Annotated in this window: 93 protein-coding genes (1 of these 93 running past the window's edge); 44 read left to right on the top strand and 49 right to left on the bottom strand. The window is 40.7% G+C overall.

Annotated features, from left to right (window positions below; genetic code table 11):
- From ESY88_RS12175 to ESY88_RS12150, 6 genes are all read right to left on the bottom strand, one after another.
- Positions 1 to 74, bottom strand: partial view of a hypothetical protein gene (locus ESY88_RS12175; protein WP_147086866.1) — the start only. 157 nt of this gene lie to the left of the window's left edge; 74 of the gene's 231 nt are visible here — the first part of the coding sequence; it begins with the start codon at positions 72 to 74; its stop codon lies beyond the left edge, outside the window.
- Positions 61 to 1461: an MATE family efflux transporter gene (locus ESY88_RS12170; RefSeq protein ID WP_189702598.1), complete on the bottom strand. Its 1401-nt coding sequence runs from the start codon at positions 1459 to 1461 to the stop codon at positions 61 to 63. Before ESY88_RS12170 ends, ESY88_RS12175 begins: the two co-directional genes overlap by 14 nt.
- 462 nt (positions 1462 to 1923) lie before the next feature.
- Positions 1924 to 2874 (bottom strand): NAD(P)H-dependent flavin oxidoreductase, encoded by a 951-nt coding sequence (locus ESY88_RS12165; protein ID WP_147086867.1) that lies wholly within the window; start codon positions 2872 to 2874, stop codon positions 1924 to 1926.
- Positions 2875 to 4479: a S8 family serine peptidase gene (locus ESY88_RS12160; protein WP_147086868.1), complete on the bottom strand. Its 1605-nt coding sequence runs from the start codon at positions 4477 to 4479 to the stop codon at positions 2875 to 2877.
- A gap of 59 nt (positions 4480 to 4538) precedes the next feature.
- A complete protein-coding gene (mnmA, locus tag ESY88_RS12155; protein ID WP_147086869.1) occupies positions 4539 to 5726 on the bottom strand; it encodes a tRNA 2-thiouridine(34) synthase MnmA in 1188 nt (395 codons plus the stop codon).
- Positions 5727 to 6083: 357 nt separating this feature from the next.
- A complete protein-coding gene (locus ESY88_RS12150; RefSeq protein WP_223270811.1) occupies positions 6084 to 6743 on the bottom strand; it encodes a toxin-antitoxin system YwqK family antitoxin in 660 nt (219 codons plus the stop codon).
- A gap of 115 nt (positions 6744 to 6858) precedes the next feature.
- Between ESY88_RS12150 and ESY88_RS12145 the strand changes: the two genes are divergently transcribed.
- Positions 6859 to 7854 (top strand): fasciclin domain-containing protein, encoded by a 996-nt coding sequence (locus ESY88_RS12145; RefSeq protein WP_147086871.1) that lies wholly within the window; start codon positions 6859 to 6861, stop codon positions 7852 to 7854.
- 577 nt (positions 7855 to 8431) lie between these two features.
- Here ESY88_RS12145 and yidC read toward each other — a convergent pair.
- The 8 genes from yidC to ESY88_RS12105 form a co-directional block, all read right to left on the bottom strand.
- Entirely contained in the window at positions 8432 to 10333 is a 1902-nt protein-coding gene (gene yidC / locus ESY88_RS12140; RefSeq protein WP_147086872.1) for a membrane protein insertase YidC, read from the bottom strand.
- Between the two features lie 88 nt (positions 10334 to 10421).
- Entirely contained in the window at positions 10422 to 12059 is a 1638-nt protein-coding gene (locus ESY88_RS12135; RefSeq protein ID WP_147086873.1) for a CTP synthase, read from the bottom strand.
- A 479-nt stretch (positions 12060 to 12538) separates the two neighbouring features.
- Positions 12539 to 13207: a 2TM domain-containing protein gene (locus tag ESY88_RS21465; RefSeq protein ID WP_223270810.1), complete on the bottom strand. Its 669-nt coding sequence runs from the start codon at positions 13205 to 13207 to the stop codon at positions 12539 to 12541.
- A 12-nt stretch (positions 13208 to 13219) separates the two neighbouring features.
- Positions 13220 to 14569: a 2TM domain-containing protein gene (locus ESY88_RS12125; protein ID WP_147086874.1), complete on the bottom strand. Its 1350-nt coding sequence runs from the start codon at positions 14567 to 14569 to the stop codon at positions 13220 to 13222.
- A 15-nt stretch (positions 14570 to 14584) separates the two neighbouring features.
- Positions 14585 to 15205: a tetratricopeptide repeat protein gene (locus tag ESY88_RS12120; RefSeq protein WP_147086875.1), complete on the bottom strand. Its 621-nt coding sequence runs from the start codon at positions 15203 to 15205 to the stop codon at positions 14585 to 14587.
- Between the two features lie 4 nt (positions 15206 to 15209).
- Entirely contained in the window at positions 15210 to 15635 is a 426-nt protein-coding gene (locus ESY88_RS12115; RefSeq protein ID WP_147086876.1) for a DUF2141 domain-containing protein, read from the bottom strand.
- Between the two features lie 590 nt (positions 15636 to 16225).
- The gene (locus ESY88_RS12110) at positions 16226 to 17029 is read right to left on the bottom strand and encodes a tryptophan-rich sensory protein (RefSeq protein WP_147086877.1); all 804 of its coding nucleotides are present in this window, start codon (positions 17027 to 17029) and stop codon (positions 16226 to 16228) included.
- A gap of 480 nt (positions 17030 to 17509) precedes the next feature.
- Positions 17510 to 18190 carry a uracil-DNA glycosylase family protein gene (locus tag ESY88_RS12105; RefSeq protein WP_147086878.1) on the bottom strand — a complete coding sequence of 227 codons (681 nt, stop codon included), beginning with the start codon at positions 18188 to 18190 and terminating at the stop codon, positions 17510 to 17512.
- 125 nt (positions 18191 to 18315) lie between these two features.
- Between ESY88_RS12105 and ESY88_RS12100 the strand changes: the two genes are divergently transcribed.
- Positions 18316 to 18441: a 30S ribosomal protein THX gene (locus ESY88_RS12100; RefSeq protein WP_147086879.1), complete on the top strand. Its 126-nt coding sequence runs from the start codon at positions 18316 to 18318 to the stop codon at positions 18439 to 18441.
- Here the strand turns inward: ESY88_RS12100 and yaaA are convergent, their stop codons facing one another.
- The 3 genes from yaaA to ESY88_RS12085 form a co-directional block, all read right to left on the bottom strand.
- Positions 18442 to 19200 (bottom strand): peroxide stress protein YaaA, encoded by a 759-nt coding sequence (gene yaaA, locus ESY88_RS12095; protein WP_147086880.1) that lies wholly within the window; start codon positions 19198 to 19200, stop codon positions 18442 to 18444.
- Positions 19201 to 20220: 1020 nt separating this feature from the next.
- Positions 20221 to 21255 (bottom strand): RluA family pseudouridine synthase, encoded by a 1035-nt coding sequence (locus ESY88_RS12090; protein WP_147086881.1) that lies wholly within the window; start codon positions 21253 to 21255, stop codon positions 20221 to 20223.
- An 11-nt stretch (positions 21256 to 21266) separates the two neighbouring features.
- Complete coding sequence (locus tag ESY88_RS12085; RefSeq protein ID WP_147086882.1) at positions 21267 to 21818, bottom strand: PASTA domain-containing protein; 552 nt, start codon at positions 21816 to 21818, stop codon at positions 21267 to 21269.
- A gap of 226 nt (positions 21819 to 22044) precedes the next feature.
- Between ESY88_RS12085 and ESY88_RS12080 the strand changes: the two genes are divergently transcribed.
- The 4 genes from ESY88_RS12080 (at position 22045) to coaD (ending at position 24343) form a co-directional block, all read left to right on the top strand.
- On the top strand, positions 22045 to 23040 hold the full coding sequence (locus ESY88_RS12080; RefSeq protein ID WP_147086883.1) for a D-alanine--D-alanine ligase: 996 nt from the start codon (positions 22045 to 22047) through the stop codon (positions 23038 to 23040).
- 117 nt (positions 23041 to 23157) lie between these two features.
- On the top strand, positions 23158 to 23280 hold the full coding sequence (locus ESY88_RS21730; RefSeq protein WP_262713100.1) for a hypothetical protein: 123 nt from the start codon (positions 23158 to 23160) through the stop codon (positions 23278 to 23280).
- 4 nt (positions 23281 to 23284) lie between these two features.
- Positions 23285 to 23737: a GNAT family N-acetyltransferase gene (locus ESY88_RS12075; RefSeq protein ID WP_147086884.1), complete on the top strand. Its 453-nt coding sequence runs from the start codon at positions 23285 to 23287 to the stop codon at positions 23735 to 23737.
- A 150-nt stretch (positions 23738 to 23887) separates the two neighbouring features.
- On the top strand, positions 23888 to 24343 hold the full coding sequence (coaD, locus tag ESY88_RS12070) for a pantetheine-phosphate adenylyltransferase (protein WP_147086885.1): 456 nt from the start codon (positions 23888 to 23890) through the stop codon (positions 24341 to 24343).
- On the opposite strand, the gene ESY88_RS12065 is transcribed toward coaD, so the two are convergent.
- From ESY88_RS12065 to alaS, 5 genes are all read right to left on the bottom strand, one after another.
- On the bottom strand, positions 24233 to 24535 hold the full coding sequence (locus tag ESY88_RS12065; RefSeq protein ID WP_223270809.1) for a response regulator: 303 nt from the start codon (positions 24533 to 24535) through the stop codon (positions 24233 to 24235). The genes coaD and ESY88_RS12065 overlap by 111 nt on opposite strands.
- Positions 24536 to 24705: 170 nt before the next feature.
- A complete protein-coding gene (locus ESY88_RS21070; RefSeq protein WP_189702597.1) occupies positions 24706 to 24879 on the bottom strand; it encodes a sensor histidine kinase in 174 nt (57 codons plus the stop codon).
- A gap of 12 nt (positions 24880 to 24891) precedes the next feature.
- A complete protein-coding gene (locus ESY88_RS12060) occupies positions 24892 to 25116 on the bottom strand; it encodes a sensor histidine kinase (protein ID WP_147129036.1) in 225 nt (74 codons plus the stop codon).
- 550 nt (positions 25117 to 25666) lie between these two features.
- Complete coding sequence (locus ESY88_RS12055) at positions 25667 to 26629, bottom strand: GSCFA domain-containing protein (RefSeq protein ID WP_147086887.1); 963 nt, start codon at positions 26627 to 26629, stop codon at positions 25667 to 25669.
- Between the two features lie 117 nt (positions 26630 to 26746).
- The gene (gene alaS / locus ESY88_RS12050) at positions 26747 to 29389 is read right to left on the bottom strand and encodes an alanine--tRNA ligase (protein ID WP_147086888.1); all 2643 of its coding nucleotides are present in this window, start codon (positions 29387 to 29389) and stop codon (positions 26747 to 26749) included.
- A gap of 187 nt (positions 29390 to 29576) precedes the next feature.
- Here alaS and ESY88_RS12045 point away from each other — a divergent pair, with 187 nt between their 5' ends.
- The 5 genes from ESY88_RS12045 (at position 29577) to ESY88_RS12025 (ending at position 32955) form a co-directional block, all read left to right on the top strand.
- The gene (locus ESY88_RS12045; protein ID WP_147086889.1) at positions 29577 to 30548 is read left to right on the top strand and encodes a M23 family metallopeptidase; all 972 of its coding nucleotides are present in this window, start codon (positions 29577 to 29579) and stop codon (positions 30546 to 30548) included.
- A gap of 2 nt (positions 30549 to 30550) precedes the next feature.
- Complete coding sequence (locus ESY88_RS12040; protein WP_147086890.1) at positions 30551 to 30880, top strand: MerR family transcriptional regulator; 330 nt, start codon at positions 30551 to 30553, stop codon at positions 30878 to 30880.
- Positions 30881 to 30903: 23 nt separating this feature from the next.
- On the top strand, positions 30904 to 31506 hold the full coding sequence (locus ESY88_RS12035; RefSeq protein ID WP_147086891.1) for a LemA family protein: 603 nt from the start codon (positions 30904 to 30906) through the stop codon (positions 31504 to 31506).
- A 2-nt stretch (positions 31507 to 31508) separates the two neighbouring features.
- Complete coding sequence (locus ESY88_RS12030; protein ID WP_147086892.1) at positions 31509 to 31946, top strand: TPM domain-containing protein; 438 nt, start codon at positions 31509 to 31511, stop codon at positions 31944 to 31946.
- A 145-nt stretch (positions 31947 to 32091) separates the two neighbouring features.
- Positions 32092 to 32955, top strand: a complete 864-nt coding sequence (locus tag ESY88_RS12025; RefSeq protein WP_147086948.1) for a TPM domain-containing protein — start codon at positions 32092 to 32094, stop codon at positions 32953 to 32955.
- A gap of 829 nt (positions 32956 to 33784) precedes the next feature.
- Here ESY88_RS12025 and ESY88_RS12020 read toward each other — a convergent pair.
- Both ESY88_RS12020 and der read right to left on the bottom strand, forming a co-directional pair.
- Positions 33785 to 36226 (bottom strand): T9SS type B sorting domain-containing protein, encoded by a 2442-nt coding sequence (locus ESY88_RS12020; protein WP_147086893.1) that lies wholly within the window; start codon positions 36224 to 36226, stop codon positions 33785 to 33787.
- Between the two features lie 17 nt (positions 36227 to 36243).
- The gene (der, locus tag ESY88_RS12015) at positions 36244 to 37554 is read right to left on the bottom strand and encodes a ribosome biogenesis GTPase Der (protein ID WP_147086894.1); all 1311 of its coding nucleotides are present in this window, start codon (positions 37552 to 37554) and stop codon (positions 36244 to 36246) included.
- A gap of 232 nt (positions 37555 to 37786) precedes the next feature.
- Between der and ESY88_RS12010 the strand changes: the two genes are divergently transcribed.
- The 11 genes from ESY88_RS12010 (at position 37787) to ESY88_RS11960 (ending at position 55701) form a co-directional block, all read left to right on the top strand.
- On the top strand, positions 37787 to 40111 hold the full coding sequence (locus tag ESY88_RS12010; RefSeq protein ID WP_147086895.1) for a muramidase family protein: 2325 nt from the start codon (positions 37787 to 37789) through the stop codon (positions 40109 to 40111).
- 201 nt (positions 40112 to 40312) lie between these two features.
- Entirely contained in the window at positions 40313 to 44569 is a 4257-nt protein-coding gene (locus tag ESY88_RS12005; protein ID WP_147086896.1) for a T9SS type B sorting domain-containing protein, read from the top strand.
- Positions 44570 to 44584: 15 nt separating this feature from the next.
- Complete coding sequence (locus tag ESY88_RS12000) at positions 44585 to 45523, top strand: PorP/SprF family type IX secretion system membrane protein (protein WP_147086897.1); 939 nt, start codon at positions 44585 to 44587, stop codon at positions 45521 to 45523.
- A gap of 11 nt (positions 45524 to 45534) precedes the next feature.
- A complete protein-coding gene (locus ESY88_RS11995; RefSeq protein WP_147086898.1) occupies positions 45535 to 47418 on the top strand; it encodes an OmpA family protein in 1884 nt (627 codons plus the stop codon).
- A gap of 279 nt (positions 47419 to 47697) precedes the next feature.
- A complete protein-coding gene (locus ESY88_RS11990; protein ID WP_147086899.1) occupies positions 47698 to 48519 on the top strand; it encodes a type IV toxin-antitoxin system AbiEi family antitoxin domain-containing protein in 822 nt (273 codons plus the stop codon).
- Positions 48516 to 49319, top strand: coding sequence for a nucleotidyl transferase AbiEii/AbiGii toxin family protein (locus ESY88_RS11985; RefSeq protein WP_147086900.1), 804 nt, complete (start codon positions 48516 to 48518; stop codon positions 49317 to 49319). The genes ESY88_RS11990 and ESY88_RS11985 overlap by 4 nt, the downstream gene beginning before the upstream one ends.
- A 49-nt stretch (positions 49320 to 49368) precedes the next feature.
- Entirely contained in the window at positions 49369 to 49608 is a 240-nt protein-coding gene (locus ESY88_RS11980; protein ID WP_147086901.1) for a hypothetical protein, read from the top strand.
- A 240-nt stretch (positions 49609 to 49848) separates the two neighbouring features.
- The gene (locus ESY88_RS11975; protein WP_223270808.1) at positions 49849 to 50199 is read left to right on the top strand and encodes a PIN domain-containing protein; all 351 of its coding nucleotides are present in this window, start codon (positions 49849 to 49851) and stop codon (positions 50197 to 50199) included.
- The gene (locus ESY88_RS11970; RefSeq protein WP_147086902.1) at positions 50186 to 50368 is read left to right on the top strand and encodes a hypothetical protein; all 183 of its coding nucleotides are present in this window, start codon (positions 50186 to 50188) and stop codon (positions 50366 to 50368) included. Before ESY88_RS11975 ends, ESY88_RS11970 begins: the two co-directional genes overlap by 14 nt.
- A 147-nt stretch (positions 50369 to 50515) precedes the next feature.
- Positions 50516 to 51457, top strand: coding sequence for a toll/interleukin-1 receptor domain-containing protein (locus ESY88_RS11965; protein WP_147086903.1), 942 nt, complete (start codon positions 50516 to 50518; stop codon positions 51455 to 51457).
- A gap of 287 nt (positions 51458 to 51744) precedes the next feature.
- Entirely contained in the window at positions 51745 to 55701 is a 3957-nt protein-coding gene (locus ESY88_RS11960) for an AsmA family protein (protein ID WP_147086904.1), read from the top strand.
- A gap of 233 nt (positions 55702 to 55934) precedes the next feature.
- Here the strand turns inward: ESY88_RS11960 and ESY88_RS11955 are convergent, their stop codons facing one another.
- A complete protein-coding gene (locus tag ESY88_RS11955) occupies positions 55935 to 57296 on the bottom strand; it encodes a UDP-N-acetylmuramate--L-alanine ligase (RefSeq protein ID WP_147086905.1) in 1362 nt (453 codons plus the stop codon).
- Between the two features lie 518 nt (positions 57297 to 57814).
- Positions 57815 to 58771 carry a tetratricopeptide repeat protein gene (locus ESY88_RS11950; RefSeq protein ID WP_147086906.1) on the bottom strand — a complete coding sequence of 319 codons (957 nt, stop codon included), beginning with the start codon at positions 58769 to 58771 and terminating at the stop codon, positions 57815 to 57817.
- Between the two features lie 175 nt (positions 58772 to 58946).
- Between ESY88_RS11950 and ESY88_RS11945 the strand changes: the two genes are divergently transcribed.
- Positions 58947 to 65051, top strand: a complete 6105-nt coding sequence (locus tag ESY88_RS11945) for an alpha-2-macroglobulin family protein (RefSeq protein WP_223270807.1) — start codon at positions 58947 to 58949, stop codon at positions 65049 to 65051.
- Between the two features lie 452 nt (positions 65052 to 65503).
- Here ESY88_RS11945 and ESY88_RS11940 read toward each other — a convergent pair whose 3' ends face one another.
- The 5 genes from ESY88_RS11940 to ESY88_RS11920 form a co-directional block, all read right to left on the bottom strand.
- The gene (locus ESY88_RS11940) at positions 65504 to 66235 is read right to left on the bottom strand and encodes a LytR/AlgR family response regulator transcription factor (RefSeq protein WP_147086907.1); all 732 of its coding nucleotides are present in this window, start codon (positions 66233 to 66235) and stop codon (positions 65504 to 65506) included.
- Positions 66232 to 67290, bottom strand: coding sequence for a sensor histidine kinase (locus ESY88_RS11935; RefSeq protein WP_147086908.1), 1059 nt, complete (start codon positions 67288 to 67290; stop codon positions 66232 to 66234). Before ESY88_RS11935 ends, ESY88_RS11940 begins: the two co-directional genes overlap by 4 nt.
- A gap of 46 nt (positions 67291 to 67336) precedes the next feature.
- Complete coding sequence (locus tag ESY88_RS11930; RefSeq protein ID WP_147086909.1) at positions 67337 to 67840, bottom strand: hypothetical protein; 504 nt, start codon at positions 67838 to 67840, stop codon at positions 67337 to 67339.
- 239 nt (positions 67841 to 68079) lie between these two features.
- Entirely contained in the window at positions 68080 to 70368 is a 2289-nt protein-coding gene (locus tag ESY88_RS11925; protein ID WP_147086910.1) for an alpha/beta hydrolase family protein, read from the bottom strand.
- Positions 70369 to 70631: 263 nt separating this feature from the next.
- Entirely contained in the window at positions 70632 to 71354 is a 723-nt protein-coding gene (locus ESY88_RS11920; RefSeq protein ID WP_147086911.1) for an SDR family oxidoreductase, read from the bottom strand.
- 71 nt (positions 71355 to 71425) lie between these two features.
- Between ESY88_RS11920 and ESY88_RS21065 the strand changes: the two genes are divergently transcribed.
- Positions 71426 to 71656, top strand: a complete 231-nt coding sequence (locus ESY88_RS21065; RefSeq protein ID WP_189702596.1) for a hypothetical protein — start codon at positions 71426 to 71428, stop codon at positions 71654 to 71656.
- 256 nt (positions 71657 to 71912) lie between these two features.
- Here the strand turns inward: ESY88_RS21065 and ESY88_RS11910 are convergent, their stop codons facing one another.
- From ESY88_RS11910 to ESY88_RS11900, 3 genes are all read right to left on the bottom strand, one after another.
- The gene (locus ESY88_RS11910) at positions 71913 to 72434 is read right to left on the bottom strand and encodes a DUF4136 domain-containing protein (protein ID WP_147086912.1); all 522 of its coding nucleotides are present in this window, start codon (positions 72432 to 72434) and stop codon (positions 71913 to 71915) included.
- Between the two features lie 161 nt (positions 72435 to 72595).
- Positions 72596 to 73594, bottom strand: a complete 999-nt coding sequence (obgE, locus tag ESY88_RS11905; protein WP_147086913.1) for a GTPase ObgE — start codon at positions 73592 to 73594, stop codon at positions 72596 to 72598.
- Between the two features lie 50 nt (positions 73595 to 73644).
- Positions 73645 to 74754 (bottom strand): adenylate kinase, encoded by a 1110-nt coding sequence (locus tag ESY88_RS11900; protein ID WP_147086914.1) that lies wholly within the window; start codon positions 74752 to 74754, stop codon positions 73645 to 73647.
- Between the two features lie 186 nt (positions 74755 to 74940).
- On the opposite strand from ESY88_RS11900, the gene ESY88_RS11895 reads away from it, so the two are divergent.
- The 3 genes from ESY88_RS11895 (at position 74941) to ESY88_RS11885 (ending at position 79150) form a co-directional block, all read left to right on the top strand.
- Positions 74941 to 76098: a 5-(carboxyamino)imidazole ribonucleotide synthase gene (locus ESY88_RS11895; protein ID WP_147086915.1), complete on the top strand. Its 1158-nt coding sequence runs from the start codon at positions 74941 to 74943 to the stop codon at positions 76096 to 76098.
- Between the two features lie 257 nt (positions 76099 to 76355).
- Positions 76356 to 76844 (top strand): 5-(carboxyamino)imidazole ribonucleotide mutase, encoded by a 489-nt coding sequence (gene purE, locus ESY88_RS11890; RefSeq protein ID WP_147086916.1) that lies wholly within the window; start codon positions 76356 to 76358, stop codon positions 76842 to 76844.
- A gap of 272 nt (positions 76845 to 77116) precedes the next feature.
- Complete coding sequence (locus ESY88_RS11885) at positions 77117 to 79150, top strand: M3 family metallopeptidase (RefSeq protein ID WP_147086917.1); 2034 nt, start codon at positions 77117 to 77119, stop codon at positions 79148 to 79150.
- Positions 79151 to 79352: 202 nt separating this feature from the next.
- On the opposite strand, the gene ESY88_RS21060 is transcribed toward ESY88_RS11885, so the two are convergent.
- Complete coding sequence (locus tag ESY88_RS21060; protein WP_189702595.1) at positions 79353 to 79703, bottom strand: hypothetical protein; 351 nt, start codon at positions 79701 to 79703, stop codon at positions 79353 to 79355.
- 11 nt (positions 79704 to 79714) lie between these two features.
- Between ESY88_RS21060 and ESY88_RS11880 the strand changes: the two genes are divergently transcribed.
- The 6 genes from ESY88_RS11880 (at position 79715) to ESY88_RS11860 (ending at position 83129) form a co-directional block, all read left to right on the top strand.
- Entirely contained in the window at positions 79715 to 80218 is a 504-nt protein-coding gene (locus ESY88_RS11880) for a GbsR/MarR family transcriptional regulator (RefSeq protein ID WP_147086918.1), read from the top strand.
- Between the two features lie 51 nt (positions 80219 to 80269).
- A complete protein-coding gene (locus ESY88_RS21055) occupies positions 80270 to 80446 on the top strand; it encodes a hypothetical protein (protein ID WP_189702594.1) in 177 nt (58 codons plus the stop codon).
- Between the two features lie 38 nt (positions 80447 to 80484).
- Positions 80485 to 81381 (top strand): TIGR01777 family oxidoreductase, encoded by an 897-nt coding sequence (locus ESY88_RS11875; protein ID WP_147086919.1) that lies wholly within the window; start codon positions 80485 to 80487, stop codon positions 81379 to 81381.
- Positions 81382 to 81533: 152 nt separating this feature from the next.
- Complete coding sequence (locus ESY88_RS11870; protein WP_147086920.1) at positions 81534 to 82232, top strand: YqjF family protein; 699 nt, start codon at positions 81534 to 81536, stop codon at positions 82230 to 82232.
- Between the two features lie 51 nt (positions 82233 to 82283).
- Positions 82284 to 82835: a sigma-70 family RNA polymerase sigma factor gene (locus ESY88_RS11865; protein WP_147086921.1), complete on the top strand. Its 552-nt coding sequence runs from the start codon at positions 82284 to 82286 to the stop codon at positions 82833 to 82835.
- A gap of 30 nt (positions 82836 to 82865) precedes the next feature.
- Complete coding sequence (locus tag ESY88_RS11860) at positions 82866 to 83129, top strand: hypothetical protein (protein WP_147086922.1); 264 nt, start codon at positions 82866 to 82868, stop codon at positions 83127 to 83129.
- Here ESY88_RS11860 and ESY88_RS11855 read toward each other — a convergent pair.
- Positions 83103 to 83936 carry a UbiA prenyltransferase family protein gene (locus tag ESY88_RS11855; protein ID WP_147086923.1) on the bottom strand — a complete coding sequence of 278 codons (834 nt, stop codon included), beginning with the start codon at positions 83934 to 83936 and terminating at the stop codon, positions 83103 to 83105. The genes ESY88_RS11860 and ESY88_RS11855 overlap by 27 nt on opposite strands.
- A gap of 121 nt (positions 83937 to 84057) precedes the next feature.
- Between ESY88_RS11855 and gcvP the strand changes: the two genes are divergently transcribed.
- The 4 genes from gcvP (at position 84058) to ESY88_RS11835 (ending at position 89618) form a co-directional block, all read left to right on the top strand.
- On the top strand, positions 84058 to 86910 hold the full coding sequence (gcvP, locus tag ESY88_RS11850) for an aminomethyl-transferring glycine dehydrogenase (RefSeq protein WP_147086924.1): 2853 nt from the start codon (positions 84058 to 84060) through the stop codon (positions 86908 to 86910).
- A gap of 105 nt (positions 86911 to 87015) precedes the next feature.
- On the top strand, positions 87016 to 88074 hold the full coding sequence (locus tag ESY88_RS11845) for a 3-oxoacyl-ACP synthase III family protein (RefSeq protein ID WP_147086925.1): 1059 nt from the start codon (positions 87016 to 87018) through the stop codon (positions 88072 to 88074).
- 29 nt (positions 88075 to 88103) lie between these two features.
- Positions 88104 to 88640 (top strand): class I SAM-dependent methyltransferase, encoded by a 537-nt coding sequence (locus tag ESY88_RS11840; RefSeq protein ID WP_147086926.1) that lies wholly within the window; start codon positions 88104 to 88106, stop codon positions 88638 to 88640.
- A gap of 126 nt (positions 88641 to 88766) precedes the next feature.
- Positions 88767 to 89618, top strand: a complete 852-nt coding sequence (locus ESY88_RS11835) for a glycosyltransferase (protein WP_147086927.1) — start codon at positions 88767 to 88769, stop codon at positions 89616 to 89618.
- Positions 89619 to 89758: 140 nt separating this feature from the next.
- On the opposite strand, the gene ESY88_RS11830 is transcribed toward ESY88_RS11835, so the two are convergent.
- Both ESY88_RS11830 and pafA read right to left on the bottom strand, forming a co-directional pair.
- The gene (locus ESY88_RS11830; protein ID WP_147086928.1) at positions 89759 to 90565 is read right to left on the bottom strand and encodes a DNA/RNA non-specific endonuclease; all 807 of its coding nucleotides are present in this window, start codon (positions 90563 to 90565) and stop codon (positions 89759 to 89761) included.
- Positions 90566 to 90568: 3 nt separating this feature from the next.
- The gene (pafA, locus tag ESY88_RS11825) at positions 90569 to 92233 is read right to left on the bottom strand and encodes an alkaline phosphatase PafA (RefSeq protein WP_147086929.1); all 1665 of its coding nucleotides are present in this window, start codon (positions 92231 to 92233) and stop codon (positions 90569 to 90571) included.
- A 112-nt stretch (positions 92234 to 92345) separates the two neighbouring features.
- Between pafA and ESY88_RS11820 the strand changes: the two genes are divergently transcribed.
- Complete coding sequence (locus ESY88_RS11820) at positions 92346 to 93086, top strand: MlaE family ABC transporter permease (RefSeq protein WP_147086930.1); 741 nt, start codon at positions 92346 to 92348, stop codon at positions 93084 to 93086.
- The gene (locus tag ESY88_RS11815) at positions 93083 to 93850 is read left to right on the top strand and encodes an ABC transporter ATP-binding protein (RefSeq protein ID WP_147086931.1); all 768 of its coding nucleotides are present in this window, start codon (positions 93083 to 93085) and stop codon (positions 93848 to 93850) included. Before ESY88_RS11820 ends, ESY88_RS11815 begins: the two co-directional genes overlap by 4 nt.
- 1 nt (position 93851) lies before the next feature.
- Here ESY88_RS11815 and ESY88_RS11810 read toward each other — a convergent pair whose 3' ends face one another.
- From ESY88_RS11810 to ESY88_RS11795, 4 genes are all read right to left on the bottom strand, one after another.
- Entirely contained in the window at positions 93852 to 95330 is a 1479-nt protein-coding gene (locus ESY88_RS11810; RefSeq protein ID WP_147086932.1) for a DUF389 domain-containing protein, read from the bottom strand.
- 3 nt (positions 95331 to 95333) lie between these two features.
- Complete coding sequence (locus ESY88_RS11805; RefSeq protein ID WP_147086933.1) at positions 95334 to 96413, bottom strand: mannose-1-phosphate guanylyltransferase; 1080 nt, start codon at positions 96411 to 96413, stop codon at positions 95334 to 95336.
- Positions 96414 to 96639: 226 nt separating this feature from the next.
- Entirely contained in the window at positions 96640 to 97236 is a 597-nt protein-coding gene (locus ESY88_RS11800) for a SprT-like domain-containing protein (RefSeq protein WP_147086934.1), read from the bottom strand.
- A gap of 430 nt (positions 97237 to 97666) precedes the next feature.
- Positions 97667 to 98314 carry an HAD family hydrolase gene (locus ESY88_RS11795; protein ID WP_147086950.1) on the bottom strand — a complete coding sequence of 216 codons (648 nt, stop codon included), beginning with the start codon at positions 98312 to 98314 and terminating at the stop codon, positions 97667 to 97669.
- Between the two features lie 351 nt (positions 98315 to 98665).
- Between ESY88_RS11795 and ESY88_RS11790 the strand changes: the two genes are divergently transcribed.
- From ESY88_RS11790 to ESY88_RS11780, 3 genes are all read left to right on the top strand, one after another.
- On the top strand, positions 98666 to 99565 hold the full coding sequence (locus ESY88_RS11790; RefSeq protein WP_147086935.1) for a DnaJ C-terminal domain-containing protein: 900 nt from the start codon (positions 98666 to 98668) through the stop codon (positions 99563 to 99565).
- A gap of 2 nt (positions 99566 to 99567) precedes the next feature.
- Entirely contained in the window at positions 99568 to 99858 is a 291-nt protein-coding gene (locus ESY88_RS11785; protein ID WP_147086936.1) for a chaperone modulator CbpM, read from the top strand.
- A gap of 78 nt (positions 99859 to 99936) precedes the next feature.
- Complete coding sequence (locus ESY88_RS11780; RefSeq protein WP_147086937.1) at positions 99937 to 100155, top strand: hypothetical protein; 219 nt, start codon at positions 99937 to 99939, stop codon at positions 100153 to 100155.
- Between the two features lie 174 nt (positions 100156 to 100329).
- Here the strand turns inward: ESY88_RS11780 and ESY88_RS11775 are convergent, their stop codons facing one another.
- From ESY88_RS11775 to porU, 7 genes are all read right to left on the bottom strand, one after another.
- Complete coding sequence (locus ESY88_RS11775) at positions 100330 to 101016, bottom strand: SDR family NAD(P)-dependent oxidoreductase (protein ID WP_147086938.1); 687 nt, start codon at positions 101014 to 101016, stop codon at positions 100330 to 100332.
- Positions 101006 to 101992 (bottom strand): M28 family metallopeptidase, encoded by a 987-nt coding sequence (locus ESY88_RS11770; protein ID WP_147086939.1) that lies wholly within the window; start codon positions 101990 to 101992, stop codon positions 101006 to 101008. Before ESY88_RS11770 ends, ESY88_RS11775 begins: the two co-directional genes overlap by 11 nt.
- Before the next feature lie 193 nt (positions 101993 to 102185).
- Positions 102186 to 104021: a pyruvate dehydrogenase complex dihydrolipoamide acetyltransferase gene (locus ESY88_RS11765; protein ID WP_147086940.1), complete on the bottom strand. Its 1836-nt coding sequence runs from the start codon at positions 104019 to 104021 to the stop codon at positions 102186 to 102188.
- Positions 104022 to 104024: 3 nt separating this feature from the next.
- Positions 104025 to 105023, bottom strand: coding sequence for a pyruvate dehydrogenase (acetyl-transferring) E1 component subunit alpha (gene pdhA / locus ESY88_RS11760; protein ID WP_147086941.1), 999 nt, complete (start codon positions 105021 to 105023; stop codon positions 104025 to 104027).
- A 233-nt stretch (positions 105024 to 105256) separates the two neighbouring features.
- Positions 105257 to 105739: a cytidine deaminase gene (cdd, locus tag ESY88_RS11755; RefSeq protein ID WP_147086942.1), complete on the bottom strand. Its 483-nt coding sequence runs from the start codon at positions 105737 to 105739 to the stop codon at positions 105257 to 105259.
- Between the two features lie 355 nt (positions 105740 to 106094).
- Complete coding sequence (gene porV / locus ESY88_RS11750; protein WP_147086951.1) at positions 106095 to 107333, bottom strand: type IX secretion system outer membrane channel protein PorV; 1239 nt, start codon at positions 107331 to 107333, stop codon at positions 106095 to 106097.
- Between the two features lie 114 nt (positions 107334 to 107447).
- The gene (gene porU, locus ESY88_RS11745; protein ID WP_147086943.1) at positions 107448 to 111302 is read right to left on the bottom strand and encodes a type IX secretion system sortase PorU; all 3855 of its coding nucleotides are present in this window, start codon (positions 111300 to 111302) and stop codon (positions 107448 to 107450) included.
- A 250-nt stretch (positions 111303 to 111552) separates the two neighbouring features.
- On the opposite strand from porU, the gene gldJ reads away from it, so the two are divergent.
- Both gldJ and ESY88_RS11735 read left to right on the top strand, forming a co-directional pair.
- Complete coding sequence (gene gldJ / locus ESY88_RS11740; protein WP_147086944.1) at positions 111553 to 113226, top strand: gliding motility lipoprotein GldJ; 1674 nt, start codon at positions 111553 to 111555, stop codon at positions 113224 to 113226.
- A gap of 67 nt (positions 113227 to 113293) precedes the next feature.
- Entirely contained in the window at positions 113294 to 114559 is a 1266-nt protein-coding gene (locus ESY88_RS11735) for a UDP-N-acetylmuramoyl-tripeptide--D-alanyl-D-alanine ligase (RefSeq protein WP_147086945.1), read from the top strand.
- Positions 114560 to 115343 lie beyond the last annotated feature (784 nt).

Below are 115343 nucleotides of genomic sequence, written 5' to 3'. Positions count from 1 at the left end.
AATTCAGTATGAATCACGAATATGGCGTTTGGTAAATCGGTGTTATCGCCAAGAATGTATTTAGGTAGTTCCATGTTGTTTCAAATTACTTGATTTCAAAATTAAGGCTTTAGTAAGATAATTAAAACGAATCCACAATAAAATTGCAGCCGAGCTCAAACCTGCCAAAAGCCCCATCCAGATGCCGAAACTGCCATAGGCCTCTTCTTTGCCAAGGAAAAAACTTACAGGAAATCCGATTAAACCATAAGCAACAAAGGTGATAAAGGTTGGCATCATCACATCTTGCATCCCTCTAAGCGCGCCCAATATCACTACTTGAATACTATCACTTATTTGGAAAATAGCTGCTGCGAGCATTAAAGTGGAGGCTATTTTGATCACTTCCATATTGTCTTCAAAATTTACCACATCATCATAATCTACATAGAGTTTTGGCAAAGCTTCATTGAAAACCGCAAATAGAATCGCAAAACACATCGCCATACATATCGCCAGAAAGACAATGGAAATCGCAATGCGGCGTAATTCATGATAGCGGTGCAGGCCTTTTTGATTGCCCACACGAATCATGGCGGCGACACTCAAACCTGTGGCCACCATAAAGGTCATGGATGACAGGTTGAGTGCAATTTGATTGGCTGCCTGCGGATTTTTACCCAACAAACCACTCAACCAAACTGCCGATGTAAAGATGAGCACCTCAAAAAACATTTGCATCGCACTGGGCGCTCCCAGGTGGATTAATTTTTTAAGCATCAATTTATCCAATACAAAAAACTTGATTTGGGTCACAAAACGTCTCGATCTTTCTTTTTTAGTCAAGATCCACCACAGGTGCCATAACATGACGAATCGAGCAACCAAGGTACCATAGGCAGCGCCAACCAAGCCCATTTCTGGGAAGCCGAACTTCCCGAAAATCAATACATAATTGAGCACCACATTGACGAGATTGGACAAGATGGTGGAATACATAGGGTATTTGGTCATAGACAAGCCATCGCTAAACTGCTTGAAGGCTTGAAAAATGATTAATGGCACCAGTGAAAATGCAACCAGATCCAAATACGGAATGGCCAAATCCACCACTTCCAAGGGTTGCCCCATTTGGTATAAGATGGGTTTTGCCAACAATACCACAAGAAATAGCGCTATTCCTAAAACAGTGCATAGAAATAGGCCGTGCTTAAACGCCGATTTCCCATCTTTAAAATTGTTGGAGGTATCTGCCTCGGCCAATAGTGGGGTAATGGCCGTAGAAAATCCTATACCTAAGGCCATGGCAATAAACACGAAGGTGTTACCCAAGGAAACTGCGGCCAATTCTGCAGTGCCCAATTGGCCAACCATAACATTGTCCACAAAACTAACAAAGGTATGGCCAAGCATACCCAAAATAACTGGATAGGCGAGTTTGAGATTGTACCCAAATTCCCTAGTATAATTTGTTAAAATCAAGGTTTATTTTTTAAGAGCTGCAAATGTAGGATTTAATGTGCTATTGAAATGACTTTGTGACAGATAAGCCAAAAAAAAGTGATCAAATAACTGATATTTAAAGCATTATAGTCTTAAAATCTTCATAAAATTGATTTTGAATTAGTTTCAATTCGTATAAAGTATTATATTTATATTTCCAATACTTTATTGTAGTAGGTTAGGTATTTGGGGCAGAAACTTTTTTAGCTATTATTTTAGAGGGATTTAAAAATTGGTTGTTAAGAAACGTTTCAAGCAAAAAGAGGCTCAGGCCTCTTTTTGTTGTTTATAGGTTTGTATGAAATTCATGATCCATAAACCCTCTAGCTTATATTTACGGAATAGCTTTCCCAAAAAAAGCATCTTCCTCAAGGCACTGATAGCTTCTCTGCCATATCAAAATCTACTGATATTTTGCTTCTCTAGGGTAATACGCCACACTTAAAGAATCTTGATTTGTCGCGCTGAAATCAAGGCCTGCTCAAACTCCTTTACCAAATCTGCAACGATTTGAGCTGCCGGTTTGATGTCGTGGATGAGACCTGCGATTTGACCTATTTCCAGTTCACCGTCTTCTAAATCGCCTTCAAACATGCCTTTTTTGGCTCTGGCACGTCCTAATAATTGAATGAGCTCGTCTTTGGTTGTGCCTTTTTCATAAAGCGCCTGTATCTCATGAAAGAATTTGTTTTTGATGAGCCTAACCGGAGCGAGTTCCTTTAAGGTCAATTGCGTGGCGCCTTCTTTAGCATCGACCACTGTATTCTTGAAATTGATGTGTGCTGAAGACTCGGCACTAGCCACAAACCGACTGCCAACTTGAACTGCATCGGCACCCAAAATCATAACTGCCAGCATGATTTGACCTGTGGCGATGCCTCCAGCGGCAATGAGCGGTATTTCCAATTGTTCCTTGACCATTGGGATCAAAGTCAAGGTGGTGGTCTCTTCTCTTCCATTATGGCCACCTGCTTCAAAACCTTCTGCCACCACAGCATCCACTCCTGCTTCTTGAGCCTTGAGAGCAAATTTGAGGCTGCTTACCACGTGCACCACCGTGATGCCACGATCTTTCAACCAAGAGGTCCAAGTTTTAGGATTTCCTGCGGAAGTAAATACGATTTTAACACCCTCTTCCACAATGATATCCATGATGTCCTCGATGTTGGGATAGAGCATGGGCACATTGACACCAAAGGGCTTATCGGTTGCTTTTTTACATTTCTGAATGTGTTCGCGCAAGACCTCCGGGTACATCGAACCTGCACCAATAAGTCCCAGTGCACCAGCATTGGAGGCAGCAGATGCCAGTCGCCAGCCGCTGTTCCAGATCATGCCGGCTTGAATGATGGGATATTGTATTCCGAAGAGTTCAGTGATTCTAGTGCTCATTTACCGTTTAATGATTTTGAAGGTTTTTGATGCTTTTTCAGACTGAATCTGCAACACATAAATACCAGCATTCAATGATGAGAGATCCAGCTGGGTTTCCAGAGTATTGGAATTTTGTTTGAGAATCGTTTTTCCGAGGACATCCAAAAGTCGAAACTTGGTAGTTTCACTTCGGGATTGCTGTGTTATATGAAGCGTATTGCCAACTGGGTTGGGAAAAACCTTCAGCCCATAAAATGCCTCATTTTCAACCGATAAGCCTATGGCAAGTGCTTGACTCAAATCTGGAATGCCATAGCCCAACAAAAAATCAGGATTCTCATATTGTGAGGCGCTCATGCGAACTAACGCTTTGATGTCCTCATGGCTTGTGTTTGGCAAGGCTTGCAATAAGGAAGCGATGCCGCCAGCCAAAATAGGCGAACTAAAAGAGGTACCATTATTATAAACGGTGGCATTGTTAAGGTTTATAACCGCTGCCGCAAAGCCTTGAGCTGCGACATCGGGTTTTTGGGTGGCTTGAAAAGCACTGCCTTGTGAACTGAAGGCTACATAATTGCCTTCCGCATCCACGGCAGCAACACTCAAAACGCCAGTGGCATCTGCCGGCGCACCAACACCTGCCTGACCAGAATTCCCCGCGGAAGTGATGACCAAAATACCCTTTTCGTTCGCAACATTGGCGCCTCTAGTAATGAATGTCGTACTGCCATTTAAATCGGCATCGCTATGACTGTAATTGGGGTTATCATAGGTTTTATAGCCCAAAGAGGTATTGATGACCTGAACTCCCAAGCTATCTGCCCGTTCTGCAGCTTCCACCCAATAAGCTTCTTCAACAGGAGTTTCACTGAAGATATCTTCGGTTCTAAACACGTAGTAAGAAGCATCTGGAGCAGTACCTACAAATTGATCTTGTATAAAACCCGCCATGTCGCTAAGCACTTTTGTTCCGTGGTCGTTTTGGTTGAAATCGTAAACGTTTTCAGTGCGATCCACGAAGTCATAGCCACCCAAAAGATCGGCATTATCTCGTAATCTCTGAAAAGCACCCATGGTATTGACATTAGGAAAACCGCTATCCATGACGGCCACAATAATGCCTTCTCCAGTAAAATCGGATAGATGCAAGTCGTCCACACCAATCATTTCGACTTGATTTTGGGTGTTTCCATAATTGAAATTCACCAAGGTTTCCTCGATTTCAAATTTATTATATGAAATCGTACTTCGGGACAGGGCATTTAATTCGGCATCTGCAAAATCAATAGTCGCAACAAAATCAAAATCGGTCATCAAGGCACTTATATCGGTCTCACTTCCTCGTACATAAACGGAATTAAACCATTTGGATTTTGCGTAAACCGTAATGCCTTCCGCATTTTTGAGCTGTGTAATATAAGCTTCATTCACCGGCACATCACGTACATCGATTGCAATGCCTTGGTCTGTTTTACGATCAATGGCCTGTTGGGTCAATATAGAAATGGGATTGTTGATAGAGGCCTCAACATTGGGCTTATCGGTTAAATAAACCCAGGCATCTTCTTGGGCAATCAAGTTGTGACAACACAACACGAAAATAATAAGTACTGATCTTTTCATAAATTTCTATTTTTGACCCCATAGCGCGGCGTGTCTTTTTGCTAGGGTCGCTAAGCAAGTTAAGAAATAACGCCCGAACCCACTAATTCGTCATCCAGGTACCAAGCCACAAACTGACCTTCGGTTATGGCCGATTGCTGGTTTTCAAACTCGACGAAGAGTCCGTCGCGGGTTTTATAAAGTGTGGCTTTACCCAATTTCTGTCGGTAACGAATTCTCGCCATAACCTCCATGCTGTCGTTGGTTTTGAGTGCCAAATCCGCACGAACCCAATGTAGCTCGTCATTATTGACAAAAAGAACGCGTTTTAAAAGTCCGGGGTGTGAATGCCCTTGCCCTGTATAAATCACATTTTCATCCACATCGGTATCAATCACAAACAAGGGCTCCACCGTACCGCCAACCGCCAAACCTTTACGTTGGCCTTTGGTAAAATAATGGGCACCTTGATGTTTGCCAACCACTTTTCCTTCGGAAACTTGATAGTGTGGCTTTTGGGCTAAGAACTGAAGTTCGTCAATTTTAGACTCAAATTCCGGCATTTCCACGGAAAAGCTCTCCAGTGACTTCGGGATCTCAACAATCAGGCCTTCCTTCGGCTTTAATTTTTGCTGAAGAAACTCAGGCAGACGCACTTTACCAATAAAACAAAGGCCTTGCGAATCTTTTTTATCGGCTGTAACCAAATCTTGCGCTTTGGCGATTTCCCGCACTTCTGGCTTTGTTAGTTCTCCAATAGGAAAGAGGGCTTTGGTTAATTGCGCTTGTGATAACTGGCATAAAAAATAAGATTGATCCTTATTATTATCCACTCCAGAAAGCAATTGATAAACGGTTTCCCCGTCTTTTTCAAGACTGCCTTTTCTGCAGTAATGACCTGTAGCCACGTAATCGGCTCCTAAATCCAAGGCGATTTTCATAAATACGTCAAACTTGATTTCGCGATTGCAGAGTACATCGGGATTTGGGGTTCTTCCGTTTTTGTACTCCTCGAACATATAATCAACAATGCGTTCCTTATACTGCTCACTCAAATCGACAGTTTGAAACGGAATGCCCAACTTATCGGCCACCAACATGGCGTCGTTGCTATCATCCAACCAAGGACAATCGTCTGAAATGGTGACCGAATCATCATGCCAGTTCTTCATGAACAGACCAATGACCTCATAGCCCTGCTGCTTTAAAAGATAAGCTGCAACACTTGAATCCACGCCTCCCGAAAGTCCGACAATTACTCTTTTCATTTTACCTGTGCTTTTGAATTTGCAAAATTACGGATTTGCCCCTAAATCCCCAAGGGGGACTTCAAGCATGTTTTTCGAATTATTTGTATTGGATTGTTGCGCCATCGTTCTTATCACGGGAGCAAAATCTTGATACTCCTTAGGCTCATGATTTCATCCCACAATGGGATTGAAAACGGGAGACGGGAGACGGGAGACGGAGGACTGAAGACTGAAGACCGAAGACTGGAGACGGAGGACTGAAGACCGAAGACTGGAGACGGAAGGCTGAAGACCGAAGACTGAAGACCGAGGACTGAAGACCGAAGACTGAGGACTGAAGACGGAAGACTGAGGACTGGAGACCGAGGACTCAATTCACTGTTTCGGGTTCTGGCTACGTCTGGTATGGTCAATCGTTTTCTCGAGTTCCCCATCAAGGTAATAAGTCCAGATGCCGTGCTTGCGATCGTGTTGGTAAACACCTTCCGCAGCAATTTTGCCATTGGCATCATAGTACTTTGCGGCACCATGGAGCTCATCATTTTGGTAGGTGTACTGTTTTAAAAGCACCCCAGTTTCAGCATAGACCTCAGTCACTCCATTTAATTTACCAGCTTTATAGTGAGAGGTTTCGGCTATTTTTCCAATAGGATAAAAAATGGTCTTTTTACCTTCCAATTGACCTTCGTCGTTATAAAAATCTTCAGACATGACAGCATCAACTTTATTATGGTAGAATAGCCATTTTCCAACGTACAGTTTTCCGTCCATTTGACCTTCACTTATTTTTTTTCCTTTGGAAGAAAAGAAGGTCACATCGGCATTGTCATTATTTTTATTGAATTGTTTTGTGGCGCTCAACACACTCTTACCCTGCTTCAAGGTATAGAATTTAAACAGCCCTATTTCCTTGCCATGGTCAAACTCACCTTCATAACGAGGTTGAGTGGTATTATCGAAATTCTTACTCCAAAGACCATCCCGCTTACCCGCTTCATCGTACTGATTCACTAAGGATTGGGCGTTTGTAATCAATGTTAAAAAAATTACAATTAACGTTAAGCAGTATTTTTTTTGTTTAATCATTATCTATTTTTGTTAAACGGACTAATTTATTATTAACCATATTAATACAAAAAAACTGAAAAAAATGAAGATTATTTCAAAAACTTTAAAATTTTTACCATTACTATTAGTGGTGCTTGCATTTCAAGCCTGTAGTGATGATGACGACGCTCCTATTATTGTACAGGAAAGAGATATAGTGGATACTGCTATTTCTACATCGCAATTAACATCTTTGGTTGCAGCGCTTCAAGCTGCCGATGGCGATTTAGTAGGTTTACTAAAGGGAAGTGGCCCATTTACGGTACTTGCGCCTAACAACGCGGCATTTACTGCTTTTTTAGCAGATAATAATTTTGCGAGCTTGGGCGATGTTCCAACCGACGTATTAGCTATGGTTTTAAAAAACCACGTGATCGCAGGAGACATAGAAGCTGAAGATTTACAGAATTTGCAAGCTAACGGCACCAACTATGCCAACACGAGTGCTACTGGACCTGGCGGCAATGAGTTAAGCATCTATTTCAACACCAGCAATGGTGTGAAATTCAACGGTATTTCCTCGGTTGAAACGGCTAATATTGATGCCACTAATGGCACAATCCATATTGTAGATGCAGTAATTGGCTTACCAACTGTTGTGACTTTTGCAACTGCCGATCCAAACTTTTCAACACTTGTAACCGCTTTGACAACTTTGACGCCAGATAACGATTACGTCGCGACATTGTCAACCCCAAATGGTACAAGTCCGGCTCCTTTTACAGTGTTTGCTCCAACAAATACTGCATTTGATGAGTTATTGGTTGAATTAGAGGTGGCTGGTTTTGGCGATATCCCAACGGCTACTTTGATAGCAGCTTTAAATTCACATGTGGTTGCAGGAGCAAATGTGCAAGCCTCAGGATTATCTGACGGACTGCTTATTGACACATTGGGTGCCGATTTAACAGCAAACATAACAGGAGGTGCTACTTTAACCGACCCTAACGGAAGAGTTAGCAATATTGTTGCGACCAATGTACAAGCAGTGAATGGAGTGATTCACGCGATCGACAAGGTTGTTTTACCTCAGTTGTAATCTAAAAGCATATTGATACTAAATTGATTAATAGCATTATTCAGTTACTATCAAGTGAAAGCGCCTTCGGAGAAATCTGAAGGCGCTTTTTTTTTATTGAAATAAGAAGTTTAAGAAAGGGTCTCCCTAAAACTTTGTCAGGTTGAAGTATTTCTTGACAAAGCGGTAATGATCCACTTTGACACAATCTTAGTCTTATGCATTCTCACTTAATGATGCAAAGCAACACACATTTTATTAAACGGTGTTCTAGTTTGGCTAGAAGCAGCCAAAACTTTTAAAGCACTCATCCTATTTATAAATGCGATCGATTAATTGAGGCGTTCTAATTGACGAGTCTTTGATAGTGCATCCATTTTGGTAATGGGGTTATCCCTTAAAATTTGGTTAATCCATCAACATTTGAGTGATTTGAAACCCATGTAACAATCTCAACATCGGTAATAAGGGTTTAAATCGGTATGGCTGATCTCCTAAAATTCTTCCTATTTTTTTAAGTTTGATGTTTTGCCAAAAAAAAGCCTATGGGATTTTAGTTCCATAGGCTTAAGTTATTTTTGTAAACAAGCGTTTATTATCACTTCTTTTTCTGTGATTGTTTTTGCTGCTCTGCCTGCTCCATCATTTCAGCCATTTTCTTCTGAAACTTATTTTGCTTTTTAGGTTTCTTTTTATTGACCTGAATTTGAGCGTGGATTTTATCCTCATCCAAAATGTAATTCTTAATGACTAACATGATCCCAATACTAATCATGTTTGAAACAAAGTAGTACAAACTCAAACCGGAAGCATATTGATTAAAGAACACCAACATCAAAATTGGGGAGAAATAAATCATGTACTTCATGATTTTAGACATGTCTGGCATGCCTTCCTGAGTGGGTTGCGCAGCCATTTGTTGACCTGTGGTCATCTTCATGTAAAAGAAAATGGCAATTGCCGCCAATATTGGGAACAAACTCACGTGATCGCCGTAAAAAGGAATCTTGATTGGCAATTGTGCAATCACATCATAAGACGATAAATCATCGGCCCAAAGGAAACTTTTTTGACGTAATATAAATGCTGTGGGGAAAAACATGAACAGTGCATAAAACACTGGCAATTGTATCAAGCCTGGCAAACAACCGGCGAGCGGACTCGCACCTGCCTTATTTTGCAAGGCCATGGTTTCCTGCTGCGCTTTCATCTTGTTGTCCTTATGCTTTTCGCGAATAGCATCCAACTCAGGCTTGAGCACCTTCATTTTTGCTTGTGACAAAAATTGCTTGTATTGTACAAAAGACATTACCAACTTGATAAGAATGGTCATCACAATAATCGCAATACCATAAGGTAAAAAGGAACTTAAGAATCCGAAAAGCGGAATAAAAAGCGCTTTGTTGATCCACCCAAAAATACCCCAACCAAAAGGAATACTCTCATCCAACTCATAATCATACTGCTTTAAGATCTTAGAATCTGTAGGTCCAAAATAGAGCTGAAAATCATTGCTGGCCTCCCCATTATTAAAGGTCAATGGGAATTTTGAAGCGAATTGCTTGGTAAACACCGAATCTACTTCTTCATCCTCAACCAAATCCTCTGTAGAGATCCGGGCCTTTTTAATGAGTTGATCTGCCACCAAAATGGAGCTGAAAAAATGTTGCCTGTATGATAACCATCTCGCATCCTCTATGATTTCTTCCTCTTCTCCAGACTGATTTAGCTTGCTAATTTTATCGCCCTCATGCATGTAAGTCAATCGTGTGTAACGATTTTCATAGGTAATGCTCTGGTCATGCCGAAAGGTCTTGAGTCTCCAATCTAAATTAACATCCTGTGAACTGTTGATGACATTGCCCAAACCATTGGATTCTATTGAAAAATCCATCATGTAATTGTCTGGTTGCAACTCATAGCGGTATTCCAAGTACTGATCTTCGGAAGACTTTAAGCGCATGGAAACCACCGTATTATCGCCATTTTTAGTGACGCTAGGCTCAAAGAATAGGTCTTTGGTGTTTAAAATTCGGTTATCTGAAGTACCGAAATTGATATTGAAATATTGGTTGCCATTTTTAATTAAATAGATGGGCACAGAGTCATAATCAACAAAATTCTTCAGTTTAACTTCGGAAATAAAGCCCCCCTTATTACTGAATGTGACTTCAAGAACATCCGTTTCTACCACAGTTTCATCTTGCGAGGCAGAAGCCAAGGTCGAAGAATAGGCGAAAGCACCCAATTTATTCTTTAAATTTTCTAGCTGAAGCGAATCAATGGCATTTCCGCTAGAAAAATCTTCCTCGGTTATGACTTTGGTATCGTCTTCTTTTTCCGCAGCATCGGCTTGCCTACTGGCTTCAACCTGCTCTAATCTTTTCTGCTCTGCTAATTCTTCTGGTGTGGGCTGGTTTCTCCACATCATAAAGAGTAATATTCCGAAGATCAATACAAATCCTATGATGGACTTGACGTCAAATTTTTTTTCTTCCATATAAATTTTAGTTGATACTCAAGGACATCTAATTCCTTTTAAGTCTTTTCTCGTAATTAGTTTGGACTTACCAAAAAGCTATCCAATATTAATTTTGTGCCATGTTGGCATCTATAACCCTATTTTTATAATCTAAAGCTGCTTTGACGAAAGCCACGAACAGTGGATGCGGGTTCGCAACCGTACTCTTATATTCTGGATGGTATTGCACGCCAACAAACCAATTATTCGCTGGGATTTCGATGATTTCAACCAAACCGGTTTCTGGGTTGATCCCGGTGGCTTTCATGCCAGCTTCCTCTATTTGCGCCTTGTATTTGTTATTGAATTCATAACGATGGCGATGGCGTTCCTTGATGGTTTTGTTTTGGTAAACCTTATAGGCGATACTGCCTTCCACCAGCTCACATTCCCAAGCTCCCAAACGCATGGTGCCGCCTTTATCGGTCACCATTTTTTGTGAAGCCATCAAATCGATAACGGGATTATTGGTGTTCTCGTCCATTTCTGAAGAATTGGCGTCTGCAATGCCCAACACATTTCTAGAAAATTCAATCACTGCCATTTGCATGCCCAAACAAATTCCCAAAAACGGAATGTTGTTTTCGCGCACATATTTTACCGCTGCAATCTTACCTTCAATGCCGCGTTCCCCAAAACCTGGCGCCACTAAAACCGCGTCTAAATGCGCAAATTTCTTGGCGACGTTTTTTTCTGAAATATATTCGGAATGAATTGACTGTACCTTAACTTTGACTTCATTTTCTGCACCTGCGTGAATAAACGATTCCAAAATGGATTTATAAGAATCCTGAAGCTCAACGTATTTACCAATCAAGCCAATCACTACTTCGCCCTTTGGGTTTTTATGACGTTGTAAAAATTGATTCCATCGCGTTAAATCGGGTTCGGAACTGTCCAACTCCAATTTCTTTAAAACCACAGTATCCAAACCTTGCTCCAGCATCAAATTGGGCACATCGTAAATGGTAGAGGCATCAATGGATTGAATAACCGCCTCGCGACGCACGTTACAGAATTTTGCCAACTTATCGCGCAAATCTGATGGTAACTCGTGCTCTGTTCTACAAACCAAAATATCGGCCATGACACCACTTTCCATCAAGGTTTTTACGCTGTGTTGGGTAGGTTTGGTTTTTAGTTCACCGGCCGCCGACAAATAAGGCACCAAAGTTAAATGGATTACGATGGCATTGTGCTCACCCAAATCCCATTTTAGTTGACGCACGGCTTCAATATAAGGTAAGGATTCAATGTCACCTACGGTACCGCCAATTTCGGTGATCACGATATCGTAATCGCCAGAATTGCCAAGTATCTGGATGCGTTGTTTGATTTCATCTGTAATATGCGGAATCACTTGAACCGTCTTGCCCAAAAATTCACCGCGACGTTCTTTTTCAATCACGCTTTGGTAGATGCGACCAGTAGTCACATTATTGGATTGGCTGGTAGCCACGTTTAAAAAACGCTCGTAATGGCCTAAATCCAAATCGGTTTCAGCACCATCATCGGTCACATAACATTCGCCATGCTCATAGGGATTGAGCGTGCCGGGATCAACGTTGATGTAAGGATCGAGTTTTTGTATGGTGGTCCTGTAACCTTGGGCTTGGAGCAGTTTTGCCAAAGATGCAGCAATGATGCCTTTGCCAAGTGAGGAGGATACGCCTCCGGTTACAAAAATGTATTTAGTAGTTGTCATGTTGCGCTTATAAACGCAGGCAAATTTACAAAATAAAAACAGTTATTGCGGTTTTGGGATTGGTTTATTAATAGCAATTGTTTTTAGCTGTTAATAATTTGATAGTTAGACCTTTCAGGCTTTAAAAAACTGAAAGACCTAAGCAAACTATATTTGATTTCGCATAAGTTTTAGATAATGCGACCGGCTTAAGTTGAATACGTCACTCAGGGTCTTACGAATGTCTTCGTTTTTAGAGTGAATTGGCGAGGTCGATTCCCGAGACTTTGTGATGTGAATTGTTTTTCCAGAAACCCGAGGCAGCGTTTTCAAATGCCCCATAAGCCAAGTAAAAACATCATTTTTTCAAGATTGTATGATTAGCATGCTTCGCGTTCATAAAGTCCATAAGCCAATTACGATCTAGTCTTGGTTCTTGGTTCTTTTTTCCATCTTCTTTTTTCTTTCAATCAACTACGACCCTAACACTAAATCAATCCTTACTCCCACCGCTGCTGCTCAACTTCCTTATCCATAAACTCCTGCATCTTCCGGGCTTCCCAGTTAGAATTGAAAAGTAGATTAGGTATAAAGACGGAAGCTGAATGCGCCAATATGCCAATACCCCAAAAACCCAAGGTTATAAAATTTTGCCATTTAAAATAGCTTTCTCCAGGTTCTAAATCATTGATATTAGAAACGACGATGAGCAAATTCACAACTACATAAACGCTGAGATGTATGTAGAATCCCTTGAGCCTTTCCACTCTTTTGCTAGCAAGTTCATAGAGATCACGATCTAAATTAGAGTCTGATGTGGTCAATGCAGACAAATGATTTCTTCGGTCCTTATCCATGAAAGCCCTTATTTTTCGCGCTTTCCATTCCTTTCCGAAGAAACCAAAAGAGCCAAAAACACCTAAAAAGTGAAATGCCAGGCCGATGCCCCAAAAGAAGGCGGTTGAGAAGGTACCGAAACTCCAAAAATTTAAGTTTTGGATGCTAAACAAGCCTAGCAAAAAGAGGTTCACAATCACATAAGCTGCCAAGTGCCAATAAAATCCAATAATTTTCTTGACCCGTTGCTTTGCTTTTTGGTAAGCCTCAGTATGTTCTAGATGAGGGTTATCCTGCTCTGCGCCGTAGGGTTCAATTGCATTTTTTTTCATGATGTGTGTATTTTAATTCCAAGGTTGTTGTTCTTCCTCCTCGCGTAAATATTTTTCGATTTGACGCTTTTCCCAGTTTTTGCCTAGCATGCCGTCATTCACATAAACTTTATAGGCATGAAATGCCAAGCCCATGCCCCAGCCCAACATTGGGAACCAAAACCATTGGATGATGCCAGGCGTGTACTGATAATATATAAAGATAAGAAACGGGATTACGACGCAATAGGATAATAAGCTGTAGTAGAATTCCTTTAATTCCTCGACGCGTTTACGTGCTCTAACGTAACTATCGTCATAAGCTGTTATTGGTTCTATGGTTCTCATTATGGAAGTTTGTTTGGTAAGCATCGGGATGGCAACAGTAAAACGTCCTGCGTTTTCGGCGATACTAAGGGTTTTATGGGTTAATAATTTATAGCGTTGCTTGATATTCTCCAGGCCCACGCCACTACTCTTTTTAACGATTTGCTTGGTCTGCAGGTTATTGTCTACCACCAACATCCCGCCCTGTTCATAGATTTTAATGTGCAATGGTTTTGTACTGGTCACCATATTATGCTTTACTGCATTTTCCAAAAGCAGCTGTAATGACAGAGGCACCACCTTACTCTCGGGATTTGAAGCCCGGTCTGGAATCTCAAATATTATACTGTCCTCAAAACGCATTTTTAAAAGCATCATGTAGGTTCTAGCAAAATCCAACTCTTCATCTACGGGGATCAAATCCTTGTTTTTCTGCTCCAAAACATAGCGATACACCTTTGACAGTGAGGTTGTGAATTTCTGGGCATTATCTGGATTCTCCTCGATAAGACTGGTAAGCACATTAAGGCTATTGAACAAGAAATGGGGATCCAGTTGATTTTTAAGCGCATCAAATTTCGCACTCGCAGTGCCTGCAATAACCTTTTGTTCCTTGATTTTATTTTTTTGGTACTTATTGTAAAAATAAATCACGTGAAAAACCGAAACGATTGATAAGGTAATCCAGAGCCCAAAAGAATAGCCTTGCCAGCTTTCATTGGCGATGAATTTTTCAAAAGGCATCCCAAAAAAATAGACCTCAACGCCAACCCTCAAAAAGAATAAGCAAATCAAAGTAATGATGGTAGAGCCCAAAATACCAAGAACGATGCGTTTTAGAGTGTCTTGTTTACGCCATTGCCGCTGTTCCATATAATTAAAAAAGAGCGAATTGGCATATCTGAGCACAAAAGTGTACAATTGGTAAAAGCTAAAGTCAATCAAAAAGGCATTGATGGTCTTATAAGCAAAACCACCAGATATCAATTTCGCTATGGCGTAAACGATACAGCCCATAATGAAGGTAATGATGATACTTTTAAATGCCTTTACCATAATCGTTTTGTTATATTATTCGCAGCTTTTAAAAACGGCCTCTGCATGCGCTTTACCCCAATTTGGAGCAAATTCAGATTCCGGTTTAAAGTTAGCAAAAAGTTCTATGGCTTTTTCCACATCTTTGCAATAGGGCTTGGTGTCTTTGCCAAAATATCTGGCGCTGCCCATATTCCATTCGGCATTACCCAAAACCACACGCGGATTGTTTGGCGACAAGGCCATTGCCTTTTGATACAGTTCTGTGATTTTCCCGCTGTATTTCATGCCATAGGTCATGCCATCAAACGCCACCCAATTGGTCAACACCTGGGCTTGCAATACTAATAATTCCGCATTATCCTTACTCATAGACATGGCGAGGTCTAAATGTTCTTGTGCCTTGTCCAACTTGGCTTTCAATATTTGGGCATCGGTTTCATCCCAACTTTCTAGGCTGTTTATTTGGGCAATGTAATAATGGGGTAACCAATTATCCAACTCAGCACTTGAGATGCGCTCAAATAGGTTTTTGGCGGCATCGGTCTTGTTGTCTTGCCAGAGGGCGAAGGCTTGTTCCATGCCTTTTTCATAATTGGTTTGGGCGGTCACTATTCCAGAGATTAGCACTGCGACTATTACTATTAAATTTTTCATTGTATTAAAGTGTTATGGTTTGTTCTATATTTTCATTACTCATCTCAAATTTGGCGTCGCTCCATTTTGGTGGCCCCATGAAGCCTTGAGCGTTATTGGAGCAACCATAAGTTTCCTTGGGAATGCCCATAAAGTTAGTGTCAAGTTTCCCGTTACCATTTTCATCGTGAAAAAAGGAAACTGCATAAACGCCTTCTGGCAGGTTTTTAAAGACAACCTCGCAACTTTTATTGCTAACCATTGTTTTTGAGGATTGAATGCCCTTGCCTAAAAAGGTGGCTTCGGCATTATAAAGCGCAACATAAACCATCCCTTGATTGGAGCTTAAGTTTTGAATTTTTACCGTAATGCTTTTTAGGTTTGGCTCTTGCGCGTTCGAAAAGGTTTGGCTTAATATCGCAAAAATGAAAATTTTGGCTAGTGTGCTCATAATTGGTATGGTTTTGATTTGAAGCAAATATCCTTGACGGGCAGCGCTTTTTAAAATGTGAAGTACCGAGTTGTGGTAATATTGGGATGAATTGTAATTTTATGTTTGTTTTTACCGCGGAAGGCATCGTCATAACTCAAATGCAAAAGCAACTTCATGTATTGAAAACGCCTTTGAATTTTTTCGCATTTTGATTTAACGGAAGGTTTTTCCGAAGAAAAGAAATCATTTTTAGGAACGAGAAAGACCTTGATTTTCTAAAAAATTAATAATCATTGTTATCCGATATAAGAACCAAGACTGCTAGAACCTAGAACCTAGACTAAATTGAAACTAACTGACAAACAGCAAGGCTTTAAATTAAAAACTTCATCTCAGGCCTGATAAAATTATTTTCAAAAAGCTAGATGTCAATCGTAAAACCTCTTAATCCATAGGATTCAAAAGTTGCTTAGTGACTTTTTTAAGCATTTTAATCGGACACGCGTAATTAATAAGAAAGACTGCAAGAAAATGACTTCTCCTTCTAAAAATCGGTATGGCACTGAAGCCTTACCGACCGAACACCTCTAGCAAGATCACTGATTAGCTTAGGCCTTATTTTGAAGATATTCCTTGCATTTATTAAAAGGATTGGTGTCTTTGTTTTTCGCACCATGAATGCCGCTACTTATCACTAAAATCGCGGCTGCCAATGCTGCCGAATACACAATAACATCATGCTTTTCATAATTGGCATACGCAATGGCAACCAAAGCCCAAGCACCAACCAAGGCGAACTCGCGCATGTTGCGTTTCCAAGTGATGGCGAGATTGACGATTAGTGCAACCCCGATCATTATTAGGGTCCAAGTCACTGCAGAAATACCGAAGCCGTCCCATCCTGTTTTCACTAAATAAGCCGATACATTTGCAATGCTGGCCACGGTGACCCAGCCGCTATAAAACACAAAGGGCCACCACAAAAAGGCAATGACCGACATGGGCGCATCCCAAAGCTCCATAGAGTTATCAATGACGATTTTAAGCAAGGATAACAATAGCAAGAAGATAAACACACAAGATAATCCCGTGTAACCGTAAAGAAAACAAAACACCCAGGCAGAATTTGCCACACAAGAAATGACGAAAGTCCAACCAATTCGCAACACAAAGTCGTCATCCCTAACCTTTACAAATAAACTGCGTCCTTGATACACGATAAAACCGATGAGGAGCAAGTAAATAAAACCCCATATCGCAAAGGCATAACCTGCGGGAGTGAATAGGGATTTCATGTCGTTGCTCACTTGGCCAATGGTGGTGCCATTGATTGCGCCAGTGTTAGACAAATAATTAATAAATATGGTGCTTACCAAAGCGATGCCATTGGCTATTTGTAGAACTTTTTTCATTGGTTATCTCGCATGATGAATAAGCCATGAATTTAGTGAAAATTAAAAAAGAAGCTGCCTATTTGCAATTAAAGTTGGTGTTCTTTTGAATGTTGGCGGTTTCAGTCCCTAAACTTTTAGACTGAAAAATCGTTCTAAATCGCGTCGCCGCTCTTGATGTTATTCAATTACAGCAACTATAATAACATTTTTGACACATAAAATAAGATGCTTTGAACATCGGTTTTGGCTTATTCCCAATCGGCTGGGATTGTTGCTGGAAAACACCAACAATGGCGATCCTTGAAGTTATTATACGCCGATAATTTATTCGAAATCGCAAAAGGTGCTGAATTTGAGATTGAATGCATGCTTTTTTTCGAAACTATGCTGATGTTTAAAACTTTCAGGTTTTGAAAACCTGAAAGGTTTTTCTAGCAAAAATTCGTGTGCCTGCGTGTCGACAGACAGCTTTGTGGCCACTAGATAAGGGTTTCAAAATCACAAAAACTCGCGATACTGCATGACCCTAAAATCAAAGGTATTGAAATCTGGGTTTTTGGCTTTGAGCTGTTTGTATAAGGGCATCCGGCTTATGGAAATGTTCGCTGCTCCAGAACTGGAACTCAAGGATACCGTTTTTATGGTCCTGAGCTGAGTTGGATTGCTCAAATTTTGAGCTGGCATGATGAATTCGTGTATTCGTGGCACCTCATTAGAGACCAATCTCAACTTCAAATCGTAAGTTTTAAGATGCTTTCTGAAAAAATATTCTGGTCCGTTTTTACTGTTGCCTCCCGTGAAAATTAGCGTTTCGATGTTTGGGAATTTTTTGAGATATGCCATAATATCCCGTAATGCGATGTTATTCATCCCCAAATCGGACGCGTCGATTTTCTCACGCTCGGCACTCTCCACAATGTCACAAACACCAATTTTATGTTTGACGAGAAACTGTTTGCGTTGCTGGACGGCTGTATCGGAATTGTCATAACGCAAGTCCAATTCATAAATTTCATCAATAAACAGCCAAAGCGAGTTGTAGCAACTCCCGTAACAAAAGTCGACGTCCTTTTCCAACAAATCGCCTGTAGTGAAGCGCGGCGGTGGTAGAGTGCCCACGATCAATTTTTTGCTGTCAAGCTGGATAAAGGGCGAATAGGGATGCTTATGAAAGAACATTTTATTGCGATATATTACTTTGAATCTTCAATTAAAAGTCGTATTATATTTAGCTAAGACATGAACTTCAAACAACGGATTTCTATTTTGCTTTTAAGCACAGGCATCCGGAAAAAAATACAGCTATGGGAAAAGGTGACAAAAAAACGAGACGCGGCAAAATCAACAGAGGTACTTTTGGAGTGAGACGACCACGCATTAAAAAACGCCCTAAACCTGAGGATAAAATCAATCCGAATAAAAAATCCTGACTATCTGGTAAAAACCAACTCGTTATCCGATGATAATTTTTCAGTAAATCGATAGTTTTCGCCATCAAATCCTTTCAGGTCTTCCAATGTTTGCGCGTTGTTCTCTACAATGTAACGCGCCATTAAGCCTCTTGCCAATTTTGAATAAATGGCAACGGTTTTGTAATCACCATCTTTCAATTCTTGAAATTTAATCTCGGTCACTGGTACTTTTAAGGTTTTGGCATCAATAGCCTTAACATATTCGTTACTGGCCAAATTGATGAACAATTCGTCATCCTTCAATTCCTTATTCAAAGCGGCAGTAATATCTTTTTTCCAAAATTCATACAAATTCTTATGTTTCCCCACAGGAAACTTCGTACCCATTTCCAAACGATAAGGTTGCACGAGGTCCAAAGGCTTTAAAACGCCATAGAGACCGGAGAGGATGCGCACGGTATCTTGAAGTCCATCTATTTTTTCGTTGGCGATGGTGTAGGCATCCAACCCGCGGTACACGTCGCCTGCAAAGGCATAAATGGCTGGCCTAGCATTGTCTTTGTTAAACGGAAGCCTAAACTCCTGGTTGCGCTCATAATTGAGGTCTGCCAAATTATCGGAGATGTGCATCAATTTGGACAACTGCTTGCGCGATTGTTTTTTGAGCTGTTTGTTTAAACGTCCTGAAGCATCAAGAAACGCTGGTTGCGTGGCTCTGGTAGTTGGCAATTTACTTTCGTAATCCAATGATTTTGCTGGTGATAATACTAATTTCATAAGTGTATGTATGGTGTTAAACTGGGATGTTTCAACTACTTCTCATTAAACTTTTATAAAGTTACTATTGATAACTGGCAATTGCAACCCAATGCTGTTTTTAAACGAAATGCCACGATAAGTTTTGATTATACGTATTGATCAAATTTTAGATTTGGATTGGATTCCAACGAAATGCGCGTTAAGGATGGAGCGATTGTTTGAGCTCTCCAGACCTTTTTTTTCAAAGGTCTGGAAGCGAGTCGCGAGAGCCTGACGCTTTATTGCTTTTGGGCAATAAAGGGGAACGCCCTTGGAAGGATTGACGATTTACAAAAATCCAAAAACAAAGCACCAAATTCCAAAAACAGAATTATTGAAAAATCAAAACACCTCTGCGCCCCTACCTACCGGCAGGCAGATCTCCGAGAGAAAACCGATTGAGGATTTAGGGATTAGGGATTAGGGATTAGGGATTAGGGATCAGGAAATTAGAAATCCAAAAGCAGAGCACCAAATTCCAAAAACAGTGTTATTTAAAAACAATTTTGTCCGACAGAGACTTAAGACCACTGCGCTGCAAGACATAAGACTTGATTCGTGAAAATTTGAGAATTAATCGCATCTGATTTTCATTTTTATTTTCAAAACTTAAAATGTCTTTTAGAGCTTAAGAAAGCTATTACATTTAAAATTCGTCTAAAAGCTTGCCGCTGTCAGCAAAATCAAAAAAATCTTTGTGCCCCTACCTACCAACAGACAGGTCTGCGCCCCTGCCTGCCGGCAGGCAGGTTTGCGAGAGAAAACCGATTGAGGAATTAGAAATTAAGAATTAGGAATTTAAAAACCCAAAAGCAAAGCACCAAATTCCAAAAACCGAATTATTGAAAAATTATAGCATCTCTGCGCCCCTGCCCACCGACAGGCAGGTCTGATAGAGAAAACCGATTTACTATTTTTTATGTTGTTTTTCGAACATTGAAGATTGAACCTTGAACCTTGATCATTGAACATTGAGCATTGAATCTCAAACCCAAAACTCTATTCCACATGCGTCGCATAATTACGCCATTTCTCAATACACTGCTGCATATCGTCGGGGATTGGCGAATCGAAACTCAGTTGCTCGCCGGTCACAGGGTGCTTGAATCCCAAGGTTTTGGCGTGTAGCGCTTGACGCGGTAAAATCTTGAAGCAATTGTCAACAAATTGCTTGTATTTGGTAAAAGTAGTGCCTTTTAAAATACGTTCGCCACCATAACGCTCGTCGTTGAAAATGGTGTGTCCTATGTACTTCATGTGCACGCGGATTTGATGGGTACGCCCGGTTTCCAGTTTGCAGCCTACCAAGGTAACATAGCCCAAACGCTCTATAACCTTGTAATGGGTCACTGCTGGCTTGCCTTTTTCATCCTCGTCATTTTCGAAAACGGTATTCTGCAGGCGGTTTCTGGGATGTCTGCCAATATTGCCTTCAATTCGGCCTTCATCATCGGTCATATTTCCCCAAACAATGGCGACGTACTCGCGCTCACTGGTTTTATTGAAAAATTGCTTCGCGAGATGCGCCATAGCCTGTTCGGTCTTGGCAATCACTAAGAGTCCGCTGGTGTCTTTATCGATACGATGCACCAATCCTGGGCGGTCACTGGAGTTGTTGGGCAGGTTGTCAAAATGATACACTAAAGCGTTTATAAGTGTCCCAGAATAGTTGCCATGACCGGGGTGAACTACCATTCCCGCAGGTTTGTTGACCACCAAAAGCACCTCATCTTCATAAACGATGTCTAAGGGAATATTTTCTGGAGTTAAGAGATTTTCGTAGGGTGGGTATTCCAAAAGCACACGAATATGGTCTTTTGGCTTGACTTTATAATTGGATTTTACCGGAATGTCATTAACAAAGATACTGCCATCCTTAGCGGCTGATTGGATTTTGTTGCGCGTTGCATTCTCGATGCGGTTCATCAAATATTTATCGATGCGCAAAGGCGATTGACCCTTGTCTGCAGTGAACGAGTGATGTTCGAACAACTCATCATCTTGTTCGTCAATTGTGGAATCTTCAGTAGTCATGTTGGTGTTTTTTAACGATTTCCGTTACCAAGAACGACATCGATTTTTGAGTTGAGCGCAAGCAAATCCCCTTGTTCTAGCGTTTTACCTTTGTGCTTGATGGCGATAACCTCGTCTTTCCCAATATCATCAACGTAAGTAATGCTGCCAATTTGGAAACCTAAGGTCTCTAAGGTTGGTTTTGCCTGACGGAAGGTACGGCGCACCACGTTAGGGATTTCCATTTTCCTGTACCCGGAAGGGTTTAGCGTGAGGTAAATTTTACGATTTTCCTTCACTTGGGTTCCTGCCAAAGGGTATTGTTCAATGACCGAAAATCTTGGATAATCGGGATTGAAATTGGCCGAATCCTGGATTTCCATCGTTAAATCGGCTCTATCAAGCTCTGTTTCAACAGTGCTCAAACTTTGACCGGTTAAATCGGGCACCTTGATAAACTCACCGTGGTTTGTGGTATAATCCAACCACTGCAAAGTTAAGAATACGATGACCACCAAAGCTACAATGGCAATTAAAATCTGTGTAAAAAAGGCTTTACTCTTTACGAACCTTAAAAAACTCATTGTATCGTGTTTATCATTTGGATTAGTCGTGGCAAATATATAAAAACGAAAGGGTTTTTATTGTGGGTTTATTTGGTATTTTTGTTTGTGACCTCAGCGCTTGCATTCACGGTTTAATAACCATTTTTGCGATGAAATATTGCCTTGTAAAGCGCTATTTAAAGGTTGGAATATAAACTGAAGTGATTTCTGAACATTAAAAATGCCTGATCAACAGGACAATTACATGAAAAAAAATATTGCCATCATCATGGGCGGATTTTCAAGTGAATTTGAAATCTCCCTGAAAAGCGGTCAAGTGGTTTACAATACCTTGGACCCTGAAAAATACCATCTCTACCGCATCCATATTCTAAAGGATAAATGGGTGTTTGTTAATGATTTAAAGGAGGAATTCCCCATCGATAAGAACGATTTTTCAGTAATGGTAAATGAGACCAAAATCACTTTTGACTGTGTGTTCAATGCCATTCACGGGTCACCAGGCGAAGACGGTTATATGCAAGGGTATTTGGAGTTGTTGCATATCCCACAAACCAGTGCAGATATGTACCAAGCTGCCTTGACCTTTAACAAAAGGGATTGTTTGAGCGCCCTAAAACCTTATGGTATCCAATGTGCCGAATCCTATTTTGTGAATTTGGGCGATGCCATTGATGAGGATGCCATTATCGCCAAAGTGGGATTGCCCTGTTTTGTGAAGGCCAATCGCGCAGGTAGTAGTTTTGGGATTTCAAAAGTGTATCAAAAGGAAGATTTTAAAACCGCGTTTGAGGTCGCTTTCGCGGAAGATGATGAAGTGATCATTGAATCTTATTTGGATGGGACTGAAGTTTCGGTAGGTGTCATTAATTACAAGGGCAAAGTAACGGTACTGCCAATTACAGAAATAGTATCAGACAATGATTTCTTTGATTATAAGGCCAAATATTTAGGCCAGTCCCAAGAAATCACACCAGCACGCATCAGCGATGAGCAATCTGAAAAAGTGCGAACCATAGCCAAAAAAGTGTACGAAGTCTTGCGCCTAAAAGGGTTTAGCCGAAGCGAGTACATCTTTAAAAACGGAGAACCGCATTTGTTGGAAGTCAATACGGTACCTGGCCTCACGGAAGCGAGCATCTTGCCCCAACAAGCAAAAGAAGCCGGCATTAGTTTAAAGCATCTGTTTGAAAGCGCGGTGGAATCGGCTTTGAATCTTCAGAAAAAGGGTAGGGATTGAGTTCTGTTTTCTTCCGAAGAAAAGTTATGAGCCTATAAATTGTGGTCAGGTTTGGATTCTTAAAAGAGTGACGATTCAGATCGTTTCAGAAAAGAAATAGAAGTACATCTCCTAAAAATGAACAACACATACACTTTAGATGAATCGTTTTATATTGTCGAGTTATTGAAAGCTGTGAGTAACCAAGTGGTTCGTATCCTTAATCAAAGTACGGTGCTTACCCATTTTCTTCTTAAATAACACCATGGACAATCTACATTTGAGACCAGCAACAGCATCTGATAAAGAAATTTGCTATCGCATAAAACAACTATCCCTTAAACCTTATGTAAACACAATTTGGGGCTGGGATGAAATGGTTCAACTTAAGGCTCATAATGATCATTTTTCAAGGTCGGCAACCACTATTATTATTTATAAGAACAAGCCCATTGGTTATTATGAGTTAGTAGAAACCAATGCCCACTTTATTCTAAAAAATATATTGATTGAGAACCAATTCCAGAATTTGGGAATCGGGAATTTTGTGATGCAGCTTTTAATCGAGAACGCTAATGCACTTGAAAAATCAATTCAGCTTAAGGTATTTAAAGTGAATGGAAAAGCCCAAAAATTGTATTCCAAACTTGGTTTTAATGTTGTTGAGATAACGGAATACCATCTTAAAATGCAGAAAAATTTTGAGGCGATCACTTAGAGAATACAATTTTTGAGACTAGTGAAATCAATTCAGAATTGTATATTTAAGGAAATTTAAACGAGACACTAAACCACCTATCGCATCAAAACGTTATTTCTATGAAGCGATTAATTTGAAATAAGATTTCCGCTTTCTCGGAACATTACTATGAAACGAGCACTTTTTCCAGGATCTTTTGACCCGATTACCAACGGTCACTACGACATTATCATGCGAGGCATCAAACTTTTTGATGAAGTCATTATCGCCATTGGCGTAAATGCCGATAAGAAATACATGTTCACTGTAGCAGAACGGCTCGTTTTTATTGAAGAGGCCTTTAAAAACATAGAGAAAATCAAAGTCGTCACTTATGAAGGGCTTACAACTGATTTCTGTAAAAAGGTAGATGCACAATTCATATTGAGAGGCTTGCGTAACCCCGCAGATTTTGAATTTGAAAAAGCCATAGCCCACACCAACCGAAAATTGTCAAAAATAGAAACCGTGTTTTTACTTACTGCAGCACGCACCTCCTTTATCTCCTCCTCCATTGTGCGCGATGTGATTAGAAATCATGGGGATTACGCACAGTTGGTACCCGATAGTGTACGGGTGAAGTGATGGTTCATATTTGATAAAGACCGGTTTTTTTTTAACAAAAACAGTCAACATGATGATCTTGATGTGAGGATATTTCTGCTTTATGAGCTCTGTGTTTTCAATCCCATTGAGCACAGGCATTTCAATGTCCATCAAAATTAAATCCGTATTTTGGTTGCCATCAATCTTGGTCAACAATTCAAATCCATTCATGGCGCTAAACTTTATGCTAAGCTCCTCAAAAAAAGACAGCTTTTCCTATAAGGTACTAATGAGGAAGCTATTGTCGTCAACTGTAGCGATCTTAATGTTCATGTGCCCAATTTTAAAAACTAAAAGTTACGCTTTTTAAGAAACCCAACTATACGCCGTTTGTCGTATTTCTAACCCTGCTGTTTTAGATTTAGATGCACCACCGTGCCTTGCCCAATTTGTGTGGTCAGCTTCAAATCGGCATTGATCTCTTGAGCGCGTTTATTCATGTTGGCGATGCCATTTTCCATTTCGGCCGTATTCAAATCAAAGCCTTTCCCTTCGTCGGTAAGAGTGATGGTCATAACAGCTTGATCCTAATGACATATGACTTCAATATGTTCAGCTTCATCATATTTAATGGCATTATGGATACTTTGCTGGATGATGCGATAGATGTTCATGCCTTCCACCGAAGTGAATTTGAGTTGTCCTTTTTCCGAAGCCTCATAAGAAAAATCAAACTGAATATGTGCTGCACTCACATTCTCCTTTTCATTACCCAGGGTAACTAGACCCATTTTAAGGTCATTGGAAGGCATAAAAAAAAGCATCAATTTATTTGAACCGAAGTCAAATTAAAAACTGATGCTTTCCTAAAAAAAATTGATTAATAGCATTTAAATATAGTACTTATTAAAGATAAGTGGTTGTTTATTCGACCATAAGCAGTTAAAAAAGATTAAGCGCAATCCGTAAGAAATTACATAAGATCAAAACCTCAAAAACAAGAATCAATTTTTGAGATTATAGGCGTAAATAGTCTTATCATTTGGTTTGTAATACAAATAGCCAGCATATTCATCTGCTTGATATTCTGGTTTTTTATTCTTCAACAAAATCTCTTTATCCACTTTAACAGTGTCTTTGTTGTCCTTGATTAAAACATTTAGGAGTTGAATAGCAAACGGAAAAAGAAGCCTTTAAGACGTATAATTGCTATTCTGAATTTTTGGAATTATAAAAGGCAAAACCAAGCTTAGTTAAGATTACACGCAAGATTAAACGGGTGCTATTTCTTCCCTAATAAGAAGTGCTTAGGAAACTTAAGGGCAAGAAATACTGCAAAACCTTACACACTTTAAAGAGTTTTCAAAATCCCAAATGCGGAAACCGCGTTCTTAAAGCCTCTTGTTTGCCCTTTAAATTCTGGAGAAAAGTTTGATGTGCCTCAGATTTTGGATTGAATGGGCGATGCGCCAATCCTTTTTGGATGCTTTGCACGTCTTCCATAACGGCTTGCGTGTCTTTAGAAATCCACTGCTCATTGAAGCGCTCCCAGATGTAATCGATAGCAGTGCTGTTGGGATGGATCATATCGGCTGCGTAAAAGCGGTAATCTCGCAACTCATCCATCATCAACTCATAAGAAGGGAAATAAAATGATACTGGCCTACCTTTGTCTTTTGTGCGCAATACTTGCTGCACCGCCGTAATGAGATGCGCCTTGCTTTGGGTGTTCTCCACAAAACCGTCTTTGAGATGCCGCACGGGTGAGATTGTAAAAATCAGACTTACCTTTTTATTATGGGAATAAATGGTTTCTGAAATACGTTCTAATGCTTCAGAAATGGCGTCTACTGAAAGTAAATGCTTATCAAAATCGTTCTGCGGCAGCTTATGGCAATTGGCAACCGTTTGTTGGGTTGCTTTGAGTTTGTAAGCCCAAGCAGTACCCAAAGTGATGATGATGTGCGTCGCTGCTGTTATATATTGATGCGTTTGCTCAATCTGAACATTTAATATTTCCACTAATTTTTCTGCGGAAGTATGGCTAAGCCTGGAATGGGCGTCAAAACTATGCCATTGTTCATTGTGCTGAAAGACATCATTTTTTGTAAACCGTTTTTCAGCGGAAGCCTTTGAAATCAAGCGCTCAATAGCCAAAGGATGGAACAAGATCCCAAACGGATTCTGTAAGTGCTGAAACTTGAAATACCCAAATTTGTCGCCAATATGCTCTGAAAAGCAGGAACCCAATAACAAGACCTTTGAGTTGTAGTCAATGGGATTTGCGGTGGATGGCTGGAGTAGAAGTTTAGTTTGAAGATTCATTTTAATTTAGATTATTTTTTTTCGCAAACCTGCCTGCCGGTAGGTAGGGTCGCAAAGGCGCAGAGGCTTATTTGGGTAGTTTTTCTCGCCGACCCTTTGAAACTCCGTGTAATAATCCTATTTTAAATATCCCTCTGCAGCCCTCAAAGCCTCGGCAATCCCAGCAGGATTCTTACCCCCAGCGGTTGCGAAAAATGGCTGTCCGCCACCGCCACCTTCAATGTGTTTGCCCAGTTCCCTAACAATGGTACCAGCATTCAAATTCTTGCTCGCCACCAATTCTTTCGAGATGTAGCAGGACAAAATGGCTTTACCGTCATTTTCGGCAGCAAATAATAAAAATAAATTGTCAAACTGACTTCCCAATTCAAAGCACAAATCCTTGATGCCCGAAGCATCCAAATCGATTTTTTTTGCTAGAAAATGAACGCCATTAATTTCCGAAAGTTCATTCTTTAAATCGCCTTTTATAGACTTGGCCTTCTCTTTCAGCAAGCCTTCAATCTGTTTTTTAAGACTGCTGTTTTCATCTTGAAGATTCTGCAAGGCCTTGATGGGTTCTTGAGCGTTGTTGAGTAAGTGTTTCATTTCCATAAATGCTTTATCGTGCTCTTGGAAATAGCCTTTTACGGCGTCGCTGGTAATGGCTTCAATACGTCTAATCCCAGCAGCTACTGCACTTTCAGCAGTAATCTTAAAATGCCAGATGTGCGCCGTATTCGCCACGTGTGTGCCGCCACATAATTCCATAGATTGTCCAAACCGAACGGTTCTTACCGTATCGCCGTATTTTTCCCCGAACAAGGCCATGGCGCCCTCATCAATGGCTTTTTGCATTGGGATGTTGCGTTGTTCTTGTAAGTCGAGCTTTCCGTAGATACGGGCGTTTACAAAATCCTCCACATCACTCAACTCCTCCACCGTGAGTTTTGCGAAATGTGAAAAGTCAAATCGCAAATATTTGGAATGCACTGCAGAGCCCTTTTGCTCCACATGTGTACCCAATATTTCGCGCAGTGCTTGGTGTAGTAAATGGGTTGCTGTATGGTTGCATTCGGTGCGATAACGCTGTTTGGCATCTACGGTTGCCTTAAGCGTTTCCTGTAAATTTTTGGGTAGGCTCTTTGTAAAATGCACCACCACATTGTTCTCTTTCTTAGTGTCTACGATGTAGACAATGTCTCCTTGAGAATCTTCCAAATAGCCTTTGTCGCCTACTTGTCCGCCACCTTCCGCATAAAACGGCGTGAGATTGAAAACCAATTGGTACATATCGCCATCTTTCTTTGAGCTTACTTTTCGATAACGTGTCAATTTCACTTTGGCTTCCAAGGCGTCATACCCAATAAATTCTTGGATTTGATCTTCCATAAGCACGGTCCAATCATCAGATTTCAATTCCGACGCTTGCTTACCACGTTGCCGCTGCGCTTTTAACTGTTGGTCAAATTCGGTTTTATTATAGCTCAGCTTATGTTCACGCAGGATCAATTCGGTTAAATCTTCTGGAAAACCATAGGTGTCTTTCAGTTCAAAAACCTTTGCCCCTGAAATTTCCTTGGTAGCTGCATGTTTTACAATGTTATCCAACATGACCAAACCTTGCTCCAAGGTTCTCAAAAAGGAAGCTTCTTCCTCTTTGATCACATTTTCGATGAGCTGGCGTTGGGATTTCAATTCAGGAAAAGCATGACCCATTTTCTTGACCAATACATCTACCAACCTATAAATAAAAGGCTCTTTTTGGTCTAAAAACGTGAAGCCATAACGTATGGCACGACGCAAAATCCTTCGAATTACGTAACCTGCGCCTGTATTGCTGGGCAATTGCCCATCGGCTATTGAAAAGGTCACGGCACGCACGTGATCGGAGATGACGCGAATGGCGATTGCGATTTTTTCATCCCGTACGGACAAGTCGCGACTTGTCCGTACAGGGATGTATTTTTTATCGGTAATGGTTTCGATTTCGCGAATGATGGGTGTAAACACATCGGTATCATAATTGGATTGCACCCCTTGCATGACCATGCACAAACGCTCGAAACCCATGCCGGTATCGATGTGTTTGTCTGGTAGATTTTCTAAATTTCCATTGGCTTTTCGGTTGTATTGCATAAAGACCAAGTTCCAGATTTCCACCACTTGCGGATGGTCTTGGTTGACCAAGGTCTTTCCGTCGATTTTTGCTTTTTCTTCCGCAGAACGTATGTCCACATGAATCTCGCTACAGGGCCCACATGGTCCTTGATCGCCCATTTCCCAGAAATTATCGTTTTTATTACCCATGAGAATGCGATCTTCAGAAATCAAGTTTTTCCAGATGTCGTAGGCTTCCTGATCCATTGGGGTCTTGTCGCCTTCATCACCCTCAAAAACGGTCACATAGAGGCTTTCCTTATCGATTTCAAATTTTTCAGTCAATAATTCCCAGGCCCAAGAAATGGCTTCCGTCTTAAAATAATCGCCAAAACTCCAGTTGCCCAACATTTCAAAAAGCGTGTGATGATAGGTGTCATAACCCACTTCCTCGAGGTCATTGTGCTTGCCCGAAACGCGTAAACACTTTTGTGAATCTGTAATTCGCTTGTTTTTGGGCTGGGCGTTTCCGAGAAAATATTCCTTAAATGGTGCCATCCCAGAATTGACAAACATCAGGGTAGGATCATCTTTCAATACCATGGATGCCGAGGGAACAATGCTATGTGCTTTATCTTTAAAAAATTGTAAAAATGTTTGACGAATGTCTTGAGACTTCATTTGTAAAGGTTTAAATAGGTTTTAATGCGAAGCGCATTATATTTGGTTGATTATAGATTTATAAACTACGAAAAAAGATACATTTCCTCATGGTTTAAGCTTGCTTCGTATAAATTCATATAAATAAAAAACAATTTATATATTTGTGATACGTTCTATATCGTGCAAAAATAGAACTTTTTAAAATATGGCTAAAGTTAAATATTATTACGACCCAGAAACGCTGTCTTACCGAAAGATAGAGCGCAAAAAGCGTAAGACTCTACAATATGCCATGATTTTTTTACTGGGTTCTGCCCTATTTGGTTTTCTATTTGTATTTATCGCCAGCCAGTTTGTTCAATCGCCTCGCGAGCGAGCCCTTAAGCGCGAACTCTCCAATTTACAACTGCAATATGATATTTTAGACAAACACGTTGACGATGCCTTCGCTGCTTTAGAGAATGTTGAGGATCGTGACAACAATATTTACAGATTATATTTTGAAGCAAACCCCATCCCTAACGAACAACGCCGTGCCGGTTTTGGTGGTGTCAACCGATATAGAAAGTACGAAGGTTATGATAACTCGAAATTGATCATTGAAAGCAATAAGCGTTTGGACCTCCTTCAAAAAGCAATTGTTGTACAATCCAAGTCTTTGGATGAGATTGCGGTCTTAGCTGCCGACAAAGAAAAATTTCTTTCGTCAATTCCCGCAATACAACCGGTTAAGAACGAAGATTTGAAACGTATGGCCTCGGGTTATGGCTATAGAACCGATCCCTTTACCAAAGTGCGAAAATTTCATTTTGGAATGGATTTCACGGCACCTCGAGGCACACCCATCTACGCCACTGGCGATGGTGAGGTAATACGAGCCGATAATAGATCAACGGGGTATGGAAATCATATTCGCATTGACCATGGTTATGGCTACCAATCTTTATATGGACACTTGTTTAAATATAATGTGAAGGCTAACCAAAAAGTGAAACGTGGCGACCTTATTGGCTTCGTGGGCAGCACAGGGCGCTCAGAGGCACCACATTTACATTATGAGGTTTTTAAGGACGGCGAGCGCATCAATCCCATCAATTTTTACTACGGAAACTTAAGTGCAGAAGAATATGCATTGTTATTGGAAAAGGCTTCTTTAGAAAACCAATCCCTAGATTAACCATGCATATAGAACTTCCCGAAAAGCGGTATTATGGCATTGGCGAGGTCGCAAAAGCCTTTGAGGTCAACACCTCTTTGTTGCGATTTTGGGAAAAGGAATTTGACGTTCTCAAGCCTAAGAAAAATGCCAAAGGCAACCGAAAGTTCACGCCAGAAGACATCAAGAATTTAAAATTCATCTATCATCTTGTTAAAGAACGTGGTTTTACACTCGAAGGTGCAAAAACCCATTTGAAGGAAGAAAAGAAACAATCAATGACTACCTTTGAAATCATAAACAAATTGGAAGGGATCAAAGCACAGCTCGTCAAAATAAAATCACAACTCTAAAAAAACTCTAAAAACCAACTCTTATGAAAAAATGGCTCATTCCTGTTATCATCATTGCCCTAATCGGCTTTGCCCTCTATTCTTGGGGAAAAGGATTTAACAATACCGCAGTACAGCTCAATGAAAACGTTGGCCAAGCTTGGGGTAATGTGCAAACCTCCTACCAACGCCGTAATGATCTTATTGGTAATTTAGTCAATACTGTAAAAGGAGCTGCCGATTTTGAGCGCGGCACTTTAACCGATGTCATTGAGGCTCGTGCCAAAGCGACCCAAACCACAATCGACCCATCAAACATCACACCAGAGCAACTAAAACAATTCAATGAAGCCCAAGGCGGATTGAGCAGCGCTCTGTCTCGACTTTTGGTTACTGTGGAAAGGTATCCAGAACTTAAGGCCAACCAGAATTTCCTGAAATTACAGGATGAATTGGCCAGCACCGAAAACACCATACAAACCGCAAGAACACGATATAATGAGGCTATCAATCCTTATAACAACCATGTGAAAAAATTCCCGAATTCCATATTGGCTGGGCTATTCAATTTTGAAGGCAAAGCCTATTTTGATGCGGAGGCTGGCGCAGAAAGACCAGTGGAAGTTGAATTTGACTTTAGCGAATAATTATGTCTGAAATTGAAAAATTCCTTGATAAAAAGGACGAAGAAGCGATTATCGAAGCGATAAGGGACGCCGAAAAAAACACATCAGGAGAGATTCGTGTGCACATTGAAGCGACTACAAAACTGGACGTTTTTGATCGCGCGATGGAAGTTTTCCATTACTTGAAAATGGACAACACCAAGCAGCAAAACGGCGTATTGATCTATGTGGCTGTGCACGACAAGACCTTCGTGATCTATGGCGACAAAGGCATCAACGATGTGGTTGAAGATGATTTTTGGGACAGCACCAAAGACATCATGCAATCTCATTTCAAATCGGGCAACTTCAAACAAGGTTTAGTGGATGGCATTACCAAAGCCGGACAGCAATTGGAACAGCACTTTCCATGGCAGCACGACGATAAGAACGAGTTGCCCAATACCATTTCGAAAGGGTAAAACGGGTTTCGAGTTGAACATTAAAAATTAAAAGTTCAAAGTTCAAGGTTTAAAGTTTCGAGTTCAGAAATCTTAGATTAGAGGGATTTGGTATTTGGCATTTATATGAATACAACTTTCACAGTTAGAATAGTAATTAATTATGATGATTTTTTGGGATAGAGCGAATGTAGCAAGAGAAAATTCAAGAACCACCTGGCGTGGCTTTTTGCTGGCGATGGCACTTATGTTATGTTCCAGTATGTCTTTTGCGCAGTTTGATATTCCGCCTGTGCCTAAAGAGCAAACTAGCGTTTATGACTATGTGGATCTTTTATCGGCTTCAGAAAAATCCAATCTTGAACAAAAGCTCATTCGATATTCCGACACCACCTCCACGCAGATTCTAGTGGCGATTATAGCAAGTACAAAAGGCGAAAACATTGGTTTGTTAGCCCCAAAATGGGCGCAAAAATGGGGTATTGGCCAAGCCAAGGAAGACAATGGGGTTTTTATCTTGTTGGCGCGTGAAGATCGTAAAATATGGATTTCCCCAGGTTATGGCGTTGAAGACCGGCTCACAGCCGGAATAACTGGTGAGCTTACCAGAAACGTGATCATCCCGCAATTTAAACGTGGCGATTATTACGAAGGCCTCAATCAAGGCGCCGATGCCATTTTTGACGTGCTTACGGGAAAATACCAAGCCACACGAAAACAAAGTAATAATAGCCAAGGTTTACCAATGGGCACCTTCTTATTTATCTTTGTGGTGTTTGTGGTACTCATGGTCATTTTCTCTAAAAAACGTGGCGGTGGCGGTGGTTCTGGCGGTAAACGTTCTGGTGGCGTGAGTCTTTTGGATGCCATTATTTTGAGCAATCTGGGCCGCGGTAGCTTTGGTGGCCGCTCTTCTGGAGGTGGTATCTTTGGAGGAGGATCTTCTGGAGGAGGCTTTGGAGGCGGTGGCTTTGGTGGCGGTTTTGGTGGCGGCGGATTCTCTGGCGGAGGTGCTGGTGGGAGCTGGTAAAGGAAATTGAAGTTGAAGTTGAAGTTGAACTTGAACTTGAAGATGAAGATGAAGATGAAGATGAAAGATGTAATCTTCGGCTGTCCAATCTTCAATCAGCAATCAGCAATCAGCAATCTGCAATCTGCAATCGTAAATCCTAAATCGTAAATCTTCCGTCTTCCATTTAAACATCAGAAATCGCTAATCTTCGGCTGTCGAATCTTCAATCAAAAATCAGCAATCAGCAATCAGCAATCGTAAATCCTAAATCCTAAATCATAAATCTTCCGTCTTCCATTCAAACATCAGAAATCGCTAATCTTCGGCTGCCGAATCTTCAATCAAAAATCAACAATCAGCAATCAGCAATCTGCAATCGTAAATCATAAATCTTCCGTCTTCCATTTAAACATCAGAAATCGCTAATCTTCGGCTGTCCAATCTTCAATCAACAATCAGCAATCAGCAATCTGCAATCGTAAATCATAAATCTTCCGTCTTCCATTTAAACATCAGAAATCGCTAATCTTCGGCTGCCGAATCTTCAATCAAAAATCAACAATCTGCAATCTGCAATCTGCAATCGTAAATCCTAAATCGTAAATCATAAATCGTAAATCTTCCGTCTTCCGTCTTCACGTCAAAAATCGTAAATCGAAAATCGAAATCACAGTTTCTTAATCGAAAAAGACAAAAAGACACAACAGAAAAGGCAAGCGAAAAGAAAAAATCTCATGCTGTTGGTTGATGGAAGATTGGTTGATTGAATGAATCATGGCGTTTTGCAAAAAACAAATGCGAAAGCCATTTAGTATGAATTTACCTAATAAAATCAAAAGAATCGATTCTAACGTTTTAAGCTGAAGTGTCCAGTAAAACTTCGACCATCCTGAAGCGTTGCCGAAAACCAATAGTCACTACTCGGCAAAAGAGCTCCATCAAAAGAGCCGTCCCAAGACTGATCTGCAGTATTCAATGTTTTCAAAAGCTTTCCGAAGCGATCAAAAATAAAAACTTTAGAATTAGGCTGAAATTGTTCTGAAACACCCCTCAATTGCCAGCGATCATTGTAACCATCTCCATTTGGTGTGAAAAATTTAGGGTAGCCCACCACCGAAACCAATTGAGAAACAATACCACAATCGTTTTTCACATCTTTCACATACACTGTATAAAAGCCTGCGGAAAGATTGCTGAAGACGTTTGAACTTTGGTAAGGTCCATTAAACGTATTCAATGCGTATTCATAAGTGCCGTCGCCGGAAGCGATAATGTTTATGGCATTGAGATCGACCAAATCGTTTACCACCACCTCATCAATGACAGCGATGGAAGATGGCAAGACGGATATCGTCCTCGTTTTCGGGCAGCCATCCACTGGCGTGACTTCAACCGTGTAGCTGCCTATTTCGTTGACTTCAATGTTTATTGTGGTTTCTCCAGTGGACCAATTGTAATAGTAGTTGTTTGGGATATCGCCAACAACACCACCGCTCAAACGAATGGTTTCCGGGAAACTATTGAGACAATAGTACACCGTGGCATCAGGTTCAAGATTTGGCAAAGCCGTCACACGCAATTGCACCTCGGCTATCGTGTAGCAAAAGCCGTTATCCGTGATCCTTCCGTAGATCATTTGATTATAAGGCGTCGTATTTGTATAATTTGTAGGCAACACATTAAATTCATCCAAGGCATCTTGGTAGCTTTCATAATAGGTCACTTCAAAATCCTGAGAAAGCCCCTCCAACAATTGGCTGGTCGCCAAAGACAAATCGAAATTGACCAATCCTGTTTCATCCAAACCGTCACAAGCTTCCAAAAATGCAGGACTTACTGCTTCGGAAGTGGTTTCCAAAACTATTTCAGCATTGGCGCTACACCCACTTGAAGTATCTATAATTTTCGCGTAAACCGTTTGCGGATTGGAAACACTAGTATAAGCATCGCCATCAATAGGAATGGTTTGGGCTGCATCCTCAAAATACTGAATGTCCCGATTGGCAGAAACTCCATTGGTAATGTCCTCAAAATACGCATTGAGATTAAAGACCGCCAAGCCATCCTGAGCCTGATCGTCACATTGCGTAATACCTATATCCACCGCATCTGGTGTGGGAAAAATCGTAATGGGAAAAGGGATTCTGGTTCCTGTATTACAAGATTCAAAAAGAGGCAGAACCCAAAAGGTCGTGGTTTCATTGAGCTGAACCTCATAGGTCAAGCCTTCGTTAATGACCGTGTTGGCCGTTTCCGAAGCATACCACAACACCCTTGGTGTATTGGCTGTGACGCTCAATTGGGAAACGCTATTCTCACAATTGGAGCTTGCTGAAACTTCTATCCTTGGCATAATGATGGCGGTGCTCGCCGAAAGATTGATTTCTGGATCGCCGGGCATGCCTCCAAACTCCACATAATAACCTTTAGGATAATAAGGGTCGCCGGGATTGCCATCGCCGGTATTGGGTAAGTCGTTCCAGGAGCCCACATTGCCAATGCTTGGGTCTGTAATGTGCGCATAGTCTTCATTGCCATTAAAATTATTGGGCTCACCGGCATTCCAAAATGAAAATTCGCCATTTTGAGGGGTTCCATTGGCTTGGCCAATCCAAAATACGGTTCCAGCTTCAGGGCCCGTGACCCATTTCCAGGTGTTTTCTATCTCGGCATCGCTGGCGCCTATCCACCCCAAACCGGGACTTTGTTCGCCAGCAAGTTGTGCTTCTTCAGCAGAGGTCAATGTTGCCAAATAGCCCTGAATTCCGAAGAATTCCTGATTTTCAGCAGCGTTTTCTGCTTGGGTCCAACTAATGCCTGGATCGGCCACATATAAATAGTAATGTCCTGTTGTGGGCAAGTAATTTGCTGCAGAAAGATTGATGGAAATGAATTTATCTTCGGCAAACTCCGTTTGGGTAGTTTCAAACAAGACATTGCCGATGGCATTGGTAAATTCGTTGAAGCTTGCGGGTCCATTAAGCGTCAACTTTCCTTCGGCAACAGACCAAGATGCTGTGATATTCGGAAAGCTTCCGTTCAAGGATAAAAGATCCTGATTAATGGCATAGCCTTCAGCAATTTGTATAAACACCTCATCTAGCGTATCATCGCCAGCATCGGCATCGGCAATACTCACGCTCGAAACAATAGGTATCGGCGCATCGGCGCAATAGCCCTGATTGCCCGAAACTACAATTTGAGGTGGTGTGTCTTGGGTTTTACCGTTCAGAATTGATAAAAAAATCGTTGATAATATGGCAATTGATATTTTTATTTTTCTGAACATAAGCTAATTAAAACAGTTTACTTTTTACGCATATAGACACTTATTGGGACACCGTGAAAATCGAATTCCTCACGTAATTTATTTTCCAAATAACGCTTGTAAGGTGGTCTTACATATTGGGGCAAGTTACAAAAAAACGCGAATTGCGGTTGCGGCGTAGGCAACTGCATGATGTACTTGATCTTAACAAATTTTCCTTTATATGCGGGTGGCGGATAATTCTCAATGATGGGCAACATGACCTCATTGAGTTTGCTGGTCTTGATTTTTTTGGTTCGGTTGTTGTAAACCTCCACTGCAGTTTCAATGGCCTTGTAAATACGCTGCTTGTTCAATACCGATATGAACACGATAGGCACATCTGTAAACGGCTCGAGTTCTTTTTTGATTTCGCGTTCAAAATCACGGGTGCTCAAGGTATTCTTTTCTACCAAATCCCATTTGTTGACCAAAATCACGATGCCTTTTCTATTGCGCTCTGCCAACCAGAAGATGTTTTGCACTTGGCCGTCAAAACCTCGAGTCGCATCTAAAATTACAATACACACGTCGCAATGCTCAATGGCTCGCACGCTTCGCATTACCGAATAGAACTCCAGGTCCTCCTTCACTTTTGACTTTCTGCGAATCCCTGCAGTGTCCACCAAGTTGAATTCAAAACCATAACGGTTGTATTTGGTGTCTATGGAATCTCGCGTAGTACCCGCAATATCGGTTACAATGTAGCGCTCTTCCCCAATCAAGGCATTGATAAACGAAGATTTGCCCGCATTGGGACGACCAACCACTGCAAATCTTGGCAGCTGCGCTTCTTCAGTATCCCGAGCTACTTCTTTAGGCAACGCCTCAACCACGGCATCCAACAAATCGCCAGTACCACTGCCGTTAATGCTGGCAATGGTAAAGTATTCGCCCAAGCCTAAGGAGTAAAACTCCACAGCATCCTCGGCGCGTTTATTATTATCTACTTTATTGATTACCAATAAAACGGGTTTCTCCACTTTTCGAAGCAATTTGGCGACATCCTCATCCATGCCCGTGACGCCAGATTCTACGTCTACCATAAATAATATGACATCTGCTTCTTCTATTGCCAAGACCACTTGGCGGTCAATTTGGACCTCAAAAACATCATCGCTGCCTTTCACATACCCACCGGTATCTATAATGGAAAACTCTCTTCCGTTCCAATCACTTTTGCCGTAGTGACGGTCTCTGGTCACACCGCTCACTGCATCTACAATGGCCTCACGCCTTTGAATCAATCTATTGAATAAGGTCGATTTCCCAACATTAGGACGACCCACTATGGCTACAATACTACTCATTTGTTCTTTAATTAAGTGCACAAAGATAGTATTTACAGTCTATTTAACAGTACACTGCAAACCTCATTTACACGAATTGAAAAATAAGTGAATGTTTTTTAGTTGCTTTGGCAAATACGCAAGCATCCCACTTGTTAATATCCTGTTGATAATAAGAATGGAAACACAGGGTTTAGTGGGTTTTTTTAGTAATTTTAACACTTGATTAATCCTAGTTAAACCTTTACAAAGCATGTGGCGATTTTATTGGCTGCTCATCATTTTTATTTTAAGCTTTTCCCTCACAAACGCTCAAGACAACGTCATTGAACACGCCATTCAAAAAGGCGAAACGGTTTATGGGATTTCAAAAACCTATGGCGTGAGCATGGAGGCCATTTTTGCGCTCAATCCTGGCTCACAAGAGGTCATTTATGCTGGCGAAAGCTTACGTGTCCCTGAAAACGGTCAAACTCCAAACACCCCAAACACAAATCCTGGAACATCCAATGGCTCAAAATACGTGGTGGTTCGCGGGGACACCAAATCTGGTCTGTCTAGAAAATTCGGGATTAGCATCGCTTCTTTAGAACAACAGAATCCGCAAATCGTGCCCATGCTCATGGCGGGTCATGTACTTAACATCTCTAAAAATTTTAAAGTTCAAATCAACTCTAAAAACGGCGAGCACTTTGTGAATAAAGGCGAAACGCTCTGGGGAATTGCACGAGCTAATGGCATTAGTGTGAATGCATTGATTGCTGCCAACCAAGATCGTTTGGATGGCGTGCTCAAAGCAGGCCAAACCTTAAGGATTCCCGAAAAGAATTCGGCATTTTCAACTGGCGGAGATTACATCGTAAAAACAGGTGACACCAAGTGGGGCTTGTCCAAAAGGTTTAATCTGAGCATTGCGCAATTGGAAGCCAAGAATCCGCAAATCGTGCCGATGCTTATGGCGGGACACCGGCTAACACTAGACGCAGACACCGAAGCCCCCGTTGAAACCACAGCAAGAGTTAGCGAAGTCAATGAAATTGAAACAGCGCCGGTTGCTGAAAATGAGCCGGAAGCCATTGAAACCACGATTCCCGAAATTGACACTAGCCTTATTTCTGATACCGGTAGTGCTTCGGAAGAAAATACAAGTCCGCCTATTATCGCTACTGAAGGAAACACCTCTGAAACCGAAGTAAGCCTGCCTTCCGAAGCTGAAGAAGTCAAAAACATAGATAATAACATCGAAGCATTTACCGAAACTCAGAATCCAGATGGTGCCAGTACAGCGATCTACAAAGATTATGTGATCCAAGCCAAGGAAACCCTTTACGGACTTTCAAAAAAAGCGGGCATGAGCATGGAGGCTTTTGTGGCATTGAATCCGCAACTGTCAAACGGCGTTGCTAAAGGCGCTGTGATAAAAATGCCGATAAATCCTGGTGTTTTCAACAACCAAGATAACGAAACCTCAACGATCGTCACTTCGGAAATCATTAGAACCAACCCCAACGAAACGCTGTTTAGGAGATTGGATAAAGACAAAAGAACCGCCCTCTTTTTTGGGCTTCAATTTGCTTTGGAAGATTATGAAAATGGATCACTGGCCAAAAATGCTTCCGATGATGCAGCGCTTCAAAAACACATCGATTTCTATCAAGGTGCCGAAATGGCGATAGATTCCGCCCGTAGCTTGGGATTGAACTTTGACGTTTCCTTCGTTGAACGAAGTGCTTCCGGAAAATTCTCAAGATTGAAAGTGGATAATACTTCCGAAGAGAATGCGGTTATCGTACCCTTTTTAAAAGCTAGAGAAACGTATCCAAAAGTGATTTCCAAAAGTCCAACCGCCATTATCGGGCTGAGCTCCAACAGCATCAACAGTGACAGCAATACCGTGTATGATGCCCTACCCTCCCAGTTGGAACTCAAAACCAGAACCCTCAATTATATTGCTGAAAAAAATGCGCAAATCATTGTGGTTAGCGATTTAGACGAAGCCAGAAATAAGGATCTCATTCTAAACATAATCCCAGATGCCCAATTTTTAAAAGTGGATAAGACCGGTTTTTTCGTGAACAATGATCTCACTGCGGCGTTGCACAAAGAGAAACTCAATTATGTTATTTTAGATACCGACCGCACCATCGTTTTCCTAAATGCCACGACTGAGTTTATGGGGAAACTCTCAGAGTATGATATTGAAATGGTCTTGATTGAATCGGCATCGCTACCAAAACCCGGACAAGTCTCTGACATGCGTTTTCGTATTTTGAAATTGATATTTCCATCGGTAATGCCCATTGAAAAAGATGAAATGTTACTCCAATTTGAGCAGGCCTACAAAACCCGATATGACGTGGAAGCCTCTGAAAATGCCATTTTAGGTTTTGACACCACTTTTGATGTGTTATTGAGACTGAGTCAAGCTGCTGGTTTTGAAAATTCAGTAGAGACCCTAAAATCCCAACAACTCCTTTTAAAATTTGATTATGAAAAATCAAATGATACTATTTTTGAAAATAAAGGCCTCTACTTGCTTCAGTACGGGAATGGCAATCAAGTGATCGAAATCGACTAAGCGCCCAATAAAACCTCGTTATTTACTGATTTTAAGCAGTTTAGAATAAAATCTGATTATGTTGTTAATTCAAGGCTGTTTATTTATATTTGTTTTCCCTCAATACAACAACTTACTGAAATTAAAGCTGAACTTTTGATGTCTGATTTTTTAATCCATAGCGTCGATTTCTCTAAAGATCATTGTTTTTAAAAAATTTTAATGAAAGCCAGACCATATCGCTTAAAAAGTTACCCTAAAGTTTCTGTATTTATTCTTTTTCTAATCGCTTTTGGGTCGCAAATAGCCAATGCCCAGTGCCCTACGGTTACTAATCCAACCCAAACATTTTGTGATGTAGAGTCGGTTTTGATTGGCGATCTTGTTGCAACAGATAACGGTGGCGGTATCGTTTGGTATGAAAGCGCAACATCCACCACTCCCATCCCCAATAATGCGGGACTCAACAATAACGAAGACTATTATGCCGGCGACACCTCAGGCAGTTGCGCCAATCGTCAACGCGTGGATGTGATTATTTTTGGCCCACCTAGCGGTCAAAATTTTCAAGGTGTGTGTTTAGATAATCCTTCAAATGCAACAGTTGCCGACTTGGTGGCCAACGGGAACGATGTACGCTGGTACTCGGCGCCCGCTGGCGGTACGGCCTTGAGCAGCTCGGCAGTTTTAATGGATAATTCCATTTATTATGCCGATCAAGCCAATCCGAATTCCGGATGTAGAACCTCGAGACTTTCAGTATTGGTTAATGTAGGATCCACCCCGGTTCCTGAAGGCGACACCACACAAGACTTTTGCGTTACTCCCACCAGCATACCAACCGTTGGTGATTTGGTTGCTAGCGGTATGAATAATTGGTACCCATCCTTATCCTCTGCACTGCCTTTAGCTTTGGAAACCCCATTGGAGAATGGCCGAACTTATTACGCCACCACCGTAGATCCACCCTGCGAAAGTACCGCACGACTTGCTGTTTTTGTCACTTTCACAAATAGACCAGATCCTGGAACAAATGGCAACGTTGATCTATGTGAAAATAATGCTACTGTAGATCTTTTCAGCATCTTGGGAGGCACGCCAGACAGCGGTGGTATTTGGTCACCCACCTTGACAAGCGGCACCGGCGTTTTTGATCCTGCCCTTGATCCAGAAGGGGTTTACACCTATAGTTTAGCGGCAGAGGCTCCATGTGAGGCCACTAGCGCCAATGTTACAGTTTCATTGGTGCCACAACCAATTGCAGGCAACGATGGCGCAATCACTTTATGCAGCGATGGGGAGACCGTCAATTTATTCGAAAGCCTTGGTGGGAATCCGCAACCTGGAGGTACTTGGTCGCCAGCATTAAACTCTGGATCAGGTATTTTTAATCCAGCAACAGACCCAGAGGGCGTTTACACTTATACCGTTTCTGGCACAGCGCCTTGCGATGATGTCACTGCAAATGTGACGGTTTCCGTAGGGATTTTACCAATTGCGGGCAGCAGTGCAAGTATTGAAATCTGCGATAACATTGCCACCATAGACCTTTTCAACAGTCTCGGCGGAAATCCAGATGTTGGAGGCACTTGGTCACCAGCATTGGCAAGTGGCTCTGGTGTTTTTGACCCTAGTATTGATGCGGAAGGCACTTATACTTATACCGTATTGGGCACTGCGCCTTGCCCCAACGCCTCTGCAACGGTAACGCTCACAATCACCGAATTTCCTGATGCCGGAACCAATGGCGCCATCGAGCTTTGCAGCGATGATGCCACGGTAAACTTATTCAATAGTTTAGGCGGCACCCCAGAAGCTGGTGGTACTTGGTCGCCAGCATTGAGCAGTGGCACAGGATTATTCGACCCATCGGTTGATGCTCAAGGCAACTATACTTACACATTGGCAGGTACAGCACCCTGCCCAAATGCGACGGCAGTGGTAAGCGTATCTGTAATTGTGGCGCCTAATCCAGGGGAAAATGCTTCCGTAGAGATTTGTGGCGATAACGAAACCATTGATTTATTCAACAGTCTTGGTAGTAGCGCAGACACTGGCGGCACATGGTCACCCTCCCTAAACAGTGGCACGGGTATTTTTGACCCGAGCATTGATGCGGAAGGCACCTATACCTACACCCTTTTGGGAACTGCACCTTGCAGCGATGCTTCAGCCAATGTTACCGTAACCATAGTACCTTTCTTGGATGCTGGCTTAAATGGCAATATTACCTTATGTACCAATGATGCGCCTGTGAATTTGTTCAATAGCCTTAACGGAACGCCGCAAAATGGAGGCACCTGGTCGCCAAGCTTAAACAGTGGCAGCGGACTTTTTAACCCAAGTATTGATGCGGAAGGCACTTATACCTATACCCAAACGGGAACTGCTTCTTGTCCGGATGCTTCTGCACAAGTGACGGTTTCTTTGGAAGTGGTGCCAGATGCCGGACAAAATGGAAGCCTACAACTCTGCGGCGACAGTGCTGTTGTGAATTTATTTGATAGCCTCGGCGGCACACCTGATGGCGGTGGAACTTGGTCTCCTGCCTTAAGCAGTGGAACTGGGTTTTTTGATCCCAATGTTGATGCTGAAGGGGTTTATACCTACACACAACTCTCACCAACTGCTTTATGTGACGACGATATCGCCACGGTAACGGTTTCCATTTCTGAAGAAAGCGACGCTGGCGAAAATGCATCGGTTACGATTTGCACCAATACCGGCGCAATGGATTTGTTCAACAGTCTTGGCGGCACGCCTCAAGCTGGAGGTACTTGGTCACCCACATTAAACAGCGGCTCTGGTCTTTTTGACCCTGCTCTAGATGCTGAAGGCGTTTACACCTATACCATCACGGGCATTTCACCTTGTCCTGATGATAGTGCCACCGTAAATGTGAGCATTGAAACGGTTCCTGATGCTGGTTTGGACGGAAGCTTACAACTCTGCAGCGACAACGCGCCAGTAAATCTTTTTGACAGTCTTGGCGGAACTCCTGAAGCAGGCGGAACTTGGACACCCACGCTTACCAGCGGCACCGGCGTTTTCGACCCGAATAGCGATACTCAAGGTAGCTATACCTACACCATTAGCTCTGTTTCTGGCGCTTGTCCGGATAACTCGGCAATAGTTACTGTTACAGTTACTGAAGCTGCAGATGCCGGTTTAGATGCTGCCATTGATTTGTGTAGCAATGTGACTTCCGTAGATCTTTTCAACAGTCTTGGAGGCACCCCAGAGCCAGGAGGCGTTTGGTCACCCACATTGGCAAGTGGCGCAGGGATTTTCAATCCCAATCTCGATCCCGCAGGCACTTATACGTATACGATTATTGGTACTGCGCCATGTTCTGAAGTATCAGCAAATGTTACTGTGAGCATCCAGCCCCTCCCAAATGCAGGCAATGATCTAACCTTAGATGTGTGTCGCGATGGCGTGCCAGTCGATTTATTTGAAGAACTTGAAGCTGCTGAACCTGGTGGGATATGGACGCCTGCCCTTGATAGCGGCACCGGTGTTTTTGATCCTTTAGTTGATACTGCTGGCACATACACCTATACCGTAACCTCCAGTTCCTGTTTACTAAGCGACGAAGCATCTGTAGTGGTCATTCTTAAGGACAGTCCAGATGTTACTGGCGCCATCCTCGCTACCGATTTGAATCTGTGTTTGGGCTCAAGTGCTGTGGCCATCGTTATTGGAGCCACTCAATTGGCCGATGGTGTTTATACCATCGTTTATCAACTCACTGGCGCCAACACCGCCACCAACGTGGTCAATATTACTGTAGAAGGAGGCAACTCAACCTTCACGATTGCAGATGCCAATTTTGAAAACGCGGGACTGACCACAGTTACAGTGACCGGATTTTTCTTCGCAGGCGAAAATTGCACTGGTGATGTATCACTTATTGATGCCATATCGGTAAACATTCAGGATCCAGAAACGCCACAATTGATTGCCGGTGGTGCTACGTTTTGTTCCGAAGACAATCCCAATCCAACCATCGCAGATTTAACAGGGAATATTGTGCAATCAGGTAGCATTTTATGGTATGACCTGCCAGAAAACGGAACCGCTTACACCATGACCGATGCCTTGGTAGATGGGCAAACCTATTACGCCACGCTGGTCACAGCAAATGGCTGCGAAAGTTCGGTGCGCTTGGAAGTGACCGTTTCTTCAAGCACTTGCATCAAAGAACTTACTATCCCTGATGGCTTTTCTCCAAATGGCGATGGCATCAACGACGACTTTCATATCGTAAATTTAGAAACCTTATTTCCAAATTTCAAATTGAGCGTATTCAACCGCTACGGAAATATACTTTACGAAGGTAACAGCAGTTCCCAGCGTTGGGACGGCACTTCTAGAAAAGGGGACAGCATCTTACCTGTTGGTGTTTACTTTTATATTTTGGAATTCAATGATGGCGAAAGAAGCCCCCAACAAGGAAGAGTCTACCTAAGCAGATAATGACCACAAATGAAAATGATTCATAAACTTATCACCTACAGTATCTTCACGCTTATCCTCTTTTTGGGATGGCAGGCAAAGGCACAACAAGATCCTCAGTTTACACAGTACATGTATAATATGAGTGTTTTGAATCCTGCTTATGCCACTGCCGATGAATCGACCATCAATTTGGGAACACTCTATAGAACACAATGGGTAGGCTCGGTTGGCGCACCATCAACAGGGACTTTGTTTGCACATTCCAAACTTACCGATCGCCTTGAAGGCGGCTTCTCCATCATACATGACCAAATTGGCGATGTGGTAAAAGAGACCAATGCCTACATTGATGTGGCCTATGTTTTGCCAGCTGGAGAAACTGCAAAAATTTCCTTCGGAATAAAGGCAGGAGCCACGTTTTTCAGTACTGATTTTAATGGATTTATTTATTCAGACCCTTTACCAGATCCTGCGTTTGCCGAAAATATAAGTAGAACCTTCCCAAATATTGGAGCAGGTGTTTTTTATTTTACAGACGCCTATTACCTTGGTCTTTCAGCACCAAACCTATTGCAATCCAAACACCTCAGGGATGAAAGCGGGATTGTAACAGAAGGTACAGAGAATGCCCATCTTTTTTTAACAGGAGGTTACGTGTTCCAATTGAATGAGCGCCTAAAACTGAAGCCAGCCTTTATGACCAGATACATAGGTGGTGCACCAATTGCTGTAGATCTCACTGCAAATGTTTTGATCAACGATACCGTAGAGCTTGGTGCTGGCTACCGTTTTGACGACTCGGTAAGTGCTTTGGTTAATTTTGCAGTAACGCCATCGTTGCGCATCGGGTATGCTTATGATTATACACTTTCAAATTTAGGGCGCTTCAATTCTGGCTCTCATGAAGTGTTTATTCTATTCAATATTAGCAGACTCACAAAAGGCTACGACAAATCACCTCGATTTTTCTAAAGACATACCCCATGAAAATATTGAACTTATATATTGGCATCATCGTTTTTCTCTTTGGAAACCTCTGTTTTTCCCAAAGTCTGAAAAAAGCTAATGCACTTTATGAAAACAGGGCCTATCTCGATGCTGCCGAAATTTACGAGCAGTTACCCAAGACCGCCAAGACCTTAGAAAAACTGGGGGATTGCTATTATTTTAATGCGGAAATTGAAAAAGCCAATAAAGCCTACACTGAAGTTTACAACAAGCGAGACCAAGACAGCCTCTCCGAAGACTTTTATTTCAAATATTTTGACGTGCTCAAAAGTGCCAAGGATTATTTTACTGCCGATCAAATTTCTGTGATGTATCTCAATAACCCTATACACACCGAGAATTTCAAAAGATTGGTCAAGCAGATAAATCCCTATACCTACATCCTAAATAAATTGGGCAATCAAGGTTCAGTCTCTAATTTTGGAGTTGGATACTTCGGAAATAAAATCGTCTTTGCTTCCACCAAAAACATGGAAAGTCCGGAATATAACTGGAACAAAAAATCGTATTTAGACCTTTATGAAGCAACCGTTTCCGAAGGTGATGATAAACAGTTAGACAGTATTATTGCGTTTTCCAAAAACATCAATATCAAAGACCAGCATGAAAGTAGCGCTGTTTTCACGAAAGATGGCAAGACCATGTTCTTCTCCAGGAACCAGAAAAAACGTGTGGCTATCGACTCCAACAAAGTCGCTGTGGTAAGCATCTTTAAAGCGCAACTGGAAAATAATGAATGGCAAGCCATTGAACCGGTAAGCTTTTCAAGTGACAGCTATTCCACGATGCATCCAGCATTAAATTCCGAAGAAGACAAACTTTATTTTTCAAGTGACATGCCAAACAGCTTAGGAGCCTTTGACATTTATTATGTAGATATGGCCGCAGACGGAAGCTTTGGAACACCAGTAAACCTTGGTGCTGCCATTAATACCGCACATCGTGAGCAATTTCCCTTTATCGCGAAAGACAGCACCCTATATTTTGCCTCCAACGGAAAGCAAGGACTTGGCGGACTCGATATTTTTTCAAGTAAATATGAAGAAAACAGCTATCTCGAAGCACTGAATCTTGGTGAGATCATCAATAGTGAAACCGATGATTTTGCATTTGTGGTGCGCGATGCTCTTGATACGGGTTATATGTCCAGCAACCGTGGCGGTATTGATCAAATCTACAGTTTTGAACGCACCCCAGCAGACCGCCAATATTTTGTGGAAGGCCTAGTGACCGATAAGCGCACTGGAGAGTTATTGCCAAATACCGTCGTGACCCTTTTTGACAACTACGGTGATATCATCACTGAAATCACAGTGGGCGAAGACGGCAAATACAAATTGGAAGTCAAACCCAATCAAAGCTATCAATTGGAAGGCTTCCAACCGAAATACATCCCAGAAACCAAATATTTTGACACCAACGACAGAGGCAACATTGAATTCAACATTGAGCTGGGCATAGAATCCTATAATGATGCAGAGGAGATTGTAAACGATCGTGAAGACGGCAACACTTACATTGAATTGGAGAACATCTACTTCGATTTTGCCAAATGGGACATCAAGCCACAAGCAGCAAAAACACTGGATATTTTAGTCAATTTACTGAAAAAATATCCACGTATGGAAATCCAACTCGGCGCCCACACCGATTCTCGAAGCTCGTTTGAATTCAATATGGACCTCTCTGAAAAACGTGCGGCTGCCACTTTAGAATATCTCGTGGAAAATGGCATTCCCCGAAAACGCCTGCGCTCTAAAGGCTATGGCGAGACCAAACCCTTGGTGAATTGTGGCGACGACTGCACCGAAACTGAGTTTTCTATTAATAGACGTTGTGAGTTTTTGATATTGAGGTAAGAGGGAAGGTTGGGTTGTACGGAGTTGTGCATTATGCGGGAAATCGTGCATACCATTAAAATTTGAGCTCAAAAAGCCACCACACAGTCAAGCACATTCCATTTTTCTCGTGCCTCAAAAAATAAAAAGAGCTTGCCCTTTCCCACCGCCACCCAAACCATATAAATTATGTTTCATAGCATTAAAGTCAGAAATAAACTGACTTTAGTACACTAAAAAGTAATTTTAACGAATAACTATTCGTATCATTGTAGTCAGTTAAAAACTGACAGATAAACTATGAGAACAAAAAACATATCTACGCAATCAAGTAATATTCTGACTTACTTTAATACCTTAGATCAAGATTGTTTTATTTATGCTGAAGCAGAAAATGCCTTACCTGCTTCGAGCAATAGTGCCTTAAAGGAATTATTGAGCGATATGGTAAAAAGAGGGCTGTTAATGCGTTTAAAAAAAGGATTGTACTATATCATTCCTTATGAAAAAGATGCAGAATCTTTTATGCCTGATTGGCACCTCATTGCTGGACATCTTACAAAAGGAGAAAACCACTATATTGGTTATTACTCTGCCTTGCAAATACACAATCTGATTACGCAACCATCACTAAAAGAACAAATTGTTGTTTCAAAACAAATGCGACCTTCAATAATTAAAATAAAGAATGTTGATTTTCAATTCATTTACCACAACGAAAATCATTTTTTTGGAGCTAAAAAAATATGGATTGATAGCTTTAACAAAGTCCTTTGTTCAGATTTAGAAAAAACATTTATTGACTGTCTATTCAAACCCGATTACGCAGGTGGAATTGTTGAAATAGCTAGAGCAATTTATACTTCAAAAGACAACATAAAATTCGATACACTTTTTGAATATGCTGAACGCTTCAAATCGCAGGCGGTTATTAAACGTTTAGGTTTTTTACTAGAAATATTGGAAATAGAAACAGCTATTATTCCTAAACTCAACAAACTAAAAACAACGTCTTACGTGCTTTTAGATACCGAATTACCAAAATCTGGTAAAATGATTAGTCGTTGGAGTATTCAACAAAATTTAGAAACGGAAACCATTAAATCTGCCATTTACACGTGATAAAACCAGCAGAAATACAAAACAAAGCTCGTGCAGTTGGTGTACGTGACCAACAAATCGAAAAAGATTATATGCTTTCTTGGATTCTTCAAGGCATAGCTCAACATTCGACACTTTCAAAAACAATTGTTTTCAAAGGCGGAACGGTTTTAAAGAAAGTCTATTTTAAAGATTACCGATTTTCAGAAGACCTTGACTTCTCCTTACTTGATGATACTATAAGCAATGAGCAGATATTTGAATGGTTTACAGAAGTGTTTGAATATATAAAAGAAGAAGCAAATATTCCGCTTGAAATTATTGACAATGACGAACATCAAGATGGTGGAATTAACTTTTACATCAGCTATGTTGATCCGCTTGGTGGTTTGGGTGCAAACAAAAAAGTGAAAGTTGATATTTCGAGAAGTGAAAAATTAGTTTTTGAACCAGTTTTAAATGATGCATTTATTGATTATACCGACCAAGAAGAACACCAACTACTCTGTTATTCTTTAGAAGAAGTATTGGTTGAAAAGCTACGTTCGGTAATGCAAAGAATGCAAGCTCGTGATTTTTATGATATATGGTATTTATTGGAAATACACAATATGGATATTGATTTTCACATCGCAGAGTTTAGACAAAAATGTGAAAGTAAAGACATTGACCCTACAGACTTCCATACCAAACTGGAACAAAGATTGCCTCAATACAAAGGACGTTGGGAAAAATCTTTGGCAGACCAAATTCAAGATTTGCCAGATTTTGAAACTGTTTTACGTGAAGTAATGCGTCATTTAAAGAAATTAGAGCTCTAATGAAACATTTATGTTCCACATGACCTTTAAAAAAGAATAAATAAGACAGATGAAATCAACCGAAATAAAAACTAACTTACAATCTTTGATTGCTAACTTCTCAAAAGAAGGAATTATCTATGATTTGTTGATTGCTTACGGAATTTCAAAAACATCTGTAACTCGACTAAAAAAAGGCGATTACAATTTTGCGAAAGTTGGTGGCGAAACCAAACCCTTAGTGAATTGTGGCGACGACTGCACCGAAACTGAGTTTTCTATTAATAGACGTTGTGAGTTTTTGGTTTAAGGTATTAAAAGGTAGGTTTGTAGGAAGTTAGCGCCAATGCGAAAATCGAGCTTCGAAACAACAATTTTTACTTGAACGAAACTCGTGATTTTAAATTCGTAGATTTGAGAAAGTCAAGTTGACCATTTGAAACAAAGAATTTAGATTGACACTTCAATCGTCGGCGGATAATTTGACGAAGAATTTAAAGAGGCAACAATTGCGCTATTTGAAAGACTGGAAAACGATGAAATTATATTTGTGGTTTCTGACTTACTCGATTTGGAATTAATATATGCGCCTGAAAAAGTCAAAAACTTATTACAAAAATATTCAGCCGACAAGTTTGAGCGGATTGAACTGAACAAAGAATCGATCAATCTCGCTGAAAAATACATTGCTGAAAAAGTAGTCGGAAATACGAGCGTTGAGGATTGCCGACATATTGCTTTGGCGACAATCAATAAAGTTGACGTTTTGGCATCTTGGAATTTTAAACATATTGTAAACTTGGACAGAATAAAGGGTTATAATGCGGACAACCTCAAATCAGGTTACCAAATGATAGAAATTAGAAGTCCTAAAGATTTGAGAAACTATGAAAACGACTAAAAAAGAAAAAACAACTGCCCGTCCGGCAGGCGGGTTCGACGCGGTAAAAATGATGCGTGATATTCGGGACAATATTAGTGCCGAAACTCAAAATATGAATTTCGACGAATTAAAAGCTTATATGAAAGCTAAAATTCAAGATAGTAAATTAAAACCCGTTGGAAAATAAGCACTACTGGCAACACTGTTTCTATAAGCCATAGCTAGGTCTATACTTATCTGGAAATTCTTGGGAATTTTCCAGCGGTGTTTTGTGCTTTAATGGTTGTGTGTGAGACACGCAACGGCTCTTACAAACAAAACGTTAGCACATTGGATGAAGAAACTGCAAAAAATTGAATTGATTGATAAGATTGGGAGAGAACTTCAAGAAAGAATGAAGTTCAATGAAATTGATGGCTATTTTGAAAGTTACGGAATACCAACTGACCACCAACCAAGTTACAACAGTAAATACGTTTATGTTAAAGAAGTTTTGCCGAAAGTAAACGATGAAATTGTATTAGAAATTGCGTCTGAATTAGGAATTGAACACGAAGCTGTTTTTTCAATTCCTGTAATAGTAAAAGAAAGTGAAGCAACATTTTGGAAACCTGGACATTTTAAACTTTTTGTTAGTCATTTAGCGAGTTTTAAAAAAACAATCGGAATTTTAAAAGCAGAACTTGAAAAATATGGAATTTCGTCATTCGTAGCACACGAAGACATTGAGCCGACAAAACAATGGCAAGACGAAATCGAAAAAGGATTATTTTCAATGGACGCTTTTTGTGCTGTATTAATGGAAGGGTTTAAAGAAAGTAATTGGACTGACCAAGAAGTAGGAGTTGCTGTTGGTAGAAATGTATTAATTATACCTATTCGCAGAGGACTTGACCCTTACGGGTTTATTGGAAAATATCAAGGATTTCAAGCAATTGGAAAAAATGTAGGTCAAGTAGCAGAAGGAGTATTTGAAATTATCTCTTGTCACAAAAAGACGAAATCAAAATACTTGAATACTCTTGTAGAATTAATTTTACTTTCAAATACGGCCAATCAAGGAATTGAAAGACTAAAGGCCTTGAAAAAAGTTAAAGATTTGCCGAAGGAAAAAGTTGAATATTTACAAGACAAAATAACAGATAACGAAAACCTTAAGGAAACAAGGTTTTTAAATCCTTTTAATGAAATAGCGTGGAGATATAAATTAGAAGGACTAAGTCTTGAATCATTTGAAAAAGTAATAGAAGAGGATTATGACGATTTACCATTTTAAAAACGTGCTATAATACCGAATAAAATTAATTGCTTAGTATTCGCCTTCTTACGAAATTCCTCACGGATTTTCTATTCGGCTTTTATATGCTAAATTAGTTACTCAACTACGGAACTAATCTTATATAACAACGGTGGTGCCTACAAACCATTAACAGAACCCAACAAAACAGTATCAAGCACTGCTTATCAAGACCTAAGTCAGCAACTTCAAGTCCTTTTGTCTTTTATTGCACAACAATGATTTTCAATCCGAATATTCTTCTTATTTTTCCATAAAATCCAACTTTGCAAAACCCAGAACCTAGGCAAAATAAATCGACTTCCCTCAAATGGCGGAAACGAATACTAGTGGCGCTTGCGGTTCTTATCCTATTTCCAACGGCACTTTTTACCATAGGCTGGTTTAACAGAGACACGGTTATTGATGCCCTGCAAGACTGGTATGGCGAGAACAGTTCTGGCACATTAACTATTGGAAAGGTGAATGCCAGTTTTATAAGCGGATTCCCGAAAGTTGGTTTTACCCTGAAAGACATCGAGCAAACCAGCACAGATACCATTCTAGATAAATTCTCCAGCATCAACATTGAAGAAGCCAAGATTGTGATTGGCGCAGGAAACCTTTTAAGTGGTAACATCAAAATTGAAAGCATAAGGCTTAAAAATGCAGTGATTTCTTCAGAGGTCATTTCCAAAAAATCCTTGGGGTACCATCAACAATTAAAAAGAGACAAAGCCAACAAAAAGCACAAGGGAATCATAATGCCAGAATGGCTGCATGCCGATGGCGTTAAATTTGTATTGGAGAACATTACATATGTTACTAAGGACAGTATTTTGAATAAATATTTCAACTTAGATATCCATAAAATTGAAGGATCTTACAAAGGCAATAAAAATCAACTACTGGGAAACCTTTTTATGGATGTCACGGTCAATAATCTGGGTTTTAACACCAAAAAAGGAAGTTATTTCAACGGCGCTCGTGTTACTGGTAGTCCAGATTTTACTATTGATTTGGAAAACGACAGCATTTCACTTCCCGAGTTTTTATTTAAAGTCGATGCACAAAATTTTGACTTGAGTGCCAATTTTGACTTTTCAAGCTCCAATCATTACGAATTCAAACTTCAAAATCTAAAAACTAATTTTAATGCCACTAAAGGGCTATTGCCAGATAGTTTGGCGGCTAAAGTTGCAAAATTCGACATACAAAAGCCCTTCGAAACCAAGCTCCAGCTAAGGGGTAAATTTACTTATGGCAATAATCCCGATCTCGAGATCCATTTTTCAACCGACAGCAATGCCGTTAATGTCGGGCAAAAAATTCATCTCAAAAACACATCCTTCAGCGGAAATTTAACAAATGACATTTACGAGACAGATAGTCTGAGAGATGCAAAAAGAACAGTTAAGGATCTAAAAGTGACCTTCAACAATTTGAATGCTGATTTAGGTGCTATTAAAGTTGATATCAACAACTCCTATTATAAAAGTACGCCAGAAACATTGAACTTTATAAAAGCTCAAATCAATCTAAACGGAAGCAATGAGGCACTGGCTAAACTCATTGAAATGGATAATTTTGATTTTGAAGGTGGCACGTTTCAGTTAAATGCTGTCATTTCTGGGGACATTAACACACCAAGTGAATTTATCAATAAAGCCACCGGCCATTTCAATTTAGCAAATACAAGGGTCGTTCTTAAAAAAAACGGACTGCAATTACCCTTAGAAACCATTGATGTATCCTTGGAAAGAGAACACTCCACTTTACGACAATTAATCGTTAATCTTCCAAATGGTGAAGATCTTGTGCTCAAGGGCAGCCTTAAAAATATCGCTGGGCTTTTGTCAAAAAATCCAACAACCCCAACAACAAGCAGTATTTCTCTCAACTCTAAAAGACTCAACATCAACAACATTATTGCCTTGTCAAAACAATTCATTCCAAAATCTCAAAAAAATAGGGATGACCGTAAAACCCTGCACGAAATCTTGAATGCTGTTTATAAGCAATTTCATCCCAGCTTCGACATAAACGTGGACGCTTTAACCTTTAATGATTTTACTATAAACGATTTAAGATCTCATATAGATTTGGTCGATTCCAAAACCATTCTGATGCGTAGTTTTGATTTCGATTATTATGGTGCTTTTACAAGTTTGAAAGGAAGTGTCGTTCTGCCCGAAAATAATTTAAAAGATGCCATTTATATAAATGCTGAAGCGACATCGCGTGGCAACATTAGTGTTTTTGAGCAATTGTTCGACATTCAGCTGTTTAGGTTTGACGCTGGCGACTACCAATTCCACGGAAATGTGAAAGGAAACGTGAAAGAATTCAATGAGATTCTAAACAACGCAGAAGGTGATTTTACCTTAACCAATACGAAACTCCATTATCCCCCAGCGAACATGGATATTGATATCGACTCTTTGGCTCTCTTTGTTGATAATGCCGATTTGCATCTCAAAAAATTCAATTTAGAAATTGGGGAACTTTATCCAATCAAACTCAGCGGGAAAATTACTGGTTTCCCTAAGTTCTTGATGGACGATGCACAAGATTCTGCAGCCATTTTTTTAAAAATCAACGCCCCTTTTATAGATAGCAATACATGGTTGACCACCCTAAATTCATTGAAGTACGACGATAAGTTAAAGACCCCAAAAGGCAACAGTGGTATGTTCCGACTTTTTAAAGACCTCAATACATTCAATCCTGAAATCGAGATTGAAATAGACTCACTCAAATACAAGGATTTAATTACAGACCAGCTTAAAGCGAAGGTTTATTTTGAAAATGATTCCATCCTAAAATTGAACAATCTGAGCCTTAATTATAAGCAGACTACCGCCAACATTAGCGGTAAAGTGAAGGCGCATATAGCTCAATTAGATACCTTAGACACCAATCCTTTTGATCTTGATGTTTTGGTTAGTGTGGATGGGAAGTCCGAAGATTTAAATGATTATTTGAAAACTAAAAACTTCATCTTCAAATCGGGCGACTTTGAGTTTAAATGGCACTATAAAGCACAATCTAAGAATCTTGAAATTGTGAATCCCACAGGGTCTGGCGATCTCAAAATAAGCAACACCCTTGTGGACTATACCGCCGCAGGACTTCAAATCCCCGTTGACAGCTTGCACATAGCAATCGATAATGATGTCGCAAGGCTCAAAACACTCGATATTGACTTACCTGGCAAGAGTTCGGTGTTTTTTTCGGGTGCCATCAATCAGTTTTCAAACTTTATCAATAATGACCGAGATGAAAAGGTTCATAGCTCCAATTTTTTGATCTATTCTCCTTATTTAGATGATTCAGACATCAAGGCATTTTTTGCGAACGCATCGTCTAGAACCAAAAAACAAAATGCTGACGAAGGCGCTCTAAAAACATTTAAAAAAGCCTTGGTTGGGATCAATTCGTCTTTTTATCCCACTGCAACCGTAAAAATTGACACCCTTAGACATGATGATTTACAAGTAACCAATTTTGGAATACAGCTGTTGTTTGATCATAGAGGCAATTTTGAAATTCAAGACACGCATCTTAATTTTTATGGTGGTTCATTGGCTCTAAATGTTGATGTAGGATTGCAAGCTAAAAACGACATACCTATTAATATGGAGATGCGAGCAGATGCTATCAATCTCAATGAGCTGGTCTCTCAATTAAATTATTTTAACGATGACGCGCTTAGAAATGCCGAAAAAATTGAGGGCACTCTTAATTTCAATATCGAAACCATTGGAAAGCTGAATTACGATGGCAAGGTGGATATGAATTCCTTGAATGGCAAGCTACACCTTGACCTATCTAATTTCAAACTTTACAATTACAAACCCATTGTAGAAAACTCGGTTTTGATGAAGGACGAGCGTTTTGAAAAATTAAGCTTTAGGCCAATCGTTCAAACCTTTGAAATCAGGAATGGTGAAATTATTATCCCCAGAACCGAAATTCAATCCTCTGCCATTCATTTTTTTGCTGAAGGTCGCTTTAAACTTAATGAGTATATGAATGTATGGCTGTCCTTACCTTGGAAAAACTTAAAAAGCAACGACGGTTTAACCTTACCTGAAAAAACCACCTTTGCGAATGCAGGTTCTAAATTTTACCTGCAACTTGTTCAGGATAAAACCGAGGAAAAAGAAAAAAATCGTGACCTGAAGGTTAAATTTAGGCTAAGCAATAGGAAGTTGGGGAAGATGAAACAAGCCCAAAATTAGGAGTTGGATGATTATTGCGAGCAACCCGAATGACATCTAGAATGCGTTTATCTTATATCCATTTTAAATCTTCAATGCGGTAAAAAAGTTTGCTTCTATAAATTTTTAAGAAATGAGAGTTTGGATAAAAACGACATATATTTAGCTCGCAAACCTGCCTGCCGGCAGGCAGGTTTGCGAGAAAGCATATACAAACTCACATTATGAAGTCAAAAGCCTTATTCATCCATCTTTTATTGAGATTCCAAAAACGTCCTCAACTCATCAAAATCCAAGCCACCATAATTTCCAGAGCTCATCAGTAGCAAGGTCTTGTTTTTGAAATCCTGAGCATATAAAAAGTCCTTAAACGCTTCCGCATCGGTATAGATAATTAGGTCGTCACGCTCAAAAGCATCGGCGATTTGGGATTTTGAAATCGGTTCCAGCTTTTTCATTTCCAAGGCATGTGGCGAGTAAAATACCACCGCAGTATCGGCTGCATCCAAAGCGCCTTTATATTCCTTTAAAAATTCAGCATTCAAACTGCTATAGGTATGCAGCTCCAAACAAGCCACTAAATTGCGATTATTGTATTGTGCTTTAACCGCTTTGGTGGTCGCTTCCACCTTACTTGGCGAATGCGCAAAGTCCTTGTAGGCCACCGTGTTTTTGGTTTCAGCAATTTTTTCCAAACGTTTGCTGGCGCCTTTAAAGCTGGCAATAGCCTCATAAAAATCATCCTCATCAATGCCCATGTGCTGACAAATCCATTTAGCACCCGCCAGATTATTTAGGTTGTGCTCGCCAAAAACCGCTACTGGCAAATCGCCTTCGGGTGTTGTGAGAAATGTTTGTCCGTCTTCAATATGATAGTCGGGCGTGCTATAGGCAATTTTTCTTATCGCATTATCGCTGGCCTCCACGACTCGCTTCACTTCTGGGTCTTCCTCATTGTAATTGATGCTTCCGCCACTCACGATGCTATCCACAAAAATTGAAAATTGTTCCACATAATTCTCATAGGTAGGAAATACATTGATATGGTCCCAAGCAATTCCGCTTAACAGTGCAATATTGGGTTTGTATAAGTGAAATTTTGGACGCCTGTCAATTGGCGAACTTAAATATTCATCGCCTTCCAAGACTATAAAATCGTTGTCATCGGTGAGTTTTACCATGACGTCAAAGCCTTCCAACTGTGCACCCACCATATAATCCACATCCCGGTCATGGTAATGCAGCACATGGAGAATCATGGAGGTAATTGTGGTTTTGCCATGGCTACCACCAATGACCACTCGGGTTTTATGTTTGGATTGCTCGTAGAGAAATTCCGGATAGCTATAAATGGTCAAGCCCAGTTCTTGAGCCATCAACAACTCCGGATTATCGGCTTTGGCGTGCATGCCCAAAACAATGGCGTCTAAATTAGCGCTGATTTTTTCTGGATACCAACCAAAGCGTTCTGGCAGTAAACCAACAGCTTCCAACCGCGATTTGGAAGGGTCAAAAATCTCGTCGTCGCTACCTGTTACCTGATAGCCTTTATGATGAAGCGCGATGGCGAGGTTGTGCATGGCAGCACCGCCAATGGCAATAAAATGTACGTTCATGGATTGTAATTTATGAATTTCAAATATAGTTTTTAGACACGAATTTCACTAATTATCACGGATTTTATCATGGGTTATTCCACAGAGATGCGCGGAGGTTTCACGGAGATACGCAGAGAAAAATATAAGAACTCTGCGACCCTCTGTGTCTTCTCCGCGGAACTCTGCGATATAACCTGAAGCTATTCCACAGAGATGCGCGGAGCTTTCACGGAGATACACAAAGAAAAATATAAGAACTCTGAGACCCTCTGTGCCTTCTCTGTGGAACTCTGCGATATAACCTGAAGCTATTGCACAGAGATTCGCGGAGGTTTCACAGAGATACACAGAGAAAAATATAAGAACTCTGCGACCCTCTGTGTCTTCTCCGCGGAACTCTGCGATATAACCTGAAGCTATTCCACAGAGATGCGCGGAGGTTTCACGGAGATACACAAAGAAAATAATAAACCTCTGCGACCCTCTGTGTCTTCTCCGCGGAACTCTGCGAAATAACCTAAGGCTGAGACTGTAAACTACAACTTCAAAATCTGCGCCCGCTCCTTCCTAAAAGGTTCAATCTTTGGGAGTTCAACAATTGCCATATCAATGAACTCTAAAGCCTTGACCTTATCCTTTTTATAGCGCTTAATTTGTGCCAGTCGGTAGTACGCCCAAGCTTTTGGCACACCATCCTTGGCGGAATGGTTTTCTATGTAAGTGAACAAACAGTTTTCACCTTTTTCAAGTTGGATGTTATACTCTGCACAGACTTTCCCAATTTGATAATGCATGGCATTGCGCTTGTGGGTTTTAACGGCATCTTCCATCGTGGAAATCGCCTTTTCTGGCTGTTTTTCATTTTCGTACAATGTGGTCAACTTCTCGTAACAAGTAAAAGAACCACCTTCGGCAATGGCCATTTTGTAATATTTTTCTGCTAAGTCAGGGGATTTATCGTATTCGTAAATATAACCTTTGGCCAAATAACCGTCAACCGTGGATAAGTCCTGTAACTCTTCAGCATATTTTAGGGAGCTGCTCTTACTGCCGCCAATAATACCTGGGAGTTGCATGTAAAGCTCCACTAAAGCCCAGCGGGTTTCAATGTGATTTGGGTCTAATTCCGCAGCTTTCAAAAAAGCGGTTTTGACATCATCAATGATGAGCAATGCGGAAAACTTGCTTATCCCGAGCGCCTTCATTCCCAAAGCACCACCATACTTATATTGAAAATTGGCATTGCTCGGCTCCAAATCGACCAAGCTTTTATAGTATTCTGACGCCTCATCCCATTTTTTCTGATAGCCATAGGCGTCGCCCAGCAACTCGATACTTTTCTTATCGGTTTCATGTTTAGCAACATATTTTGAGAGCAATTGCTCCGCTTTCAGATAGTGTTTATCTGCAATGAACTTTTTTGCCTTATCTAAATCGGCCTGCCCCAAAACAACAAACGGAACTAAAAAAATTAGAAACTTTATATATCTCATAACATTGATTACGTAAAGTACATACCACTGGTTTTGGTATCATTCTTGATTTGACTGGGCAAAGGTAAACAGTTTAGTCTTATATTTCTTAACTTCCCTCAACCAAACGACCACGACACTCATTTGCTGTTTTTAATGCTGAATTTAAGGCCTAGCTTACCCAAAAATTGAAACTATGACTCCTATCAAAACACTCATAAGCGCCATTATGATACTCTGTTTCGCCAATGCATCACAGGCTCAAAACCCCGATTATAACAAGCTGTGGGCCCAAGTGCTCAAACAGGAAAACGAAGGCTTACCCAAGTCGGCACTTAAGATTGTGGAGCAAATTGGCATTCAGGCAAAACAAGACGACAACGCGCCGCAACAAATCAGGGTCATGCTCTACAAAAGTAAATACGCGTTAGATTTAGAGGAAGATGCGCAGTTGAAAATCATTCAAAAATTTAAAGCTGAAATGTCCACTGCGGAAGCACCCGTGAAAAATGTGCTGGAGAACATGCTCGCCAATTTATACTGGCAGTATTTTCAGCAGAACCGGTATCAGTTTTACAACCGTAGCAAAACGGAAACTAAAGTGGATGCGGAAGATTTCCGGACTTGGGATTTGCAGACCTTATTCGACGACATCCAATTGCATTTCGAGAATTCGCTGAAAAACCCGAAAATCCTTCAGCAAACGCCAATTGAAGATTTTTCGGCAATTTTGACGGAACAGAAAGGCTCAAAAACCTACAGACCCACATTGTACGACCTCTTGAGCCAAAATGCGCTCACGTTTTACACCACCACCGAAAACAGCATTAGCAAACCAGCCTACAAATTTGAGATTGACAATCCTGACTATTTAAAAGATGCCAGCACATTTCTGCAACTGAAGATTACTTCTAAAGATTCAAGTTCTTTAGAATTGAATGCCTTAAAAATCTATCAAGACCTCATGCAATTCCACCAAGCGGATGCTTCGCCGTATGCTTTTGCAGATGTGGATATCGACCGACTCAATTTCGTGAAAAGCAATGCTATTTTCAACGAAAAAGATTCCATTTTACTGAACACGCTGCAAAAAGAAAGCGACAAATGGAACGCTGCCAAAGTGGATGTCGCCGCCCGCTACGATTTTGAGATTGCCAAATTGTATTACCAACAAGGCCAAGAGTACAACCCGACGACCAAGCCTGAAATGCGCTGGAAACTAAAGGAAGCCGTTGAACTTTGCAATAAAGTCATTAAAAACTACCCCAACAGTACGGGCGCAAAAATGTGCCAGAACTTAAAAGCTGCCATCCTCACTCAAACCATTGGGTTTACTTCAGAAAAAGTGTTGCCATCACAAAGCTTTTCCAGATTTTTAGTGAACTACAGCAATTTTAATAGTGTGGATTTTAAGGCCTATAAAGTTGATGTGACTGAAATTAGCAGTTTCAATCAGTTCTATAATTCCGAAGACCAACTTAAATTTTTAAAGAACAAAGCAGTCAGCACCCAATGGACCGCCAGTTTAAAAGATGAAAACGACTATCAAAGTCATAGCACAGAAGTGGAAGTCCCAAAATTGGAAAATGGCCATTACATCATCTTAGCTAAAGCCGCAGGTACTAATGGCGTTTTTGCAACGCAAACCCTTCAGGTAAGCGATTTTGCCGTGATAGATATGTCGAGTGATTCGCAAATGATTTTTCAGATTATCAATCGAAACAATGGCGAACCACAAAGAAATGTTTCCGTAGCACTGCGCTTTCAAAACGGCTATAATGGCAATTTTTCCACTAATAAATTAAGCTCTGATGCTGAAGGGTTTATCAGTATCAACAAGTCCCAAGAGCGCTACATGAACCTCAGTCTTGCCCTATCCAAAAATGACCAAACCGGCTACTTTGATGGCTTTTATGCCTACAATTATGGCAGAACTTCCGAGAATAAAAACCAGACGAGTTATAAGTCATTTTTATTTACAGACCGTAGTATTTACCGTCCCGGACAAACGGTTTATTTTAAGGGAATTGCAATGAAAACCGAACGCGGTAAATCCTCCGTTTTGGCTGACGAAGATGTTTATGTGACCCTATATAACACCAATGATGAAGACATCAAAGAATTGGAATTTAAAACCAATGCTTTTGGCTCAATTTCAGGAGAGTTCATCTTACCAAACGGTGGTTTAAACGGAAACTATTATTTAGAGTTTGATTCCAATTCTGGAAACGCAGATATGTTTAGTGAGCATTATTTTTCCGTGGAAGAATACAAACGACCAAAATTTGAAACCAGTTTTAAACCGGTTACTGAAACCTTCAAGGTAAACGATAGCGTAACCTTAAACGGAACCGCACTTGCCTACGCCGGAAGCAACATTACCGATGCCAAAGTGGTCTATCGCGTGACCCGGAAAGTGCAATACCCGCGTTGGTATTATTGGTACCGACCTTGGTTTAACAGTGAACCACAGGAAATAACGCATGGCGAGACCAGCACCAACGCCAAAGGGGAATTTGAAATAAGCTTCAAGGCCCAGCCAGACGAAAGTGTCGATAAGGAAACTTTGCCCATATTCAACTATGAAATCACTGCCGATGTGACCGACCTCAATGGCGAAACCCGCAGTGCCACCACGATTGTAAATGTGGGCTACCATGCTTTGGTGGCGAGCATTACAGTAGCTGAGCAGTTGGATAAAGCCAAAAAAGACCACAAACTCAGCATAGACACAAAAAATTTGAATGGGGAATTTGTTGCTGCGGAAGGCAGTATCAAAATCTATAAATTGCAAGCGCCTGAGCGAGTCTTACGTCAACGTGCATGGGAAGCGCCAGATTATCAATTGATGTCGGCGGAAGTATTTATAAACAAGTTTCCACACGAGGCTTATGAAGACGAAGCGAATCCTGCCCATTGGAAAAAAGGAAAACTGGTTTTTGAAAGTACTTTTGACACCGCTAAATCAAAAGACATCGAACTCGGAAAGATTAAAAATTGGGAATCTGGGCTTTACAGTATTGAGTTAGAGAGTACCGATAAATTTGGACAACTGGTCAAGGCAGAAGCGAGAACCACTGTATTTAGCGATGATGATAAAACCGTTGCCGACAACCAATTATTTACCATCAAAACAAATAGAGACAGTTATTCCGAAGACGAGAATGTGGAATTGACACTCGGTTCTGCAGCAAAAGACCTTAGGGTTACCGTGAGGGTGGAAAAAGACCAAAAACTATTCAAAACCTTTATAGTGCCTTTAAGCAATACCAAAAAAACCATTGCCATCCCAGTGACCAAAGCCGATTTAGGCGGATTTATCATCACATACAGCCTTGCGGCCTTCAATAGTTTTGAGGGCGCGAAATTGCGAATCAATGTGCCTTATCCCAAAACCGATTTGGAGATTGAAACCATCACGTTCAGGGATAAGCTACAACCCGGAACCGATGAAACTTGGAGTTTTAAAATCAAGGGTCCAAAAGGCGATGAAGTATCTGCGGAAGTGTTAGCCAGCATGTACGATGCCTCGTTAGACCAGTTCAAACCACATGATTGGAGTTTCAGCCCAATTTACAAACCACAGTATAACTCCGGTTTTGAGCTTAATGCCAGACAAAGTTTTGGTGTGGACCCTTTTAGAGTATATAACCAAAGCAGAAATTATCCCTATTACAGCCATCAAAGTTATGACCAGTTGAATTGGTTTGGGTTTTATTTTGGACAAGGCAGAAATTATATGACTAGAGCTTTGGGGGGAAGAGTAGCAGGTGTGCAAATGGTTGCAGATGAAACTGAAATCGAAGAAACATCAATGCTGGAATCTAATGCAAATTTGGACGAAGTGGTTGTCGTTGGTTATGGAACTGTTGAAAAAAAGATAAACGCTCCTGACCCAAAAGAAGAATCGCAAAACTTCGACAACATCCAAATAAGAAAAAACCTTCAGGAAACCGCCTTTTTCTTTCCGCAGTTACAAACCGATGCCGAGGGCAACGTAAGTTTCAGCTTTAGCACCCCCGAAGCCTTGACCAAATGGAAACTGCAATTATTGGCGCACAACAAAACCTTGGAAAGCACCGTGAGCAGCATGGAAACCGTCACTCAAAAAGAATTGATGGTCATACCCAATGCACCACGGTTTTTGCGTCAGGGAGATGAGATTAGCATCAGTACCAAAATTGCGAATCTGACTGAAAACGTACTTTCCGGTCAGGCCAAACTCATATTGACCGATGCGGTTTCAGGACGAGACATCACATCCAAACTGTTGTCCCAGGGGAATGGTTCTCTCCTTGGAGAGACGTCCACAGGACAGACTGAACCTTTTACGGTAGACGCAAAAGGCAACACCCAAGTCTCTTGGAACTTAAGCATTCCAAACGATGTGGATGCGGTGCAATATAAAATCCTTGCCAAAGCTGGCGATTTCAGCGATGGCGAGCAAAATGCCATGCCGGTTCTAAGCAATCGCATGTTGGTGACCGAAACCTTGCCGATGTGGATTCGTTCTAACGAAACCAGAACCTTTACTTTAGATAAGCTTAAAAACAACAGCTCCACTACTTTGAAAAACCACAAGCTCACTTTGGAAATGACTTCGAATCCCGCTTGGTATGCGGTGCAGGCCTTGCCTTATTTGATGGAATATCCTTATGACTGTAACGAGCAAACCTTCAGCAGGTATTATGCGAATGCTTTGGCAAGTCATATTGCGAATAGCAATCCGAGAATCCGGGAAGTCTTTAACCAATGGGCATCTCAAGATGCTCTTATCAGTAATCTCGAAAAAAATCAAGAGCTGAAAAATATGCTCATCGCCGAAACCCCTTGGTTGCGGGATGCAGAGAGCGAAACCGAACAGAAAAAACGCATTGCCTTGTTATTCGATATGAATAAGATGCATAATGAGCTGACTTCTGCAAAACGGAAACTGCAAAACAGCCAGATGAACAATGGCGCCTGGGCTTGGTTTAATGGCGGTGAACCCAATCGCTATATTACCCAACACATCATTACCGGTTTTGGGCATCTCGATAAATTAGGGGTTACTTCGATTGCGCCAGACGACCAAAACGCCATGATAGAAAAAGCGATTGCCTATTTGGATGCGGAATTTGTTCAGGAATACAAGGATATCAAAAAATACGATAAAGATGCCGATTTAAACAAAGACCATTTGAGTTACACCCAATTGCACTATTTGTACATGCGCAGCTTTTTTCCGAAGCAGGAAAAATCGAAAGAAGTGCAAACCACTATCGGTTATTACCAAACGCAAATCCGAAAGTATTGGCTAAAACGTTCCTTATATGCCAAAGGATTGATGGCTTTGGCGATGCAACGTATGGATGACCCAAACACGGCGAAAAAAATCTTAGCCTCCTTAAAGGAAAACAGCATCACATCAGACGAATTGGGCATGTATTGGAAAAGTAATACCAGTTCATGGCATTGGTACCAAGCGCCAATTGAGACCCAAGCCTTGATGATAGAAGCATTTTACGCTATTGAAAAGGACCCAAAAACCATCGATAATCTAAAAATCTGGTTGCTCAAAAATAAACAGACCAACTCCTGGAAATCCACGAAAGCCACCACCGAAGCGGTTTATGCATTATTGTTACAAGGCAGCGATTGGCTGAGTGTTACCGATATGGTAGATGTTGTAATTGGCGGCCAGCAAATAGAACCTTCCAAATTGGAAGACGTCAAGGTAGAAGCAGGAACAGGCTATTATAAAACATCATGGTCTGCTTCGGAAATTACACCAGAAATGGCCACGGTAAAATTGACCAAGACAGGCGATGGCATAGCTTGGGGAAGTCTGTACTGGCAATATTTTGAGGATTTGGATAAAATTACTTCCGCAGAAACACCTCTAAAACTGAAAAAACAACTTTTCAAAAAAACCAATACGGCTACTGGCGAGGAAATTTCAGCAATCACAGCAGAAACCGATTTGAACGTTGGCGATTTAATAAGAGTACGCATCGAACTCCGAAGCGACCGAGCAATGGAATTTATCCACATGAAAGACATGCGCGCTGCGGGATTAGAACCTGTAAACGTCTTATCAAAATACAAATACCAAGATGGCTTGGGCTATTACGAAAGTACTAAGGACGCGTCCACCAATTTCTTTTTCGACTACTTGCCTAAAGGTGTTTATGTGTTTGAATACGATTTGCGCGTCAACAATGCCGGTAACATGAGCAATGGCATCACGACCATTCAAAGTATGTATGCCCCAGAATTTAGCAGCCATAGTGAAGGCGTACGGATTGACGTTGGTATGTAGAGATGCGATTCATCGCATCTTAAACATACCAAAACATCGATTATCGCAGCTCTTTCATGCCAAAACATCGCACGGGACATGTAGCATATCGCAAATCGCATATCATTCATATCAAAACATCGATTATCGCATACCAATGCTATCAAAAGATATAGTCTATAAAGAAAGATTCAGGATCATTCGGACACGCGATAAATCGCGTCTTTACGGCGGTGACACTGATGGACTCAGCTCAGAAACACAATAAGTCGCGACGCAGGTGTCAACGATGGGCGCACCTCGGACACGCGATAAACCTCGGACACGCGATAAATCGCGTCTTTACGGCGGTGACACTGATGGGCACAGCTCAGAAACACAATAAGTCGCGACGCAGGTGTCAACGATGGGCGCACCTCGGACACGCGATAAACCTCGGACACGCGATAAATCGCGTCTTTACGGTGCTGGCATCAAAAGCTCAATTGTTCCTTAAACAAATAGGATTGCCTGCGAGAGATTTCAATCTCTTCGCCTGAGTGCATTTCTATTTTTAGTTTTCCGTTGAACCATGATACCACTTTTTTAACGTGATGAATGTTGATGATCTGTTGCCTGTTTGCACGGAAAAAAACATCTGATGGCAGCTTTTCTTCAATTTGAGCCAAGGATTTATAGATCAAGGGTTTATTGCCCTTAAAGAAGACTCGCGTATAATTGCCAACAATCTCAAAAAGAGAAATATCCTGAACCTTTACCAACCAGCACTTTTCACCATCCTTAATAAAAATCTGCTTGTCTAAATGTAAAACATCCTCCTTTTGTGGCTCTTGAGTATGATTTGATGTGGCGTTTTCAATTACCTTCTCGATACTTTTTGAAAATCGTTTTTGATTGATCGGTTTCAATAAATAATCAAAGGCATTATACTCAAAAGATTTTATGGCATACTCATCAAAGGCTGTGGTAAAAATGGTGATGGGTACCTCATCCAACATTTCGAGAAGTTCAAAACCATCTTTTTCGGGCATATTAATATCTAAAAACAAGAGGTCTGGTTTTGTCTCATTAATAAGTTCATAACCTTCATCTACATTTTTAGCTTCGCCCAACAGCTCAATTTCTGGATGTGTTTTTATGAGTTCCTTGAGCTCATTGCGAGCCAAACGAGAATCCTCAACGATTACAGCTTTTAAGACAATCATGACAGTGGGATTTTTATAGTGGCGATGACTTGGTGGGCGTTTTCAGTGAGACTGAATGTTGCTTGATTTGAATACAACAAGTCCAAACGTTGTTCAATATTTTTTAAACCTAATTGGGTTCCGTTTTGATGCTTCTGAATTTGACCTGAATTTATAACTTCAATCTTTAAATATTCCGAAGACACTTCCGTAGTCAATCGCACCTCACCTCCATTTTTCAAATTTGAAATTCCGTGCTTGATGGCATTCTCAACCAGCATTTGAATTATCATTGGCGGAATTTGTTTGGTCAATGATGCCTCATCAATTTCGGTCTCAAACTGCAAACGATCTTCAAATTGAATTTTAGAGATCTCTACATAGTTCTGGACCATTTCTAACTCATCCTCTAACGCTATGGACGTCACATTGGTTTTAGTTAATGAATACCGAATGGTTTCAGAAAGACTAGTAAGCATTCTTCTCGATTTGTCCACATCCTCCAGCATCAAACCTCTTATATTATTTAGGCTGTTAAACATAAAATGCGGATTTATTTGCCCCTTCAATGTATTGAGTTGTGACTCTTTTAAACTGGTTTGAAGTTGGGCTTGACGAAGTTTGATAATGTTGATGTGATAATAAATCTTAATTGTAAAAATGACGAATAGCCACACTACAAAATACGCTGCAAAATGCGGGATGTTGGTCAACTTACTAAAAAAGGAAATTTCAAATGAGCTATCTAAAAAGTAAGCTGTAGGGATATCTAAAATTGGCCAAAGCAAGACATTATATATAATTTGAGTCACTGTAAATACCAATACCAATCCCACAATATTTCTCTTACTGAAATCGCCAACATCGAAGTAGTTTTCAACGTAAAACAGAATAATAAACGACAGTGCAAAACCTAAAAACCCACAGAGAAACCCCTCAGAAATCAAATAGTAAAATCGATTAGAATCTGGACCTACCGATGAAGAAATCTTATCAATGGTAAGCATTAAAAACGCAAAGGCTATCCATCCTATGAAATTTAGGATCCAGTATTTATAATTCGTAATTAATTTCATTTAACCTTTGTTAATAAAGTCCCGCCTCAAGACAGATAACTCTTAACTATTGAATGCTCTGTAATTCCGATTCTAAGTGTGCAATTATTTTATCTATTTTTTTATAGGCTAAATTACCAAGAACCGTAACTACGGCAATATAAAGTATTGCGAACAAAATGGCATGTAGTTTAGAATCTAAAAACGATGTTGCATAAGGAATGAGTGAGATGATCCAAAAGCCTAGAAAATAAATTTCATATTTTTTTCTATTGGCCATGTACGCTTTGAATTTTGAAATACTGGACATTAATGACCTTTGGGTGTATGATTTCTGCTTAATTTCCTGTAATGATAAATGCTTAATGATATAGAAAACCACACTCGCCATTCCTGTTAACAGCAACAAAACATTTAACATATTATCTCGTGATTTGTAGGCCAAAACTAAAGATACTGCGATAAGCATAAAACTTGATGTTTTGGCCATCATGGAGCCTTTGAGTAAGGCCTTAAAGGTTTGAAGTTGCTTTTGGAAATTGTCTGGTGCTTTTGCATGATAAAGTTTCATGAGTTTAATATTTAGTGTGTGTTTAACTTAAAACTAAACTGGTTAATATGTCGATAATTATTTTGACAAGTGTGATCATAAGGCTGTTTGTTTTTTGATTGTGTATAAAAATAATTAGTACTGCGGGTTATTCCTATAGCATTATGGCGAACGGTAAATAGACTGTGCTGAGCGGAAAAATTCAATAGAATTTAAGAGGCTAAATAGGTTTAATATTCAGCCTCCATTATTTTTGAAGCTTATTTTAAATGTTGGGCAAAGAACCCTAGAATGGTTTCATAGAGCTCTATTCTGTTTGCTTCGTGAGCAAAACCATGACCTTCATCGTACTTTACCATATAGGGCACGTCGATACCTCTTGCTCGCATGTTTTTCACAATTTGGTCTGCCTGTTCAATTTTGACCCTTGGGTCGTTTGCTCCTTGGATTACTAATAAAGGCTGTGAAATTTTATCGGCATTCAGTGCAGGAGAAGCGTCAGTCATGATTTTATGTTCAATAGTGTTTTCTGGATCGTAATACCTGTCTTTGTACCATTGTATGTAGGATTTACGTACTCCAGAGAAATTCTCCAATTGAGAAAACAAATTAGACACCCCAACATAATCAACACCGCAAACATACATGCCTGGTGTTTTGATTAAACTTTGCAATGTTGCCAAACCACCATAGCTTGCACCGTAAACCGCTACTCTCTCTTCATCAATCCAACCTTGATTGATGACGTATTTAACCCCATCCTCAAGGTCATCAATCATGGCGCGACCAATTTGTTTATGCCCTGATATTTGAAATGCCTTGCCATAACCTCCAGAACCTCTGTAATTAACTCGTAACGTGGCATAACCTCTGCTCGCAAACAATTGTGCCTCATCACTAAACGTCCAGCTGTCCCTCACTCCAAAAGGTCCTCCGTGCGGATTTAAAACCAAGGGTACGCTTTTACCATTCAATGCAGCCTTAGGTAATGTGATGTAGCCATGAAGGGTTTTTCCATCGCGACTTATAAAGCTGATTGGTCTCATTTCTGCCATGTCCTTTTCCTCCAAATGAGGCAACATATTGGCAAGTTCTTCAATGGCGTTGGTTTCGATGTTATAGAGGTAATAAATGCCTCGTAATTTATCACTGGAAATATGGACAATAAATTGCGTTTCATTTTTGTCATAGCTCAAAATTGAAATCTCTTTATCACCAAATTCCTTAGTAAGTCTTTCGTATATGTTTTTATAAAGCTTACTCACGGGCACCATAGTATTTTTAGCCCCTTGATATGAATAATAGTCAATTTCATAATTTCTATTTTTAGACGAAATGACCATACTACTAATCTCGTAAGTATCATTTTTGAAAACCGTAGCAAGCTTTTTATTGGTTTTCATGTCATACTTATAAACCTCATATTTATCGCTATCGAGATTACTTACTAAATACACATCGTCAGGATTATTAGTCGTGTAATCAAAAGCTAAAATCCCATCGTTATTTTCAAAATCGGTTTGATTTCTAAATTCGAATTCGTTGGTTTCTGAGTTTTTGTAGAAGTTTTCAAAGTATTTTCCCTCTTGTAATTTTGAATATGCTCGCAACACGCCATCATTATCAAATGTATATCCAGAAATGGGCGTCGTAGGATCTGTATTGTCAAACAACTTTTCTAACTTTCCTGTGTTGATATTGATTTTGTATGGCTCAAACAATTGCTCGTTGTCCTTATTCATGGTTATGACCATATGGTTGGGATCATTTTGTAATACATTTGCCAATTGCACCATCGTTTTATCATAAGGTGTTAACTCCACATTGTTGGAACCGTCTGGATTTGCACCAAATAAATGATAATTCTCATTACCTCCCTTATCTTGAAGATAGATTAAGCGGTCATTGCCTTTCCAAAAATAGGAGCGCACCAAATCTTCTTTTTCGTAAATAGCAACCATTTCTTTTTGGGTTCTAAGGTCTTTTACGATAACATTGTTTTTCCCATTCTCATCTTTTTTTCGGTAAGAAATATAGTTTCCATCGGGAGAAATTCTAAACATAGATAAGCTTGGTTTTTCAAAAAAATCTTCTACTGAATATTTAAACTGTTCCGTTTCTAAGGCCGCAATCTTTCTCAGTTCTTCTTCGCTTGAAGGCAATGCAGTATCTCCTGGAAGGCTTTTTTCAGTTTTATTTAAATTGAAAACATATGCTTTACCCAATTGCGTGTAGGTCCCTTTCAATTGGCCTTCATTTAATTCTCCTATATATTTTAGCTTATACTTTTCAGATTCTATGGTCAATACTGAATTTTCAAACTCGGTGTTCTCTAAAGGAATACCTATTGCACCTTGAAGGGGCATATCAAATGTGGAGCTGTACACACCGTCTGTTTCTGAAACATTGAAACTCATTTCTACAGTCACCCCTTGTACTTCAAGTTCTCCTGTCCAGGTTCCCTCAATATTTTGAGCTCCTGATACCACGGTACACAAAAGCGAGACAACGCTAATAATGTACCTTAATTTTGTAATGCAATTTTTCATGTTTTTAATATTTTATATTAGACTTCTATCTTAATAACATGATAAAACTACAGCATCAATTTTGAGGAGTTGACCAGAATATGACGAACGGTAAAATGGTTTATGCGAACGGAAGGTCGGCTTCGATTGGGTACAACTTTAAATGAAAAACCCGCTAAATCATATTAGATATGATTTAGCGGGTTACTCGTAAATGTGATAAATCGCGTTTTTACGCTGGAGGCATCGATGGACTCAGCTTGGAAACGCGATGAATCGCGTTTTTACGCTGGAGGCATCGATGGGCGCACCTCAATTTTACTCGGTAAGGTTCGTGGATTCATTTTTAGTAAATCGACCACCAATTCACCTAAATCTTCTATTTGGATTTTCCAATCGCCTTTTTCACTGGGTTCATTTCCGTTGAAATGTGTAGAAACCGAACCTGGCATAATGGTGCTCACTTTAACACCGTGTTGGCGCAAATCTAGCATCACTGCTTGTGTAAAGCCTGTTACTCCAAATTTACTCGCATTATAAGCTGCTCCGCCCGCAAAGAAGTTTGCACCTGCCAAACTGGATATGGTAATGTAATAGCCTTTATTTTTCTTCAATTCATCCACGCTGGCTTTTATAGAATTGAATACGCCCGTGAGGTTGGTATCAATGACGTCATTCCATTCTTGAGAAGTCATATCTTCTATACTCGCAAATTTACCAACACCTGCATTGGCGATTACGATGTCCAATTTTCCGAATTTGTCGATGGTTTGCTTTACGGCCTCTTGCTGACTTTCGAGCTTTCGCACATCGGCTTTAACGCCTAAAATATGTGCTGCTGCGTTTGTTTTTGCGCCTAATTCCTTGGCTGCTTTTTTTGCTGAGTCCTCATCTCTACTAGTAATAACGACTTTTAGGCCTTGGTTCAATAGTGCTTCTGCAACCCCATAACCGATGCCTTTTGTGCCTCCTGTAATGAGTGCTACTTTATTTTTTAATGATTCCATGTTTTTTAATTTTGGTTCTATCCAAAGTTACAAAACCCACTTGTAATGCTGGAATTTAAAGTGTTAGGAATATGATAAAAGTTCAGGAGGAAGTTGAAATTGAAGACGAAGATGAAGATGAAGACGAAGTTGAAATTGAAATTGAAATTGAAGATGAAGATGAAGACGAAGACGAAGATGAAGATGAAGATGAAGATGAAGACGAAGATGAAGATGAAGATGAAGATGAAGACATAGACGAAGATGAAGATGAAGATGAAGACGAAGACGAAGCTGTGTTTAGTCGCGGTAAGAAAAAATGAGACTGAAACTACAATTATCCCGCAAGATTAATTACCTGCACTTTTGCGCCTCTGTGCCCCTACCTATCGGCAGGGAGGTCTGCGAGAAAAAAAAACTCACGTATCTATTTATTCAGTAACGAGCAAGTTAAACTTGAATTTCTCATCTGATGTATCTCACATGACTACAATAAAACATCCTCCCAACCCTGAAGAAAACAGCTAAGACTATATCAAATTAATTACTCCAAAGATGAGATTCCTGCCTGCACAGGAATTATTTTTCGGGCGGAAAACCCTCCAACACTTTAGCTACGATCGCCTTAAATTGAGCCTCGCGCTTTTCTGGAGAGGCGTTAGGCCTGTAACTAGACCCCGTTATCGCTTGCCAAAAGAGTCCGTTTTTGTTTTCATCCACAAAATCAACAACAATCTCTCGGTTGAGATTATTTAGACCTATAGGAAACCCAAGAGAAACCCCGCCTCCAAGATTTCCGCCGCCTCCGCCTAGACCAACACCAACATTGTTGCCGTCTGTTTCACGATAGGAATTACTGTTGATGTCTATAAAAAAATCTGGCGTGTCACTTTTTGAAAAGCCACGACTTTGCAAAGCTGCATCCATCGCATTGAGCAAACGCTCGCTATCCAGCTCACTCAAACCGGTTTTCATTTCCTTATAATAATTATAGGTTTTGTACTGTGTGAAATCACGACCCCTTTCATAATCGTAATACACACGAATTGGTGCACATGAAGTCATGATGAGAAACACTAATACTAAAGGTGAATTTTTCATGGATTTTTATTTTAAAGATAGTCAAAAATAATTCCAAGTCATGAATTGTGTTGCAAGCGCGTTAAGGATTGCAGTGGAAATCCTTTTTTGCAAAAAAAGATTGGAACGGAAAGCCTGACCCTTTGGAGTTTTTACGGAAAAGGGTAACGCCCGCCCAAAACCTAATCATTCAGCATCTTCCAAAGCTTATCCTTCAACTCCACAATTCCCTTTTGCGCTATGGAAGAAATAAACATATAATTTATAGGAAGTGTCTTATCTAATTCTTGCTTCAGTTCTGCCTGAAGCTCTTCGTCCAGCATATCGCTTTTTGAAATGGCAATCATACGCTCCTTATCGAGCATTTCTGGGTTGTAACGCTTTAATTCATCCAAAAGAATATCGTATTGTTTGCGAATATCCTTGGCATCGGCAGGAATCAAGAACAGTAGAATGGAGTTGCGTTCAATGTGTCTCAGAAAGTAGTGACCAAGCCCCTTGCCTTCGGCGGCGCCTTCTATAATCCCAGGAATATCGGCCATAACAAAAGTTTGAAAATCGCGGTACTCCACAATACCCAAATTGGGTTTTAGGGTGGTGAATTCGTAATCGGCAATCTTGGGTTTGGCTGAAGTAACAACCGACAATAATGTCGATTTTCCAGCATTTGGGAAACCTACCAAGCCAACATCTGCCAAGATTTTAAGCTCTAGGGTTATGTCACTTTCATTTAGAGGCTCGCCAGGTTGGGCGTAACGAGGTGTTTGGTTGGTTGAGCTTTTAAAATGCCAATTCCCCAAACCGCCACGGCCACCTTGAGCCACGATTCTCTCTTCATGGTCTTCTGTAATTTCAAAAAGCACCTCTTCGGTCTCAGTGTCTTTGACCACGGTTCCCAATGGCACATCCAAATAGACGTCTTCGCCATCGGCACCTGAACTTCTACTTTTGCTGCCATTTCCGCCATGTCCTGCTCTCGCATGACGTTTGAATTTGAGGTGCAGCAGCGTCCAAAGATTGGAATTTCCGCGCAGGATAATGTGCCCACCACGACCACCATCACCGCCATCGGGCCCCCCTTTTTCAATGAATTTCTCGCGATGCAAGTGCGCAGAGCCTTGACCTCCTTTTCCTGAGGAGACATGCATTTTTATGTAATCAACGAAATTTCCTTCTGTCATGTGAAAAAATTCAAAGTTTAAAATTCAAAGTTCAAAGTTTGCACCCCGAATCACAGTTTATCAATTACCTTACTCAAACGCTCAGTGATCTCATCAATACTTCCTACGCCATCCACACCGTAATACTTATCTTGGGCAGCGTAATAATCCTTGAGGATTGCTGTTTTTTTGTAATACTCTTTAATCCGGTTTCTAATGATGCTTTCGTCCGAATCGTCTTTTCGACCGCTGGTTTTACCGCGCTCCAAGAGGCGTTTCACTAAGACTTCATCATCAACCTCCAAAGCAATCATGGCATCAATTTGTGAATCTTTTTCTTCCATTAGATGATCTAAAGCATCGGCCTGTGCATCGGTTCTTGGGAAACCGTCAAAGATAAAACCTTCGGCATCAGAGTTTCTTTCCACTTCAGCATTCAACATATCAATAGTGACTTGATCTGGCACGAGTTCGCCTTTATCCATGTACGATTTGGCCAACATGCCTAAAGCGGTCTCATGCTTAATATTGAACCGAAATACATCACCTGTAGAAATATGGACAAGATTGTATTTTTCCTTTAAAAAATTGGCTTGTGTTCCCTTACCTGCGCCAGGAGGGCCAAATAGCACTAAATTGGTCATGTGTTGTGTTGTTTTAAGTTGATATATTTCGGGCAGGTCGCGTCCCAATCCGTCGAAGTCCAATCCATAGCCCACAATGAATTTTGTAGGGATCTCCATACCCACGTAGTGTAATTTAAAATCGCGTTTGTAAGCTTCAGGCTTATAAAATAAAGTCGCAATCTTGAGTTCTGCGACGTTTTCATTTTTAAAAATACGATGCACTTCTTCAAGCGTTTTGCCAGAATCGATGATGTCTTCCAAGATTACCACGGTTCTCCCAGTCAGGTCTTGGGTCAAACCAATGAGCCTCTGTATGTCTTCAGTAGATTTCAAACCTTCATAAGAAGCCAACTTGATGAAGGTCACTTCACAAGGTTTTGGATATTTCTTCACAAAATCACTCACAAACATGAACGACCCGTTGAGGACACCTACAAATACAGGCACTTCATCCTTTAAGTCTGCAGCAACCTCATCAACCATGCGCTGTATAACAGTGGCTATTTTCTTTTCAGAAATAAACGGCTTAAAGTATAAATCGTGTAACTTAATCAAGGGTTTGGATTTAAAAAAAACAAAGATAAGAATTTGAATGCCATTTCGGCAGTTTTCAATTTGTGATTTTAAGCCTATGTGCCACAATTAGTTTATTTTTGTGGGCAGAGGCTGGAGCACCTATTTTTTTTCTTGAGATGGGCGCTTGGCAGAAAAATCAATTCTAATTTCATGCAATCAACTCAAATGACAAATTATTTTTCCTCAGATTTTAAACTCGGTATTCTTGGCGGCGGACAATTAGGCAAAATGATGCTTTACAGCACCCGAAAATTCGATATTTGCACTTACGTCATGGATGGCAGCGACGAAGCGCCCTGTAAGATTGCCTGCAATAAATTTGTGAAAGGGGAGCTTATGGATTTTGATGCCGTCTATAACTTCGGAAAAACAGTCGATTTGCTCACATTTGAGATTGAGAACGTCAATGTAGATGCGCTCGAAAAATTGGAGCAGGAAGGTGTGAAAGTATATCCATCCTCAAAAACATTGCGATTGATCCAAAATAAAGCCACCCAAAAATTATTTTATAGAGACCATAGCATCCCAACTGCCGATTTCAACCGTTTTGCCTACCTATCCGAAATCGATGAATCCATCGAGAATGGCGGATTGGAATTTCCATTTGTCTGGAAAGCCACACAGTTTGGATACGACGGAAAAGGAGTCAAGATCGTTCGAAATCTTGAAGATTTAAAGGAATTGCCAAAAGGCGAATGTATTACCGAAAAATTGATTCCGTTTAAAAATGAACTGGCCGTGATTGTGGCACGAAACGAAGCAGGAGAAGTTAAAACCTATCCGGTCGTGGAAATGGAATTTCATCCCGAAGCCAACCAAGTGGAGTATGTCATTTGCCCGGCGCGTATTAGTGACGCAGTTGCCGATAAAGCGAGAACCACTGCCATGGTGGTTTCTGAAGCCTTTAACCACGTGGGTTTATTGGCGGTGGAATTGTTTCAGACTGAAGACGACGACATTCTTGTGAATGAAGTCGCACCAAGACCACATAATTCTGGCCACCAAACCATTGAAGCCAGTTACACCTCACAATTTGAGCAACACCTAAGAGCCATTTTAAATCTACCCTTAGGAAAAACCGAAAGTAAAGCAGCAGGGGTTATGGTTAATCTTGTTGGAGCCGAAGGCCACACCGGCGATGTGGTCTATGAACATATTGCCGATATTATGAAAATGGAAGGCGTCACACCGCATATCTACGGAAAAAAGCAAACCAGACCTTTCCGGAAAATGGGACACGTGACGATTGTGAATAACGACATTACTGAAGCCCGAAGAATTGCGGAAGACGTGAAGCGCACAATCAGGGTTGTTAGCAGATAGTTGTTTCAATAATCAACTGGCACTATTTTGAGCCAAGCTACAAATGCATCACCCTAAGCCAAGAAGCGCAAGACAAATAAAAATAAACGAGTTTTTAATAATTTGAAGTGCTTTCCTAAAATGGAAATCTAAAATCTAAATTTCGCACACAAAACTCTAAAGTCTTAGATTTCACAAGCAAGTTCCCTTAACTTTGAGTTGCATATTTCAATGTGCCACATTATTAAATGTAATTATCAATTTAATCCATACAGAAGATGAGTAAAATAGCAGTCATCATGGGCAGCAAGAGCGACCTTCCGGTCATGCAGGAAGCCATAGACATTTTAAAGCACTTCAAGCTTGAGGTCGAAGTCGATATTGTTTCAGCACATCGCACGCCCGAAAAATTATACGAATTCAGTAAAAACGCACATAAAAACGGAATCTCAGTCATCATCGCCGGTGCTGGAGGTGCAGCGCATTTACCAGGCATGGTAGCAGCGATGTCCCCATTACCAGTGATTGGTGTGCCCGTAAAAAGCAGCAACTCCATTGATGGTTGGGACTCTGTGTTGTCTATTTTACAAATGCCGGGAGGTGTTCCTGTAGCCACAGTGGCGCTAAATGGCGCAAAAAATGCCGGGATACTGGCAGCACAGATTTTGGGAAGCTCAGACCCGAACGTGCAGAAAAGCATTATCGCTTACAAGGAAAGCATGAAGGCTAAAGTACTGGAAGCGTCAAAAGAACTCAACCACAGGTAATTCAAGTAAATGCATTCACGAATCTGGAATGAAAGAAAACGAAAAATTAGTGTATTTACCTACCGGCAGCAAGGGTCGCGGCTAAAATCCCAGAATTTACCCCAATAAAAAACCCCGCTATTACACGAGGTTTTTCTGCTATTAATCAATTACCATTCTTTTTGGAGAATTCCATTTTAAATGATGCCACAAAGATAAAATAGAAAATTAAATAACTTCTTAATGTTTAGTTAATCATTAAAAAAAGCTAACATAAATTTGTACACTTGAAAATGAACATATTAAATCACACTTACGACACACCTTACCATACCGCTCCCTTTTCTAAAATCAAGAACAGCGATTTTCTGCCTGCCATAACCCAAGGCATTATAGATGCGAAGGCCGATATAGACGCCATCACTTCAAATCCAGAAACGCCAAATTTTGAAAATACCATAGAAGCTTTGGATTTTTCGGGCGAGAGTTTAGACCGCATGTCGAGTATCTTTTTTAATCTGAATAGCGCCGAAACCAGCGAAGAGCTTCAAAGCATCGCACAAGAAGTTTCGCCATTGCTTTCAGAATTTAGCAACGATATCACCCTGAATGAAGCCTTATTCGAACGCGTTAAAGCAGTCTATCAAAAACGCGATGACTTTACACTTTCTGTGGAGCAAAACACACTGCTTGATAAAACATACAAGAGCTTTTCCAGAAATGGCGCAAATCTTTCCGAAGATAAAAAGAATGAATTGCGCGAAATCGATAAAAAACTGAGTCAGTTGAGCTTGAAATTCGGCGAAAATGTTTTAGCTGAAACCAATGCATTCCAAATGCACTTGACCAATGAAAACGACCTCAACGGTCTCCCAGAAGGTGCCAAGGAAGCTGCAAAAGATTTGGCAGAATCCAAAGATTTAGAAGGCTGGCTGATTACTTTGGACTATCCCAGTTATATTCCTTTCATGACTTATGCCAACAATCGGGAGTTGCGTAAAAAATTGGCAATTGCTTCAGGTGCAAAAGCATTTCACGAAGATAAATTAGACAATCAGGATAAGGTGCTTCAAATTGCAAAATTGCGTTTTGAACGTGCGCAATTATTAGGTTACAAAACGCACGCCCACTTTGTTTTGGAAGAGCGTATGGCCAAAACGCCAGAAAATGTTGCCCAGTTTTTAAACGAACTTCTTGAAAAGGCAAAACCCGCTGCGGAAGGCGAATTCCATAAGTTAGAAGCATTCGCCAAAGATTTGGATGGCATTGAGCAACTCCAAAAATGGGATAGCGCCTATTATTCTGAAAAATTAAAACAAAAATTATTTGATTTAGATGATGAGCAGCTCAAGCCCTATTTCAAGTTGGAAAACGTGATTGATGGCGCTTTTACCATTGCTGAACGTCTCTACGATTTAAAATTCGAGCAAATCGATACCATAGATAAATACCATAAAGATGTACTTACCTATAAAGTAACAGACACTAATGGAAACTTGATCTCTATTTTCTATGCCGATTTTTTCCCGAGAGAAGGCAAGCGAAACGGTGCTTGGATGACAGTTTACAAATCACAATACATCAAAAACGGCGTGAATGACAGACCGCATATTTCCATCGTTTGCAACTTTACAAAGCCTACAAAAAGTAAACCCTCACTCCTAACCTTCAATGAAGTCACCACCTTGTTCCATGAATTTGGGCATGCGCTGCATGGCATGTTGGCCAATACCACCTATCCCAGTTTATCTGGAACCAGTGTGTTTTGGGATTTCGTGGAATTACCAAGTCAGGTGCTGGAAAATTGGTGCTATCAAAAAGAAGCATTAGAACTTTTTGCAACCCACTATGAAACAGGCGAAACCATTCCCATGGCATTGATTGAAAAAATAAAGGCTTCATCCACATTTCACGAAGGCATGCAAACCTTAAGACAGCTCAGTTTCGGACTGTTGGATATGAGCTGGCATGGCATCGACCCGTCATCAATCAAAGATGTCAAAACCCATGAATTGGAAGCTTTTGAAGGCACCAAACTCTATCCCGATGTTGCAGAAAATTGCATGAGCACCTCCTTTTCACATATTTTTCAAGGCGGTTACAGTTCTGGTTATTACAGCTACAAATGGGCCGAAGTCTTGGATGCCGATGCCTTTGAATATTTCTTGGAACAAGGTGTTTTTAGCAAAGACGTGGCCAAACGTTTTAAGGATAACGTGCTCTCCCAAGGCGGAACCGAAGACCCAATGACGCTCTACAAGCGTTTTAGAGGGAAAGAGCCACAGCCCGACGCTCTATTGAAACGTGCTGGGTTGATGGAGAAATAGAAAGGCAATATAAATAGCGTTTCCTAAGTCTTGTTTTCTATTGAATTTGAGCTTAAAATGGTGTTGTGTGAGCATAGTGCGACACCGCTGGAGTCGTAATTACCTAAAAAACCCTTTTCTACAAAACTTGAATCCCGCTGGGATTAAAAGCAAAAATCTATCCTATATAAATATTAAATTCTATAATCATTGTCGGAATTATTCACAAAACCCATTTAATTCTAAGCTTTAATCCAACTGCCCTGTTATGAATTTTAATGTCCATTCTTTTTAGAATCTGGCAATAGCAGCCCCTAGTGCCATATGCTGAAAGGGTTTTTAGAAACACAAGTTCCAGCGAATCTGCCATTGAGATTCCAACAAAATAGGGTTGGATCCAACGGGAAATTCCCGATGCCAGAGGCATCAAAGGTTTGTAGAAATACAATTGCCAGCGAAGCACGACTCCCGAGGAGTCGCAGATCCACACTAACCATAAACCTATCCCCGCATCATGATGCCAAAAAACCAAAAATAAACTTTCAATAATTATTGAAAGTTTAAAATATTCCATATATTTATCACATGAACTACGATGAAGCCAAACATAAATTTGTATCCACATGGGGCAGCTTAGGCACACTTTGGGGCATCAATAAGGCCATGGCGCAAATACAAGCCTTGCTTTTTATCTCTACAGAACCTTTGTCAATGGAAGATATCATGGCCGGTCTTCAAATCTCAAGAGGCAATACAAGCATGAACCTGCGTCAGCTTATGGATTGGGGCATCGTGACCAAAGAAATCATTCCAGGCGAACGCAAAGAGTTTTTTACCACTGAAAAAAACGTACAGGAACTGGCAAGAATCGTTGCCAAAGAACGAAGTCGAAGAGAAATCAAGCCTGTAATCAAGGTATTGAATGAGGTGTCTTCCATTGAAGACGATGGCAACCCAAAAACCAAGGAACTCATAAAACAAACGAAAGATCTGCATGACCTAACGGAAACCATGGATGCCTTAATCAACAAATTAGTCAATCAAAAGCAAAACTGGATTACCAAATCCTTGCTCAAACTCATCGGCTAAAAAAATTTGAACTTTACTTTCAATATTTTCTGAAAGTTTAATATAAGCAAAATGAACTACAAGTTTCTTACTTACACCAATAGTAAAAAAATCGGAGGCTTTTCAATCTATCTGGGTGTCATGCTTTTCATCAACTTGTATTTTTTCTTAAGAGGAAGACGCAACTCAAGACGTTCAACGGATTTTACCCCAGAGACTCCCGAATTTGAAGCTCAAACCACCCATTAGCCACTATAAAAACAACGCTTAACTAAAACTCAACTATTATGAAAACCATAACCATTGCAGGCGGAAGCGGATTTCTAGGTCAAGTCCTCGTGCAGCATTTCACTAAAAAAGGACATGAGGTCTTTATCCTAAGCAGAAATCCAAAACGTGAAAATGATACGCTCTGGAATGCCAAGGATTTGGGCGCATGGACAAAAATTCTCGAAAAAACCGATGTACTCATCAATCTTACGGGGAAATCGGTAGATTGCAGATATACGGAAGCTAATAGAAAATTAATCTTAGCCTCTAGAATTGATGCTACGGAAGTGCTTGGTCTTGCCATCAACCTTTGTGAAAATCCACCCGCATTGTGGTTGAATTCTTCCACCGCTACCATTTATGAAGATTCTCAGATCAAACAAATGACGGAAGAGCACGGAGACCTTGGCGATGACTTTTCAATGAACATCGCCAAATCCTGGGAACACAGCTTTTACAAAATCACAAACCCAAAGACTAGAAAAATCGCTTTGCGCACCGCCATCGTTTTTGGCAAAAATGGAGGGGCTTTGATTCCGCTTAAAAATTTGGTCACGTTTGGTCTCGGCGGAAAGCAGGCTTCCGGTAAACAGAAAGTGAGTTGGATCCATGAACAAGATTTCGCAAGAGCAGTAGAATTTTTGATGGAAAATGAAAGCTTGAACGGGAACTTTAACCTTTCCGTAGCAAAACCCACAAACAACAAAACGCTCATGAAAACCCTTAGAAGTGTGATGCACATGCCAATTGGCCTTCCGCAGCCTAAATGGCTCATCAAGTTGGGCGCAAAACTCATTGGTACCGAACCAGAATTGGTCCTAAAAAGTAGAAATGTAATACCGCAACGTTTAAGCGGCAAGGGATTCGTATTTTTGCAAGGCGATCTTGAACCCACGCTCAAATCACTGGTATAAACATTTTTTTTAGCTGTTCAACATAAACTGTTGGGTCAATTTTAGACCCAGATATAAAGTCAATAGCTCAAATTTAGTCTTTGTTCTTATGTCATATCGCACAGCGGTCTTAGGCCTTTTTACAAAAAATTTCTCTAATCAAATTCAAAACAATGACCTTTTTAAATGCTTACTGGAGAAACCTACTGTTCATCAATTACGAAGTAGACCCAAAAATCCTTGAACCCTATTTGCCAAAAGGGACTGAACTCGATTTTTACAATGGCAAATGCTACGTGAGCATGGTGGGCTTTATGTTTATGGATGTTAAAGTATTGGGCATTAAACTTTACAATCACATCAATTTTGAGGAAGTCAATCTGCGCTTTTACGTCAAGCACAATAACAAAAGAGGCGTAGTATTTATTCAGGAAATCGTCCCAAAACCGCTTATAACCCTGGTGGCAAACTCCTTATATCACGAGCATTACACCACCAGCAACATGGATCACGTTTGGAAAGAGACCCATGATTCCCTGTTTTTTGAGTACCGGTGGCAGGTCAACAACAAGTGGCAATCCATAGCTGCTACTACCGAGAAAGAAGCGGTCCCAATCTTGGAAAATTCTGAAGAACAATTTATCATGGAGCATTATTTTGGTTATACGGGTCACAAAAACAAGACCTTTCAATATGAAGTATTACATCCTTCTTGGCTTCATTATAAAGTCAAGGATTTTAATAGCGCTATGGATTTCGAAGCAAATTATGGAACGGATTTCGAGCACCTCAAGTACGCGAAACCGACCTCTGTGATCTTGGCCAAGGGCGCAGAAGTAAGTATAAAAAATAAATTGACCGTTCACAAATAGAACACAAACCTAAAATTTTCAACTATTTTTACATAATCATAACTACCTTCAATGCTAGATCACACCATAGACCCAAATACATGGATTAGCAACTATGCCGATTACATGTTCAACTATGCCATAACTCGCGTAAATGATAGAGAAATGGCAAAAGATCTTGTACAGGACACGTTTGTAGCTGGCTTAAAATCAATGGAAAACTTCAAGGGCGAGGCCAGTGAACGCACTTGGCTGATTTCCATATTAAAACGGAAAATCATTGATTATTACCGTAAGAAAAATTCCAAAAAAGGCCAGGCCGAAGTAAGAGTAGGGTACATGAATGAGGATCAAGAAGGCGATTGGCTAGAGGAGCGCGTGGCAGACCCTTTCAGTAAAGATGCGCAAGACATCATAGAAAACGCTGAACTTGGCAAGGCCATCTCTGAATGTATGGCAAAGCTGCCTAAAAAACAGAAACAGGTTTTTGAGATGAAAACCATTTTGGATTATGAAACCAAAGCCATTTGTAATGAACTCGGCATTACTTCGTCTAACCTTTGGGTGATTATCCACAGGGCTAGGATTACGCTAGCCGATTGCATGAAAAAGAACTGGTTTTAACATTTACATTCTTTAGTGACTTTTCTTATTATGAAAAAAAGATTTCTTTTTATTTCTTGCGAGCAAGCCTATCTTATTTGCGACAAAGCCCAATATGGCGAAGCAAATTTATGGGAACGCTTTGAGTTGATGCTTCGCTTGTCGTGGTGCAAATTCGCTCGTGCCTACACCAAAGACAATTGCGCTCTCACAGCGGCCATTCATTCTTCAAAAGACAAATTGCTTACTGAAATTGAACGTGAAGAATTCAGAAAAAACCTTGAAAGGTTAATCCATAAACAACCACAGCACTAGCCAAACGATTGGGATGGCTTCAACAAAAAAGCCGCTATAATACCGATGCTGGTTCTTTTTAGAGCCGATTATGAAGGCCGCCGAAAGCAAGGCTATGACAAAAAGTATTTCAAATTGCTGGACACGGGCTGTTTTAATAAAAAATTCAATCAACACAAAGATCAGCAGCAAAACCAAGCCCATCAACTTAGTGTTGACCACTCCGATTATTTGAGGCATAGTTGCCAATTTTATGCTATCGTAGCTCAAATCTCTAATTTCAAAAGGCATCATGAGCGCCAATACAAAAACGAAACGTTGTAAAGCCATAAGCAGCTCATCACTATTTAAATGGTATCCTGCGTTCAATAAAGGTAAAAATACCGTGACCCCAGACCAGACCAAGGCAATGATATAGATTTTTACACCGCTAATGCTTCTTAATTTTTGTTTCTGATCAAGAAACAAATTCTTTGGCAAAAGTGGTATGGCATAAAGAAAGGTAATACCTGCAAAAATTGATATAAAAAGCAAGGTCGCCACTTCTAAAAAAGCGGCGAAGTAAAGTAAAAGCAAAAAGCAAAGAAATGAAAACACCTGAATGACTTTGAGCCACCTTGCCAAACTGCGATAGTGAAATTTTACAAGGCCAAAATACTTCACAAAATTATACCCAGTTATCGAAGCAAAAAAAATAAAATACAACAGGTCACCATCGTAAGGCAAACCGAACTCAAGCAAGGTCAACCAGGAGAGGGCGAAGACCGCCAAAGCGACATGAATACTGCTATTTATATAAAAATCAAAAATAGCTTTCAATGCTTTCATTTCACAAAAATAATCAAACTGTTAATAACCATTCCAATTGGTTGAAAAGTTTCATTTTCATTAACAACAAAAGCTTATTAATTCCGTAATTTTGCAAGCCAAAACACAACATATTTTCACAATGGATACAGCAGATTTTTCACTTCGTCACATTGGCCCCAGAGAAGCCCAACAACAAGCCATGCTCAAAACAATTGGCGTTGATTCCTTAGAGCAATTAATCTATGAAACCGTTCCCGATGACATCCGTTTAAAGAAGGATCTTGATCTCGATGAACCAATGAGCGAGCAAGACTACTTGCTTCATATTTCTAAGCTCTCTAAAAAGAATAAAGTCTTTTCCACCTATATTGGTCTAGGTTACCATCCTACTATTTTGCCAGCTGTTATTCAAAGAAATGTTCTGGAAAACCCAGGTTGGTATACGGCTTACACGCCTTATCAAGCTGAAATTGCTCAAGGCCGACTCGAAGCCTTATTGAATTTCCAGACCATGATCACCGATCTTACCGGTATGGAATTGGCGAATGCCTCGCTTTTAGATGAAAGTACCGCTGCCGCTGAAGCTATGGGCCTATTATATGCCGTTCGCGATCGTGAGCAAAAGAAAAACAAGATCAATAAATTCTTTGTTTCAGAAGCTATCCTTCCGCAGACGCTATCAGTCTTGAAAACAAGAGCTAATCCCTTGGATATTGAATTGGTGGTTGGCAACGAGGCAGATTTCGATTTTTCTGAAAATTTTTTCGGCGCTATCCTTCAATATCCTGGAAAACACGGACAAGTTACCAACATTAAACCCTTCATTGAAAAAGCGAATGCCGCAAATATCAAAGTGGCAGTTTCCGCAGATATCATGAGTCTCATCAAATTGGAAGCACCAGGTAAATTTGGTGCCGATGTTGTGGTTGGCACTACCCAACGCTTTGGCGTGCCAATGGGTTACGGTGGGCCACATGCTGCTTTTTTCGCAACCAAGGACGCTTACAAGCGTGATCTTCCGGGGCGTATTATTGGAGTTACCAAAGATGCAAATGGCAATCGTGCCTTGCGTATGGCATTACAAACTCGTGAACAACATATCAAACGTGATAAAGCAACCTCTAATATTTGCACGGCTCAAGTATTGCTGGCAGTTATGGCTAGTATGTATGCAGTCTATCATGGGCCAGATGGCTTAAGACATATTGCCAATAAAATTCACAATAAAACTGCGGCACTATCCAAAGCACTGTCCAAACTTGGTTATGAGCAGAGCAATACCTCTTTTTTTGACACCCTTCAACTAAAGGCGAACGCAAAAGCCATAAAAGTGGCTGCGGAAAGCAAAAAAGTCAATTTTTATTATCCGTCGGAAGACACCGTGGTGCTGTCGTTGAATGAAACTACAAACCTAAAGGACTTGAACCGCATCATTTCGATATTTGCTGGGGTCGCACAAAAAGACAGCTTCAAAATCTCTGAAGTTTCCGAAGCAAATGCCATCGACCAGAATTTGCAGCGTCAAACAGACTTTTTAACGGGACCTGTATTTAACACTTACCATTCTGAAACCCAATTGATGCGTTACATCAAACGCTTGGAACGAAAGGATTTGGCTTTAAACCACTCCATGATCCCATTAGGATCTTGTACCATGAAGCTTAACGCTGCTGCCGAAATGTTGCCTTTAAGTTGGTTTCAATGGGGAAGCATACATCCTTATGTACCTGTTGAACAGGCCAAAGGCTATCATAAAGTTTTGAGAAAATTAGAGGATCAATTGACTGAAATCACAGGATTCGCAGGTACCTCACTACAACCAAATTCTGGTGCCCAAGGTGAGTTCGCCGGTTTAATGGTCATCAAGGCCTATCATGAATCCCGTGACGATCACCATAGAAACATTTGTATCATCCCTTCTTCAGCACATGGCACCAACCCTGCAAGTGCAGTAATGGCAGGTATGAAAGTGGTGGTGACCAAATCTTCCGACGATGGTAATATCGATGTGGAAGATTTGCGCGAAAAGGCCGAAATGCATAAAGACAACCTTTCCGCATTGATGATTACTTATCCGTCTACGCATGGTGTTTACGAGTCGGCCATCAAGGAAATCACTCAAATCATTCATGACAACGGCGGACAAGTATACATGGACGGCGCCAATATGAATGCTCAAGTAGGCTTGACCAATCCAGGAAACATAGGCGCAGATGTTTGCCATTTGAATTTACATAAAACCTTTGCCATACCTCATGGTGGCGGTGGCCCAGGTGTAGGTCCTATTTGCGTTGCCAAGCAATTGGTTCCATTTTTACCTAGCAATCCCTTGATAAAAACCGGTGGCGACAATGCCATAACAGCAATTTCAGCAGCCCCTTTTGGATCCTCATTAGTCTGCCTTATTTCTTATGGCTACATCAAAATGCTTGGTGCAAGAGGTCTTAAACGCTCAACCGAAGTCGCGATATTGAACGCCAACTACATCAAGAAACGCCTTCAAGGTGCTTTTGAAACCTTATATTCTGGCGAAAGAGGTCGTGCCGCACATGAGATGATTATTGATTGCAGACCTTTTAAAGCCCACGGCATCGAGGTGGTTGATATCGCCAAACGATTAATGGATTATGGCTTCCATTCACCAACGGTATCATTCCCGGTTGCAGGCACCATGATGATTGAGCCTACCGAAAGTGAAGACCAGGCCGAAATGGATCGTTTTTGCGACGCCATGATCTCCATAAAAAAAGAAATAGAAACTTTATCAAAAGAAGACGACAATAACAAACTTAAAAACGCACCCCACACGTTGGATATGATAACGAGCGACGATTGGCAACTGCCCTATTCACGTCAAGAAGCAGCCTTTCCTTTGGAGTTTGTGAAAGAGAACAAATTCTGGCCAAGCGTGCGTAGGGTTGATGATGCTTATGGAGATCGCAATCTCGTTTGCACCTGTGCTCCTATCGAAGCTTATATGGAAGAGGCTTGATATATTTCATTTGGGCATCGTAAAAAACACCTTCTTAAAACAGGAGTTTTTTATATTATTAGTATATTGTTGGACTACATTTCCACTAATGGGAAATTTTAAAATATGAGTGTAAGAATTATAGGAACAGGTAGCTATATACCAAGTTGTATCGAAAAAAATGAAAATTTTTATAATCACGAATTTTTAAACACCGATGGCTCCGCTATTCTCGGCACCAACGAAGATATTGTTGCTAAGTTCAAAGCCATAACCGGTATTGAGGAGCGGCGTTACATCAATCAGGAACTCGTAAATTCTGACATTGCCTTTTACGCTGCAGAGAAAGCCATTGAGGATGCCAACATAGATAAAGAAACCTTAGATTATATCATCGTTGCCCATAATTATGGGGATGTTAAGTTTGGATCTGAGCAAAGTGATACGGTACCAAGCTTAGCCTCGAGGGTCAAACACTTTTTGGGAATAAAAAATCCAAAATGTGTGGGCTATGATTTATTATTTGGATGCCCTGGTTGGATTGAAGCCGTTATCCATGCCAAGGCGTTTATAAATGCTGGTATCGCAAAACGCTGTTTGGTTATTGGCTCAGAAACCTTGTCAAGAGTGGTAGATAAGCACGACCGTGACTCCATGATCTATAGTGATGGTGCAGGCGCCGTTGTTATAGAAGAAAGCAATGAAGATGGCGGAATAATCGCTCACGAAACTGCCACATTTGCTGCAGATGAAGCGCATTTTATTTACTTCGGAAAAACCAACCATCCAGAAATCACAGACCAACGCCGGTATATAAAAATGTATGGTCGCAAAATCTATGAGTTTGCGCTCAAAAACGTGCCACTGGCCTTGAAAAACTGTTTGGAAGCCAGTGGATTTGGCATTAGTGATGTCAAAAAAATATTAATTCATCAAGCCAATGAGAAGATGGACGAAGCCATTGTAAAACGTTTCTACAAATTACACAGCATGGAAACGCCAAAAGGCGTTATGCCTATGACCATTAATATTTTGGGCAACTCGAGTGTGGCTACCATACCTACCTTGCTTGATTTTATTTTAAAAGGCAAGCTTGAAGGTCAGGAAATCAACAAAGGCGACGTGATCCTGTTTGCAAGTGTTGGAGCTGGGATGAATATTAATGCGATTGTATATCAACACTAAGCTCGAAATCAACCTCTGATATCTTAAATATGTACGAAAACACCTATCCCAATAAGCGTTTTAAACATACTATGGATTTTTTACAACACTATGTTTCTACTGAAGATTCCATTTTAGATTTGGGGGTAACCAATCCATTGTCAGAACTCATGCAAGCAAAAGGATTTGAAGTTCAAAACACATCCGGATTGGATTTAGACTTGGATACTTCGGAAATCGAGTCGACTAAGGCAAACGTTGTTACTGCCTTTGAAATATTCGAACACCTCCTTTCTCCTTTCACTGTTTTAAGATCCATAAAAGCTGATAAATTAGTAGCCTCTATTCCGCTTAACTTATGGTTTGCCTCTGCCTATAGAAGCAAAATCGATATGCGTGATCGCCATTTTCACGAGTTTGAAGATTGGCAATTTGATTGGCTACTGGAAAAAGCCGGTTGGAAGATTATCGCTTCAGAAAAATGGACCAATCCCACAAAGCAATTAGGAATTAGACCCATCTTAAGACGTTTTACACCACGTTATTATATCGTTTACGCAGAACGAGTAAAAAACCCTAAAGCCTAAAGCCTAAATTCCAAATTCCAAAACTATTGACCTATAGGCAAATCGTAAATTTAAAATCGATACGGTTTCTCCAATTCTCCAATAAAGTTGCTTTAAAGCTTAACTTTGAACTTTAAACACTGAACCTTGAACTTCCACATCATCATCCCTGCGCACAACGAAGAAGATTCCATTGCAAAAACCTTGGAGTCTTTGGCAAATCAAAGTTTGTTGCCAAAAAAGGTGGTGGTGGTTAATGACCATTCTTCCGATGGTACGCAAGGCATTGTTGAAGCCTTTGCCTCAAAATATGCCTGGCTGAGCTTGGTAAACAATGCATCTTCCAACGCACATCTTCCTGGCTCAAAAATCATAAATGCATTTTATAAAGCATACGGAACCTTAGATGAAGATTACGATGTGATTTGTAAGTTTGATGCCGATTTGATCTTTCCGAAGCAGTATTTGGAACAATTGGCAGCACATTTTAGCAGTAATCCCAAACTGGGAATGGCCGCAGGTTTTTGTTACATTGAAAAAGATGGAACATGGGTTTTGGAAAACCTTACCCGCAAAGACCACATTCGGGGTGCCCTTAAAGCGTATCGCAAACAATGCTTTTTAGACATTGGCAAACTCAAACCTTCAATGGGCTGGGACACGGTAGATGAGCTGCTTGCCCAATTCTATGGCTGGGAATTGATGACCGATGACAGCTTGAAGGTCAAGCACCTTAAACCCACAGGCATGAGCTACAATAAAGCCTCTAAATACTTACAAGGCGAGGCGATGTACAAAATGCGCTACGGGTTTAGTATTACTCTCATTTCAGCAGTAAAGTTGGCCTATAAAAAGAACAGCTTCAAACTGTTTAAGGATTACCTGGCAGGGTATTTTAGAGCGAAAAACCAAAATGTAGAGCGCTTGGTCACGGAGGCACAAGGGAAATTTATCAGGAAACTGCGTTGGGATGGGATGAAGGAGAAATTTAGAAACTGAAAAATTCCAGAACCTAAAATCCGAAACTTAAACTGAATACCAGACCTAACAGGTTTTAAAAAACCTGTTAGGTCTTTTGTAATAATATTTCTTTCAGGAAAACCGAAATCTCATGAAGCATAACTTCATTTAGAGACCATTCAAAAACTCCAAGCTTTGTGGTCACTCGACGCCTCCAAGCTGCTCTCGATCCCATCTTCTAAGCCAGGGAAAAAGTCAATCCCCGTAAGGGTCTCTATACTATCTACGGAAACTACAAAAGTGTATAACGGTAAGTTAGAATTTTCATGCGGCATTAAAAATGCAATCATTTTTGGATTACCTGAATTATAATCAATCACTATTTTAAAAAATTGGTTGGGTACGCTCACTTTCTCTGTGCCAATGCTTTTCAGGTTTCCTTTCAAAACACCCCCTGTGACTACATAAACACCATTATATGTATTGGCCCAATAGCGTACTTTCTGCTCCAGTGAATTCCAGATACCCGCGTTGAAGTTGTGCAATTGCGGACTCACATTACTCGTCAAAAAGGTTTCGTCATGTGCTTGCTGGCTGTATTTCCTGTCGGCTGCAGGACAAAGATGCCCGCGGTCATAGCCAGAATTTTTATAGTTGCGCCAATGTGCGGCTCCGGTTTCCACCGCTTCGTCAATCTCAAAATAAGGGCGTTTAAAGTTAGTGGTACTCAAGTCTGATCGTTTGAGCTCATAGGCTACCCATTCCGCTTGTTCGTTAGCTTCGCTGTAAGACAAGGTATAACCATCGTGATAGACGATTTGGCCTGTTGTGCTTGTGGGAAGAAAATAGGTGTTTGTTTTAGGTTTCGCTGTTCTTCCTTGCTGAATGACTTCCGCGGAAGCGTCATCATTCAAGACAAGCTCATAGCCAAATACACCAACAAGTACTAATACCGCCGCTATAGTATATAAAGTCTTCCGTTTCAAAACTTAATCAATCACATAACCTAAGGGCTGACCCGTGGATCCATTTGGAAAACTAATCCCTAAAAGCGCCGACATGGTTGGGGCAATATCAGAGATAACGGTTTTATCAAAGGTAGCGCCCTGCTTGATACCTTTTCCGAAGAATAACAAAGGCACGTGCGTGTCATAATTGAGCGCGCTCCCATGTGTTGAACCGGTTTTTCCGTAAGAAATATAGCCGATATCGTTTACCAAAATCACATCTCCTGATCGCTTTTGGTTGAAACCATTCTGGAGCAGTTCTTCAACTCCTGATGTAAAATCATTGGTGCTCATTGTTGTGGCTGTATAAACCTTGGCCATGTGCTCATAAGTAAGCTGCTCATTGGCAATGGCCTGCTGCACGTCTTGAAGATCCAGTCCCATATCCATCACTTTTTTACGATCTAGAAATATTTGGCTGTTGCTATAGTTTTCCATGATTTCTGTCGTGCCATAGGTGTTTTGTAAAAAGGTGTTGAACTGTTCTTTTCGCAGATTGTTATCTAAATACCCAGCAGGTATTTTTACTGAAGCTAAATAGGATGGCACCTCAATAGCGCCATGATCTGAGGTCAAGAAAACGGTGTATTCGCCCTTGCCTACCTCTGCATCCAAAAACTTGAAAAATCGTTCCAAATCCAAATCCAGTCTAATGTAAGTATCCTCAATCTCCTTGGAGTTGACCCCAAAATTGTGACCCACATAATCGGTTGAGGAGTAACTAAGGGTCAAAACATCTGTAACATCGTCTTTGCCCAATTGCTCTCCTTTTATAGCCGCCATCGCAAAATCTGTGGTCAAGCTATTGCCATAAGGCGTTGCTTTAAGAATATCGAACTCACGGTTGTCTTTGCTCAGTTTGGACAGGTCATAAGGAAACGTGGCTTTCTCCTGACCTCTAAAACCGCCTTCAAAGTCGTTCTCATCCAATCCGCTTTGAGTATAGGTGCTCATATCGTAAAAGGTGTCCCAGACTTTAAAATAATATTCCGCAGCATTTGAATCGTTGAAATCACTGACCCATTTTGGTAGGTCATTTCTATAAAAAGTGCTGGTAATCCATGCGCCTTCATCCCTGCCATGAAACCAATAGGCGGCATTCGCGGTATGACCTGCTGGCAGTATGGCTCCTCGATCTTTTAAGGCAATACCAATCGTTTTACCCTTCATTTGCGTAAACAAACGGTTTTCATCGGTAAAACTCGTGGTTTTCATGCGATGCGGTGACATTTTACCGGCATCATCTTGTGTGCCTACAGATTGCACACTGTCATCTCCAGCACAGTAGACCATTTCTTTACGTTCACGATCGTAAAAATCATTACCAATAATACCATGGTATTTTGGAGTTGTACCTGTATAAACCGAGGCATGACCGGGACCAGTATAAGTAGGCACATAATTAAAATGGTTGTTTTTACAGTTGAATCCTTCAGTCATCATACGCTTGAAACCACCGTCTCCATAACGGTCGTAGAATCTTGTAAGATAATCGTAACGCATTTGATCAACCACAATACCTACTACCAACTTTGGCCTTGAATCTTGCGCGATTTTAGTTGTGGAAGCATTGGATTCGTTTAAAGTTTGCGCCTTAGAGGAGGCCACAACTAAAAGAACGAGCATGAGCTTTATTAAATATTTCATTGGATGTGGATGTTTTATTTGTTCAAAAGTACAGATTTTAGTTTAGCATCTTTTAAACTTAAGGTTAAATACCATTAAGATTTTTTTTACTTTTACCGTAACAAATTCAGCTATGACATACCTGCATAATATTGGCACTTATTTTATGATGATTGGCCAAATGTTTCATAAGCCCACCAAATGGTCTGTGATGCGTCGCTTGGTTTTTAAGGACATTGAAGACTTGATTATCGGCTCCTTGGGCATTGTATCTTTCATATCGTTTTTTGTTGGCGGTGTCGTCACGATCCAAACCGCCTTAAATATAGACAATCCCTTGATCCCAAAATCCTTGATTGGTTTTGCGACGAGACAATCCATTATATTGGAGTTCGCGCCTACATTTATTTCCATAATCATGGCGGGTAAAGTAGGATCCTACATCACATCCAGTATTGGCACCATGCGTGTTACCGAACAAATAGACGCGCTTGAGGTTATGGGAATCAATGCGGTTAATTACCTCGTGTTTCCTAAGTTTGTCGCTTTGATGCTTTATCCTTTCGTGATTTCCATTGCGATGTTTCTAGGTATTGTTGGTGGGCTGGCTGCGGTGATTTTTGGCGATTTTGGCACTGTGGATGATTTCATCACAGGCGTACAATTAGATTTTATACCATTTCATATCTTTTACGCATTTTTAAAAACAATAGTCTTTGCCTTTGTTTTAGCAACCATCCCTTCATTTTATGGTTTCTACATGAAAGGCGGTGCTTTGGAAGTTGGTAAAGCCAGTACCACATCTTTTGTATGGACCAGTGTGGTAATTATTTTACTGAATTACATTTTAACGCAATTACTACTCAGCACATGATAGAAGTTAAGGATATAGAAAAATCATTTGGCGATGCACGTATTTTAAAAGGCATTTCAACCACCTTTGAAGAAGGAAAGACCAGTATGGTCATAGGACAAAGTGGCTCTGGAAAAACCGTATTTCTCAAATGCCTGCTCGGATTATTCACGCCAGAAAAAGGGGAAATCATTTATGATGGCAGACCCTATTCTGGACTGAGTGATGACCAACGAAGTGATCTTAGAGCAGAAATGGGGATGGTTTTTCAAGGAAGCGCACTTTTTGACTCCATGAATATTTTAGAAAACGTCATGTTTCCATTGCGTATGTTCACCAAGCAAAGCAAAAGCGAAATGGCAGATCGTGCCGATGAAGTTTTAAAACGTGTGAATCTCGAGGATGCCCATAAAAAAATGCCAAGTGAAGCTTCAGGTGGTATGCAAAAACGGGTTGCCATTGCAAGAGCCATCGTAAACCGACCTAAATACTTATTTTGTGATGAGCCTAACTCAGGACTGGATCCTAGAACGGCCATTGTCATTGATAATCTCATTCAAGAAATTACCGAAGAATACAACATCACCACAGTGATCAACTCGCACGATATGAACTCGGTCATGGAAATTGGTCAGAAAATCGTCTTTTTAAAAGATGGAGTCAAAGCTTGGGAAGGCTCTAACAAAACCATCTTCAAAACAGATAACGAAGCGGTAACCAATTTTGTGTACTCCTCTGATTTATTTAAAAAAGTAAGACAAATGTATTTGGAAGAACGCCAATAATCTAGTTTCGCTTGATGATGATGGTATCGAGATTTAGCTCCGATTTTAACCATTTAGACAACTGGGCTTCTTTAACTGTTCTCAAACTATCATTTAAAGAGCCGCTCCATTTCACATTGGCCAAAGCCACAGTGTCAATGTTTATAAAATCTTTGGATTGCAACATTTTTGAGTACCCAAAGTACTCCAAATCATGAAAACGAACCTTCGCATCTCGAGACAAGCTCGTAAATGAAAATCCTCCCACTTGATTGTTGTTGGCCTCCACCTGTTTGTTCAAATTAGTGATATTAGACTGCAGTGCTTCGATTTGTTTTTGCAAACCAGCAACAATATTATCCTTTTCATCCAAATCTTCATAAGCACGATCAAGCGACTCAGATAATCGGTCCATGCTTCTGGTTTTATTGGCATTGATGATGAGCTCAAAGTCATTGATGTTCTCGTAATCTTTGAGGCGATTTTGGAGTGCGCTGGACATATCATCAGACACGTCACCATTGAAGAAAAAGGTCAATTTTCGGGCTTGCACATCCATGTCTTTGCGCTGCAACCAAAGATTAGGGTTGGCATCGATTTCATTGGAGACAAAATCCTTATAATCCCTTTCGTATTTACTTTCCTGTAATACCGTTAAAAACGTCCAAATTGCGGGTATCATTACCACGATGGCGACTAAGGTTGCCACTCTCGAAATGCGTTTTCGTTTAGCAGAATTGGCATATTTCTGCATAGGAAAGCGCAAGATCTTCAACACAATAAACGTGGCCAATGCGATAAAAATGGTATTGATACTAAACAAGTACATCGCACCAAAAAAGTAACTCCAATTGCCCACGGCCAATCCATAGCCCGCGGTACACAGTGGCGGCATTAAGGCAGTGGCAATGGCCACCCCAAAAATAACAGAAGCAATGGTCCCTTTTTTAGTTCGGGCAATGATAAGCGCCAAACCACCAAAAAATGCAATCAAGACATCTCGAATATCAGGACGAGTTCTCCCTAGGAGTTCAGATGTTTCTTCATTTAGAGGAAAGAGCGCAAAGAATAAAAACGCGGTCAACAAACTCAGCACAATCATGGTGGCCAAGTTGATCAATGAGCGTTTTAAGGTGTCGATATCGTTGACTGCTATAGAAAGACCAACACCCAAAATCGGACCCATAAGTGGCGATATCAACATCGCGCCAATAACGACTGCGGTAGAATCGGCATTGAGACCAATGGATGCTACAAAAATAGAGCATACCAAAATCCAGGCAGTAGCGCCTTTAAATGGGATATCTCCCTTAATGGCCATAATGGTCGCATCACGATCGGTATCGTCTCTAAAGTCAAGCAAATTGTGCATGAACAGGCTAATGCTTTCCCAAAGGCCTAGCGCATCTTTTTTGATCGCATCCTTAGATTGCTCTACCGCCTTTTCCTTTTGCTCTTGGCTTTCTTCTTCAGAAAAATTGAATTTATGCTCGTCACTCATAGTTTAACCAAACTGTGACCCAAATTTGTCCTTGACCTTTTGGAGCACTTTTTTAATATCCTGTTCTTTTGTCTTCGGAAAGATAAGCAAAACCTCTTCTTTATCAACAATAATATAATCCTTGAGTCCATCAACCACCACAATCTTGTTGGCTTTGGACCTAATCATGTTTCCACTGGCGTCTTGGGTTAAGGTCTTTGCATTAACAACTGCATTATCAGCTTCGTCCTTGTCGAGTTTATCATACAAACTTCCCCAAGTACCTAGGTCGTTCCAATCAAAGGTCGCTGGCAACACGTACACATTTTTACTAGATTCCATAATGGCATAATCCACCGAAATATTTTCAGCCTTGGCGTAATTTTGACTGATAAAATCGTGTTCACGGTCCGTATTGTAATCGTTGATGCCTGTCTCAAAAAGTTGGTACAATTCCGCTTGATTATTCCTAAAGGCTTCCACAACGCTTTTTACACTCCACATAAAAATACCCGCATTCCAAAGAAAATTGCCTTGGGCTATAAATGATTTTGCCGTGTCGTAGTCTGGTTTTTCGCGAAACTGACTCACCGGTTTAATTTCTTCTTCGGAAGTCTTATCGTATTCAATATAGCCATATCCAGTATTTGGAAAGGTAGGTTGTATGCCCAAAGTCATCAAAGCATCATGTTTTGAACAGAAATCGAATGCTTTTTGCACATTTTGGGCGAAGGCATTTTCATCCTCAATCCAATGGTCGCTTGGTGCCACGATCATAACCGCATCGGCATTTTCCTTTTGGATTTTTAAAGCAGCATATAAAATACAAGGTGCGGTATTTCGCATGGCAGGCTCCAAAACCACTTGGCGCTTGGTCACTTCTGGCAATTGCTCGAAAACCAAATCGTTGTAACGCTCGTTGGTTAAAATGAAGATGTTTTCCTTCGGAATCAATTTCGATAAGCGTTTGAAGGTTTTCTGAATCAAAGTATCCCCAGTGCCCAACATATCGTGAAATTGCTTCGGAAATGCTTCTGTACTCACTGGCCAAAATCGTGACCCAACACCGCCTGCCATTAAGATGGCGTAATAATTTGTGTTCATTTTTAATTCATTTTCAGAGTTCAACCCTGTATTAATGCTTATTCTGAAGAATTTGAAATGCTCCAGAAATAATCGTTCTTTTAATCGCTTTCAAGCTCATAAAAACCAAGACCCATCCACAACCCAGATTGTCGCTGTTTCAGCCGCCCTAGTTACTTAAGACAAAAGCCTTCAAACTGAGGACTGGAGACTGAAGACTGAAAACTGAAAACTGAAGACTAAAAACCTACTCCAAAACCTCCACCTCAGCATTCGGGTTAAACAAATATAACCGACCTGTTTTCAATTCCAAACATTCATAGCGTTTTGTGCGTTTATTCCCTTTTCTGAAAACTCTACCGTTATACAATTTAAAGGCAGTGCCTTCTGGAACTTCAAAAACGTAGGTCTTATCATTGGGCGCATCAAATTGTTTTAATGCGTAGGCTAAATCAATGTCGGTATCTGAGCTCGCTTTCGGGTTTTTGAAATGTCTGGCCAGCAGGGGCAATAATTCCGAAGGAAAAATACTCGGACTCAAAAACGGCAGCATCAAATGCTGAAAGGTGCGTTTCCACTCCTTCCCATGGGGCTTGATGTGTTTTCCGTAGTTTTTATAGGCCTCGAAATGGGCGATTTCATGCACGGTGGTAATCAAAAACCGGTACGGATTCAAATTGCCATTGATCGTGATTTGATGAAAACCATTGGGTAAAGACCTGTAATCACCATGTTTGGATTTTCGTTCTTTTTTGACTTTTATAGTCAGGTGTTCATGGTCTAAAAGCGTCATTAATGGTGTAATGGCCTGCTTCGGGACAAATTGTTCAAGCGCTTGTTGCATGGGACAAAAATAGCCGATTTACTTCTATAAACTAAGCGAAATTCACCAATTTTATAGTGCAACTTAAATTGCTGTGTTTGGCCAAATGATGGGATAAAAAAACTACACCCACTTTTTTAATTTGCACGTCGAAGTTCGAGAGGAATGTGGATGTAGATTTCCGATTGATTGTAAATGTTTATGCTAGAGATAAAAAGTTGCTACGGAAGCTAGGCTTTTTCAGGATTCAATTGTTGCAGAAATCCATTCCGAAGCCATAGAAATTAATGGAAATAAAAGTTACGCCAAAAAAGTAAAGCTTTCAAAAACGACCGATTAAGCCCCAGTACGACACCTGGAATTTAGAACCTGCCAGCCGGGCCAGGTTTGGAGTTTCAAACGCACTCTTGATTTCGTTTTGTTTGCATTGAGTTCTTTAGAAACGCAAGACCTAAAGCAGATGTTCCAAATCCTTCATATCCTGAAAAACCACATCGGCATTGCCTTCCAATTCATTATTGAAATCGTGGGCGGCATAGCCTAAAACTGGAAATCCACCTGCTTTTGCTGCAGTTACACCTGGAAGACTATCTTCTATGACCGCGCATTCCTCTGGCTTAAAGCCCATGGTTTTTGCTGCCCAAAGATAAATGGCAGGGTCTGGCTTCCATTTTTGGATGGTATAACAACTAAAGATGTTACCCTCAAAATAAGGCAACAATCCCGTATGTTCTAAATTGAGCCTGATTTTGGATTCTGGACCACTAGACGCCACACAAAAAGGCAGGTTGAGTTGTTTGATGATATTCACAACGCCTTCAATGGGCTGGATATGCTTCTTGAAATTTTCAAAACTTTGCTCGCGGTACTGTGCTTCGAAATTGGCAGGCATTGGTTCGCTTATGAGTTTTGAGATTTTTTCAATACCACTGTTCATTGAGCCTCCCTTAAAATGCGTCAGGGCATAGTCCAAATCAATATTGGCTCCCAGACCATTGGCCATATCAACCAAGACTTGATTCCCTATGGCTTCGCTATCGACCAGCACCCCGTCACAATCAAAGATGATGCATTTGTATTTTGGTTTTTTTATGGACATGGCTGTAAAATTAAGAATAAACATTGAGCTAAATGTTTAAAGCCAAGGCTAATTGACCTTAGAGTTGAGACCGCAAAAAAACAGAACTTAAATTAATATTTCGAAAAACCAGTCTGCGTTATTATTTGATATCAAAGATGTCGTCTAAGCGCTTCAAAAGATAACACCATGCCTCACATGCTAAGTCATCCTATATAATATCACTCAACATCCTGGCATCATGATGCAATTTCTTGAGGATCATCACTACCAAATTAAGGCAATTCTTAACGGACTGAGCGTTTGTATTGGTAAAAAAAACGTTTAACTTAGCGAGACAGTTAACAAATTTTTCCACCGAACATTCCAACTATGGCATTCATCGATTACTATAAAATCCTAGGTCTTGACAAAGGCGCCTCCACTGCCGAAATCAAAAAAGCATACCGAAAACAGGCCAGAAAATACCATCCCGACCTCAACCCCAACGATAAGGAAGCTGAAGTCAAATTCAAACAAGTCAACGAGGCCAACGAGGTGCTGAGCAATGCAGAACATCGCAAGAAATACGATAAATACGGCGAAAACTGGAAACACGGCGATGCCTATGCCCAAGCAGAACAACAGCAACGCCAACAGCAAGGTTCGCGGCAATATGCGGGAAACGCGCAAGGCTTTGAAGGTTTTGGTGATGGCGAATATTCCGATTTTTTTGAATCCATGTTTGGCGGCGGATTTTCGAACAGAGGTTCCAACGTAAAATATCGGGGTCAGGATTTTAATGCACAATTGCAACTCAATTTAAAGGACGTTTACACGGCCGAAAAACGGGTGCTTACCGTCAATGGTAAGAACATTCGTTTAACGATTCCTGCCGGTATTACCAACGGGCAAATCATAAGAATCAAAGGCAAAGGCGGTGCCGGACAAAACGGAGGGCCTCATGGGGATTTGTTGATTGAGTTCCAGATTTTAAACAACACCGATTTTAAACGTGATGGCGCCAATCTTTATAAAGATGTTGAGCTTGACCTTTACAAAGCGGTCTTAGGCGGTGAGCTCACAGTGAATACTTTCGACGGAAAAGCGAAGTTGAACATCAAACCCCTAACCCAAAACGACACTAAAGTCAAATTGAAAGGCAAGGGTTTTCCGAAGTATAAAAAAGAGAATCAACATGGCGACCTATACATTAATTTTAAGGTACAAATGCCTAAAAAACTAAACGACAAGGAAAAAGCACTCTTTGAAGAATTAGCAAAATTACAATAGACATGAAAGATACACATCTCATACCCATCCCAGAACTATGCACCCATTACCATTTGGAACTGTCTTTTTTTGACGAGCTCAAAAACTACGGACTCATAGAAATCACAACGGTTGAGCAGGTTTATTGCATCCATAAAGACCGGATGCCAGAGCTTGAGAAAATGATTCGCTTGCACCGAGAGCTAAATCTCAACTTTGAAGGCATTGACACAGTATTCAACATGCTCGAAAAAATGGAGCGATTGCAAGTGGAACTTACTACTGTTAAAAACCGTCTCCGTTTATACGAGTAGTTTAAGCGAACTACTCAACAAAAAAAGTGATTTGAGTTCTTAGCTGTTTTTTTTAAATATTTGAGAAGAGTAAATATTATGGATATTCAAGCATCAAAAATCGAACTTGCCAAAATAATCTTGAACAGTGAAAACGATAGTTTCATTAAGAGGTTAAAGGAATTCATTTCGAATGAAGATGCCGATTTCTGGAATAGATTAAACCCGTCAGAACGTTCGGAAATACAAGAAGGTATTGAACAATTAAATCTAGGTAAGCGTACCAAATTTAATGAAGTTCTTGAAAATCTCTGTTGATGGAAGTTTTCATGTCAGAGCTTGCAAAAACAAGCTTAAAAAACTAACCGAGTACTTGCTCGAGGAATGGAACTTCAAAGTCAAAAAAGATTTTTAAGGCTTTAGCAACTCTATAGTTTAGACCTTTCAGGTTTTAAAAACCTGAAAGCTTTCAATTTCTCCTAAATTAAAAGCTCAAGGCGTAGAATTAGACACCTGCAACACCTTCCCATTATAAAATTGATTTCCCGTTAGGGCAAAGTCCGCGATATAGGTCGCCATCCCCTTCGCTGAAGTATGTACCTCATAACCCGGAAAGGCTTCCGCCAACATCTCGGTTTGTACCGCACCCAAGGCCAACACATTAAATTGCGGACCGGCTTCCTTATATTCCTCAGCCAATAATTCGGTTAATGTAATAATCGCAGCCTTACTGGAGCTGTAGGCTGCAAGACCAGGGAATTTCATACTGCCTTGGATACCGCCCATAGAGCTAATGCTAAGCACATGACCATCAGCTTTCATAAATGGGATGACGATGCGCGTGAGTTCTGCAGCGCCAAACACATTGGTTTGATAGACTTTTTTAAAATCGTCCATAGACGTTTCAGCAAACGGTTTGTTCACGATAGCGCCTGCATTATTGATGAGGACATCCACATGTTTCCATTCATTTTTGATGAATTGCTCTACTTTTTTGTAATCGCCTTCAGCATTCAAATCGAAAGCAAAAGCCGAAATATTTTCAAGCTTGAGATTAGTCACTGGATTGGCATTTCTTGACAGCGCCAAAACCTTGTGACCTTGGGCCGCCAAAAGCTGCGCCAACTCAAAGCCAATGCCTCTACTTGTTCCTGTGATGATGATGTTTTTAGTTTTCATACAATTTAATATCTTGGGTTGGGGTATTGCTCATTTTCTCAATTACGGGAATCATTTTAGTAATCAAATTGGCCATGTGCTCATAATCCATCAATTCTGCTTCATCATCCACATGATGGTAATAGTCATAATTGGTAAAATCGAAAGTAGAAATGGTTTGTGCAGGCAACTTGAACTGCTCGTAAAACGGATAATTATCAGACCTCATGAACAATTGGTATTCTTTGGCCTTCGGAAGAAATCCCAGCAAATTTGAACCTGCATATTCATTCATTTTTTCCGCCATGTTCGAGGCTTCAAATCCAGTGAGATACGCTTCGTATTCGCGGTCTTTCATAGGCACGCCAATCATTTCAAAGTTGACCATGGCATAGAGGTTGACGTTTTCTTCCTTTAATTTTTCAGCCAAATGCTTAGAGCCCAAAAGCCCTTTTTCTTCAGAAGAAAATAAAGCAAAGATCAAGCTTCGTTTATTGGACTTGGCGTTTGCAAAATGATTTGCCAAAGCCAGCACCGCACTTGTTCCAGCGGCATTATCGTTGGCGCCATTGGCAATGGAATCGCCTTCTACCACTTTTCCGAGGCCAATATGATCGTAATGTGCTCCTAAAAGAATGTACTCTTTTTTTAGTTTTGGGTCGCTGCCTTCAACCACGCCTACCACATTGAAAGCATTTATGGTCTTGGGTGTTTCTCCCGCTTGCGCCGCTCTTGTATCTTGAAATTCAAAAGTGTCGCGATAGGTCTTAAAATACGGTTGAACGCCATTAGCCTTCATTTGTTTTTCGAGATAAACGGCGGCTTTTTCGATGCCATCACTTCCAGCTTCACGTCCCAACAGTTCATCTGATGACAAGTATTCAACGGTTTGTTTTAATTCTGAAGACGGAATGTTGTTAGAGGTGGTTGTAGGTTTATCTGAAGATTTGCAACTTAAAAGTAGCAGCAAGATAAAAAAGGAAGTAATTGATTTCATGTAAAAAATGTGTTAGCGGCCTTCAAAGTGTCATTGCGAGGCAAGATGCAATCTCCCTGCAGGTATCATTAGTTGATTGGGAAATAGCTACAAGGTTTTCGAAACCTCACAGCATATTTTTAAGAGCTAAAGATAAAAAATCCCAAGACCTTAAAACAGGAATTGGGATTTTTATATCAATTGAAAGTTGCAATTACATCAACATCGTGATCGGGTTTTCAATATAACCTTTCAAGGTTTCCAGAAACAGTGCTCCTGTGGCGCCATCAACCGTTCTATGGTCACAGGCCAAGCATAATTTCATAGTATTTCCAACAACAACTTGTCCGTTTTTGACTACTGGTTTTTCAACAATAGCTCCTACAGATAGGATTGCGGAATTTGGCTGATTGATAATTGATGTAAAGCTCTCAATACCAAACATCCCCAAGTTAGAAACCGTAAAAGTACTGCCTTCCATTTCTTGGGGAGTCAGTTTTTTGTTTCTTGCACGGCCCGCATAATCTTTCACTGCTGCACCAATTTGTGGCAAGGTTTGTTCATTGGCAAATTTGACCACAGGCACCACGAGGCCATCTTCAACCGCAACCGCAACACCAATATGTACGTGGTGGTTGAGTCTCATTTTATCTGCAAACCATTGTGAGTTCACTTGTGGGTGCTTTTTCAAAGCGAGCGCACAGGCCTTAACGATCATATCGTTATAAGAAATCTTCACGTCTGGCACAGAATTGAATTGTGCTCTAAACGCTATCGCGTTCTCCATATCATACTCCACATTCAAATAATAATGTGGTGCAGAGAATTTGGAATTCGTCAAGGCCTTAGCAATGGCCTTGCGCATTTGCGAATTGTTTTTCTCCTCGTAATCCTCTTGCCCGGTAGCAACAAATTCTCCTGAAGCCGCTGCGGAAGCTGCTTGAGGCGTATAATTCTCGATATCGCGTTTTACAATACGACCGTTCTCGCCCGAACCTTTAAGTTGGGACAAGTTGATGTTTTGCTCCTCAGCCATTTTTTTGGCCAATGGGGAAACGAATACTCGGGATGAATCCGAGGATGAACTTGAACTTGAAGTTGAACTTGAACTTGAGGGTTTTTCTTCCTTCTTAGTATCTTGTTTTGGAGCTTCCTCTTTTTTATCAGTTTTCTGCTCCTCCTTTTTGTCGTCTTTCTTTTCTTCCTTTTTAGAATCTTCTTTTGACTCTTTTTTAGGTTTTTCTTCTTTAGCAGAAGCATCGCCTCCAGCCTTAAAGTTTTTTATAATGTTGGATACATCTGTTCCTTCTGGGCCAATGATCGCTAAGAGCGCATCTACTTTTGCAGTCTCACCTTCGTCCAGACCAATGTGTAATAAGGTACCTTCTTGGAAGGATTCAAATTCCATCGTGGCTTTATCTGTTTCGATTTCGGCAAGCATATCGCCTTCCTCCACTTGATCACCTTTCTTTTTGAGCCAAGTCGCCACAGTGCCTTCTTCCATGGTATCACTAAGTCGTGGCATGGTTACAACGGTAACGCCTTCTGGCAAGTCTCCAGAGGCATCTTCGTTGGAAGTTTCATCTTCAGCTTCGTCTTTAGCTTCGTCTTCATCTTCGTCTTCAGACGCTTCCGCTTTATCCTTTTTAGCGGCTTTTTCAGATTTTTCTTCGGAATTTTTTTCTTCGGAAGTATCTTCGTCTTCATCGGAAGCCTTTTTCTTATCTTCCTTATCTTCATCGGAATCATCATCAGATTTATCTTCAGACTTAGCTTTTGAGGATCCGTTGGTGTATTCAGAAATATCTTCATCCTCCTCACCAATAATGGCCAAAAGCTCATCTACCTTAGTAGTTTCGCCTTCCTGTACGCCAATATAAAGCAAAGTGCCTTCATAGAAGGACTCAAATTCCATCGTCGCTTTATCGGTTTCAATTTCAGCTAAAATATCGCCTTCCTCAATTTTATCCCCCACTTTCTTCAACCACGAGGCAACGGTACCTTCTTCCATGGTATCGCTCAAACGAGGCATGTTTATAATTTCTGCCATAGCTTATATTTTGTGTTCTATAAATGGATAATCTTCTTGCTCGTATACCACATCGTACATGACGCTTTTTTCTGGGAAAGGAGACTCATCGGCAAATTTCTCACATTCTACGACGCGTTTTTTAACACGCTTGTCAATTGCTGCCAATTCGTCTTCAGTAGCATATTTTTCCTCTAGAATAATATCCTTCACTTGAGTGATAGGGTCAACTTTTTCGTATTCCTTGACCTCATCCTTAGTTCTATAATGTTGTGCATCACTCATGGAGTGCCCTCTATAACGATAGGTTTTCATCTCCAAAAATGTTGGCCCATCACCACGTCTGGCGCGCTCAATCGCTTCGTCAAATGCTTCAGCTACTTTCACCGGGTTCATCCCATCAACGGGACCACAAGGCATTTCATAACCCAAGCCCAGTTTCCAGATATCGGTATGGTTTGCGGTTCTAGCAACAGATGTTCCCATGGCATAACCGTTGTTTTCACATACAAACACCACTGGTAATTTCCATAACATGGCTAAATTGAAAGTCTCATGTAGTGAGCCTTGACGCGCTGCACCATCACCAAAGCAACACAGGGTTACTGCATCTTTATCGTGATATTTATCGCCAAATGCAATACCTGCGCCTAAAGGAATCTGGCCACCCACAATACCATGACCTCCATAAAAACGAAATTCCTTTGAAAAGATATGCATGGAGCCACCAAGGCCTTGGGAAGTTCCGGTTGCCTTACCATATAGTTCTGCCATAACACGTTTTGGGTCAACCCCCATGCCTATTGGCTGTACGTGATTTCTATAGGCAGTGATCATTTTATCTTTGGTCAAGTCCATCGCGTGCAATGCTCCTGCTAAAACTGCTTCCTGACCGTTGTATAAGTGAAGAAAACCTCTTACTTTTTGTTTTAAGTACACCTGTGCGAGTTTATCTTCAAACTTTCTCCAGAAATACATGTCCTCGTACCATTTTAGGTAAACCTCTTTTGTGACTTTTTGCATTTAATTTTAGTATTTACTTCAAAATAATGACCAACATGGCCCCTGCTTTACGCGCGGCAGTCCCATAAATTTCCTGTAGACGCCAACGAATAGCAAAAGTAACACTTTAGTTAGTAACCAAAAAACCGAAAATCGTAAAATTTAGTGCGAAATATTGAACTTACTCCAAGTTTTAGGCTCCTGCTTAACCCTTTGATTATTTGACCTTTCATAAAGCATGATTAGAATGTGTTTCACAAAAAACTCCTGTCAAATCCCAATGGCAGTAAGTTTTCTAATGATTTAGAGCGCACCACTTTTCCCGTGGTACCCATGAAATAAATGTCGATAGGCAGCTCCTGTTTGACCTCATATTCCGAAATGGCCTGCCGGCAAGCGCCACATGGCGGAATTGGCACAGCGGTACCTTTAGCTTTAGGGCCCGCACTCAATGCCATTTTTACAATTTTTGCATCGGGAAACTGTGAGCCTGCATAGTAAATTGCTGTGCGCTCGGCACAGAGACCAGATGGGTAGGAGGCATTTTCTTGATTGTTGCCGGTGATGACTTTGCCATTATCCAGCAATAAGGCTGCACCTACCAGAAAATTGGAGTATGGTGCATAAGCTTTTAATCTAATGTCTATGGCTTTTTGCATCAATGCCGCCATATCATCGGGCAATTCATTTATGGTTTCAAAAACAGTAAGTGTAGTTTCTATTTTTATGTCTTTCATTAGGAAACGGGTTTAGACAAAAAAACCATTGCGGTTAACAATAGTTTTTTTGTGTTGTAAAAGTAAGGAAATTTAATGATTTTGGCAGTAATACTAGAGGCTAGAGGCTAGAAGCTAGAAGCTAGAGGTTAGAGGTTAGATGCTAGAACCTAGAGGCTAGCAGCTAGAGGTTTGAGGCTAGACGTAAATCATTTTACCTAAAACTCCAGGATTTTGCTGAAATTATTCGACATCCATAAATTTCTGGAAGTAAATGAACAGTTAGTGCAAATCGAGTCTATAATCTATAATCTAAGAGCGCCGCGCCTGCCTGCCGGTAGGCAGGGTCTTATGTCCTTATGAATATCCGTGAGCTCTAGTATTCTCTATACTCTCCCTCTCCAAAGTTAAAGGACAGCGAGAAGCGTAAAGTATTCTCCAACGGACTCTGGATTTGAGATGCAGAAAACAGATAGGACAAATCAATATTGATGGTGGTGTATTTAAACCCTGCACCCAAGGCGAAAAATTTTCTAGCGCCTTTATCATCACTTTCATTGAAGTAACCTGCTCTAAATGCAAAGGAATCTTGATAGAGGTATTCTGCGCCCAAAGCCCAAGTGAACTCTTTCAACTCTTCACTAAAACCACCTGGAGCATCACCAAAGGACTGGAACACGCCCGAAAGAAAACTCACATCTGTGCTTTGACCTTGAGTAATGATCGTCTGCTCAGCTTCGTTGATATCTGGTGTTGCTGGATCGTCGTTGGTTTGAGCACCGTCACCGTTGGTGTCAACAAAACCAAATAACGGTGGTGTAGGCACTAATAGCTTGGTGACCTCAGCAGTAACCGCTAATTTATTGTATTCATCAAAAATAAAATCAAAGCCACCACCCAGTCTTAGGTTGGTTGGCAAAAAGTTTTCGCGACCCCCATCATCATATTTGATTTTCGGCCCTAAATTTTGAATGGCGAAACCCAAACGGGTTCTTCCGTTAAAGCTGTCATAAGCTTGTTCTTCACTTTGATAAAATCCTGAAATGTCCACACCAAAAGAGCCAGCAGCTTGGGCATTGGCATCTACGGCTTGAATTCTAAGATCTGACCTCAAGTATCGCAAAGCTACCGCCATGGAGAATTGCTGCGCCAATCGTAAAGAATAGGACACATCCACGGTAAATTCATTAGGTTTTTCTATAGTTGGCTGTGAAAACTCATCTGGCCTGATCTCAATTTCTCCCAATCCGAAATACTTGAAACTGAAGCCAAAGGCACTTTGCTCGTTAATTCTATTGAAATAGGTAAGGTACCCCACAGAAATATCGTTTACCAACTTACTCAAGTAGGGCGTATAACTAACCGCAATACCAGATTTTGCTTCAGAAAAGGCGTATTTTGCTGAGTTCCATTGTTGGGAATAGGCATCAACCGAAGTGGCCACACCCATATCTCCCATCCCTGCGGAACGCGCATCTGGCGCGATAAGCATAAAAGGAACCGCAGTGGTAATCACTGAAGATTGATTTGGAAATGTGATGGTTTGACCTTCCTGCTGTGCATTGGAAGTACTGTAGATTGTAAGTAAGATTAGGGGTAGAATGTATTTTTTCATTTGGATGTGTGTGTTCATGGGGAGGCTTTTAGACCAATTAATGGTTAACAAATATATATTTTTATTGCAAAGAGCACTTAACTTTTCGGTTAAAGACAAAAAGCCTAGACGAGTTTATAGTATCACTAGTTTTTCTATCTTTTCCACCTGCTTGTTCAATTGGTTGGATCGCACTTTCAATTTATAGATATAAACGCCCTTTCCAATTTTATCGCCAAAATCATCGCGACCATCCCAAACAATATCCTTAGACAAAGAACTGCTCACCTTGCTGCCGCCAGAGGTTTGCCCGTTGAGCGTGCGCACGATTTTACCTGACACGGTAAATATCTGTACAGAAACGTCCAAAACATCAGAACTATTGTGATTGAACCAAAATTCGGTATAATCAATAAAGGGGTTTGGGTAATTCAAAACGTTTTCAATGACCAGTTCTTCATCTTTATCACGCACCACAAAATCAATTTCGGCGGTGGCTGCATTGTTGTAAACATCCCAAGCTTTTAAGGTCAAGGTATGCAATCCTGGTTCTAAATCCCTGAACGGGTAGCTTACCTTTCCGTTTTGATAATCGTCCACATTGGCTTGGTAATAATCATTCAATATAAAAGGGTTAATCTCATCACCATCGATGATTGCAGTGATGTCATGCCCAATGCCGCTTGCTGTGTTGATGCCATTATCATCTTGAAGTTTCGCCAACAAAGTAGGTTGCTCGTTGGTAATGCCGCCAGAAACGAAATTTTCATCGTTCATATATAGATTTATGACCGGGCCAATATTGTCTTCCGCAGCATTCTCATTGATGCCCCCCACCTGAATCTCGTTATTGAATCCCGACTTATCATCTAAAATATTATCCTGTTTTGAGTAAAAGCTAACCCGACCATTGCCCACAGGCACACCAATATCCCGTGGTACCACAAAATTGAAATCAAAATTACCATTGGTAACCGTGGCCTGCCCCCTAAAGATGGTTTCGCCCAAGGTTCTAAAATCCATCTTTGTAACCACGCCTCCATTTACTGTCCCGTCATTGGCGAGCGTTTGTCTTTGTATTTCCTTATCAAAAACAGTGGCGGTAAGCACACCATTATAATTAGGCAAAAAGTTACCTTGGGAATCGTACACCTTGCCAGACATTTTGACCCGACCCAAAGCCTCGAGCACTTCAGTTTGTTGATCTAAAGGCACATCATTAACGGCGCTAAGTTTGATATCTGGTTTTGGTATCGCCAACTTCATCGCAGGATCCCCGATATAAAACACCAAGGTTTTTTGGGGGTTCCCAGCAAGTGCATTGTCATTCTTTGTTTGTCGCAAGGCTTCCGCCATACTTGGATACTCGTTAGAACCGTACGCAAATAAGTACTTCTCCAATACCACATTGTAATCCACACCTGTATTCAAAAAGATACGTCTCGTGGTCGTGATCAAGCCAATGGCTCCACCTTCCTTATTCCAATACGTAAATTCTCCAGCGGTTAAACGTTGGGGGTTATCAAATTTGGTGTACTCACAGGTCACGGTCACAAAGAGATGGTATTTGCAAATATTCCTGATCTCTTGGGCATCTACCTTGGTAAAGATACGCTCGGCAGCCAAACCGTCTTCTCCGCCATGACCAAAATAATTGACCACCAAAGCTCCTACCTCAATGGCGTCTTTTATGGCTTTATTGACTGCTGGATAGCGTTCTCCGCTCGCTGTAGCTTGCTGCTGAAAGGCATCGGAATGGATTTTTATATCGTTTATAAAAGGTTTTTGGGTAGTTATCTCATCAGCAATGGCATCTGTGGTCAACTGAAGGTTTTGCTCTCCGGGCTTATCAATATCGTCGGAAATGACCACGATGTTGTTTCTCCAACTTCCGAAGGAATCTTCGGCGTAATAAGTTTCAACCTTATCAATCATATCCTTGGCGCGTTGAGGTGTTTCGGCAAGAATACGACCCATGGCGATATCCAATCGGTCTGAGGTAACCATGGAGCCTTCCTGTGGATCCATCATTCCAAAGAAATCGTCAGAAACAAAGGAATTCGTCAAACTAAAGGCATTATTAGAATGCCAAGAAGGCACTAAATTGGTGTTGTTGGGTAGCCGATCCTTATAATCGTAAGAACTGTCTCCAAATAGGCACACGTATTTTATACGATTGGCAGGGCTACTGGCATTCTGATAGATATATCTCACAAAATTGCGAATGGCTGCGATATCCTGGTTTCCAGAGCTAAACTCGGTATAAATCTTATCAAGCGTGACCACTTTCACGTTCAAGTTATTTCTATCCCTGTTGATCTGTGCCAATCGCTGAGCTTGGGACAGCAAAATAGTTGGCGTGACAATAAGGTAATCCACATCCTCAAACTCCCCTTGAGTATTATTGAAAATGGTTCCCTTTAAATTTTGATTGGCTACGGAAGAATTTCCATCACGTAAGGGTTCATAATAATTGAGATTGGAAACGATGACATATTTTTTTTGTGAACCTGCGGTTTCCTTGAATGAAAAGTCAGCAGTTTGCTCCAAATTTGCGGCGCTCGCCACATTGTATTTATCTGTTATGTCCCAAATTTCCTGAACATTTGCAGCATTTGAGAGGTTATATTGCACAACACCGCTCGTTGTTGACACCTCCTTATTATAGAAAGGGAATTGGGCCCCCTCAAAACGCAATTGCCTGGTCGCTTCGATAGAGATATAATCCAAATAGCCTACTGAGGTGGGATTACCGGCATTGTCGTAACTTAGATTGAAAGTGACTTCTGCAGCGTTCAAGATGATGTTGCTTGAGTAACTCCTAGAACTTCCCAACAAGTTGCTTTGCGCGCTTAGCGGGGCAAAGGTCATACTGTTTACCAATTGCCCGTTTATCACAACACTCATTGTTGTATTTATGTTACCCTCATTAACTGCTCCAGTAAGCACCTTTACCCTAGCGGGCTCAGAGCTAACCAAATTTGGAAAATTGAATTTATACTCCCTCTGGTTTTCCACATCAAAACGATCGCCAAACCAGCGCCTACCCAGTTTGCCAATATTGTACTCATCCGTTTCATAAAATTGATAATCTTGAAAAGTATCAACCGTCAAATTTGCTGCTGCGCTCGGTTGGTTCAGGGGAGCGATGCGTTTGCCAGTGCCTGCACCTACGTTAACAAAATAGTGGGATTTATCGGTAAAAAGATTGATATTGGTATTGCTTTCATCGTTGTATTCTCGCGGACCTTCTGCATAAAACAAGATATAATCGTTAGTGTCAAAAGTGCCATCTTCTTCGCCTACAAACTTTATGGCATTCTCAGTAAGATCCAACGGATAAAAGTCTTGATTGATCAAGGGGAGCATCGCGCCTCCATTACCAAATATCTTTATGGTACGTGGGTCAACATTGGTATTGACTCCAATTCTATCGAGAAAACTCTTACTTAATTTGAAAACGCCCGATTTATCGACATAAAATTTATGCCAGCTGCCGGAGCTCAAAACCGAATTCTCTATGTTTTCGTTGTTTCTTGCGTACAAATTGCTGTTTGATCCATAACTGTAATCAATCACAAATCCGGTTATTTTTTTGTAGATACCATTTTCCTTTATAATGGGCGAAAACTCTAGGAAAGCAAATTGATTGTCCCGAGCAACAGCATTGCGCAAGGTGGCGTTTGGAGAGCCTGGGATGGTTTGGCTTGGTAAGTCCTTAAGCTCATTGGCACTCATAACGGAATAAGACAAATTGCTCAATTTCAAAGAACCGCTGTTGATGGTAGAAGGCACTTTCCACTGCGCAAAATATTTTAGTCCGGATTCTTCAGAAAAACTGAAATGCGCCGCGTCAAAAGCAGGGACTTCCATCTTAGTGGTTTCGGTCTCCATTACTTTATTATCCTGCCAATTGATCTCAAACTTTTTTTGTTGGGCATAAGCCAAAACACTGCAAAGGATAAGGAAAATGGGTAATGATTTTTTCATACAATTAGTAACGACTTTAGGCATTTGTTATTATGGAGCAGGTAGTATTTGTTCAAATTTACAACAATAATTAATTTTTAAGTTCGTTAATATAAACGCCACATGCCCTGAAAACGGCGAAATATCCGTTATTAGGTATAAAAAATAGGTTGAAATGCACTTTTTTTCGATGAAATCTTAAAAAAATGTTGTTAGTTTACCTTTAATTACTATATTGCGTCTCTAAAATTAATTAGCTTACTTAAAAAGTATGAACATGAAACACATCTTAAATCTAAGGATACTATTGGCCCTAATGGCATCTTTAACAATTGTGGGTTGTAGTAGAAATTCCTCCGATGGCAACTCCAGAGCCACAGGATGGAAAATCAATGACAAGAATGGAGGTTTTCAATACAACGATAAGTTTCAAGAACAAGAAGCCGGTCCTGGATTGGTTTTTATAGAAGGTGGAACTTTTACCATGGGTAGAGTTGCAGATGATCCAATGCACGATTGGAACAACGCCCCTAGTCAACAGCACGTTCAATCCTTTTATATGGATGAGACTGAGGTAACCAACAAAATGTACCTCGAATTTTTGGATTGGGTTAAACGAACCTACCCGCCAGAAGAAGAAAATTACAGATTAATTTATCACGGCGTATTGCCAGATACATTGGTTTGGAGAAATAGATTGGGTTATGCTGAAACAATGACCGAAAATTATTTGCGTCATCCTGGGTATGGAGAATATCCGGTAGTAGGCGTAAGCTGGATCCAGGCAGTGGAATTTGCAAATTGGAGAACCGACAGGGTTGCTGAAATGACTTTGCAAGAAGCTGGCTACCTAGAGCGCGATTCTCATTTGACCTCTACCGGAGAAAGTAATTTCAACGTGGACACCTATATAAATGCGCCAACTGAAACTTACGGTGGGAATGACTCCATTATTAACCCAGACCGTTCAAGAAGACGCGTACAGACCACTGCTGCTGGAGACACCATTAATGTGTATGCAAATCGTGAATCTGGTCTTATATCACCAGATTACAGACTTCCAACCGAAGCCGAGTGGGAATATGCAGCATTGGGCATGAGTGAATTGAGGAGCTTCAATGTGTACAGAGGCCGTAAAAAATACCCATGGGACGGACAATATACGCGTTCAGGTGCCCGTAAAACCAAAGGGGATCAATTGGCCAACTTTAAGCAAGGCAAAGGTGATTATGGCGGTATCGCTGGCTGGTCAGACGATGGTGCAGATATCACTGCTCAAGTGATGTCTTATGAACCAAATCCTTATGGCTTGTATGACATGGCAGGAAACGTTGCCGAATGGGTAGCAGATGTTTATAGACCTATTGTTGATGATGAGTTCAACGATTTCAACTACTATAGAGGTAACGTCTATACCAAAAACGCCATTACTGAAGACGGCACAGTTAAAATTGTAACTCCGGAAGAGATCGTTTATGATACATTAAGTAACGGTAAAGTCGTAGCTAGAAACTTGCCAGGCGAAATACTACAAGTTGGCGTCGACGAAAACGATACGTATTTGAGAACTCAGTTTGACCAAAGTGACAACAGAAACTTTAGAGATGGTGATGCCAGATCCTCACGTCAATATGCAGATAGTTTTGAAGAAAGTGAGGAAGATGTGATCACTCATAAAATGTACAATTCACCGCTTCATAATGTGGAAAGAGATTCGCTTGGAAAAATCGTAAAAGAATATGATGAATCAAACCAAAGAACCTCGCTCATAAATGATGAAGTTAGAGTTTACAAAGGTGGCTCTTGGAGAGACCGTGCGTATTGGCTTGACCCAGCGCAACGTCGTTATTTCCCACAAGATATGGCCACCGATTATATCGGCTTTAGATGCGCCATGTCCCGTGTAGGTTCTAAAACACAAGGCAGCGGCAAAAAAAGAAACTAATTGATATTTAAAAAAATAAAAAAAGTCCTAACTGTTGCAGTTAGGACTTTTTTATTACATTTATTTCATGACAATAGACCAGATATACACGCGTTTCCTAAGTTGCTCGACCGTTTCTACCGATACGCGAACCATTAGTGAAAACTGCATGTTTTTCGCGCTGAAGGGCGAAAATTTCAACGGAAACAAATTTGCCTCGGAAGCTTTAAAGAAAGGGGCCTCTTTTTGTATTGTGGATGAATTGGAGTATGCGGTAGATGAACGTTATATTTTGACGGCAAACGTCCTTAACACATTACAACAACTAGCAACCCAACATCGAAAGCAATTGAACACGCCTATAATTGCGCTTACCGGAAGCAACGGCAAAACCACCACCAAGGAACTCATCAACGCGGTATTATCTCAAAAATACAACACCATCGCCACCAAAGGCAATCTCAACAATCATATTGGTGTGCCACTAACATTGCTCGAACTGACTAAAGATACCGAAATTGGCATCGTGGAAATGGGCGCGAACCACCAAAAAGAAATCGAATTCTTATGCACTATTGCGCTTCCAGATTATGGCTTGATTACCAATTTTGGTAAAGCACACCTTGAAGGTTTTGGCGGTGTAGAAGGTGTGATTAAAGGGAAGTCTGAGCTTTACGTACATTTGAAACAGCAGCACAAAACCATTTTCATCAACGAAACCGACACCTTACAAATCAAACAGGCTGGAGATTATGATGATATCATCAAATTTGGAAATGACATCAGCTTAGAGCATGCACCGCCCTATTTCAACATAACATTCAATACTTCGGAAATCAAATCGAAACTTACGGGTATTTACAACTTCAACAATATCTGTGCTGCCATTGCCATTGGTTCTCATTTTGGGGTTCCAGACGAAGCCATAGTGAGTGGCATAGAAACCTATGTTCCGAAGAATAACAGATCTCAGCTCATTGAAAAAAACAACCTGAACATTATTTTGGATGCCTATAATGCAAATCCCACCAGTATGCTCGCTGCATTGCAAAACTTACAAATTCAAGAGCACACTAGAAAAATAGCCATTCTGGGAGACATGTTTGAACTCGGCAAAGAGGCATCACAGGAGCATCAGGCTATTGTGGATTTTGTTGGCGATCTAGATGTGGATTCGGTTATTTTCGTCGGAAGACACTTTTACAAAACCAATTCAAACGCTGCTAAAATCAGATTTTTTGAAACCTTTGAAGATTTAAAGTCAAAGGTTTCAGAATTGGAGCTTGATAACGCGCTCTTACTCATTAAAGGTTCCCGTGGTATGGCTTTAGAGCGGGTTTTGGATTTGGTGTAGTAACAAAGAACTGAATTAATTTTAGATCCCGAAAGACTTTTTTATCAAAGTACAAACCTGCTTGATTAATATCTTAGCACCAACCAACAGATAAGCTGCGCGGTTCGTGAAATGACTGATATCATAGTTACCATACTAAAACGCTCTGGCGCCTCTGGTCGTTTTGTTCTCATAAAGCACTTCAAGCCGTTGGCTCAGCATCACTGGATTAGCTGCGCTGTTCCAGAGTTGACCCGCTCCTGCAATTACAATCCCGAAGCGTAGCCGCTTCTGGGATTTTTACGTTCAATTGGCACTTCAAGCCTTGGCCGATCTTTGTGGATTGGCTGCGCTGTTCCAGAATTGACACGCTCCTGCAATTACAATCCCGAAGCGTACACGCTTCTGGTATTTTTATGTTCAAATGGCACTTCAAGCCTTTGGCGATCTTTGTGGATTAGCTGCGCTGTTCCAGAATTGACCCGCTCCTGCAATTACAGTCCCGAAGCGTACACGCTTCTGGTATTTTTATGTTCAAATGGCACTTCAAGCCTTTGGAGATCTTAGTGGATTAGCTGCGCTGTTCCAGAATTGACCCGCCCCTGCAATTACAGTCGAAGCGTAGCCGCTTCTGGTATTTTTATGTTCAATTGGCACTTCAAGCCTTGACCGATCTTTGTGGATTAGCTGCGCTGTTCCAGAATTGACCCGCTCCTGCAATTACAATCCCGAAGCGTAGCCGCTTCTGGGATTTTTACGTTCAATTGGCACTTCAAGCCTTTGGAGATCTTAGTGGATTAGCTGC

Source organism: Subsaximicrobium wynnwilliamsii (assembly GCF_007997225.1).
Taxonomy (GTDB): Bacteria; Bacteroidota; Bacteroidia; order Flavobacteriales; family Flavobacteriaceae; genus Psychroserpens; species Psychroserpens wynnwilliamsii.
This window is presented reverse-complemented; position numbering and strand designations above follow the sequence as displayed.

Coding starts and splice junctions, on each gene's coding strand:
- ESY88_RS12165 (WP_147086867.1), bottom strand. CDS start 2,874: ATGAGCACTAGAATCACTGAACTCTTCGGAATACAATATCCCATCATT.
- ESY88_RS12160 (WP_147086868.1), bottom strand. CDS start 4,479: ATGAAAAGATCAGTACTTATTATTTTCGTGTTGTGTTGTCACAACTTG.
- mnmA (WP_147086869.1), bottom strand. CDS start 5,726: ATGAAAAGAGTAATTGTCGGACTTTCGGGAGGCGTGGATTCAAGTGTT.
- ESY88_RS12145 (WP_147086871.1), top strand. CDS start 6,859: ATGAAGATTATTTCAAAAACTTTAAAATTTTTACCATTACTATTAGTG.
- yidC (WP_147086872.1), bottom strand. CDS start 10,333: ATGGAAGAAAAAAAATTTGACGTCAAGTCCATCATAGGATTTGTATTG.
- ESY88_RS12135 (WP_147086873.1), bottom strand. CDS start 12,059: ATGACAACTACTAAATACATTTTTGTAACCGGAGGCGTATCCTCCTCA.
- ESY88_RS21465 (WP_223270810.1), bottom strand. CDS start 13,207: ATGAAAAAAAATGCAATTGAACCCTACGGCGCAGAGCAGGATAACCCT.
- ESY88_RS12125 (WP_147086874.1), bottom strand. CDS start 14,569: ATGGTAAAGGCATTTAAAAGTATCATCATTACCTTCATTATGGGCTGT.
- ESY88_RS12120 (WP_147086875.1), bottom strand. CDS start 15,205: ATGAAAAATTTAATAGTAATAGTCGCAGTGCTAATCTCTGGAATAGTG.
- ESY88_RS12115 (WP_147086876.1), bottom strand. CDS start 15,635: ATGAGCACACTAGCCAAAATTTTCATTTTTGCGATATTAAGCCAAACC.
- ESY88_RS12110 (WP_147086877.1), bottom strand. CDS start 17,029: ATGAAAAAAGTTCTACAAATAGCCAATGGCATCGCTTTGGTAAGCACC.
- ESY88_RS12105 (WP_147086878.1), bottom strand. CDS start 18,190: ATGTTCTTTCATAAGCATCCCTATTCGCCCTTTATCCAGCTTGACAGC.
- ESY88_RS12100 (WP_147086879.1), top strand. CDS start 18,316: ATGGGAAAAGGTGACAAAAAAACGAGACGCGGCAAAATCAACAGAGGT.
- yaaA (WP_147086880.1), bottom strand. CDS start 19,200: ATGAAATTAGTATTATCACCAGCAAAATCATTGGATTACGAAAGTAAA.
- ESY88_RS12090 (WP_147086881.1), bottom strand. CDS start 21,255: ATGACTACTGAAGATTCCACAATTGACGAACAAGATGATGAGTTGTTC.
- ESY88_RS12085 (WP_147086882.1), bottom strand. CDS start 21,818: ATGAGTTTTTTAAGGTTCGTAAAGAGTAAAGCCTTTTTTACACAGATT.
- ESY88_RS12080 (WP_147086883.1), top strand. CDS start 22,045: ATGAAAAAAAATATTGCCATCATCATGGGCGGATTTTCAAGTGAATTT.
- ESY88_RS21730 (WP_262713100.1), top strand. CDS start 23,158: ATGAACAACACATACACTTTAGATGAATCGTTTTATATTGTCGAGTTA.
- ESY88_RS12075 (WP_147086884.1), top strand. CDS start 23,285: ATGGACAATCTACATTTGAGACCAGCAACAGCATCTGATAAAGAAATT.
- coaD (WP_147086885.1), top strand. CDS start 23,888: ATGAAACGAGCACTTTTTCCAGGATCTTTTGACCCGATTACCAACGGT.
- ESY88_RS12065 (WP_223270809.1), bottom strand. CDS start 24,535: ATGAATGGATTTGAATTGTTGACCAAGATTGATGGCAACCAAAATACG.
- ESY88_RS21070 (WP_189702597.1), bottom strand. CDS start 24,879: ATGACCATCACTCTTACCGACGAAGGGAAAGGCTTTGATTTGAATACG.
- ESY88_RS12060 (WP_147129036.1), bottom strand. CDS start 25,116: ATGCCTTCCAATGACCTTAAAATGGGTCTAGTTACCCTGGGTAATGAA.
- ESY88_RS12055 (WP_147086887.1), bottom strand. CDS start 26,629: ATGAATCTTCAAACTAAACTTCTACTCCAGCCATCCACCGCAAATCCC.
- alaS (WP_147086888.1), bottom strand. CDS start 29,389: ATGAAGTCTCAAGACATTCGTCAAACATTTTTACAATTTTTTAAAGAT.
- ESY88_RS12045 (WP_147086889.1), top strand. CDS start 29,577: ATGGCTAAAGTTAAATATTATTACGACCCAGAAACGCTGTCTTACCGA.
- ESY88_RS12040 (WP_147086890.1), top strand. CDS start 30,551: ATGCATATAGAACTTCCCGAAAAGCGGTATTATGGCATTGGCGAGGTC.
- ESY88_RS12035 (WP_147086891.1), top strand. CDS start 30,904: ATGAAAAAATGGCTCATTCCTGTTATCATCATTGCCCTAATCGGCTTT.
- ESY88_RS12030 (WP_147086892.1), top strand. CDS start 31,509: ATGTCTGAAATTGAAAAATTCCTTGATAAAAAGGACGAAGAAGCGATT.
- ESY88_RS12025 (WP_147086948.1), top strand. CDS start 32,092: ATGATTTTTTGGGATAGAGCGAATGTAGCAAGAGAAAATTCAAGAACC.
- ESY88_RS12020 (WP_147086893.1), bottom strand. CDS start 36,226: ATGTTCAGAAAAATAAAAATATCAATTGCCATATTATCAACGATTTTT.
- der (WP_147086894.1), bottom strand. CDS start 37,554: ATGAGTAGTATTGTAGCCATAGTGGGTCGTCCTAATGTTGGGAAATCG.
- ESY88_RS12010 (WP_147086895.1), top strand. CDS start 37,787: ATGTGGCGATTTTATTGGCTGCTCATCATTTTTATTTTAAGCTTTTCC.
- ESY88_RS12005 (WP_147086896.1), top strand. CDS start 40,313: ATGAAAGCCAGACCATATCGCTTAAAAAGTTACCCTAAAGTTTCTGTA.
- ESY88_RS12000 (WP_147086897.1), top strand. CDS start 44,585: ATGATTCATAAACTTATCACCTACAGTATCTTCACGCTTATCCTCTTT.
- ESY88_RS11995 (WP_147086898.1), top strand. CDS start 45,535: ATGAAAATATTGAACTTATATATTGGCATCATCGTTTTTCTCTTTGGA.
- ESY88_RS11990 (WP_147086899.1), top strand. CDS start 47,698: ATGAGAACAAAAAACATATCTACGCAATCAAGTAATATTCTGACTTAC.
- ESY88_RS11980 (WP_147086901.1), top strand. CDS start 49,369: ATGAAATCAACCGAAATAAAAACTAACTTACAATCTTTGATTGCTAAC.
- ESY88_RS11970 (WP_147086902.1), top strand. CDS start 50,186: ATGAAAACGACTAAAAAAGAAAAAACAACTGCCCGTCCGGCAGGCGGG.
- ESY88_RS11965 (WP_147086903.1), top strand. CDS start 50,516: ATGAAGAAACTGCAAAAAATTGAATTGATTGATAAGATTGGGAGAGAA.
- ESY88_RS11955 (WP_147086905.1), bottom strand. CDS start 57,296: ATGAACGTACATTTTATTGCCATTGGCGGTGCTGCCATGCACAACCTC.
- ESY88_RS11950 (WP_147086906.1), bottom strand. CDS start 58,771: ATGAGATATATAAAGTTTCTAATTTTTTTAGTTCCGTTTGTTGTTTTG.
- ESY88_RS11945 (WP_223270807.1), top strand. CDS start 58,947: ATGACTCCTATCAAAACACTCATAAGCGCCATTATGATACTCTGTTTC.
- ESY88_RS11940 (WP_147086907.1), bottom strand. CDS start 66,235: ATGATTGTCTTAAAAGCTGTAATCGTTGAGGATTCTCGTTTGGCTCGC.
- ESY88_RS11935 (WP_147086908.1), bottom strand. CDS start 67,290: ATGAAATTAATTACGAATTATAAATACTGGATCCTAAATTTCATAGGA.
- ESY88_RS11930 (WP_147086909.1), bottom strand. CDS start 67,840: ATGAAACTTTATCATGCAAAAGCACCAGACAATTTCCAAAAGCAACTT.
- ESY88_RS11925 (WP_147086910.1), bottom strand. CDS start 70,368: ATGAAAAATTGCATTACAAAATTAAGGTACATTATTAGCGTTGTCTCG.
- ESY88_RS11920 (WP_147086911.1), bottom strand. CDS start 71,354: ATGGAATCATTAAAAAATAAAGTAGCACTCATTACAGGAGGCACAAAA.
- ESY88_RS21065 (WP_189702596.1), top strand. CDS start 71,426: ATGATAAAAGTTCAGGAGGAAGTTGAAATTGAAGACGAAGATGAAGAT.
- ESY88_RS11910 (WP_147086912.1), bottom strand. CDS start 72,434: ATGAAAAATTCACCTTTAGTATTAGTGTTTCTCATCATGACTTCATGT.
- obgE (WP_147086913.1), bottom strand. CDS start 73,594: ATGACAGAAGGAAATTTCGTTGATTACATAAAAATGCATGTCTCCTCA.
- ESY88_RS11895 (WP_147086915.1), top strand. CDS start 74,941: ATGACAAATTATTTTTCCTCAGATTTTAAACTCGGTATTCTTGGCGGC.
- purE (WP_147086916.1), top strand. CDS start 76,356: ATGAGTAAAATAGCAGTCATCATGGGCAGCAAGAGCGACCTTCCGGTC.
- ESY88_RS11885 (WP_147086917.1), top strand. CDS start 77,117: ATGAACATATTAAATCACACTTACGACACACCTTACCATACCGCTCCC.
- ESY88_RS21060 (WP_189702595.1), bottom strand. CDS start 79,703: ATGGAATATTTTAAACTTTCAATAATTATTGAAAGTTTATTTTTGGTT.
- ESY88_RS11880 (WP_147086918.1), top strand. CDS start 79,715: ATGAACTACGATGAAGCCAAACATAAATTTGTATCCACATGGGGCAGC.
- ESY88_RS21055 (WP_189702594.1), top strand. CDS start 80,270: ATGAACTACAAGTTTCTTACTTACACCAATAGTAAAAAAATCGGAGGC.
- ESY88_RS11875 (WP_147086919.1), top strand. CDS start 80,485: ATGAAAACCATAACCATTGCAGGCGGAAGCGGATTTCTAGGTCAAGTC.
- ESY88_RS11870 (WP_147086920.1), top strand. CDS start 81,534: ATGACCTTTTTAAATGCTTACTGGAGAAACCTACTGTTCATCAATTAC.
- ESY88_RS11865 (WP_147086921.1), top strand. CDS start 82,284: ATGCTAGATCACACCATAGACCCAAATACATGGATTAGCAACTATGCC.
- ESY88_RS11860 (WP_147086922.1), top strand. CDS start 82,866: ATGAAAAAAAGATTTCTTTTTATTTCTTGCGAGCAAGCCTATCTTATT.
- ESY88_RS11855 (WP_147086923.1), bottom strand. CDS start 83,936: ATGAAAGCATTGAAAGCTATTTTTGATTTTTATATAAATAGCAGTATT.
- gcvP (WP_147086924.1), top strand. CDS start 84,058: ATGGATACAGCAGATTTTTCACTTCGTCACATTGGCCCCAGAGAAGCC.
- ESY88_RS11845 (WP_147086925.1), top strand. CDS start 87,016: ATGAGTGTAAGAATTATAGGAACAGGTAGCTATATACCAAGTTGTATC.
- ESY88_RS11840 (WP_147086926.1), top strand. CDS start 88,104: ATGTACGAAAACACCTATCCCAATAAGCGTTTTAAACATACTATGGAT.
- pafA (WP_147086929.1), bottom strand. CDS start 92,233: ATGAAATATTTAATAAAGCTCATGCTCGTTCTTTTAGTTGTGGCCTCC.
- ESY88_RS11820 (WP_147086930.1), top strand. CDS start 92,346: ATGACATACCTGCATAATATTGGCACTTATTTTATGATGATTGGCCAA.
- ESY88_RS11815 (WP_147086931.1), top strand. CDS start 93,083: ATGATAGAAGTTAAGGATATAGAAAAATCATTTGGCGATGCACGTATT.
- ESY88_RS11810 (WP_147086932.1), bottom strand. CDS start 95,330: ATGAGTGACGAGCATAAATTCAATTTTTCTGAAGAAGAAAGCCAAGAG.
- ESY88_RS11805 (WP_147086933.1), bottom strand. CDS start 96,413: ATGAACACAAATTATTACGCCATCTTAATGGCAGGCGGTGTTGGGTCA.
- ESY88_RS11800 (WP_147086934.1), bottom strand. CDS start 97,236: ATGCAACAAGCGCTTGAACAATTTGTCCCGAAGCAGGCCATTACACCA.
- ESY88_RS11795 (WP_147086950.1), bottom strand. CDS start 98,314: ATGTCCATAAAAAAACCAAAATACAAATGCATCATCTTTGATTGTGAC.
- ESY88_RS11790 (WP_147086935.1), top strand. CDS start 98,666: ATGGCATTCATCGATTACTATAAAATCCTAGGTCTTGACAAAGGCGCC.
- ESY88_RS11785 (WP_147086936.1), top strand. CDS start 99,568: ATGAAAGATACACATCTCATACCCATCCCAGAACTATGCACCCATTAC.
- ESY88_RS11780 (WP_147086937.1), top strand. CDS start 99,937: ATGGATATTCAAGCATCAAAAATCGAACTTGCCAAAATAATCTTGAAC.
- ESY88_RS11775 (WP_147086938.1), bottom strand. CDS start 101,016: ATGAAAACTAAAAACATCATCATCACAGGAACAAGTAGAGGCATTGGC.
- ESY88_RS11770 (WP_147086939.1), bottom strand. CDS start 101,992: ATGAAATCAATTACTTCCTTTTTTATCTTGCTGCTACTTTTAAGTTGC.
- ESY88_RS11765 (WP_147086940.1), bottom strand. CDS start 104,021: ATGGCAGAAATTATAAACATGCCTCGTTTGAGCGATACCATGGAAGAA.
- pdhA (WP_147086941.1), bottom strand. CDS start 105,023: ATGCAAAAAGTCACAAAAGAGGTTTACCTAAAATGGTACGAGGACATG.
- cdd (WP_147086942.1), bottom strand. CDS start 105,739: ATGAAAGACATAAAAATAGAAACTACACTTACTGTTTTTGAAACCATA.
- porV (WP_147086951.1), bottom strand. CDS start 107,333: ATGAAAAAATACATTCTACCCCTAATCTTACTTACAATCTACAGTACT.
- porU (WP_147086943.1), bottom strand. CDS start 111,302: ATGAAAAAATCATTACCCATTTTCCTTATCCTTTGCAGTGTTTTGGCT.
- gldJ (WP_147086944.1), top strand. CDS start 111,553: ATGAACATGAAACACATCTTAAATCTAAGGATACTATTGGCCCTAATG.
- ESY88_RS11735 (WP_147086945.1), top strand. CDS start 113,294: ATGACAATAGACCAGATATACACGCGTTTCCTAAGTTGCTCGACCGTT.